The 81245-nt window shown below is 56.3% G+C and carries 72 protein-coding genes and 1 tRNA gene; 34 read left to right on the top strand and 39 right to left on the bottom strand.

The genetic code is table 11. The features are described 5' to 3' along the window. Positions 1-147 precede the first annotated feature (147 nt). From ccoP to ccoN, 4 genes are read right to left on the bottom strand one after another with little or no spacing between them, the layout of a single operon-like run. A complete protein-coding gene (ccoP, locus tag AC14IB_RS02370) occupies positions 148-1032 on the bottom strand; it encodes a cytochrome-c oxidase, cbb3-type subunit III (RefSeq protein WP_484230389.1) in 885 nt (294 codons plus the stop codon). Next, entirely contained in the window at positions 1029-1214 is a 186-nt protein-coding gene (locus tag AC14IB_RS02365) for a CcoQ/FixQ family Cbb3-type cytochrome c oxidase assembly chaperone (RefSeq protein WP_068858394.1), read from the bottom strand. Before AC14IB_RS02365 ends, ccoP begins: the two co-directional genes overlap by 4 nt. A gap of 2 nt (positions 1215-1216) precedes the next feature. Next, a complete protein-coding gene (gene ccoO, locus AC14IB_RS02360; protein WP_484230388.1) occupies positions 1217-1837 on the bottom strand; it encodes a cytochrome-c oxidase, cbb3-type subunit II in 621 nt (206 codons plus the stop codon). Between the two features lie 12 nt (positions 1838-1849). Continuing rightward, positions 1850-3271: a cytochrome-c oxidase, cbb3-type subunit I gene (gene ccoN, locus AC14IB_RS02355; RefSeq protein ID WP_484230387.1), complete on the bottom strand. Its 1422-nt coding sequence runs from the start codon at positions 3269-3271 to the stop codon at positions 1850-1852. Between the two features lie 448 nt (positions 3272-3719). On the opposite strand from ccoN, the gene glnK reads away from it, so the two are divergent. From glnK to AC14IB_RS02340, 3 genes are all read left to right on the top strand, one after another. Then, entirely contained in the window at positions 3720-4058 is a 339-nt protein-coding gene (glnK, locus tag AC14IB_RS02350) for a P-II family nitrogen regulator (RefSeq protein WP_484230386.1), read from the top strand. A gap of 30 nt (positions 4059-4088) precedes the next feature. After that, positions 4089-5402, top strand: coding sequence for an ammonium transporter (locus tag AC14IB_RS02345; RefSeq protein ID WP_484230385.1), 1314 nt, complete (start codon positions 4089-4091; stop codon positions 5400-5402). Positions 5403-5593: 191 nt separating this feature from the next. Beyond that, a complete protein-coding gene (locus tag AC14IB_RS02340) occupies positions 5594-5980 on the top strand; it encodes an SCP2 sterol-binding domain-containing protein (RefSeq protein ID WP_068858398.1) in 387 nt (128 codons plus the stop codon). 84 nt (positions 5981-6064) lie between these two features. Here the strand turns inward: AC14IB_RS02340 and AC14IB_RS02335 are convergent, their stop codons facing one another. From AC14IB_RS02335 to msrB, 6 genes are all read right to left on the bottom strand, one after another. Next, positions 6065-6487, bottom strand: coding sequence for an MAPEG family protein (locus AC14IB_RS02335; RefSeq protein ID WP_484230384.1), 423 nt, complete (start codon positions 6485-6487; stop codon positions 6065-6067). A gap of 108 nt (positions 6488-6595) precedes the next feature. After that, a complete protein-coding gene (locus AC14IB_RS02330) occupies positions 6596-7375 on the bottom strand; it encodes a PaaX family transcriptional regulator C-terminal domain-containing protein (RefSeq protein WP_484230383.1) in 780 nt (259 codons plus the stop codon). Next, on the bottom strand, positions 7372-8466 hold the full coding sequence (locus tag AC14IB_RS02325) for a fatty acid desaturase (RefSeq protein ID WP_484230382.1): 1095 nt from the start codon (positions 8464-8466) through the stop codon (positions 7372-7374). The genes AC14IB_RS02330 and AC14IB_RS02325 overlap by 4 nt, the downstream gene beginning before the upstream one ends. Before the next feature lie 124 nt (positions 8467-8590). Beyond that, positions 8591-9619, bottom strand: a complete 1029-nt coding sequence (locus AC14IB_RS02320; protein ID WP_484230381.1) for an AraC family transcriptional regulator — start codon at positions 9617-9619, stop codon at positions 8591-8593. Positions 9620-9632: 13 nt separating this feature from the next. Next, positions 9633-10232 carry a peptide-methionine (S)-S-oxide reductase MsrA gene (gene msrA / locus AC14IB_RS02315; protein ID WP_484230380.1) on the bottom strand — a complete coding sequence of 200 codons (600 nt, stop codon included), beginning with the start codon at positions 10230-10232 and terminating at the stop codon, positions 9633-9635. 2 nt (positions 10233-10234) lie between these two features. Continuing rightward, positions 10235-10738, bottom strand: a complete 504-nt coding sequence (gene msrB / locus AC14IB_RS02310) for a peptide-methionine (R)-S-oxide reductase MsrB (protein ID WP_484230379.1) — start codon at positions 10736-10738, stop codon at positions 10235-10237. Between the two features lie 139 nt (positions 10739-10877). Between msrB and AC14IB_RS02305 the strand changes: the two genes are divergently transcribed. Both AC14IB_RS02305 and AC14IB_RS02300 read left to right on the top strand, forming a co-directional pair. Further along, the gene (locus tag AC14IB_RS02305; RefSeq protein ID WP_484230378.1) at positions 10878-11777 is read left to right on the top strand and encodes an AEC family transporter; all 900 of its coding nucleotides are present in this window, start codon (positions 10878-10880) and stop codon (positions 11775-11777) included. Positions 11778-11895: 118 nt separating this feature from the next. After that, positions 11896-11971, top strand: a tRNA-Asn gene (locus tag AC14IB_RS02300). A gap of 72 nt (positions 11972-12043) precedes the next feature. Here AC14IB_RS02300 and AC14IB_RS02295 read toward each other — a convergent pair. Next, complete coding sequence (locus AC14IB_RS02295; RefSeq protein ID WP_484230377.1) at positions 12044-13315, bottom strand: hypothetical protein; 1272 nt, start codon at positions 13313-13315, stop codon at positions 12044-12046. 136 nt (positions 13316-13451) lie between these two features. Next, complete coding sequence (locus tag AC14IB_RS02290) at positions 13452-14276, bottom strand: SDR family NAD(P)-dependent oxidoreductase (RefSeq protein ID WP_484230376.1); 825 nt, start codon at positions 14274-14276, stop codon at positions 13452-13454. 71 nt (positions 14277-14347) lie between these two features. On the opposite strand from AC14IB_RS02290, the gene AC14IB_RS02285 reads away from it, so the two are divergent. Beyond that, the gene (locus AC14IB_RS02285) at positions 14348-15529 is read left to right on the top strand and encodes a glutathione S-transferase N-terminal domain-containing protein (RefSeq protein ID WP_484230375.1); all 1182 of its coding nucleotides are present in this window, start codon (positions 14348-14350) and stop codon (positions 15527-15529) included. Here the strand turns inward: AC14IB_RS02285 and AC14IB_RS02280 are convergent. From AC14IB_RS02280 to AC14IB_RS02270, 3 genes are read right to left on the bottom strand one after another with little or no spacing between them, the layout of a single operon-like run. After that, the gene (locus AC14IB_RS02280; RefSeq protein WP_484230374.1) at positions 15503-16681 is read right to left on the bottom strand and encodes a MalY/PatB family protein; all 1179 of its coding nucleotides are present in this window, start codon (positions 16679-16681) and stop codon (positions 15503-15505) included. The genes AC14IB_RS02285 and AC14IB_RS02280 overlap by 27 nt on opposite strands. Then, positions 16681-18825: a 5-histidylcysteine sulfoxide synthase gene (gene ovoA, locus AC14IB_RS02275; protein ID WP_484230373.1), complete on the bottom strand. Its 2145-nt coding sequence runs from the start codon at positions 18823-18825 to the stop codon at positions 16681-16683. Before ovoA ends, AC14IB_RS02280 begins: the two co-directional genes overlap by 1 nt. Before the next feature lie 42 nt (positions 18826-18867). After that, positions 18868-19083, bottom strand: coding sequence for a DUF2970 domain-containing protein (locus AC14IB_RS02270; protein WP_484230372.1), 216 nt, complete (start codon positions 19081-19083; stop codon positions 18868-18870). A 122-nt stretch (positions 19084-19205) separates the two neighbouring features. Here AC14IB_RS02270 and recC point away from each other — a divergent pair, with 122 nt between their 5' ends. The 4 genes from recC to AC14IB_RS02250 all read left to right on the top strand — a co-directional run bounded on the left by recC (position 19206) and on the right by AC14IB_RS02250 (position 29789). Then, positions 19206-22802: an exodeoxyribonuclease V subunit gamma gene (gene recC / locus AC14IB_RS02265; protein ID WP_484230371.1), complete on the top strand. Its 3597-nt coding sequence runs from the start codon at positions 19206-19208 to the stop codon at positions 22800-22802. Beyond that, the gene (gene recB, locus AC14IB_RS02260) at positions 22799-26548 is read left to right on the top strand and encodes an exodeoxyribonuclease V subunit beta (protein WP_484230370.1); all 3750 of its coding nucleotides are present in this window, start codon (positions 22799-22801) and stop codon (positions 26546-26548) included. The genes recC and recB overlap by 4 nt, the downstream gene beginning before the upstream one ends. Then, positions 26545-28653 (top strand): exodeoxyribonuclease V subunit alpha, encoded by a 2109-nt coding sequence (gene recD, locus AC14IB_RS02255; RefSeq protein WP_484230369.1) that lies wholly within the window; start codon positions 26545-26547, stop codon positions 28651-28653. Before recB ends, recD begins: the two co-directional genes overlap by 4 nt. Before the next feature lie 128 nt (positions 28654-28781). Beyond that, positions 28782-29789 carry a 3-oxoacyl-ACP synthase III family protein gene (locus AC14IB_RS02250; RefSeq protein WP_484230368.1) on the top strand — a complete coding sequence of 336 codons (1008 nt, stop codon included), beginning with the start codon at positions 28782-28784 and terminating at the stop codon, positions 29787-29789. On the opposite strand, the gene AC14IB_RS02245 is transcribed toward AC14IB_RS02250, so the two are convergent. Genes AC14IB_RS02245 through AC14IB_RS02230 form a run of 4 tightly spaced genes read right to left on the bottom strand, consistent with a single transcriptional unit; the run spans position 29758 to position 33590 of the window. Then, complete coding sequence (locus AC14IB_RS02245; RefSeq protein WP_484230367.1) at positions 29758-30951, bottom strand: NAD(P)/FAD-dependent oxidoreductase; 1194 nt, start codon at positions 30949-30951, stop codon at positions 29758-29760. The genes AC14IB_RS02250 and AC14IB_RS02245 overlap by 32 nt on opposite strands. Then, positions 30948-31853: a fatty acid desaturase family protein gene (locus AC14IB_RS02240; RefSeq protein WP_484230366.1), complete on the bottom strand. Its 906-nt coding sequence runs from the start codon at positions 31851-31853 to the stop codon at positions 30948-30950. The genes AC14IB_RS02245 and AC14IB_RS02240 overlap by 4 nt, the downstream gene beginning before the upstream one ends. Further along, the gene (locus tag AC14IB_RS02235; RefSeq protein ID WP_484230365.1) at positions 31850-33238 is read right to left on the bottom strand and encodes a cytochrome P450; all 1389 of its coding nucleotides are present in this window, start codon (positions 33236-33238) and stop codon (positions 31850-31852) included. The genes AC14IB_RS02240 and AC14IB_RS02235 overlap by 4 nt, the downstream gene beginning before the upstream one ends. Before the next feature lie 31 nt (positions 33239-33269). Continuing rightward, positions 33270-33590, bottom strand: a complete 321-nt coding sequence (locus AC14IB_RS02230; protein ID WP_484230364.1) for a 2Fe-2S iron-sulfur cluster-binding protein — start codon at positions 33588-33590, stop codon at positions 33270-33272. Positions 33591-33694: 104 nt separating this feature from the next. On the opposite strand from AC14IB_RS02230, the gene AC14IB_RS02225 reads away from it, so the two are divergent. Continuing rightward, positions 33695-34711, top strand: a complete 1017-nt coding sequence (locus AC14IB_RS02225) for a helix-turn-helix domain-containing protein (RefSeq protein ID WP_484230363.1) — start codon at positions 33695-33697, stop codon at positions 34709-34711. 68 nt (positions 34712-34779) lie between these two features. Here the strand turns inward: AC14IB_RS02225 and AC14IB_RS02220 are convergent, their stop codons facing one another. Further along, complete coding sequence (locus tag AC14IB_RS02220) at positions 34780-35964, bottom strand: pyridoxal phosphate-dependent aminotransferase (protein WP_484230362.1); 1185 nt, start codon at positions 35962-35964, stop codon at positions 34780-34782. Between the two features lie 89 nt (positions 35965-36053). Then, positions 36054-36929 (bottom strand): MBL fold metallo-hydrolase, encoded by an 876-nt coding sequence (locus AC14IB_RS02215; RefSeq protein WP_484230361.1) that lies wholly within the window; start codon positions 36927-36929, stop codon positions 36054-36056. Between the two features lie 99 nt (positions 36930-37028). Between AC14IB_RS02215 and uvrB the strand changes: the two genes are divergently transcribed. Beyond that, positions 37029-39059 carry an excinuclease ABC subunit UvrB gene (gene uvrB / locus AC14IB_RS02210; protein ID WP_484230360.1) on the top strand — a complete coding sequence of 677 codons (2031 nt, stop codon included), beginning with the start codon at positions 37029-37031 and terminating at the stop codon, positions 39057-39059. A gap of 332 nt (positions 39060-39391) precedes the next feature. Here uvrB and AC14IB_RS02205 read toward each other — a convergent pair whose 3' ends face one another. The 6 genes from AC14IB_RS02205 to AC14IB_RS02180 are packed head-to-tail and all read right to left on the bottom strand — an operon-like array spanning position 39392 to position 45127. Beyond that, entirely contained in the window at positions 39392-40468 is a 1077-nt protein-coding gene (locus AC14IB_RS02205) for an SMP-30/gluconolactonase/LRE family protein (protein ID WP_484230359.1), read from the bottom strand. Position 40469: 1 nt separating this feature from the next. Next, positions 40470-41219, bottom strand: coding sequence for an SDR family oxidoreductase (locus tag AC14IB_RS02200; RefSeq protein WP_484230358.1), 750 nt, complete (start codon positions 41217-41219; stop codon positions 40470-40472). 25 nt (positions 41220-41244) lie between these two features. Next, complete coding sequence (locus tag AC14IB_RS02195) at positions 41245-41937, bottom strand: histidine phosphatase family protein (protein ID WP_484230357.1); 693 nt, start codon at positions 41935-41937, stop codon at positions 41245-41247. 2 nt (positions 41938-41939) lie between these two features. Further along, entirely contained in the window at positions 41940-43028 is a 1089-nt protein-coding gene (locus AC14IB_RS02190; protein WP_484230356.1) for a phosphotransferase family protein, read from the bottom strand. A gap of 6 nt (positions 43029-43034) precedes the next feature. Continuing rightward, positions 43035-43856, bottom strand: coding sequence for an SDR family oxidoreductase (locus AC14IB_RS02185; RefSeq protein ID WP_484230355.1), 822 nt, complete (start codon positions 43854-43856; stop codon positions 43035-43037). A 38-nt stretch (positions 43857-43894) separates the two neighbouring features. Next, the gene (locus tag AC14IB_RS02180; protein ID WP_484230354.1) at positions 43895-45127 is read right to left on the bottom strand and encodes an acyl-CoA dehydrogenase family protein; all 1233 of its coding nucleotides are present in this window, start codon (positions 45125-45127) and stop codon (positions 43895-43897) included. 89 nt (positions 45128-45216) lie between these two features. On the opposite strand from AC14IB_RS02180, the gene AC14IB_RS02175 reads away from it, so the two are divergent. Then, positions 45217-46179: a LysR family transcriptional regulator gene (locus tag AC14IB_RS02175; protein ID WP_484230353.1), complete on the top strand. Its 963-nt coding sequence runs from the start codon at positions 45217-45219 to the stop codon at positions 46177-46179. Between the two features lie 17 nt (positions 46180-46196). Here AC14IB_RS02175 and AC14IB_RS02170 read toward each other — a convergent pair whose 3' ends face one another. The 4 genes from AC14IB_RS02170 to fabA form a co-directional block, all read right to left on the bottom strand. After that, the gene (locus AC14IB_RS02170; protein WP_484230352.1) at positions 46197-47171 is read right to left on the bottom strand and encodes a sulfite exporter TauE/SafE family protein; all 975 of its coding nucleotides are present in this window, start codon (positions 47169-47171) and stop codon (positions 46197-46199) included. A 186-nt stretch (positions 47172-47357) separates the two neighbouring features. Further along, positions 47358-48878 carry a flavin-containing monooxygenase gene (locus AC14IB_RS02165; protein ID WP_484230351.1) on the bottom strand — a complete coding sequence of 507 codons (1521 nt, stop codon included), beginning with the start codon at positions 48876-48878 and terminating at the stop codon, positions 47358-47360. Positions 48879-49014: 136 nt separating this feature from the next. Further along, positions 49015-50229 (bottom strand): beta-ketoacyl-ACP synthase I, encoded by a 1215-nt coding sequence (gene fabB, locus AC14IB_RS02160; RefSeq protein ID WP_484230350.1) that lies wholly within the window; start codon positions 50227-50229, stop codon positions 49015-49017. Between the two features lie 12 nt (positions 50230-50241). Next, a complete protein-coding gene (gene fabA / locus AC14IB_RS02155) occupies positions 50242-50766 on the bottom strand; it encodes a bifunctional 3-hydroxydecanoyl-ACP dehydratase/trans-2-decenoyl-ACP isomerase (RefSeq protein WP_484230349.1) in 525 nt (174 codons plus the stop codon). A 211-nt stretch (positions 50767-50977) separates the two neighbouring features. Here fabA and AC14IB_RS02150 point away from each other — a divergent pair, with 211 nt between their 5' ends. From AC14IB_RS02150 to hemH, 6 genes are all read left to right on the top strand, one after another. Beyond that, positions 50978-52921: a heme lyase CcmF/NrfE family subunit gene (locus AC14IB_RS02150; protein ID WP_484230348.1), complete on the top strand. Its 1944-nt coding sequence runs from the start codon at positions 50978-50980 to the stop codon at positions 52919-52921. A 1-nt stretch (position 52922) separates the two neighbouring features. Next, positions 52923-53483: a DsbE family thiol:disulfide interchange protein gene (locus tag AC14IB_RS02145; protein WP_484230347.1), complete on the top strand. Its 561-nt coding sequence runs from the start codon at positions 52923-52925 to the stop codon at positions 53481-53483. After that, positions 53480-53962 carry a cytochrome c-type biogenesis protein gene (locus AC14IB_RS02140; RefSeq protein ID WP_484230346.1) on the top strand — a complete coding sequence of 161 codons (483 nt, stop codon included), beginning with the start codon at positions 53480-53482 and terminating at the stop codon, positions 53960-53962. The genes AC14IB_RS02145 and AC14IB_RS02140 overlap by 4 nt, the downstream gene beginning before the upstream one ends. Next, positions 53959-55236, top strand: coding sequence for a c-type cytochrome biogenesis protein CcmI (gene ccmI, locus AC14IB_RS02135; RefSeq protein WP_484230345.1), 1278 nt, complete (start codon positions 53959-53961; stop codon positions 55234-55236). Before AC14IB_RS02140 ends, ccmI begins: the two co-directional genes overlap by 4 nt. Before the next feature lie 105 nt (positions 55237-55341). Further along, positions 55342-55989, top strand: a complete 648-nt coding sequence (adk, locus tag AC14IB_RS02130) for an adenylate kinase (RefSeq protein ID WP_484230344.1) — start codon at positions 55342-55344, stop codon at positions 55987-55989. 105 nt (positions 55990-56094) lie between these two features. Beyond that, a complete protein-coding gene (gene hemH, locus AC14IB_RS02125) occupies positions 56095-57153 on the top strand; it encodes a ferrochelatase (RefSeq protein WP_484230343.1) in 1059 nt (352 codons plus the stop codon). Here the strand turns inward: hemH and mobA are convergent. Next, a complete protein-coding gene (gene mobA, locus AC14IB_RS02120; RefSeq protein ID WP_484230342.1) occupies positions 57119-57760 on the bottom strand; it encodes a molybdenum cofactor guanylyltransferase MobA in 642 nt (213 codons plus the stop codon). The two genes, hemH and mobA, sit on opposite strands and share 35 nt — an antisense overlap. A 114-nt stretch (positions 57761-57874) precedes the next feature. On the opposite strand from mobA, the gene yoaA reads away from it, so the two are divergent. The 5 genes from yoaA to AC14IB_RS02095 are packed head-to-tail and all read left to right on the top strand — an operon-like array spanning position 57875 to position 62679. After that, the gene (yoaA, locus tag AC14IB_RS02115) at positions 57875-59836 is read left to right on the top strand and encodes a DNA repair helicase YoaA (RefSeq protein ID WP_484230341.1); all 1962 of its coding nucleotides are present in this window, start codon (positions 57875-57877) and stop codon (positions 59834-59836) included. Next, positions 59833-60573, top strand: coding sequence for a tRNA (adenosine(37)-N6)-threonylcarbamoyltransferase complex dimerization subunit type 1 TsaB (gene tsaB, locus AC14IB_RS02110; RefSeq protein WP_484230340.1), 741 nt, complete (start codon positions 59833-59835; stop codon positions 60571-60573). The genes yoaA and tsaB overlap by 4 nt, the downstream gene beginning before the upstream one ends. 2 nt (positions 60574-60575) lie before the next feature. After that, positions 60576-61043: an acyl-CoA thioesterase gene (locus AC14IB_RS02105; RefSeq protein WP_484230339.1), complete on the top strand. Its 468-nt coding sequence runs from the start codon at positions 60576-60578 to the stop codon at positions 61041-61043. Further along, positions 61043-61855, top strand: coding sequence for an undecaprenyl-diphosphate phosphatase (locus AC14IB_RS02100; protein ID WP_484230338.1), 813 nt, complete (start codon positions 61043-61045; stop codon positions 61853-61855). Before AC14IB_RS02105 ends, AC14IB_RS02100 begins: the two co-directional genes overlap by 1 nt. Beyond that, a complete protein-coding gene (locus tag AC14IB_RS02095) occupies positions 61846-62679 on the top strand; it encodes a class I SAM-dependent methyltransferase (protein WP_484230337.1) in 834 nt (277 codons plus the stop codon). The genes AC14IB_RS02100 and AC14IB_RS02095 overlap by 10 nt, the downstream gene beginning before the upstream one ends. On the opposite strand, the gene plsB is transcribed toward AC14IB_RS02095, so the two are convergent. Beyond that, a complete protein-coding gene (gene plsB / locus AC14IB_RS02090; RefSeq protein ID WP_484230336.1) occupies positions 62676-65204 on the bottom strand; it encodes a glycerol-3-phosphate 1-O-acyltransferase PlsB in 2529 nt (842 codons plus the stop codon). The two genes, AC14IB_RS02095 and plsB, sit on opposite strands and share 4 nt — an antisense overlap. A gap of 135 nt (positions 65205-65339) precedes the next feature. Between plsB and tesB the strand changes: the two genes are divergently transcribed. Further along, the gene (gene tesB, locus AC14IB_RS02085) at positions 65340-66209 is read left to right on the top strand and encodes an acyl-CoA thioesterase II (protein WP_484230335.1); all 870 of its coding nucleotides are present in this window, start codon (positions 65340-65342) and stop codon (positions 66207-66209) included. A gap of 2 nt (positions 66210-66211) precedes the next feature. Here tesB and AC14IB_RS02080 read toward each other — a convergent pair whose 3' ends face one another. Beyond that, positions 66212-67456: a patatin-like phospholipase family protein gene (locus AC14IB_RS02080; protein WP_484230334.1), complete on the bottom strand. Its 1245-nt coding sequence runs from the start codon at positions 67454-67456 to the stop codon at positions 66212-66214. A gap of 204 nt (positions 67457-67660) precedes the next feature. Between AC14IB_RS02080 and AC14IB_RS02075 the strand changes: the two genes are divergently transcribed. Both AC14IB_RS02075 and AC14IB_RS02070 read left to right on the top strand, forming a co-directional pair. Next, positions 67661-68557, top strand: coding sequence for a FecCD family ABC transporter permease (locus AC14IB_RS02075; RefSeq protein ID WP_484230333.1), 897 nt, complete (start codon positions 67661-67663; stop codon positions 68555-68557). After that, complete coding sequence (locus tag AC14IB_RS02070) at positions 68554-69351, top strand: ABC transporter ATP-binding protein (RefSeq protein ID WP_484230332.1); 798 nt, start codon at positions 68554-68556, stop codon at positions 69349-69351. Before AC14IB_RS02075 ends, AC14IB_RS02070 begins: the two co-directional genes overlap by 4 nt. A gap of 12 nt (positions 69352-69363) precedes the next feature. Here the strand turns inward: AC14IB_RS02070 and AC14IB_RS02065 are convergent, their stop codons facing one another. Both AC14IB_RS02065 and AC14IB_RS02060 read right to left on the bottom strand, forming a co-directional pair. Further along, complete coding sequence (locus AC14IB_RS02065; RefSeq protein ID WP_484230331.1) at positions 69364-70239, bottom strand: MaoC family dehydratase; 876 nt, start codon at positions 70237-70239, stop codon at positions 69364-69366. 16 nt (positions 70240-70255) lie between these two features. After that, positions 70256-71662, bottom strand: a complete 1407-nt coding sequence (locus tag AC14IB_RS02060; RefSeq protein WP_484230330.1) for a 3-oxoacyl-ACP reductase — start codon at positions 71660-71662, stop codon at positions 70256-70258. A gap of 286 nt (positions 71663-71948) precedes the next feature. Here AC14IB_RS02060 and AC14IB_RS02055 point away from each other — a divergent pair, with 286 nt between their 5' ends. Beyond that, complete coding sequence (locus AC14IB_RS02055; protein WP_068858506.1) at positions 71949-73226, top strand: acetyl-CoA C-acetyltransferase; 1278 nt, start codon at positions 71949-71951, stop codon at positions 73224-73226. A 116-nt stretch (positions 73227-73342) separates the two neighbouring features. Here AC14IB_RS02055 and bamJ read toward each other — a convergent pair whose 3' ends face one another. Beyond that, entirely contained in the window at positions 73343-74047 is a 705-nt protein-coding gene (gene bamJ / locus AC14IB_RS02050) for a BamJ family beta-barrel-assembly machinery protein (protein WP_484230329.1), read from the bottom strand. A gap of 56 nt (positions 74048-74103) precedes the next feature. Further along, on the bottom strand, positions 74104-74997 hold the full coding sequence (locus AC14IB_RS02045) for an NAD(P)-dependent oxidoreductase (protein WP_484230328.1): 894 nt from the start codon (positions 74995-74997) through the stop codon (positions 74104-74106). 133 nt (positions 74998-75130) lie between these two features. On the opposite strand from AC14IB_RS02045, the gene AC14IB_RS02040 reads away from it, so the two are divergent. Together AC14IB_RS02040 and bfr are read left to right on the top strand one after the other, a co-directional pair. Beyond that, positions 75131-75349, top strand: a complete 219-nt coding sequence (locus AC14IB_RS02040) for a (2Fe-2S)-binding protein (RefSeq protein WP_068858512.1) — start codon at positions 75131-75133, stop codon at positions 75347-75349. 33 nt (positions 75350-75382) lie between these two features. Next, on the top strand, positions 75383-75859 hold the full coding sequence (gene bfr, locus AC14IB_RS02035; protein ID WP_484230327.1) for a bacterioferritin: 477 nt from the start codon (positions 75383-75385) through the stop codon (positions 75857-75859). Positions 75860-75944: 85 nt separating this feature from the next. Here bfr and gltA read toward each other — a convergent pair whose 3' ends face one another. Next, positions 75945-77222: a citrate synthase gene (gene gltA, locus AC14IB_RS02030; protein ID WP_484230326.1), complete on the bottom strand. Its 1278-nt coding sequence runs from the start codon at positions 77220-77222 to the stop codon at positions 75945-75947. Between the two features lie 326 nt (positions 77223-77548). Here gltA and sdhC point away from each other — a divergent pair, with 326 nt between their 5' ends. The 4 genes from sdhC to AC14IB_RS02010 are packed head-to-tail and all read left to right on the top strand — an operon-like array spanning position 77549 to position 80801. Then, entirely contained in the window at positions 77549-77938 is a 390-nt protein-coding gene (gene sdhC / locus AC14IB_RS02025) for a succinate dehydrogenase, cytochrome b556 subunit (protein ID WP_484230325.1), read from the top strand. Continuing rightward, a complete protein-coding gene (gene sdhD / locus AC14IB_RS02020) occupies positions 77938-78303 on the top strand; it encodes a succinate dehydrogenase, hydrophobic membrane anchor protein (protein ID WP_068858520.1) in 366 nt (121 codons plus the stop codon). The genes sdhC and sdhD overlap by 1 nt, the downstream gene beginning before the upstream one ends. Before the next feature lie 3 nt (positions 78304-78306). Beyond that, the gene (gene sdhA / locus AC14IB_RS02015) at positions 78307-80079 is read left to right on the top strand and encodes a succinate dehydrogenase flavoprotein subunit (protein ID WP_484230324.1); all 1773 of its coding nucleotides are present in this window, start codon (positions 78307-78309) and stop codon (positions 80077-80079) included. A gap of 14 nt (positions 80080-80093) precedes the next feature. Beyond that, entirely contained in the window at positions 80094-80801 is a 708-nt protein-coding gene (locus tag AC14IB_RS02010) for a succinate dehydrogenase iron-sulfur subunit (protein WP_484230323.1), read from the top strand. The last annotated feature ends 444 nt before the right edge of the window (positions 80802-81245 follow it).

Here is an 81245-nt window from a genome sequence, read left to right as displayed (position 1 = left end):
GTCACGGGTTGGAATCTGCTGGCTCATGGTTATTTCCGACGATTCGACAATGTCCGTTATTTTACGACCTTTTGAAACAAAACAGCCCGCGACAAATGGTCGCAGGCTGTGTTTGTTAACGCATTTTAATGATTGCTCGTATCAGATTTACTTGTTCGACAACGAGTAAACATAAGCAGCCATCAAATGAACACGTTCTGGACCTAAGGTCTTGGCAAAGCTTGGCATGTGGTTCTGGCGACCGTAGAAGACAGTTTCCAATACTTTCTTCTGTGTACCACCATAGAGCCACGTGGTATCGGTCAGGTTAGGTGCGCCCAGTGCTTGGTTGCCCTTACCGTTAGCGCCATGACAGCCAGCGCAAACGCCAAAGCGCGCTTGACCTGCTTCAGCGAGGTCGGCATTGACCTTACGGCCTGAGAGCGAAAGAGCATAAGCCACCACTTCACGAACGCCTTGTTCACCCATAGTGTCTAGCCACGCCGGCATAACACCGTTACGACCCAGTGTTAGTGTTTCCACCAGTTTTTCAGGTTCGCCACCGTAGAGCCAGTCGTGGTCGGTCAAGTTCGGGAAGCCATTGCCGCCGCGAGCGTTAGATCCGTGGCAAACTGCGCAGTTGTTAGCAAAAATACGACCTGCCACTTTCATGGCGCGCTCGTTTTTCGCCAGTTCCGGAATCGGAATGGCGGCGAAGGAGGCGTACAGCGGACCAAACTGCTTGTCATACGCGGCTTCATCCGCCTTCAACTCGCCGTGTGAGGTCCAGCCCAGCAGTCCTTGGAACTTACCTAGGCCTGGGTACAGGGCCAGATAACCCAACGCAAAGGCGATGGAGCCCCAGAAGCAAATCAACCACCAGCGCGGCAGGGGGTTGTTGTACTCCTTGATGCCATCGTATTCATGGCCTGTGGTGCCGTCTTCGGCCATTTCCGACAGGTCCATCTTGCGAGTCCACATCAACAGCCAAGACACGACCACGATATTGGCCAGTGCCAGAACGATGATGTAACCGCTCCAGAAATCAGTCATTTCGTTTCTCCACTCTTCGTCTTTTCAGCGCGTGCTTGATAGATCGGGTCAGAGTCCAGCGCGAGTTGTCCGTCTTCTTCAAAGCGCTTGCGATTGGAAGGCTTGTAGGCCCACCAGCAAATCCCTAAGAAAGCCACCATAGCGAAGAGGGTGGCGATGCCGTGCAAAGTCCCGCTGTCCATGATTACCGTACCCCTCTGTCTTTAAAGGCATGACCGAGTTGCTGCAGGTAGACCACGAGCGCGTCCAGTTCGGACTTACCCTTGACCGCTTCTGCTGCGCCGGCAATGTCCGCGTCTGTGTAAGGCACGCCGAAATTACGGAAAGTTTCCAACTTTTTGGCGGTCAAACGACCATCCAACGCGGTAGTTTCCAGCCAAGGGTACGCTGGCATGATGGACTCAGGCACCACATCACGCGGATTGATCAAGTGGGCACGATGCCATTGATCGGAGTAACGACCTCCCACGCGAGCCAAGTCTGGACCGGTACGCTTGGAGCCCCACAGGAAGGGGTGATCCCAAACCGACTCACCGCCCACGGAGTAGTGGCCATAGCGAGCTGTTTCAGCACGCAGCGGACGCACCATCTGGGTGTGGCAGACGTGACAGCCTTCACGGATGTAGACATCTCGGCCTTCCATGGCCAGCGGGCTGAGCTTGACCAAGGTTTTGACCGGCTCAGTGGTTTCTTTCTGGAAGAATTGCGGGACAATTTCGACCAGCGTTGCAAAGCTGATGGCAATGACCGTAAAGAATGCCAGCAGGCCAACATTCTTTTCGACTAATTCATGCTTAGAAGCCATAGTGCAATCTCCTTAGGCGGCCGGCAGGTCTTTTGGCGTATCGCCACGGACCGTTCTGAACACGTTGTAGGCCATGATGAACATGCCGGTGAGGAAGAGCGCGCCGCCAATCATACGGCCCACATACATCGGATGGCTGGCTACAACGCTTTCAATGAAGCTGTAGGTCAGCGTGCCGTCGGCGTTAATAGCGCGCCACATCAGACCTTGGGTGATCCCCGAGATCCACATGGAGACGATGTAGAACACAGTACCAATCGTCGCCAGCCAGAAGTGCAGGTTGATCAGCGAGGTGGAGTACATGGCCTGACGATCCCAGAGACGCGGAATCAGCACATACAAGGAACCAATCGAGATCATGGCAACCCAGCCGAGAGCGCCAGAATGCACGTGGCCAATGGTCCAGTCGGTGTTGTGTGACAGCGAGTTAACAGTCTTGATCGACATCATCGGGCCTTCAAACGTGGCCATGGCGTAGAACGACAAGGCAACGATGAGGAAGCGGATGATCGGATCCGAACGCAGTTTGTCCCAAGCGCCTGATAGTGTCAGAACGCCGTTGAGCATGCCGCCCCAGCTCGGTGCAATCAGAATCAGCGAGAACGCCATACCCAAGGACTGTGTCCAGTCTGGCAGTGCCGAGTAGTGCAGATGATGCGCACCGGCCCACATGTAGACCGAGATCAGCGCCCAGAAGTGCACGATCGAGAGACGATACGAGTAAACCGGACGGCCCGCTTGGATGGGCACGAAGTAGTACATCATGCCGAGGAAGCCGGCAGTGAGCAGGAAGCCCACGGCGTTGTGTCCGTACCACCACTGAATCATCGCGTCCGTTGCACCCGAGTACATGGAGTAGGACTTGAAGGTGTCAATGGGCATCGCCATCGAGTTCACGATGTGCAAGAGCGCAATGGTGATGATGAAGCCACCATAGAACCAGTTCGCCACATAGATGTGAGAGGTCTGACGCTTAACCAAGGTGCCAAAAAACACCACTGCATAAGCGACCCAGACCACGGCAATGAGTAGGTCGATGGGCCATTCCAGCTCGGCATATTCCTTAGCGGAAGTCAGTCCCATGGGCAGGGTGATGATCGCGGCAACAATGACCGCTTGCCAGCCCCAGAATACAAATGAAGCCAGCTTGGGCATGAACAGCGGCGTTAATGTGGTGCGTTGCACGACATAAAACGAAGTTGTCATCAGCGCAGAGCCACCAAAGGCGAAGATCACCAAGTTGGTGTGCAGAGGGCGCAAGCGGCCAAAGGAAAACCAGGCGGTGTCAAAATTGAGAGCGGGCCAGGCAAGCTGAGAGGCGATTAATACGCCAACAGCCATACCCAGAATTCCCCAAATGACGGTCATGATGGCAAATTGCCTGACCACCTGCATGTGATACGCCGGCGAGGCGCCTGACGGAGCATGGGACATGATTGCTTCCTGTATAAGTAGCAGATTTAAGCGTTGGCAACCTGCATTTCGCAGTTTCTTGCGAGTTACAGAGGCTTGCCATAAGGCAGAGGGTGAACACGCTCTGGCCGCCTGACTCAACACCGAATCGTGGTGCTGGGCGGGCGCATTTTAGTCGCTGGCGCAAGAATTCGCACTGAAAATGTAAGGCTATTAAGGCAGTTTTTTCATAATTTGATCCAAGTACAGTTCATATTCCTTTTTTAGCCGGATTTTCGGCTTCAGGGAAAAATTGGCTTAGTTTGTGCATGCTCTAAAACAGGGCGGCACGAGTCGTCTGCCCAAATACAGTTCGTCATTTCTTGTCGATTTGGAGCGGATACCTTTAAGCCAGTAAGATGCCGGCTCAAGGTGCCGCTTAAATCACACGTACTGAATTTCGATCTGTTTAATAATCAAGGGGTTAGTTATGAAGATGATCACTGCAGTCATTAAGCCATTCAAGCTCGATGATGTTCGCGAAGCACTCTCCGATATCGGTGTAACCGGTTTGACCGTGACCGAGGTGAAGGGATTTGGTCGCCAGAAGGGTCATACAGAGCTCTATCGTGGTGCAGAGTATGTGGTCGATTTTGTGCCAAAAGTGCGTTTGGACCTCGCCGTTAGTGATGACCAATTGGACTCCGTCATTGAGGTGATTAGCAAGGCCGCAGCCACCGGCAAGATCGGCGATGGCAAAATTTTTGTGACTGATCTGCTGCAAGTCGTTCGTATTCGCACCGGCGAAACCAACGACGACGCGCTCTAACGTTAAATCTATACTTTTTAGGAGAGCACCATGCTTCCTCGCGTGGCGGGTTTTATTAGCCTTTTATTACTACTACCAAACCTGGCGTTTGCATCCGACGTAGTCGCATTGAATTCCGGCAACACTGCGTGGATTCTTTCAGCGACTGCGTTGGTGTTGTTTATGACCTTGCCAGGTCTAGCGTTGTTTTACGGCGGCTTAGTCCGCAGTAAAAACGTCCTGTCCATTCTGATGGCGTGCTTTGCCATTGCCGGTGGCGTTAGTGTGCTGTGGCTCTTAGGCCTGTATTCGCTGACCTTTAGCGACGGCGGCGTTGCTCAAGACTGGATAGGTGGTATCAGCAAGGCTGCCTTTGCTGGAATAAATCGCGACTCGATGCAGGGTGATATCCCGGAAGTACTGTTTGCGGCTTTCCAAATGACATTCGCCATCATCACTCCAGCGCTCATTATTGGTGCGTTCGCCGAGCGTGTTAAGTTCTCCGCCACGCTGATCTTCTCCTTGCTGTGGACGGCTGCTGTCTACGTGCCAGTAGCGCATTGGGTTTGGGGTGGTGGTTTCTTGGCTCAGCGCGGCGTCATCGATTTTGCTGGTGGGATCACCGTGCATATCACGGCAGGTATCGCTGCATTGGTTGCTGCTATTGTGATTGGTCCGCGTCGTGGCTTCCCCAAAACGCCGATGCCTCCGCACAACCTCACAATGACAGTCATCGGTGCGGGCATGCTCTGGGTCGGTTGGTTTGGCTTTAATGCCGGTTCGGCACTGGCTGCAAATGGCAGTGCCGGTATGGCGCTGCTGGTCACACACATTTCGGCGTCCGCCGGCGCTTTGGTCTGGATGCTGTGTGAGTGGAAGCGTTTCGGTAAGCCCTCTGTGCTCGGTATTGTCACTGGCATGGTGGCGGGTTTAGGCACGATTACCCCAGCCGCTGGCAGCGTAGGCCCCATGGGTGCGTTGATCATTGGTGTGCTCGCGGGCTTGGTCTGCTTCAATATGACGCAAATCGTTAAGCGCAAATGGGAAATTGATGATTCGCTGGATGTTTTCCCGGTGCACGGCGTGGGCGGCATTTTGGGTAGCTTGATTGTGGCGGTTCTGGCCAGCCCGGATCTGGGTATCTTCTCGGGCTTTGGCTTCGGTGGCAGTAACGCCAGCATTGCCGATCAGTTCTCAGCTCAAGCCTTGGGCGTTGGCGTTGCGGTTGTGTATACCGCGGCCGTGACTTGGGTATTGTTGAAGGTCACGGGTGTGCTGACTGGCGGCCTGCGTGTTTCGGCTGAACAAGAAACGGAAGGTCTGGATCTCGTCTTACATGATGAGAAGGGCTACGACATTCGCTAATGTGCTTAGTTGTGCCGCGATCACCAAACTGGTGCGCGGCGCGACTTTGTTGCACCATTTTGTTGCAGCGTTTGGGCGCCAACAAAGTTCGTGACTGACTGGTTGCCAGTGTCACGGTCATCGTGTAGGTTCAACCTCCGGCGATTCACTAGACCGGTGTTTACACAATTACTTTTTTGGAGAAGAACAAGATGGCAGCTTTCCTGTCGCAACAATGGTTTGCAAAAGTCGCTGAACTGACCGCCGCTGCGGGCGACCTCAATGTACCTGCTGGCCTCGCTAATCTGCTGCTGAACGTCACCGTCAACGATGCTCCGGAAGGCAAAGTCGATCTCGCCCTGAATGGCGGTAAGTTTGAGCTGGGTCACAACGCCGCAGCGGGCACTAAGCTGATTTTGTCGGCTGAGCTGCTGCGTCGCATCTTCCTCGAAGGCGATGCCAGCGCGGGTATGCAAGGCTTCATGACCGGTCAACTGAAAGTTGAAGGCGACATGAGCAAGATCATGGCTATGCAGTCCGCTCGTCCAAGCGAGCCAATGAAGGCTCTGTTTAAGCAGATTTTGGAAATGACTGCTTAATTTAGTGCTGGATTAAAAAACCCACCAACAGTGCGCTGTTGGTGGGTTTTTTTTGCGCATCGATTTAGCCGAAGCTGCAGGTCATTACAGGCCCGAGCAGAGCTTTACGATCCAATAAGCCACGATAAGCATTTGCGCGATCCACAAGTTGGCGCGAATGAAAACCATAGTGGGGCTGATGCTGATGGCGTGGACCAAGACCTGACCAATGCGAAGGCCTAGAAATACCATGGCTAAGCCATCCACAATCGCGAGCTGATTGGTGGCATAGGCGGCCAGCACAATGGCAGCGAATACGGGCAGATTTTCAACACAGTTCAGGTGCGCGTGTTGAAGACGAACAAAGAAGGCTGGATCGCTCCAGGTTTGCGCGCCGCGTGTCCACGCATTGGCAGACGCTTTGCCGGTTAATACCAAGCCGACGCGATAACTCGCATAGCTCAGGGCTAAGAGAGCGGTAAGAGCAGCAAAGCACAAGAGAGCACAAATGGCGGGGGATAGGGTCATGATTTTTCTCGTTAAGTAAGTGACAGGAGAAAAGTACACGACTTGCGACTTAAGTCACAGCCCTACAAGGTGATTGCTAGTACATCCAGACGCGAAGAAGCACGCGGATTACCGTATTGAGGCGTAGAGCGTCTGCCAGATTTGATGCCCGACCTTATCAAACCTGCGTACGCTGGCAACAAATGCCAGTCGGGCTTGGCTATCAATAAAGCTATCGGGAAGTAAGGGGTCGAAAACAACATGTCGAATGGCTTGGCCACCGAGCAAGAAGGATTCACGTGCCGCTGTTTCGGCATCGAGCTCCTGTGCGTTTTGCATCCAGGTTTCTAGCGATTGCTGCCAATACCGGTAGTCTGCATTGAGGCGAGTGGTATCCCAAAGGCTTGTGAGCGCGGCTTCGTCGCTCCATTGCTGACTCAAACATAAGCGTGCTTCCGGCTCCAGGCCGAGCGTGTGCAGGCGCTTTAAGACCGCTTCTGGGTTGCTTTCTAAGTTATTTGGCCGAACATGCAGGCCTTGCTCGAGCTCGCGAAAACCCAACATGGTTAACGCACGTTCACGACGCTTTAGTGCAGTGCGATTGGTGCGTCCCAGATTAGCGGTGAACACCGTCATCCAGTCGCCATGCCAAGGTCTGAGGCGTTGCTCGGCGCTACGCCAAGTCGCAACATCGCCAGCTAAATCCAAGGCTTGCGGGCCGAGTCGATAATGCCCACGGCCCGCAGCTTGTACCAAACCATCCGCAGATAAACGCACCAGTGCAACGCGAACCGAGTTCTCGCTGATCGCGAAAATGCCGCAGGCGGTAATAGCTTCACGCACGGACACCTGATGATGGTCACTGGCAAGTAGCAGATCGAGTATCAGGTGTCGTGCATTGAGTTTCATGTTGAGCGGGCAGTCTCTGGCGTGGTGAAAAAGCGATTAGCGCGCTTCAGGGCGGCGTAATCGTTAAATCGCACACCCATCTCGCGCATCACATTATGCGCGATCTTGGCATTCCACTGGCGAATGTAGAACGGCTCTTTCACCGCAAAATGGTGAATAGCGTGCGTGCTGCCGAAATTGAAGCAGAACAGGTGCATCGGGAGCAACCACCAAGGATTCAGCACTTGGCACTGCTGCATGACGTTTTTTGCCTCGACATCACCGTAATAGTGCATGTTGGAGCTAATGAAGTGCAGGCAAAAGGTGCGCAGAAAAGACGGCAGCATGTAAACCACGGCGAAAATATTCAGCCCCGCCACGCCCGCTTCGGCCCAGGACGGCAGCGTAATGGCATAGCCCGTGAGGTCAGCACCGAAGCTCACCAGATGCCAGATCACCCACGTGTGAAACAGCGCATAGTAAATATTGCCGAGCGGGAAGTAGGCACCGACTTGTTCTTTGATCATGGCGCGCACTTCGGCCTTGCTCTTCGGCTTCTGCGACTGGATATAGGCGCGTGTGGCGTTACGCATGGTCATGGGGCGCAGGTAAACGGCGAGCATGTTGTCGCCGGTCATGAGTAGACGTCGCAGGCCCCAGCGCTCACCGTTGGTGATGCCACGTTCTTCGAGATCGGACTCGGTGCCGGAGAACTTGTGGTGATGCAGATGCAGCTTGCGACGCACAAACGGGCTGACCGTACTGGCACGGGCAATCCAGCCCATGAGTAACATGAAGTTGATGACTTTGGGCTGCTTACGGAAATACATGATGTGGATCAGGTCGTGTTCCAGCTCATGAATAAACGACGCAAAAATGGCGGTGATAGGCACACAGAGCCACCACGGAATAACGCCCTGAACATAGAGCGTGCCACTGGCGATCATGCCGAGCAGGGAAACAATCATGATGCAGGCGCCGATAGCATCCTGATGCCGCAACCAGCGATGGCGTTCGCGAAGGGCGACACCCGCGGCCAGCACGGTATTTTTTATGTGTTCTGATTTTTGCGCATCGGTCATGGCCGATGCGTTGGAATGAGATGACGTCATGAAGCGATGCCTCGTTGAAAACGACGGACAGGAGAGTCCGACCGCATCAGATTAGGGCTTCGGGTTAGCCGAGTGTCAGGGGTAGTTGTGCCTAATATCTGTCAAATTAGGCCAATCTCGGGGGTCAGTTATAGCGTGTATCAAAAGGTTGACGCCGAAACGCCGAGGGCGAGTACCCCGTCCATTGTCGAAACGCTCGCGTGAAGTTGGCCGGATCTTGATAGCCCAAGGCCTCGGCTACCTGAGCAATGGTTGTATCGGGACGGGCCAGCAAGGTTTTGGCCTGTTGCTCGCGGGCTTCGTCGAGTAGGCGCTGATAGGACGTGCCGGCTTCCTGTAACCGGCGCTTGAGTGTGCGCTCGGATAAATGAAGTTTATCTGCGAGCTCATGCAGGCGGTCGTAGCGACCGTTGCTGACGCTGAGCAGTGAACGAATCTGTGCAACCCAAGGGTCTCTGGCTTCTGCGGCGGCGAGCTCAGCGAGCTCTTGTTCGCACTGGGCGATGGCCAGCTGTGCCGTCGCCGGGTTAGCTGTGGCAATGCGCTGGCTGAGCAATTGCCGTGGAAAGCGGATTTGCATACTGGGTTGGGCGAAGTGGAACAGGGGCAGACGATCACGCCAGGCGGCATAATGCGGCGGCTCGGGGTAGGGTACGGCAATCTCGCTGCGCCAATGGGACGGTGTAGGTTGTCCACTCAGCAAGCGGTTGAACAAGCAGCAGAGTTCGACGAGCACGATGTCGCAAGTGAAGCTTTTCAAGACCCCGAGCGGAATGGTTTCAGCCAACTCCACAATGACCCAATCATCCTCATACTGGATGCAGCTGCGAAATAAGGGTGCGCGTGCCTCAAGATAGCGTTGACTGAGGGCAATGGCTTCCTCCAGTGTGCTGCTACTCATTAGGCTGAAGCCAACAAAGCCATGCTGAGTCAGTTGGCTACGTAGGCCCAGCTCATAGGCCAAGGCGGGATCACCACTGACGCGCAGTGAGTTTGCCAGCATGCGACCATACTGAAAGCCTTCGATACGACGATTCTGCTGGCCAAGCTCGGCTTCCGTCAGGTCGGTACCTGCCAGTACATCATTCGCCGCATGCCCACGTTCGAGCATGAGGGATAACAAGTAGATGGCGTAGCTGGCAGGCAATTGCATAAGTTAAAAAGCATCAATGAGGCCAAAGCACCTTCATACGGGCATCGCGGCCACAAGACAAGCGGTAGTACTGATATCGGAAGCTGTTTTTCTTGTAGTAATCCTGGTGATAGTCCTCCGCCACAAAGAATGTGCTCGCGGGCACGATGCGCGTGGCGATTTGTTTCAGTCCGCGTGCTTTCAGCAGCGCCGATTTACTCTGCTCGGCAATACGCATCTGCTCGGCATTGGCCGTGAAAATGGCTGGGCCGTAATGCTCACCGCGATCACAGAACTGCCCTCCGCCATCGAGAAAGTCGTGATGGCGCCAGAAGTAGCTGACCAGTTGTCCATAGCTGATCACGCTGGGGTCATATTGCACTTCCACGGCCTCAAGATGCCCAGTGGCACCGCTGGACACCTGGGCATAACTGGGTTGATCCACATGTCCGCCGGTATAGCCGGAGATGACAGCCTTCACGCCCTTCAGTTTTTCGAAGTCGGATTCGCTGCACCAAAAGCAGCCACCGGCGAAAATGGCCGTCTCTGTCTTGGCTGCCGGGGCTGCTGCCGAAGCGGTGCTCACAGCAAAGGGGAGGGTGCAGAGCAGCAATGCCTTCCTGAGTAAATCCATGATTAACCTCTCAGTGTTGGCAAGGGCTTGCCTTGCTCAATGAATCGCAGAGCGAGCCCGTTATTGCAATAACGCAACCCGGTTGGCTTAGGGCCATCCTCGAAAACATGGCCTTGATGGCCGCCACAGCGCGAGCAGTGATACTCGATCCTCACCATGAAAAGGCTGCGATCTTCGCGTCGCCCGAGGGCTTTCGGCAGTGCTTGAAAAAAGCTGGGCCAACCCGTGCCACTGTCGTACTTGGCCTTACTGGTGAACAACGGTTGATAGCAAGCGGCACAGAGGTAAGTGCCCACCGCTTTCTCGTCATTGAGGGGGCTGGAAAAAGGCGGTTCGGTGTTTTCCTGGAAAAGCACATCCCACGCGTCGTCGCTAACTTTCTTGCGCCAAAATACAGGCTCTTGAATAAAGCGTTTGGTTTTTTCGGCGGCGACCGTGGCGGCATGGCCGAAACGCGTAGCCAATAGGGCAACCAATCCGCCAAGCAGTAAATGTCTTCGATTCATGATGGTTTATGCTCGTCATAGCAGGGTTACAAGCTTTAGACGCCCTGGCAGCTGAAACGCTACAACACATAAGGGATATTTTCCTTTGCCCCGAATCGGCTACCCTATCGCCCTTTGAGGGATCTGTCCCGGAGCCGTGATGAGTGCGTTGTTATTACTGTCGGTCTGTTTGCTCCTGGGCGTGTTGATGCGCCGCTATGGCAATCCTCCTGCCGCCTTGGCGCCCAGCCTAAACTGGTGGGTCGTTCAAATTGCCCTACCAGCGATGGTACTGGAGCTAATTCCTCGTCTGCATCTCGATCCTAACCTGTGGTATCTGGTGATTTCGCAGTGGCTGGTATTTCTCGGCGCGTTTCTACTTTGCCGCTTTTTGGGCAGACGCCTAGGCTGGTCGAATGCCCGGATCGGCGCATTGACGTTGGTGTGTGGCTTGGGCAATACCTCTTTTATGGGCTACCCCTTGCTAGAGGCTTTGCGCGGTCCCGAGCAATTGGCTCTGGGTGTCGTGGCGGATCAGTTGGGTTGCTTTGTCATGCTTAGCTTGGGCGGTGTTATGGTCGGCGTGATCTATGCCGGACAAGCCGCTACCCCCGCCGCTGTGGCTAGGCGAGTGCTGCTGTTTCCCGCGTTTGTCTGTCTCATCATCGGATTGTTGGTCGGGCAATTGGGCGGGTGGCCATCGCAAGTGGAAAGCGTCTTACATCGGATAGCACAATCGCTGGCGCCCTTAGCATTGTTTTCGGTGGGCCTACGCCTGAAGTTGCAACTGGCCCGTCATCAGTGGTTACCCGTGGGCGTGGCACTGAGCTGGAAAATGGCATTGGCACCGGTGGTGATGTGGAGTCTGGGTAGTGTCTTAGGTGTTTCCGGTGCCATCTTGAGTGTTGCGGTATTGCAGGCCGCCATGGCACCCATGATCTCTGCTGCCATTTTGGCGGAACAGTTTCAATTGGAGCCTGACTTAGCGAATGCCGTGTTAGGTATTGGCATTTTATTGTCGCTGGTGACGGTGCCTTTGTGGAGCATGGTACTGCCCTGAGGCCGCCTGCTCAGTACGATACAGGCTGTTTTCCCGTGAGCGGCTTTTTTATGAGCAAACAGTCGCGCAGAGGCTTGACCCGTAACGGGCGCATCACTATGATTCGCGTCCTCACCGATCCTCGATAGCTCAGTCGGTAGAGCAACGGACTGTTAATCCGTGGGTCACTGGTTCGAGTCCAGTTCGAGGAGCCATATTGTGGTAACAAAAAGCCCGCCTAGTGCGGGTTTTTTGCTGTCTGAGGTTCAGCGTGGCTTACTGCCGCGTCAGGCAAAGCCGAGCAGTAGCTGCGCCGTGCCGGCGAGCAGGCCGGTGACGGCGCCGAGTACGAGCAGAATCCATTCATCCTGCTGAAAGGCCGGTCGCAGCAGGTCCTGAAACTCGGCGGGCGACATCTCTTTCATTTTCCCGGCCAGCAGCTCTGCCAGTGCGGCCGAGCGTTCGCGATTGAAGTCTTTGTCGGCCAGCGGCAGCAGGGCAAAGGCAGCGCCCTGATCTGCAATGCGGGTCTTGAACTCGGAATAGCCGGCCGCGCCCATCATGACCTGAGCGCCGGTACGCGCGATCGGCGAGTCGTCCACCAGCGTGCTGATGTGGCGCTTGATCAGGCGGCGCGCCCGGTCGGACTTCTCGCCGATGAGCATCTCGCTCATGAAACGATGGATGGTGAGAATTTCCTGCGAGCATAGCTCAGCGAACTTGTCGGAGACAGCAGCCTGGCGGCGCAGAAACAGGCCCTGAAAGCTGAACGGGCCTAGGCGCACGGGATTAAGCGGACGAAAGACCATCGCCAGCGCCAGCCAGTTGGTGAGCAGGCCGAGCACGGCGGCATAGAGCGGCAGCATGCCGTGCCAGGGAAGGAAGTAGAACAGCAGCATCTGCAGCAGGCCGAAACCGAGGCCTATCCAGAAGCTGACATTGACGATGAAACGGAACTCGGCGTCGCCGACTTCGCTGAACAGGCGCACCACCAGAGCACGATCGGCTTCCAGCTGGCGGCCGCACATCTCCTTTACATCCACCAGATTGTCGATATCGTCGATGACGGCGTGAATCAGGCGCTGCATGACTTTCGGCAGATTGTTACGAACATGGCGGTAGACGCCTTTACGCACCAGCGGCGGCAGGTTTTCCCAGAACACCGCGTTGCGCTCGGTCATGGCCTCGTCGGTGTATTCCTCGATGCGCGAGCTGACATGCTGAGCCACATAGTTACCGATTTTTTCCGGCTCCATCTGGCGCACGAAGTCGCTGACCGAGCCCATCTTGCTGATGGCGTTATCGACCACGATGTCCGACATCCGGCGTGCCCCGCGCGGGATGATGCCCTGCCAGCCGAGCAGGTCGATGTTGATACCGAGCAGCTTGCGCAGGCGCGGTGTGCGGATGCCGATATAGTCGATCGGATACAGCATCATCTTCACCGCCCACCAGACATGCGCCCAGGTTACGATGGCAGCCACGATGGGAATGCTGATGAAGCCCCAGAAGTCGGGACGCGCGGAAAGTTCCTGCCAGAAAGCAGCTAAGTCGATCATATGGGCTCTGTGACTGATTGGTCATGGCGAGACTAACACTGCAGGAAGCGGTGTGATTGGCTGAAAGCGCGGGAATGGCGGTCACTCAGGCCACCTACTAGCAACTCGGCATGAAAGCGTTGAATTCCGGTTCGGTTCAAGACGGCTTCAGCTTGCGGAACCACGCTGTGCGCTGCATGGCATCCATGACGCCGGGCAGCAAACGCTTGCCGGCATAGAGTGCCCAGGCCTCGGGGCTGACCGGCACCACCGCGCGATTGCCGGTGATGGCGCTGACCACAGCTTCGGCGACATGCTCCGGGCCGTAATTGCGTTTCTGGTAAATCGCCACCAGTTTGTCCTGCGATTTTGCAGTGCTGCCGTGCATGCGCGTGGCGGCGACGATGTTGGTGTTGATCACGCCGGGGCAGATGGCGCTGACGCCAACGCCGTGTACGGCCATCTCCAGGCGCAGCGATTCGGTCAGGCCCATGACCGCATGCTTGCTGGCGGAATAAGCCGACATGTCTGATGCCGCGTAGTAGCCCGCTGCCGACGCGATGTTGACGATATGGCCGCGCTTGTCCGCCGCCATGCGTGCGCCGAAGGCCTTACAGCCATGCACCACGCCCATCAGATTGATGCCCATGACCCATTGCCAGTCTTCGATAGGGGTATCGAGAAACGGTCCGGCTGTGCCCACGCCAGCGTTGTTGATCAGCACATCGAGCGTACCGTGACGAGCGTGGACGCGCTCGGCCAGTGCCTGCATGGCAGCCCAATCGGAGACATCAACGATTTCCTGATCAACGCGCGTGCCTTTGATTGTCAGCATGTCCGTGGTTTCCTGCAGCGCGACGGGATTGCGGTCGCACAGGGTCAGGCTGGCACCGAGCTGGCCGAGCAGCAGGGCGGTGGCGCGACCAATGCCGGAGCCGGCTCCGGTGATGAGGGCGTGTTGATTGGCGAAGGCGTTGGGCATGGCGGATCTCTTTAGATGGTCTGAGTCATGTGTTAAACAAGCACATTAGCATTTTGTTCAAGGCTGTTTGCATGCCCCGCGTCGCGAAAGTCAAAACTCCCTGGATCGTCTGGACCTCCGAGCTCTCGCCCTTCGGCCTCAAAGTCATCCTGCTCTGCCGCTATCATGGCCTGAATTTTCGCGTGTTGCCGGAGCAGGGCACCACAGCCGAGCGCATCAAGTACTCCCTGCGCCGCGAGCTGCTCACACGCGGCGTGTTACCGCTGACCTGGCCGCGCATGACGGCCGAAGATGAGTTCCCGCTGGTGCCCTTCCTGTTCGGGCCTGATGGAGAAAATTTGTATGACTCCACCGCCATCGCTGAATGGTTCGACCAGCGCACCGAGTCAGCGCGCCGATTGCTTCCCGATGACCCGGTGGCGCACTTCGTTGCCGCGCTCATCGACGATTATGCCGATGAGTTCGGCTTGTACATGGTCCATCACAATCGCTGGAAAGTGTCGGCGCTGGATAACGATGCCAGTGAGCGGCTGGTGCGCGAGCTGGGCATTCCGGGGCTGCTGAAGCGACCAGTGATGGCGCACTGGCAGCGGCGCCAGACCGAGCGTCTGCCGTATCTGTTCAGCGTGGCACCGCCCGGCTTTCGTTTACCGGGTATGCCTGACTGCGTTCAGCCGCCATCACGGTCAGGCTTTCCGCCAACGCATAACTTGCTCGAAGATGCTTTCGAGCGGCTTATCGGCATCCTCGACGTGCTGCTGTGCCAGCGATCCTTCATCCTTGGGGAGCGCATGACGCTTGCCGATGCTGCTCTTTACGGTCAGCTCGGCATGAACCTGAGTGACCCGTCGGCCTCTCGCTGGATGCAGTCGCGCGCACCGGCACTGCATGCGTGGTTGCTGAGGCTGCATCGCGGCGATGTGGCGCTGCTGCAGGCGGGGGGTGAGCTACGCATTGATGATGCCTTGGCGCCGCTGCTGGTGGAGCTCGGCCGCGTGTTTGTGCCATTGATGCAGCAGAATCTTGCGGCTTGCGAGCGCTGGCAAACGCAGGGTGAGACCTTGTTCAACGAACCCGCCTTTGATGCCGGACGATCACTTTACGACGGCGAAATTGATGGTCATCCCTTCCGTCATGTGGCTAAGACTTTTCAGGCGAAAGTCTGGCGGCAGCGGCTGAGTGAGTGGCTGGCGCTACCGGAAGTGGCTCGTAACAGCTTGGGGCTGCTAGCGCATATGCCAGGCGGTCACTAGCTGCCGCATCGCCGCCAGAATCTCCGCTCTCGGCGCACCAATATTCAGCCGCATGAAACCGCTGCCCGCCTGGCCGAATACCGTACCGGCGCTGAGGCCCAGCCTGGCGTTATCGACAAAAAATCGTTGCAGATCCACATCGTTCAAACCCAGACCACGGCAGTCCAGCCACAACAGATAAGTCCCTTCGGCCTTGGCCACTTTGATCGCTGGCAGCTTGGCTATCAGCAGTTCGGTGACGGCGGTTTGCGTATCGCGCAGATAGACCATGAGCTGATCCAACCAGTCGCCACCGTGGCGATAGGCTGCTTCGGCCGCGACCAGACTGAACGGGTTGCTGTTGCCGACATGCAGGACGGCGAGCACACGGCGCAGCTCATCGCGCAGGTCGGGGTCGTTGCTGATCAGGTAGGACAAGCCGAGGCCGGGCAGGTTGAAGGTCTTGCTCGGGGCCATGGCGGTGACGATGCGGTCGCCGGGTCGGGCCAGCGTGGCCAGCGGGATGTGCTGTTCGCCGGGATAGATCAGGTCGGCATGAATCTCATCGCTGAAAATCACCAACTCGTACCGGCGTGCAATGGCCAATATTTGCTCCAGCTCGTCGCGCCGCCAGACGCGTCCGACGGGGTTGTGCGGCGAGCACAGCAACAGCACTTTGGCGCCATCGGCGGCGCAGCTTTCGAGATGCTCGACGTCGATTTGCCACTGGCCATTCTGTTCTAGCAGGGAGTTGAGTAGGAGGCGTCGATCGCTGCGTGTCACGGCCGAGAAGAAGGGGAAGTAAACCGGCGGCTGCACGATAACGCCGTCGCCGGGGCCAGCAAAGGCCAGTGCGGCGGCATGCAGCGAACCGACCACGCCAGCAGTCAGCAGGATATCTTCGCGCGCTACACACCACTGGTGGCGCTGTTGCATCCACTGCTGAATCGCCTCATAGAGGCTGTGGGGCGCATCGGTGTAACCGTAAATCGGGTGCTGCGCACGCGCAATCAGTGCGGCGGTCACGGCGGGCGGCGCGGCAAAGTCCATGTCGGCTACCCACAGAGGTTGCACCGCATCGGTACCAAAGATGCGCGCACGGCCTTCGTATTTTTCGCTGTGCGTGCCTGCGCGCGAAATCGGTGTATCGAAGTCGACGCGCTGGCCGGTCATTAAGCAATGCGCTCCCAGAGTGTTACTTCGGCCAACGTGTGCTGATGCTTTCGGCGTGTTTCACGAATTACAAAAGGCACGTCCTGAGCGGGTTGCATCAAACGGAAGTGCTTTCCAAGCAACGCGTGCAGGCCATCCAGTGTGGTGAAACTTTCACCATCCTTTTTGAAGCCGCCAACCCAGGCTTCACGGGGCGTGTGATCGGCCAGCCAAGTGTAGGGCGAAGTTAGCATGAGCACGCCACCGAGTTGCAGGCGCTCGTGCACATGGCTCAAGAACAGCTCGGGGTCGTAGAGGCGGTCAATGAGGTTGGCGGCCAAAATCAGGTCATAACCGCTGAACTGTGGCTTCAGGTTACAGGCATCGCCTTGGCTGAAGCTGACCTTGTTCCGGGTAGCCTCCAAGCCGAGGTCGCTGAGCTGGCGTGTTTTATAACTAACCAGTTCGCCTTCATCGGGCAGGGTATAGCGGGTAACGCCTTGTTCAGCGAGCTGAACCCCGAGGCCAATGAACCGCGCTGAGAAATCAATGCCGGTCACTTGGTCGAATTCGCGAGCCAGCTCAAAGGTGGCGCGTCCGGTCGCGCAGCCGAGATCTAGGGCGCTGCGGCGTGGCTTTCCTTGAGTGGCCGCGAGTGCGATTTGGGCTAGGGCTTTGGGGAAGTTCGGCACGCCAAAGTATTCGTCGCCGTAGTGAAATTCAGCGTATTCCGAGAGTTGTTTGTCAGTTTCGTAGTAAGCAGTGGTTTGAGTCATGGGGGTCTCGGATACAACATAACGGAAGCCGGCATGTTGAAAGAAATGTCGGCGGAAAGCATAGCGGGCGCTGCGGCGGGTTTCGTTGCCGCAGGATATCCACGAGCCACCCATTAAGAGATTGTGGCGCTCATCAAAGGTGGGCGTGGTGAAGTCATCATAAATGGGGTGTACATCAAACCCATCAAAGGGATAGGTTGGCGTTTCTGTCCATTGCCAGACATTGCCCGTGACATCATAAAAATCGCCGTGACGGAACTGCGTCACGGGGCAAGACGAGGCGTAGTGATCGAGATGGCGATTGCTGTCTGCGGCTCCGTTGCGGCAGACCTCTGTTGCTCCCGATACCGAATAGAGTCGCTGCCATTCATCTTCGGTGGGCAAGCGCACGGAACGACCGAGCTGCTCGCTTTGCCATTGGCAGAATGCTTTCGCTTCCAGATAGTTCACTTCAACAGGCCAGTCCCAAGGCATATCAACCACTTCGGCCATTAACCTGAGTTGCCATTTCATGCCGGTAGCGGTGGGGTGACGTAGCCAGAACGTGGGGTGTTCAGCGCGGGAATAGCGGCGCCAATTCAAGCCTTCCTCGCTCCAAAAACGATCCTCTTGGTAGCCACCGGCTTCTACAAAGGCCAGGAATTCGTGATTGCTGACCAGATACTGCGCGGCCTCAAACGAGGCGACGCTTGCACGATGCTGGCCGTACTCGTTATCCCAACCGTAGATTGGGTCGTTGAAAGCTTTGCCCAATACAACGTCGCCAGCTGCCACCGGAATCAGTTGGTTTAACGGCGCCAGACCCGATTCGCGACAGGGTTGCCAAGCGGCGTGCGGTTTTACAAACGCTAAGGCATGCTGGCGCATGAGTACGGACGAGGTTTCCAAATGAATGCGCTCGTGCTCGATGCCCATGATGACCGCCCACCACGGATTTTGCCAATCAATCGGCAGACTCAATGGGGCGGTATCAATAACCTCCAGAACAGTTTTGCGTACCGCATCGCGATAGGCTTTTACTTCCGCCACGCTCGGCCAGTCGTAGTGGGCATCGTTCAGATCGTCCCAGCTCATTTCATCCACGCCGACAGCAAAAATGGATTCGAAGCGGGCGTTAATGCGCTGGCTCACTAGGTGAGCTAGCAGGAGCTTATTAATGAAAAAGGTCGCGGTGTGGCCAAAGTAAAAAATGAGCGGATGACGCAACGAAATGGGCTTTTTGTAGTATGCCTCGTCGCAGGACAGCACTTCGAACAGTTGTTCGTAGCGGTCAAAGGTGTCGATAAAGTATTGACGAATTTCCGCACGCACGGCATCCGGTGAAGCGCCTTGAAGTGCAGGTGTGCGCGTGAAGAAAGTCGCGGTGTGCGGGAAGCGTTCGGCCAACATGGCGGTCATCCAAGAATAAACTGATGACATCGTATACAGAACTTAACTGGGATTTGTAGCGGACAAAACTATGTTAACGACCACAATTACCGCGATGACCATGGCGATAGCAAAAATAATGCCCGCTGCGATGAACGGTTTGGCATCTGTGCTGGCAAAGTCACGCTGGCGATTGGCTTCGCTTTGCACGCCAAACCAAGCCCGAAAAACGCTGGCAAAAGCATTCAATGGGGTGGTTTTTGGCGCTTCATTACTCATGTGACGACTCCGCGTTAATCCGGATGATAAAAAGACTGCCGTTGAAACGCTGTGACTTTTATACGCTATCTTTCGGGTTAGTGGTGACTTTCGAAGAATAAGGGATGCTTATGAGGCAGGCAGTGGACATTGCCCCGGGATTATTGGTGCTGCATGGCAATCAGCTGGAGCACTTACGTCAGTTGGTGACGTCGTGGGTCGCCAGTCATCCGCTGCGACCGCTGGAGTCGGATGTGATGGTGGTGCAGAGCAACGGCATCGCCCAATGGCTGCGCATGGCGCTGGCCGCTGACCCCGAGTTTGCTGCTGATGGCACTCAGATTGGGGGCGGCTGCGGTATCGCAGCGGCGGTGGATGTGCAGTTGCCGGCGCGCTTTCTCTGGCAGGTCTACCGTGCGGTGCTCGGTGCCGACGCTATTCCAACCGAGTCGCCGCTAGACAAGCAACCTCTGACCTGGCGATTGCTGCGCCTGCTGCCGCAGGTATTAACACAGCCCGATTTTGCTCCGTTGGCGCGCTACCTAAGCGATGACGCCTTGGGCCGCCGACGCTATCAGCTTGCGGAACGATTGGCCGATTTGTACGACCAGTATCAGGTCTATCGTGCCGATTGGCTCAACGATTGGGCGCAAGGCGAAGACCAAGTCCGGCTCAGTCGGGGCGGAACGCAAGCCTTGCCTGCGCATCAGCGCTGGCAAGCGGCGTTGTGGCGAGCCTTGTTGAATGACTTGCGCGCTGACGGCTTGGCCACTGCCGGTAGCCGCGCACTGGTGCATCCGCAGTTTTTGCAGGCCGTGAGTCAGCGGAGTGAACGACCGGCAGCTTTGCCGCGCCGAGTGGTGATTTTTGGGCTGTCGGCATTGCCCGCTCAGGCCTTGGAAGTACTCGCCGCGATTGCGCCTTGGTGCCAAGTGATTCTCGCCGTACTAAATCCTTGCCAGTATTACTGGGGCGATATCGTTGAGGATCGCGACCTGCTGCGCCACGCTTACCGACGCCAAGTACAAAAGCCGGGCATGCCCGCAACGGGGTTAAGTGCGGAGGATTGGCATCAGCATGCGCATCCATTGCTGGCGGCCTGGGGACGCCAAGGTCGCGATTTTCTGAGCCTGCTCGATAACACCGAGGCGAATAAATTTATCTCGCCGTTGTTGGCTGCTTTTCAAGAGAGTCGTCACGACTTTTTTACCGAGCCGGTCACGCAGACGCTGCTCGGACAGCTTCAAGATGATGTGCTGAATTTAAGGCCGCTAGCCGAAACGCGGGATCTCTGGCCGGCGGTAAAGGCCACACAAGATGTCTCGCTGCGCTGTCATATCGCCCATAGCGCCCGCCGCGAGGTGGAAATTCTGCACGACCAGCTACTGGCCCGTTTTGCCGCTGACCCCACGCTGCGTCCGCGCGATGTCATCGTCATGGTGCCTGATGTGAACACCTATGCCGCGTTGGTGCAGGCGGTGTTTGGGCAGTTCGAGCGTGGTCATCCGCGCCATCTTCCGTTTGCGCTTGCCGATCAGCGGCAACGTGGCGTGCAACCCCTGCTCATTGCGCTGGAGTATTTGTTGGCGTTGCCTGAGCAACGCATTACTGCCACTGAAATCATGGATTTGCTCGATGTGCCAGCGCTGCGCCTGCGTTTTGGCTTAGCGCTGAGCGACTTGCCCTTGTTACGACGCTGGATCAGCCAAGCGGGCATTCGCTGGGGTATTGATGGCGCGCAGCGCGCTACGCAGGGTATGTCGGCGCAATCGGATGCGAATACGTGGCAGTTTGGTCTAGACCGATTGCTCTTGGGCTATGCCGTTGGCGATAGGCCATTGACCACATCAGACGGCGCAACGCTAATCCCCTGCGATGAAGCAGCGGGCTTGTCCGCCGCTTTGTTGGGCCCGTTGAGCGACCTCTTAGCGGCGTTATCAATCACCCTAAATGAGCTACAGCAGCCAGCGACGCCAGCGCAGTGGCAGGCCCGACTGCAGCAGCTGATGGCGCGTTTTTTCAGTACCGAAGCGCGCTCCGGCAATGCGGATCAAATCGCGGCCGATACCGCCTTGCTGGGGCAGCTACAAACGGCCTTGGCGTCTTGGCAGGGGCATTGCCAACAGGCCGGGGTGGTCGAGGCATTGCCCTTAGTGCTGGTGCGCGAAGCCTGGTTAGCGGGTCTCGATGCCGGTGGTTTGCAACAGCGCTTTCTCGCCGGTTCCATCAACTTTTGCACGCTCATGCCCATGCGCGCCATCCCATTCCGTGTGGTCTGTTTGCTCGGCATGAACGAAGCCGATTACCCCCGCCGGCAACCGCCTTTGGATTTTGATTTGATGGCCAGCGACTACCGCCCCGGTGATCGCTCGCGTCGCGAGGATGATCGCTATCTCATGCTGGAAGCGTTGTTGTCGGCGCGTGAGCAGCTTTACATCAGCTGGATCGGTCGCCATGTACGCGACAACAGCGAACGCGCCCCGTCGGTTTTGGTTGGCCAGTTGCGTGAGCATATTGCTCAAGGCTGGACGCTAGCAGGGGGCGGTGATCTGCTAGCGGCGCTAACCACGGTGCATCCGCTGCAGCCGTTTAGCCCTCGCTATTTCACCCTGGGCAGCGGCGTTTTCAGCTATGCCGGCGAATGGCTGGCGCAGCATCGGCAGAAGCTAGATGACCCATCGATTGAGTTGTTACCGACCATGGAACCTGCGCTGCCGATCACCGTCGAGGGCTTGCAGCGTTTGCTCAATGACCCCGTCGGGCAGTTTTTTAAGACGCGCCTCAAGGTTCAGCTCGATCGTGAAGAGCAGACACTGGAAGACCATGAACCTTTCGATCTGCGGGGGCTCAATCACTATGCCGCCTTGCAGCAGGTGCTTGATGGTGCGCGCTTGAGCGTTGAGCATCAGCCCTTAACGGATGCGTTGGCCGCTTTGCCGGCAGCACTGACGGAGACCACGCAGCGCCTGCAGGGTGAGGGCCGCTTGCCGTTGGGAGGGTTCGGAACGCGTTGGCAAACCGCTTTGCAAGCGGATGCCCTGAATCAGTTGCAACGCTGGTTGCACGTGCAGGCGCAGTGGCCGCAGGCCGTGGCGGGGGGCTTGAGCGTGAGCTTGGCTGAGTGGGCCTCTGCCAGTGAGCCCTTACGCTTGCCGTCGCTCTATCGAGGTGATGCCGGGCTGGCACTGATCAGCCTCAATGCCAGCCGTTGCTGCAACAAGGGCACAGCGAAACTGAATGGCAAGGATGGGCTGAATCTGAGCAGGCTCAGATTCGACAAGCTGCTCAACAGCTGGGTGCTGGCTTCGCTCGCGGCCCTGCAGCCAGAGCCGGTGCAGGTGGTCGTGGTGGCCCGCGATGTCACACTGACCTGGCAGCCGCGTGCTTGCGACGAAGCCATTAGCACACTGACTGCCTGGTTGCAGGCCTGGGCCTTGCACACCCAGCGACCGCTGCCGATTGCCGTCAAGACCGCCCTGACGTTCTTGGCTTTGCGGGATGAAAAAGGTGAAGCGCTGGCCTACACCAAGGCCGCTGAAACCTACCACGGCGTCTTCAAAATGGATGGCGAAAAAGACCAGCAGCCCAGCCTGTCACGGCAGTTTCCCGATTTCGACACGCTTTGGCAGAGCAGTGATTTCGCACACTGGGCCAGCGTGCTTTATCAGCCGATGCTAACGGCGTTGCAGTCCGGTGCACTCACCGCTATTTCGGCCGAAGTCCAAGGGGATGACGCATGACCCGCGCCCTAGAGACGCAACCGCTGGCACTACGCTTTCCCTTGCATGGCTCGCGCCTGATCGAAGCCAGCGCGGGCACCGGCAAGACCTACACCATCGCGGCGCTGTATGTGCGCCTCGTGCTCGGCCACGGCCCTGACAACACCGCCTTCAGTCGCGCCTTGCTGCCCTCCGAGATTCTCGTGGTGACCTTTACCGAGGCTGCTACGCAGGAACTGCGCGATCGTATCCGCCGACGGCTGGTTGAGAGCGCCCGCGCGTTTCGCGACGAGCTGCTGGGCAAGCCAGATGACTTCCTGCAAGGCCTGCTGGATGACTATCCTGCCGAGCACCATGCCGCACTGGCACGTCAGCTCGACCTCGCTGCGCAGAGCATGGACGATGCCGCCATCGCCACCATCCACGGCTGGTGCCAGCGCATGCTGCGCGAGCATGCCTTCGACAGTGGCAGCCTGTTCACCGAGGTGCTGGAGCCCGACCTCAGCGAATTGCAGACCGAAGCGGTGCGCGACTATTGGCGCGCCGAGGCTTATCCCTTGTCGCAGGATGCGCTGGCGCTGATCGAATCGGCCTGGCAATCGCCGGATGCCATGCTGCCAACCTTGCGCCAGCTTTTTGCCAGCAGCGATGCTGTGCCAACGGGCAGCTTGCAGGAGGCACTGCAGAAGGCGCTGGCGCAGTGGCAGGCGTTGAAAGCGCCGTGGCTGGAGAGGGCAGATCATATCGAGGCGGTATTGTCGGCCGCGATTGATGCCGGTCAGTTCCTCGGCAACAAGCTCAGTCAGAAGTATCTGACTTCGCGTCTGAAAACCTTGCGCGACTGGGCTGCATCACCGACTGCAACCACTTTCGACAAGCCGGAAAATTTAGCCAAGCTGTCGCTGCCCTACTTGCACGAGGCACTAAAAGCTAAGACCCCCATGCCCGACAGCCTCAGCCAGGACCCGGTCTTGCAGGCTCTGGCCGATCTGCCCGAGCAAGTCGCGGCCTTACCCAAACCCATCGATGCCGCCTGGCATCACGCCGCGCAATCCGTCAGCCAGCGCTTCACCGCCGCCAAGCAAGCACGCGCCTTACTGGGCTTCGATGACCTGCTCACACGCCTCGATGCGGCCCTGCAAGGTGAACGCGGCGATACCCTACGTGCGTTGATTCGTCAGCAGTTTCCGGTCGCGCTCATTGATGAGTTCCAGGACACCGACCCGCTGCAATACCGTCTGTTCGATGCCCTCTACGAGCTGGCCGCCAACCATTGCGAGCGTGGCATTTTCCTGATCGGCGACCCTAAGCAGGCCATCTACAGTTTTCGTGGTGCGGACATTAATGCCTATTTGAAGGCGCGTCAGGACACCGCCGGACGCTTATCGGCACTGGACACGAATTTCCGCTCCAGCGGCGCGCTGGTTGCATCGGTCAACGCGCTGTTTGAGCAGGCCGAGGCGCGTGAAGGAGAGCCAACTTTTGCCGGCGCCTTTGGCTATAAGCAGGCGTCTGAAAATCCCATGCCCTTTGTGCCGGTGCAAGCCAACCGCTTGTCACGGCAATGGACAGTGCTCGATTCCCCCGCTCCTGCGCTGACGCTATGGACTTTGTCTGGCGAAAGCATGTCCAACGAAAGTATGTTGAGCAAAACCGCCTACATTCAGGAAATGGCCACTCGCTGTGCCAGCGAGATGGTGCGCCTGCTCAACCTCGGTCAGCAGGGCCGTGCCGGCTTTCGGGCAACAGATGACACGTTAGTCTCGGTAACTGCCGCCGACATGGCGGTGCTGGTGCGCGACTTCACCGAAGCTTCAGCGATTCGCACGGCACTGGCTGCACGCGGTGTGCGCAGTGTCTATTTGTCGGATCGCGACTCGCTGTTTGACAGCGCAGAAGCACCGGATGTGCTGCGTCTGCTCATGGCCTGTGCAGCTCCAGAAAACGAGACGCTGATTCGCACGGCATTGGCCAGTGCCAGCTTGGCACAGCCGCTGACCACACTCGATGCCTTGCAGCGCGATGACCGCTTGCGCGAAGCCGCCTGCCTGCGTTTTGCCGATTACCAGCGCTGCTGGCGCGAGCGCGGCGTTCTGCCGCTGCTGCGTCGCGTGCTCTTTGACTACGATTTGCCGGCGCGCTGGCAGGCGTCGGTGGATGGCGAACGCCGACTGACCAACTGGCTGCATCTGGCCGACTTGCTGCAGCAGGCCAGCCGCGAACTGGATGGCGAGCAGGCATTGATCCGCTGGCTGCGCGAACACATCGCCAGCGAAAACCGCTCTGAAGGCGAAGACACGCTGCGCTTAGAAAGTGATGAAGGGCTGGTCAAGGTCATCACCATCCACAAGTCCAAGGGCCTAGAATATCCGCTGGTGTTCTTGCCGTTTATTTGTGGTTTTAAGGATGCAGCCAGCACGAGAAAAGCGGTGATGTTCTGGCATGACGGTGAACGCCGGCGCGCCGAGCTTAATCCCGATGCCCGCATGAGGGAGGAGGCTGAGGCCCAACGTCTGCGTGAGGATATGCGTCTGCTTTATGTCGCCCTAACGCGCGCGCAGCATGCCTGTTGGCTGGGGCTGGCACATCTGGCGGCGGGCAAAGCGTCGGCACTGCAGGAGTCGGCTATTGGTGTGCTGCTTTGGGGAAAGACACCGCTGGTGGATCCGGCGAGCTGGGCCGATCAGCTGGCGGAGAACTTGGCCGCGTCTGCAAGCCTGGCACCTGCCACGGGCATGCAAATATTGCCGGCGCCAGACGCGGTAGACACCCTTTTCAGCGCTCCTGTGCCCGACACACAAACGCTGGCCGTGCGGCCGCTCGCGCGTCGGCAAGAACAGCCGTGGTGGATCGCGTCCTACAGTGCTATTCGCTATCAGCCGCAGGCAGCTACCTCTCTCGTTGCAGCGCAGACGCGACACGATGATGCCGCGCCGCAATCCGCGCGCGAGCAGCAGCAACTCGATGATGAACCGCTGAGCCCAGCGTGGGTGATGTCCGGGCTCACTGCTCTGGCAGAAATAGCGGAAGGCGACCAAGCCATTCAGCAGTTCCCGCGTGGAGCTCGCTGGGGCGACTTCCTCCACGGCCTATTTGAGGTTGCGGCCGAACAGGGTTTTGCCTCGGTTGTACGCGATCCGTCCGCACTGAGTGGTGTGATTGAGCAACGTTGCGCCAGTGCCGGCATCAGCGAGCAAACCCGCGTGGTTCAGCGCTGGATTTTGCGTTGCCTGACGCATCCGTTGCCACTGCCGGACGGTACTCAGGTGGTATTGGCCGATGCGGAAGACTGGAAGGCCGAGCTGGAGTTTCTGCTGCCGGCACATGGCGTTGAAATCACCGATCTCGATGCGCTCGCGCAGGCTGAGACCTTGCCTGGCTATGCAAAAGCCGCCGCACAGCCGGGCTTGCTGAATGGCTTGTTCAAGGGCTTTATCGACCTCGTGTTCGTGCACGCGGGTCGCTATTACGTACTCGATTACAAATCCAACGCGCTGGGTGGCACGGCTGGCGACTACCACCCAGAGGCGATCGCCAAAGCCATGGCCGAGCATCGCTATGACCTGCAATATCTGTGCTATGTGCTCGCGCTGCATCGACAGTTACGCGTGCGACTACCCGACTATGACTATGATCGTGATATCGGCGGCGTGGTGTACTTTTTCCTGCGCGGAATTGACGGCCCGGCCAGCGGCGTCTTTAGTCATAAGCCTTCACGCGCGGTGATTGAGGCCATGGATACTTTATTTCAAGGAGGCCAGGCATGAGCTTATTCAACGCCGCTAGCCTCTCTGTGGATGCCTTGCTGACCACGTTAGATCAGTGGGTCAGTTGGGGCTGGTTGCGCAGCGTGGATCGCGCCTTAGTGCACTGGCAGATGCGACTGCAACCGAACTCGCCAGCATCGGTATTGGTACTAACGGCGCTGGCCAGTCACCAAGTCGGTCGAGGCCATGTCTGTCTCGACCTGACGGCTTTACTGCGCGATGTCTCCGCGACGTTGGCTATACCCCCCGAGCGCACGCGTCTGACGGCAGACCATCAAGCGCATTTGCCGCAGCAGTTGCTCGCCCAAAGCTTAGGCACACACGATCTACAGCAATACGTATTGGCCTCATTGCCGAGTCTGTCTGAGCTGCTGGCGCGACATTCCAGTATTTTGCTCATGGATGAGACAAGACTCTATTTGCGTCGTTATTTCGACAGCGAGCAGCGTGTTGCTGCAGCGATTTATGCGCGTTTGCAGTCTCAGGATCAGGCGACGGATGCAGCTCTGCTAAACGCCTCCGATGCAGACTTGCGCCAAGGTCTGCAAACGCTTTTTACGGTGAGCGAAGCCGCAGCGACCTCGGCTCTACCTGATTGGCAACGTGCCGCCTGCGCGATTGCGGCTCGCCATCGATTCAGCATCATTACCGGTGGGCCCGGCACGGGCAAAACCACCACGGTGGTGCGTTTGCTGGCCCTCTTGCAAACACAGGCGTTGCAGCTCGGTGCGCCCCTGCGCATTAAGCTTGCCGCTCCCACCGGTAAGGCGGCGGCACGACTGACCGAATCCATCGGGCGTCAGCGTGCTGCTTTAACGGTGTCTTCAGCCGTTCGTGAGGCTATCCCTAGCCAAGTCAGTACGCTGCATCGCTTACTCGGAAGCTTGCCGGATACACGTCATTTTCGGCATCACGCGGGCAATCGATTGGCTTTGGATGTCTTGGTCATTGACGAGGCCTCGATGATTGATCTCGACCTCATGGACAGCGTTCTCGCCGCCCTGCCGTCTTCGGCACGACTCATTTTGCTCGGTGACAAGGATCAGCTCGCGTCGGTGGAGGCGGGGGCCGTGCTTGGTGAGCTTTGCTTGCACGCGGAAGAGGGCTATTACGATCCCGCGACGTTAAGCTGGCTCAGTGCGGTCACCGGTCAGGCATTTAATCAGGAGGCCAGTCACGCGGGTTTAACGCTTGGCTCAGTCCTCACGCAGCCGTTGGCTCAGCACACGGTGATGTTGCGACAGTCTCGGCGATTCGGACCCGACAGCGGTATTGGTCGCCTCGCGCAAGCAGTGAATCGGGGGGATGTGGTCGCCGCGAAAGCCGTGTTAGCGAGCCAGCAGCCCGACGCTCAAGCCTCAGCACGGTCAGATGCAGCGCTCACGCAGTGGTTGATCGAGGGCGATGCGACGCGGTCTGCTGTGGGCTATCGCGCCTATCTGCATGTCTTGCAGACGCAACGTCCTGCACTGCACGAGCTATCCGCTCAAGCGGCGGAGCAGGCCCTGAATCTGTGGGCGCAGGCGGTACTCCTAGCCTTTGATCGATTCCGATTACTGTGCGCGGTGCATGATGGACCAGCGGGCGTTGACATGCTCAATCTGCGCATCGCACAGGCATTACAGCGAGAAGGATGGTTAACGGCAGCCACGGGTTGGTATGAGGGCCGCCCGGTGATGATGACGCGCAATGATTACGCGCTGGGCTTGATGAATGGTGACATTGGCATTGCCCTGCGCGTGCCCTCGGATGCGCCCGATCAGCCGGACCCATTACGCGTGGTATTTCCACGTCATGGGGCGGGTGAGGGAGAGTCTGCCTCGTTGCACTGGGTGTTACCCAGCCGTCTCGACGAAGCGGTTACGGTTTTCGCCATGACCGTCCACAAAGCGCAGGGCTCGGAGTTCGAGCACACCGCGCTGTTGCTGCCGCCTCAGCGCAGTCCGGTGTTGACCCGAGAATTGATTTACACCGGCATTACCCGTGCTCAGAAGGTGTTTACCTTACTGACCAGCAGCGACGGGATATGGGAAATGGCGATGACACAGCGGGTGCAACGTGCGAGTGGGTTACGTCAGGCACTAGACCGATTAGTGGGTGCTTGAATCCGCTGGGGGGGGGGGGGTGTGTCTCGATTTTCCGATCTGTGTCAGACGAGAATTCCTTTTGACGCGTTACAATAGTTGAACAAGCAGCTATGTCATGCTGATGAGTTAGCGTTAAGGGAATTTTCATGAGTACACCACGCGCACGTATTTTAGGCTTGGGCACGTTTGTGCCGGCTCGCACCGTCACCAATCACGACCTGTCTGGAGTGATGGAAACCAGTCACGAATGGATTGTGGAGCGCTCGGGTATTGAAGAGCGTCATTGGGTTGAGCCCGAAGACGGCAACTACACCATGGGCGTGAAAGCGGCGCGGGCGGCGTTGGCCGATGCCCAGATGGACGCGAGTGAGATTGATTGCATCATTTACGCCACGTTATCGCCGGATTATTTCTTCCCGGGCTGCGGCGTACTGGTTCAACGCGAATTGGGCATTGGTCATGTGCCAGCGTTTGATATTCGTCAGCAATGCTCAGGGTTTATCTACGGTTTGCAGATGGCCGATGTGTTTATTCGCGCCGGCCAGTATAAAAATGTGTTGGTGATTGGGGGTGAGGTGCATTCTCGTGGCCTCGATAAGACGACACGCGGCCGCACGGTCAGTGTGCTCTTTGGCGATGCGGCCGGTGCCGCCATTGTCGGAATCAGTGATGATCCCGATAGCGGTATTTTGATTAGCCGTGTGCACTCCGATGGCAGCGATGCCGAGTGCCTCGCCATGCAGTACCCGGGTATGGCGGCAGGTCGTGAGCAATACGTCACGCACGACGATATTGATGAAGGTCGCATCTTCCCCAACATGGAAGGCCAAAAGGTCTTTAAAAATGCGGTTAAGCGTATGCCTGAAGTGATTCAGGAAGTGCTAGAATCGCAAGGCATGACCGTTGCCGACATCGACATGCTGATTCCGCATCAAGCCAATTTGCGCATCAATGAGATGGTCGCCAAGCAACTGGGTATTGATGCCACCCGCGTTCACAATAATATTCAGAAGTATGGCAACACCACGGCAGCGACCATCCCATTGTGTCTGTCGGAAGCTCGTGATTTGGGCAAGGTCAAAAAAGGCGACTTGGTGTGCCTCGTGGCCTTCGGTTCCGGCTTTACCTGGGGTTCGGTGCTGATGCGCTGGTAAGTAGGCTCTCAGTAAGCGCCATTTTACGGCGCATAAACTCGTGTGGGCTGTTGATGCAATCCGCGGCAATTAAGCGACCTTCGCGGAAATACAGGCAGGCGAAGCTCCGTCCGGTGGTCGGATCGCCGATGACTTCGACGGCATCGTATCCCGTGTTTAAGCCAGCAATTTGAAGCTTCAGATCGTATTGATCTGACCAGAACCATGGCAACGCGCTAATGTGCTTGGTTTTGCCGCAGAGGGTGGCCGCGGCCACCTTGGCGTGTTCGGCGGCATTGGGCACGGACTCTAGCCGCAGCTGCCGGCCATACCTAGGGCAGGTGAAGCTGGCGCAGTCGCCTGCGGCAACAATGTCAGGATCGCTGCTGACCGCATGCGCATTGATCACAATGCCGTTGTCCACGGTCAATCCAGCGTCAGCGGCGAGCTCTGTATTGGGAACAACACCAATACCCACGATCACCAGGTCAGCCGCAATGATTTCGCCAGAGGTTAAGGCAACCCCCTCGACTCGCTGCTCGCCCAGAATTGCCGAAACATGGTATTGGGTTCGTAGCGTCACGCCCTCTTCGCGATGCACACGGGCGTAAAACTCGGACACAACAGGCGCAGTCACACGCTCTAGGACACGCTCAGCAGCCTCCAGTACGGTCACCGCAATGCCGAGCTTACGAAGCGACGCCGCTGTTTCTAAACCGATGTAACCGGCTCCTAAGATGACCGCGTGGCGTGTCACGCTCAGGTCGGCACGAATCGCGTTGATGTCGGTCAGGGTGCGCAGTAAGTGAACGCCAGGCAGGTCAATCCCCGGTAGGGTTAAGCGGCGAGGGCGAGCGCCTAAGCAGAGTGCCAATTTGCTGTAGGCCAGCGTGCTACCGTCCGCCATCGTGATGCTGTGGGCTTCACGGTTAATGGCGGTGACGCGGCCAGTCTGCAAGGTGATGCCTTGTTTGACGTAAAACTCAGGAGCGCGAATGAGCAGGTCATCTAAGCTGGCATGGCCGGTCAGAAAAGTCTTGGACAGGGGTGGTCGGTGGTAGGGCGGCTCAGGCTCATCGCCAATCAGCACGATGTCTTCGCTCCAGCCCTCTTGACGCAGGCTGGCGCAAAGTTGAGCGCCTGCATGACTGGCCCCCACCACAATGATTCGGCCCTGGCTCACGATTGAACCTCCCGATTCGTTACGACCGGTTGGCGGCTAAATACACCAATCACCGGGCCGCCGTGGGCGCGAAGCACCGGCTCCACTTCGCGGAACAACGCGTGATAGCGGTAAAACGGGACACGCGGAAAGGCATGGTGAATCGAGTGTAGATTTTGGCCTAACCAGAACCACTCCAATGGACGCATCCACGTGGGCATGATCAGGCTGCTCGTATTTCGGTAGCGTGCCGTTTCGGTGTAGGGATGATGCGGACGGTAGGCAAACCAATAGGCCGTGAACAAGCCGCCAGTGAACCAAGCGGCGACGATGAGTATCAGTCCGGTTTGCAGGGGCAGCCAAGCCAGGAGCGCAAAGCGCCAGCCCAGTGCTGCGGAGAACTCCAGAATAAACGTGAGCTTTTCTCGGCGTGGGGCGCTGGCCCAATAGTCGCGGAACAGATAGGTCCACTGTGACCAAATGAATGCCAAGGCCGATTTAATAAAGCCCCATAAGCCTGCAGACATGCCGCTAATAACGTGATCAGGATCCCGATCCGGTTGATTAGTGTAGCGATGGTGCGCGAAGTGTTCCACTCGGTGCGTAACGTAGGGCAAAAGCATCATTTGCGCCGAGACATACCCACACAGGTCGTTAAGCCATACCAACGATGTGCGCTCGCCATGGATGTTGCCATGCGCGGCCTCGTGCAGTGGGGTGTAAGAGAAATAGGTGAGCGCAGCCAGCAACAGGTAGGCTGGGAGCAGGGGCAACTCTCCGAGCACGCCCAGCGTGAGTGTCACCGTGTAAGCAATGGCTACCGCGCCAATGAAAAACACCGTTCCCCAGGCAGGCTGGCCCATGTAATGTTTTGCCGCTTGGATGGCCTGCCGATTCAGCAGCGTTAAGTCTTGGTTGCTCATGTAGCCTGCTTCCGAGTTAGCTGTACCATCATCTTTGTGTAACCACGGACAAAATTAGACTGCACAATTTCTGGCTCCGACAGCACACGAATGTCGTCGAAGCGAGTCAGCAGCTCTTCCCACAGAATACGCAGCTGAAGCTCAGCGAGGCGGTTGCCCATACAACGGTGCACGCCAAAACCAAAGGACATGTGGTTACGGGCATTCTCACGGTCAATGATGAAATCGTTGGCGTGTTCGAATTGACGCTCATCGCGGTTGCCGGAGACATACCACATCACGACTTTATCGCCCTTGCGAATGAACTGGCCGTTGAGCATGGTGTCCTTTTTGGCCACCCGGCGCATGTAAGCCAGCGGTGTTTGCCAGCGAATGATTTCAGACACCATGTTGGGGATAAGCTTGGGGTCTGCCTTGAGCTTGGCGAATTGGTCTGGGTAACGGTTCAGCGCCAATACGCCGCCTGTCATGGAATTACGCGTTGTGTCGTTGCCACCCACGATCAGCAAGGCGAGGTTGCCAAGAAACTCCATCGGGCGAGAGACCAAATCCTTGGTGCTATCGTGCATTTGCAGGAGACTAATAAGGTCATAGCCGGGGGCTTCACCTGCTGCTGTTCGAGCAGCCTTGTCATGCCAAAGTGCAGTGAAATGGCGAGCCATGTCTGCCACGCCGAGGAAGGTCTCGTCCATTTTGGCCGAACCGCCCGTGGTTTCGGGGCTAGCCGCCGCTAAGTCTGACCAATACACCAGCTTATGGCGCTGCTCGTAGGGGAAGTCGAGCAAGGTGGCCAACATGCGCGCAGTCAACTCCACTGAGACGCGCTCAACCCAATCGAAGGGTTGGTCTACCGGCAGGTGATCCAGCACATCTTGTACGCGCTGACGAATCAGGCCTTCCATTTCCTTGAGGTTCTTAGGCGCAACAACCCCTTGCACGGCCTGACGCTGAATGTCGTGTTTGGGCGGGTCCATGGCGATGAACATTTCAACGCTCAAACCTTCGGGCGCATCACCCAGCACAATAAAAGGCTCAGCGGAAAAGCGCTCATGGTCCTTGTCGACGGCCAAGATGTCTTCGTAGCGTGTCACCGACCAGAATGGCCCAAATACACTGTGCGGTTGATAGTGCACGGGGGCTTCATCCCGCAGGCGTTGGAAATACGACTGCCACTGACCTTGGCGGAACAGAAAGGGATTGCTGACGTCGATATCGGCCAAAGCGACATCGGCAACATCGGGAATTTTACGTTCGATAAACACCGGTGATCGTGCACTTGGCAGCGCCGCGCGCTTAACCTTTTGGTACAGGTGCGCTCCCCGAATCTGCAAGTCAATCGGAATAGTGGCTTGTGCTTTTTGGATGATCTGATCGATGGCTTTCATGTGTTTACCTGAGTGAGAACGGTGATAAGGGTCACATTTGGAATTCGGGCAGATGGACCGTGAAACCATCCATGGCCGAGCTGACTTTGATTTGACAGGCCAGCCGAGAATTCGCTTGGCGCTCGGGAGTCATGCTCAGCATCTGAGCTTCTTCACTATTGATGGCTTGGACCGCATGCGTCCACGCGCTATCGACGATGACATGGCAGGTACCGCAAGCGCAGACGCCGCCACAGTCGCCATCGATGCCGGGCACGCCATTGCGCGTGGCAATGTGCATCAACGATTGGCCATCGGCGAGTGCGGCTTCGTGTGATTCGCCGTCATGCGTGATAAAAAAAATGCGACCCATACGTGACTCCCTAAATACCTAACTAATTTGTGGGATAGATCTTGCGCCTGGGTTTCGGCATGCACTATGTTCGCTCAGCTCGATTTTTTGTGAGATTAGCTCAAATGCGTTTTCCGGTTTTAGACCAAGAGCCCGGCATGCCGGCGCATGTGTTTGCCCAAATCTTGGAGTCTCGTACCTTAGATGCTGACGCCGTGGCGAAGTTTCGCGCCATCATTGAGCGGGAAGGCATCATTCTCGAGAACATGCTGAGTCCGGGCGCGCAATTGCCCATGCGTTGGTTTCGCGAGGTCTATCCCACGCTGGATGCGGAGCAAGCGGCATGCATGGGTTACTTTGCCGGTGAACAAGCCCGGTTAACCTCGTATAGCGTGTTGAGCCTGCCCTTGGTGAGTGCCGGCTCGGTGAGTGAAGTTATGCGCTTGCTGACTTTTTTGCCGTTAATTTCCAATGTGGTGCAGGCGCACTTTTTGGAGCGTGAAGAAGCGGTGTTTGTGATGTTATTGGCAAGCTCCGGCGACCCTGTGTTGGATCAAATCCCCCTATTTTATTGTGCGTCGGCGCTCACGCACTTGCTCAGTTTGCTGTCGAGTGAAACGCTGGATCTCACCATTAACATTCCGGGTCCCGCACCTTCGCTGCTGATCAATCATGCTGAATGCCAGTCGGGGCGACTGCGATTTAATGCCCCGGTGTTTTATTTCCGCCTACCGCGCGCCAGCCTCGATGCTGTTTGCCGGTTTTCTGACCCTATGGTGTATGACAATGCAGTGGCGCAGCTGCAGACACTTTTAGATGCGCGCAGTCAGCCTGATGATTTAATCAGTCGTGTCAGGCGTATGTTGGAAGCAGGTTCAGCGCAGTTACGGATGGAGCCCGTGGCGGCAGCGTTAAATGTCTCGGTGAGCACGTTTAAGCGACGGTTAGCCGAGTTGAATACCAGCTTCAGTAGCTTGCAAGAAGAAATCCTGAGCCAGCGCGCCCGACTCATGCTCATGGACGCGACGCTGTCGTTAGAAGCGATCGCCTCCCTCTTGGGCTATAGCGATCTATCTAACTTTTCTCATGCGTTTAAGCGCTGGACCGGACACTCACCGGGGGCATTCCGGCGTCAACAATAGTCCTAAAACCATAGACATAAAAAAGGCCGCTTCTGTAGCGGCCTTTTCGTCGACAGTTGCGAGTCTGATTACCCTTCAATGGCCTTCTTGATGCGGCCCAGCGCGTCTTCCAGCACTTTCGGCGAGGTCGCGTAGGAGATGCGCATATGACCATCGAGACCAAAGGCCGAGCCCGGCACCACAGCAACCCCCACGGTGTTGAGCAGGTATTCGGAGAACTCGAGGTCGTTCTTCAGGCCGAGCTTGGCAATGGCACCTTCAACATTGGCGAAGGCGTAAAACGCGCCATCAGCAGGCGAGCAAGACACGCCCTGAATGGTGTTCAGTGTGCTCACCACGTAGTCGTGACGCTCTTTGAACGCCTTGACCATCGGCACCAGCACATCCTGCGGGCCATTCAGCGCGGCTTCGGCGGCCACCTGCGAGATCGAGGTCGGGTTCGAGGTCGACTGCGACTGCACATTGGTCATGGCCGCGATGAGCTTCTGCGGGCCGGCACAGTAGCCGATGCGCCAGCCGGTCATGGCATAGGCCTTGGACACGCCGTTGAGCACGATGGTGCGGTCGTACAGATCCGGCGCCACGGTGACGATGTTCTCGTACTTCTCGGCGGTCCAGATGATGTGCTCGTACATATCGTCGGTGGCGACCATCACGTGCGGGTGCTTGCGCAGCACCTCGGCCAGCGCCAGCAGCTCGGCCTTGCTGTAGACCATGCCGGTCGGGTTCGACGGCGAGTTCAGCACCAGCAGGCGCGTCTTCGGCGTGATCGCGGCGTCGAGCTGGGCGGCGGTGATCTTGTAACCCTGCGACTGCGGGCACTCGACGATGACCGGGGTGCCGTCGGCGATGATCACCATGTCCGGGTAGGACACCCAGAAAGGCGCCGGGATGATGACCTCGTCGCCCGCGTTGAGCAGGGCCAGCGACAGGTTGAAGAAGCTCTGCTTGCCACCGCAGGACACGAGGATCTGGTTGGCCGCGTAGTCCAGGCCCTGGTCGCGCTTGAACTTGGCGATGATGGCTTGCTTCAGGCCGGGGGTGCCGTCGACGGCGGTGTACTTGGTGAAACCCTTGGCGATGGCGGCGGTGGCAGCGGCTTTAACGTGCTCTGGGGTATCAAAGTCAGGTTCACCGGCGCCAAGACCAATAATATCTTTACCGGCGGCTTTCAGTTCCGCGGCCTTTTTGGTCACGGCCAAGGTTGGCGAAGGCTTGATGCTGAGAACGCGTTGCGAGAGCTGAATATCCACGGAAGACTCCTCGTGCGCCGGGCACGGTCTGGCTGAGGGCAAAAACCGGCGAATCATACCGGAACGCTGCCCTCACGAAAACACGCCGCTTAGGAAAAGCGTTGATGCCCCAGTATCGGTGTGAGCAATGGCGTGGCCCCGGCTGCCTTAATTTCTTCGATGAATCCTGGCAGGTCTACACCGGGTAAGAGATCCGGCACACTCTCGATGGGTGTAATCATGGTGTCCCAGTGGCAAGGAATAACCCAGCGAGGCTTCAGGTAGCGCACCACATCGCGGACATAGTTTGGTCGCGACTGCCGGCCGATGGCGCACAGGCAGACGATGTCGCAGGCATGGCCCTGCAGTTCTTCGTCGATGAAATCGGCAGAGTCAATGTGCATGACCTTGAGCTTTCCGGTATCGACTAGCCAGTTCAGCACCAGACCGTGACGGAGCTGGTGCATACGCGGCGGCCATGGCGGCGGTGCGGTGAGATCACCGGGGAAGGGGATACGACCGAAAATTTTGCCGTGCCGGGACGGAAAGCCGCGTACGGTCCAGCTCCCCGAGGCGATATCTTCTCGGCCTTCGGTACTCACGAGCTGCTCCGCCGGCAGGCCAGCAGCAATGCCGACTTGTACGGTCGAGGACGAACCGATTAAGCGTGCACCGGTCTGTTTGCAGAGATCAGGTCCATCAAGAATATGGTCGTGATGAGCATGCCCAATGAGTACGTCATTGGCCCGAGGAATGAGGCGTTGGATGAGTGCGGCATTCGGCACTAGCGGTTGCGTCAGAGAGGTGGTCAGGTCGGGGCGAGTGACATAGGGGTCGAGTACCACATGGTGGCCATCCTGACTGATCACGAAACCCGCTGTGCCGAGGTATTGAATGCTTAGATCGCCCGTATGGGCGGGGGCGCTGGGGACATAGTCGGCAGCATGAGGGCTTTTAACACCTAGCCAGTGTGTCCAACGTTTCATCACTGTCTCCCAGAAAGGTCTAACAGACCGACGTGTGTAGTCGCTTAAGGTTACACTTGATGGTTACTGTTTGATGGCTTTTTAACCCGGGCATAGGCAATGAGTGAAGGTCAGTTTCAGGTCGTATCGAAATATCAGCCAGCTGGCGATCAGCCGACGGCTATTGAGGGCTTGGTGCAAGGCGTGGAAGACGGCCTTAGCCATCAAACGCTGCTGGGTGTGACGGGCTCGGGCAAGACCTTCACCATGGCCAATGTCATTGCGCGCTTGGGGCGGCCAGCCATCATCATGGCGCCGAACAAAACGCTGGCGGCGCAACTTTATGGTGAGTTCAAAGAGTTTTTCCCGAACAACGCCGTCGAATACTTTGTCAGTTACTACGATTACTACCAGCCAGAAGCCTATGTGCCGTCATCGGACACCTTTATTGAAAAGGATGCCGCGATCAACGAGCACATCGAGCAGATGCGTCTATCGGCGACACGGGCGCTGCTAGAACGCCGCGATGCCATTATTGTGGCAACGGTGTCGGCGATTTATGGTCTGGGCGACCCCGAAGCCTATATGAAGATGCTGCTGCACGTGGCGCGCGGCGACCGCATTGATCAGCGCGGTTTGCTGCGCCGTCTCGCCGAGTTGCAGTACACGCGCAATGACATTGAGTTTTATCGCGGCCATTACCGTGTACGCGGCGATGTCATTGATGTCTATCCGGCCGAGTCGGAAATGGATGCGGTGCGTATCGAGCTGTTCGATGAGGAAGTCGAATCGATTTATTGGTTTGACCCACTCACCGGCGAGGTCCGTAAACGCGTGGCGCGCGTCACCATCTACCCGAAAACGCACTATGTGACACCGCAGGATCGCATTCACGGCGCCATCGAACAGATTCAGGTGGATCTGAAAGAGCGCCTGGAGTGGTTCCGCGCCAACGATAAGCTCCTGGAAGCTCAGCGCCTCGATCAGCGCACCAAGTTCGATCTGGAGATGCTGCAGCAGCTCGGCTATTGCCAGGGTATTGAAAACTATTCGCGCTATTTGTCCGGTCGTCCGCCGGGCTCGCCGCCCCCGACCTTGTTCGATTACGTACCACCCGATGCGCTGCTGCTGGTTGACGAGTCGCATGTGACTATCCCGCAGATTGGCGGCATGTACAACGGCGACCGCTCGCGTAAAGAAAACCTAGTGAATTATGGTTTCCGACTGCCGTCCGCCATGGACAACCGGCCGATGAAATTCGAGGAGTTCGAGCGCATTTCGCCGCAGACCATCTTTGTCTCGGCCACGCCTGGCAATTACGAGGCTGAAAAAGCCCAAGCGGTCGTCGAGCAGCTGGTGCGTCCCACCGGTTTGGTCGACCCTGAGCTGGAAGTTCGGCCAGCAGCCACGCAGGTGGATGATCTCTTATCGCAAATCAAAGCGCGTGTGGCGGTCGAGGAGCGCGTGCTGGTGACGACACTGACCAAGCGCATGGCTGAGGACCTCAGCGAGTACCTGAGCGAGCATGGCGTGAAGGTGCGCTATCTGCACTCGGACATCGACACCGTGGAGCGCGTGGAGATCATCCGCGACCTGCGTCTGGGCGTGTTCGATGTGCTGGTCGGCATCAACCTGCTGCGCGAGGGTCTGGACATGCCCGAGGTGTCGCTGGTGGCCATCCTCGATGCCGACAAGGAGGGCTTCCTGCGCTCCGAGCGTTCGCTGATCCAGACCATCGGCCGCGCCGCGCGCCACCTCAACGGCAAGGCCATTCTCTATGCCGACCGCATGACCGGATCTATGCAGCGTGCTATCGGTGAGACCGAACGTCGTCGAGCCAAGCAAATTGCCTTTAATTTGGAGCAGGGCATCACCCCGATGGGCGTGGCGCGTTCGGTCAGCGATATTTTGGAAACCTATGCCGGCGCGTCGGCAGCTAACGGGGGCGGAAGCCCAAGTCGCGGCAATAAACGCAGCAGTGTGCGGCCCGGTAGCAAGCCGGTGGCGATGGATCCGAAGGCGATGGCTCAAGAAATTGTCTTGTTAGAGAAGTCCATGATGGAGAAGGCGCGAAACTTGGAGTTTGAGGAAGCCAGCCGTTTGCGTGATCAGATGCTGGAGCTGCGCAAAATGCTGATCAAGCTCGAATAAGCCCGATTTTTCGGGTGAGCGTGGCCTGTCAACCCTTGCTCGCCCGATTTTTGTGCACATGAAGAAATCAATCGTGTGCATTTTGAACGAATGGGTGCGAGCGACGCCCAAAAACCGAGCAAATTATATAAGTTGTTGTTTTTAAATGTAAAAATTAATTGGATAAAAAAGCAGCGAACGATCGAAAGCCGCTTGTCTGGCGGAATTAGCCGCTTATCCAATTACTTGTCCACGAAGTTATCCACAGGAATTGGGGATAACTTTTCGAACCCATTCGTCGGCATAAAAAAGGCCTCTAACGAGGCCTTTTTCAGGGTTTGTACTCGCGAACATCAAGGGTTTAGTTTGATTTTCCCGATACTCCGTTCATTCAATGAGCCAAAGTAAAGCGTATCGCCCACTTGTCGGACGCTAGTGATGGGGGAGTAGTTGCCTTTCCCCGTGTCTTGCAGATTGGCCACAATGCCGCCATCCGTATTTAAACCCAACGCCATGGCACGGTGCTCAACGAGCTTAGGGATGACGCGTAGCGCCCGCGCAAAGACCTTACGCATAAACGGATTGTCGGCAAATGCGTCCAAGAAGTAGTTCCTTGGGGTGAAAATGGCGAGCCAGAAACGATCTTGGCCATTAAAGGTGATGTTGTCGGGTAGGCCGGGCAGATTGTCACGGAAAACATCTTGGCGACCCGCCTTGGGACCTTTGAGCCACAGTCGGGTGATGCGATAGGCACCTGTTTCGGTGACCAGTACGTAGTCTTCGTTGGGTCCGAGGGCGACACCGTTAGCAAACTCTAAACCAGCGACTAAGGTTTTCGTTTCACCGCTGTGAAAATCGTAGACCATTAAGCGACCATCACCCCGATGCTCCATGACGGCTTCGCCATCTTGGCCGTAATGCCAACGAATGGAGGCATCGCTGAAATAGGCGTACTGGCCATCGGCTGAAATATCGACATCATCAGCGAAACCAAAGGGTATGCCATCCGACTCGGTTGTGAGTAACTCCAACTCACTTTTCGCCATATTCAGCGCCATAAGGCCCTTAATACCGTCAGCAATAATGAGTCGGCCATCCGGATGCCAAGCTAGACCCAAAGGCCTGCCGCCGGTATTCACCAGCGTTTGTAGCGACTTGCCGTCGGGGCTGACGCGCACAATCCGGCCGTCTTGCAGACCCGTGAGAATATGTTCTTCTTCGTCGGCCAGAATCGCTTCGGGTCCGTAGAGCTCGAGGTTGCTGCCTATGCGTTCAATGCCTGCCAGACGCGTGTTTTCTTTGAACTCGCCTTCGCTCAATGAAGGCGCAGGGGGAGGCGTCCAGCTCACAGGCTCGATAGGAGTAGGCGCAAACAGCAGATAACCGGCGACTACGGCTAGGGTGAGTCCAGCCCAGTAACGCTTTTTCAAATTAGCCCCCTAGTTTAGCTACCCAAGGTAGCGGTAAATGTTGCATAAAAAAGCCAATCAATGTCCAAGGGTGCTTAGGCACACAGGCGCAGGCGGGTTCACGATTAATGGCTTTCACCAGCGCGCGAGCGCCCACTGCAGCACTGACCTCGAACGGCAGCTTACCAGCACCTTCATTTAATTCCGTTCGAATATAACCGGGAAATAAGGTGGTGACTTTTATCGGAGTGTTAAGCAACTCGGCTCGGATACCTTCACTGAGTAACGCTAGGCCGGCTTTTGACGCGGCATACGTGGTGAGGTGCTTAGGTAATCCGCGTTTCGCGCTCATGGAAGAAACGGTGACCAAATGCCCCGAATTTTGCCGGCGGAAGATGCCGACGGCGGCCTCACATTGAGCGAGCGCGGCCACAAAGTTGGTTTCAGCGGTTTGCCGGTTAATCTCAAAGTGCCCTTTGCCAATTCGTCTTCCGTTGCCGATGCCGGCATTCACGATCACGCGGTCGAGAGTTCCGAATTCTGCTGCAAAAGCTTCGAAGACGTCGAAGACTTGCGCGTAGTCGGTGACATCCAACGCACGGACGGAGACGCGAACGCCATGTGCGCTTTGCAGTTCTTCGCGCAGCGCCTCAAGGCGTTCAGTGCGGCGTGCGCACAATGCCAAGTCGTGGCCTTGGGCGGCAAATTCGCGAGCCATGCCGGCGCCAATGCCGGAGCTCGCACCGGTGATTAAAATGGTTTTACGTTTCATGGCTGCAGCATCCGTAAGCGGAAAATTAGCGATAAGTCAGTAGGTCGCGATGGCGACCACTGAAATGACTGTGTTCATTGAGGCTGATCAGGTTGCGATGCGTGCTGCCCTGGCTGATACGACTAAGGCCGGCATTCGCGAGTGTCAGATTGACGCGAAACGTGGCGTCATCATTGAGGCCAAGCAGGCCTTGGCTGATCACCGAGATGCAGCCGCCAGAAGTAAATACGAGCGCGCGACCACGCTTAGGCAGGGCGTTCAGCGCTTCGTCGAGAGCTCCACGGGAGCGCAGTTGGAAGTGTTGCCAAGATTCGTCGTAATCAGTGTCGTGAGTTCCGCCGACCCAACGCGCAATGGCTTGCCGGAACATCTGGCCGAACAGCTCGCCGGGGTTAGCGTGTTTCGCCATCTCGGCTACCAGCCAGTCGCGGTCACGGTAGCGTGGTTCGTAGCGCTCGATGACTTGTTCGTGATTAAACTCATTGAAGCCTGGCAGTACCTGCAAAGGCAGGTTTACGCCCGCCGCATCCAAGCAAGCCTCCGCCGTTTGCCGATGGCGCTTCATGGCACCAATAAAGACGGTATCCACGGGTTCTTCACGTTCACGCAGCACCGTGCCAAGGTGGCGTGCCTGTTCGTAACCTAGCTCCGACAGCTGGTCATAATCTGCTTTGCCAAAAGAAGCTTGGCCGTGACGAATCAGGGTAATGGCGGCCATGATCAGCGGCCTCCCTGTTTGGCAGCACGTTGGTCTGCGGCAATGACTTGCCGGCAACGACGCCAGATGGCCCAGTTGATGATCCAGAAGTTCTTAAAGGCGGGATTGTCGGTCTGCTTGTGGTGATAGCGGTAGTAAATTTGTTGCAAAATGGCCGCCACGCGGAACAGACCGAAGACCTCGTAAAACGCCCAGTGATGAATCGTCACGCCGGTTTTCTCTTGGTAATAAGCCACCACTTCCTTGCGCGTCAGCATGCCGTTCAGGTGAGTTGGCTGGCGACGTGTTTGACGCAGAATGCGGTTGTCGTCAGCTTGAATCCAGTAGGCCAGGACATTGCCTAACTCCATCAGCGGATCACCGAGCGTCGCCATTTCCCAATCCAGCACACCAATCACGCGTGAGGGCTCGCTGGCGTCCAGCACCACATTGTCGAAGCGCCAGTCGTTGTGCACCACGCAGGTCGCTGAGTCTTCCGGCGTGTGCTGTTTGAGCCAAGCGCGGATGTCGGTGTAGCGTGGCACATTCCAGGTCTGCGCCTTCTCGTAGCGATCGCTCCAGCCATCCACCTGACGCTTGCAGAAACCGCTGCCCTTACCCAGCCGCTCTAAACCTGCCGCGCGCACATCGACCTGATGCAGAGCAATCAGCTGGTCCAGCGTGTTGGTGCAGAGTTGACGTACCTCTGCCTCGCTTAAAGTCAGTTCTTTCGGCAGATTGGCGCGCGGAATAATGCCTTCGATGCGGCGCATGACATAGAAGTCGCAGCCGATCACCGACGGGTCCGTGCACAAGCCAATCATGTCAGCCACCACTGGGTACACCGGCTTTAATGCATCTTGCACGGTGTATTCGCGCACCATGTCGTGCGCTGATTTGGCTTTTGTTCCCGCGGGCGGACGCCGCAAAATGAGGTCATGGCTGGCGTATTTGAGGCGGTAGGTCCAGTTCGAAGCACCGCCGCTGTATTGCGTCACTTCGGGTAATCCCGGTGATAGCTGCGGTAGTAAGGCACGTAGCCAGGTATCGACTTTTTCTACGTCCAGTTCTTCCCCGTGGCGGACAGTGCCGCCCACATCAATCAAGGCCATCTCGGGTTACCTCTCGCTACGCGGTTTCATGCCCTTCATGCTCTTTTGGAACATGCGGCTGTAGAGAGCGTGAGGCAGATAGCGCTTAGCCAGCCACAGGCGTTCACCCGCGACGTGAGGCAGGATATGCACCTGCTTTTTTGCGACCCCAGCTACGATGGCATCAGCCACCTGTTCGGCACTGAGTTTGCCGCTGGCGAGGAGCTTGCTCATCATCTTGATCAAGCCAGGATCATTGGCGCGCATGGTCTCGCCGAGATTGGTTTGAAAGAACGAGGGGCAGACCACACTGACATGAATGCCGTCGGCCATGAGTTCTTGTTCGAGGGTGGTGGTGAGCGCCACCACGGCGGCTTTCGACACGTTGTATGAGGCCATACGCGGCACATCGAGTAAGCCGGCCATGGAAGCAATATTGACGATATGGCCGCTGCCTTGCAGCTTAAAAATCGGGGTGAATACTTTGCAGCCGCGTACCACGCCCAGCAGGTTAATGTTCAGAATCCATTCCCAATCACTCAGGGAAACGGTGTCGATAGCGCCAGCCTGCGCGACGCCCGCGTTATTGATCAGTACGTCCAGCCCACCCCAAGCCTGCACCAGCTCATCGGCAATCGCCTGTAAATCCGCCTCGCAAGTGACATCGGCATGGCGATAAAACGCCTCAGCTGCGCCTGCGGCGGCGAGCTCCGTGAGCGTGTTGTTGCCGCGCTCGTCATTGAGGTCGGCGATACACACGCGCCAGCCATCACGGGCATAGCGCAAGGCGAGAGCTCGGCCAAGGCCACTGGCCCCGCCGGTAATAAAAACGCGATTTTGCTGAGTCATGTTGTCTCTGCTTCTTGTATTTATGGTTGCGGCCGAGCTTATTTGCTGAAGCCGCGCTTGGCCAGCTCAATCTTGGCAATCACGCCCTTATGCACCTCATCCGGGCCATCCGCCAAGCGCAGGCTGCGCGCCTGAGCAAAGAAAGCCGTTAGCGGAGTATCCCGAGAGACGCCGGCGCCGCCATGAATTTGTATCGCCATATCGACGACCTGCTGCAGCACATTCGGTGCTACCACCTTGATCGCAGAAATTTCGGTCATGGCGGCAAACGTCCCCACGGCATCCATTTTCCAGGCCGCATAGAGCGTGAGCAGACGCGCTTGATCGATGGCGATGCGCGCCTCGGCAATGCGCTCGCGATTGCCGCCGAGATTGACCAGCGGTTTGCCAAAGGCGGTACGCGAGATGCCGCGATCGATCATCAGCTCCAGCGCCTTTTCGGCGGCACCGATGCAGCGCATGCAGTGATGAATACGGCCTGGGCCTAGGCGGCCCTGCGCAATCGAGAAGCCCTGACCCGGCCCGCCGATGAAGTTGCTCACGGGTACGCGCACATTGGTGAACAGCACTTCGCCGTGGCCGTGCGGCGCATCGTAATCGCCGAACACCGGCAGCATGCGCTGGATCTCCACGCCCGGCGTGTCCAGCGGCACCAGCACCATGGAGTGCTGGCTGTGACGACCCTTCTCGGCATCCGGCGTATGCGCCATGAAAATGGCGATCTTGCAGTCCGGGTCGCCGATGCCGCTGGACCACCACTTGCGGCCGTTGAGCACGATCTCATCACCGTCGATGATGGCGGTGGCCTGCATATTGGTGGCATCCGATGAGGCGACTTCGGGTTCAGTCATGCAGAAGACGGAGCGGATTTCGCCGTTTAAAAGCGGTATCAGCCATTGGGCTTTCTGTGCGTCGCTGCCATAGCGCCAGAGCACTTCCATGTTGCCGGTGTCGGGGGCGTTGCAGTTGAACACCGTCGGTGCAAGCAGGCTGCGCCCGGTCTGCTCCGCGATGTGCGCGTACTCGGCGATGGTCAGGCCGGCGCCCAGCTCCTCGCTCGGCATCCACAGATTCCACAGGCCTTGTGCCTTGGCTTTGCGCTTGAGCTCCTCCAGCATCGCTGGGTGCTTCCACTGGCGCCAGTCGCCATCGGGGTTGCTGGCATGCACCTCGGCCCAAAATGCGGGTTCGACGGGCTCGATGTGCTCGCGCATAAATGCTTTCACACGGGAAACATAGTCTTGGCCGCGCTCGCTGAGTTCGAAGTGCATAACGAAAGTCCTGAATTGAGGAAATAACCAGTGACCGATCCTATAGCCTGGCATACGATGCAGGAAATGATGATTTCTCATGGCGGGTCATGAATCAAATTAATAATATGGACTGGCCAGAACGCGCAGACATGGGTCGACCCGATATCGGTCGACTCGATCTCAATCTGTTCCGTGTCTTCGACACCATTTATCGTGAACGCAACCTCACGAGAGCGGCCGCGATTCTGTGCCTGAGTCAATCTGCGGTCAGTCATGCCATTGGGCGTTTGCGTACGCAGCTGGGGGATCCCTTGTTTGTGCGCGAAGGGCAGGGCGTGTTGCCAACCCCGCTGGCCGATCGGCTCTGGCCAGATATCCAAGGGGCGCTGGCACTGTTACGTCAAGCGGTGCATCGCAGCCAAGTCTTCGAGCCGGCTCGAGATATTAGTCAGATCACCTTGGCGATGAACGATGAGTTGGAGCCGAGCATCCTGCCATTGTTGGTACGAAAGTTACGCGAGCTAGTACCGACGCTACGCATCGCCAGCGTGCGACTGGATCGCGCCAGCCTGCGTGCCGACCTTGCCGCGGGTCGTCTCGATTGCGCTATTGATATTGCCCAACCGGTATCCGCCGACCTCTGTCATACCTTGTTATTGCAGGATGAATTTGTGGTGGTGAGTAGCGGCTCAGCCAACACGGCACGCCCGCTGGATATCCAATCCTATTTGGCGGCACAGCATGTGACGGTGTCTTCGCGGCGAACAGGGCGAGCGGTTGAAGATCTGGGGCTGGCGAAATTAGGCCTAGAGCGGCAGGTGGTCATGCGTTGTCAGCACTACGAGGCGGCCTGCCGGGTTGTCGCTGCCTCGGACTTATTGTTGACTCTGCCTAGGCGGCAAGCAGAGGCTATTCATGCCTCGGTGAAGAATGCCATTCTGACCTTGCCGGTTGAGCTGCCCAAAATGGAGCTGCACCTGTATTGGCATCGTCAGCGGGAGACAGATCCTGCAAATCACTGGCTGCGCAAGCAGGTTCTTGCGGTCATGACACCGCCAAGGGTGTTATGACCGCGCGATGGGACGGCTTAGAACAGTTTGCTCAAATTCACCACGCTGACCACGCTGATTAACGTGCCCACCAGCATGAGCAGGGTACGTGTTTGCAAATGGCGGGTAATAAAGGCGGCAAACGGCGCCGCAAATAAGCCCCCCACGGTCAACCCCGCCACGAAAATCCATACGCTGTTGTCTAGGATGGTAAAAAACGTCGCGGCAACGGTTACGGTCAGGAAAAACTCCGCAAAATTAACCGAACCAATGGTGGTGCGCGGATCATGCCCTGCACCAACGAGGGACGTAGTGACAATAGGGCCCCAGCCGCCACCGCCGGTGGTGTCCATAAAGCCGCCAAATAAGGCAAGGGGAGCGACTTTTTTAGCGTCGATATCACGCTTTAATTTAATAACCTTGAAGGCTTTGCTAAACACGTAAAGGCCCATCAGCAGGAGGTAGGCACTGATAAACGGCTTTAGCACCTGGCCATCCACATTCGTGAGGACATAAGCACCTAGCAAGGCGCCGATAATGCCCGGCAAAAGCAGGCTCAACACCAGCCGTTTGTTCACATTGCCAAGCTTGAGGTGGGAAATGCCAGACACTCCAGTAGTGAACACTTCGGCGAGATGGGTCGCGCCACTGGCCATGGCCGGAGGTGCGCCGGCGGCTAGCAGAAAAGTGGTCGCTGTGATGCCGTAAGCCATGCCCAACGCGCCATCAATAATTTGCGCCAGCAGGCCAACGCCTACTGCAGTCCAAAATAAGGGGTTATTTAGTGCACCCTCAATGAGCTCCGTGCCAGACGCGGGGCCGCCGCCCCAAAAAAGGCGATAGATGAAGCAGCCCACTAAACTGACCAGGGTCGCGACGATCAAATAGCTGGCGATACGCAGTACCGGATGTTCTTGCGCGTGGGTGACAGCGTATTCCACGGGTGGTAGCCCCAGTGCTTGATGCTCTGGGTTAATGGTTTGATCGCTTAGGTCGGGATGGCGGATTTTCATGATTCAACTAATCGCAGAGGGAGCAGAAGCGCATTGTAGGTAAGTCATTTGCGATCTAATAAGAATATTATTTTATAACAAAAGATCATTTGGTTATTACGACTGAGCTGCGCCGCATCGCCCATAAAAATGCCCCGGCACTTGCGTTACCGGGGCATTTTTAGATCGGCCTTACCGCAGAATAACTCAGCGACCCAAAGCGGCTCGCAAGGGGGCAGTAAAGCGTTCTACCGAGCTTTTGCCTCTGACTTTGCCGTCAAATGCCAGCACATCATCCTCAATGGCGCTAAAGCGTAATTGCGGAATATCGCGCAGGTAGTTTTGATCAACCAGCCAAGGTGCAGCACTGCCTTGGCGCGGGAGTTGATCGGCAGCGCGGCGAATGTAGCCCGACGACAAGCCGCCCAGCACGGTGTCTTCACTGAGCGGGTGATTATTGGCGCGCGGCTCAACCGTGCTGTAGCCGTTACGATCCATGTGCTTCAGCAAGCGGCAGATGTACTCGGCAGCGAGATCGGCCTTCAAGGTCCAAGAGGCGTTGGTGTAGCCAAAAACAATCGCCGCATTCGGCACGCCATCAATCATTAAGCCTTTATAGGTCAGCTTTTCCTTCACCACGATGGGAGCGTTGTCTACAGTCGTTTTCACGCCGCCCAGTAGCTGCACGTTCAAGCCCGTTGCCGTCACGATGATATCGGCTTCCAGCGTTTCACCCGATGTCAGCAAAATGCCGTTAGCGGTAAAGCGCTCGATATGGTCGGTATGGATAGAGGCTTTGCCGTTGCGCAGCACTTTAAACAGATCGCCATTGGGCACGACGCACAGGCGCTGATCCCACGGGGCATAGTCTGGTGTGAAGTGACGCATTTCAATATTAGTGCCCACCAGTTGGCGCTTAACCATGCTCAGAATGAAGCGGCGCACAGAGTCTGGGCGTGAACGAGAGGCCTTATACAGGGTGCGTTGAATGGCAATGTTGCGACCACGATTGAGCTGATACGCCAGTTTGGCTGGCAAAGTTTTCTGCAGCAGCTTGCTGACGGGATCGACGGCCGGTACAGACAAAATATAGGTCGGCGAGCGTTGCAGCATGGACACATGAGCAGCCTTATCCGTCATGTTAGGGACCAGCGTGATTGCCGTGGCACCAGAGCCAATAATCACGACTTTCTTGCCCGCGTAGTCCAAATTCTCTGGCCAGAATTGTGGGTGCACGATCTGACCTTGGAAGTCAGCTTCGCCCGGGAATTCGGGGCGGAAGCCTTCGTCGTAGTTGTAATAACCGGAGCAGCCGAGCAAGAAATTAGCGGTGTACTCTTCGGTTTCGCCAGTTTCATCATTCACGGCGGCCACATGCCAGCGCTTATCGCTGGATGACCAATTCGCTGTGACGACTTTACGGCCAAAACGAATTTTCTGGTCTACGCCATACTCTTCAGCGGTTTTACGAACATAGCCACGGATAGATTCGCCATCAGCGAGCACACGGGCTTCGGTCCACGGCTTGAAGTTGAAGCCGAAGGTATACATGTCGGAGTCGGAGCGGATGCCGGGGTAGCGGAACAAGTCCCAGGTGCCACCAATGGCATGACGACGCTCGAGGATGGCAATCGACTTATTGGGGCATTCACGCTTGAGATGGCAGGCGGCACCAATACCAGAAATGCCAGCGCCGATAATCAAAACATCTTGGTGTTGAACAGACATAAAACAACCTCGGTTAATTAAGCCGAGGTAAAGCTAAGACGAAAAAAGCGACGCGTCAACTAATTTGACAATGCGCGTTGTATCAATTGTCATTTCAGGTCGAATCTGTGGGGCAGTCGACCTGAAATGACAAGCTTTAGAGCTTACGCAGTACCAGTGAGGCGTTCGTTCCGCCAAAACCAAAGCTATTCGACATCACGGTTTTCAAGCCCGCGTTATCGATGCGCTGGAGGGCGATAGGCAGGCCAATGGCCTCGGGGTCTAGGGTTTCGATGTTTGCGGAGGCCGTCACAAAGTCATGTTGCAGCATGAGCAAGCAATAAATCGCTTCCTGTACGCCCGCCGCACCCAAGGAGTGTCCAGATAAGGATTTGGTGGAGCTGATGTGAGGCGCGTTCTCACCAAAAACAGCACGAATGGCGCGCAATTCAGCCAAATCGCCTACAGGCGTGGAGGTGCCATGGGTATTAAGGTAGTCCACCTGCGTATCAACTGTTGCCAGGGCCATGCGCATGCAACGCTCAGCGCCTTCGCCGCTGGGGGCCACCATGTCGTAGCCATCGGAGGTCGCGCCGTAACCAACGATTTCTGCCAAAATTGTGGCTCCACGAGCCATGGCATGGTCATAGGACTCCACCACGACCATGCCGCCGCCGCCGGCAATGACAAAGCCATCGCGGTTAGCATCATAGGCGCGTGAGGCCTTCGCAGGCGTGTCGTTATATTTGCTCGACATGGCGCCCATGGCGTCAAACATACATGACTCTTCCCAGCTTTCTTCCTCGCCACCACCGGCAAACACAATGTCCTGCTTGCCGAGTTGGATGAGTTCAGCGGCATGGCCGATGCAATGAGCACTGGTGGCACAGGCAGAGGCGATGGAGTAGTTCACTCCCTTAATTTGGTAAGCAGTGGCCAAGCAAGCTGAAATGGTCGAGGCCATGGTGCGAGGCACCATATACGGGCCAACGCGCTTCACGCCTTTTTCCCGTGCGATATCGGCCGCAAGTACTTGATTGGTGCTGGACGCACCGCCGGAGCCAGCCACTAAGCCAGTCCGTGGGTTGATGACCTGGTCTGGCGTCAGACCGGCCATCGCAATGGCTTTGCCCATCGCGATATAGGCATAGGCAGCAGCCTCGCCCATGAAGCGAAGCAACTTGCGGTCAATCAAGGCTTCCAAATCGAGGTCACGGATACTGCCGCTGATCTGGCTGCGGAAACCCATCTCCGCGTATTTGGCATTTGCCGAAATGCCCGAACGACCATGATAGAGGCTGTCTTTAACGGTTTCCGGCTCCAAGCCGAGGCAGGAGGTAATACCAAAACCGGTGATGACGACGCGACGCATTGCGTTCTCCGTTTAGAAGTGATCGGTGCTGGTAAAGAGGCCAACTTTCAGGTCGGTGGCCGTATAAATTTCACGGCCATCAACGAGTACACGACCATCGGCAATACCCATGACCAATTTGCGCTCGATTAGCCGTTTAATTTGAATTTCGTAGGTAATTTTCTGGTGATGGGGCAGCACTTGACCAAAGAACTTAACTTCGCCTGCACCTAGGGCACGGCCTCGGCCCGGGTTGCCGCGCCAGCCCAAAAAGAAACCCAGCAGTTGCCAAAGTGCATCCACACCCAAACAGCCAGGCATGACAGGGTCGGTTTCAAAGTGACACTGGAAAAACCAGAGTGACGGGTTGATGTCGAGCTCAGCAATAATCGACCCTTTTCCGTGCTCGCCGCCTTCACCGCTGATGTGGGTGATGCGATCCATCATGAGCATATTGGGCTGGGGTAGGCGCGCGTTGTTTTCGCCAAAGAGTTCGCCACGGCCGCAGGCGAGGAGGTCTTCACGGCTAAAACTCGTGCGTTGGGTCGGTTTGCTCATAACATCCTTTATCCAAGTCATTGATTGCGCTGCATCATAGCAAGTGGCTTTTGACAGAACGCTTACACAGTTGGCACAGAGTTGTTTCCAAGTGTTTCGAACGTATGTCAGCAAGATGACTGTTTTGTCGGTGTTCTGACGCTGGACAGTACTTAATGGGTGCGTATGATGCCCACTGCCTAAACCGGGTCTTTTGTTGCGAGGAATCATCATGTGGGTTGAGCTGGGTCAGTATGCACTGGTGCTCGCGTTTGTTGTGGCCATTGTCCAGGGTACGTTGCCTTGGTGGGGTGTGGTGCGTGGGGATGCGCGCGTACAAGCCATGTCGCGAACCGCAGCTTTTACTCAGTTAGGCCTGTTAGTGCTGTCGTTTGTCTTGCTCACGCTGGCCTTCCTGCAAAATGACTTCAGCGTAGATTACATTGCCCGTCAGTCCAATACCTTATTGCCTTGGTGGTACAAGATTTCCGCCGTTTGGGGTGGCCATGAAGGTTCCCTGCTGCTATGGGCGCTAGTGCTGGCACTATGGACGGCCGCGGTGGCGCGTTTTTCGCAAGCCTTACCCTTAGACATGACGGCTCGGGTTTTGGCGATCTTGGGGCTGGTCAGCACGGCCATCATTAGCTTTATTCTGTTTACGTCGAATCCATTCAATCGCTTATTCCCCGACTTTCCGATTGAGGGCAATGACCTCAATCCGTTGCTGCAAGACCCGGGCCTCATCTTTCACCCCCCCATGCTGTACATGGGCTATGTCGGCTTTGCTGTGCCTTTTGCCTTTGCCATGGCGGGGCTAATGACCGGTCGCCTGGATAGCGCTTGGGCGCGTTGGTCGCGCCCGTGGGCATTGGCCGCCTGGAGCTTCCTCACCGTTGGCATTGCGCTGGGATCGTGGTGGGCTTATTACGAACTGGGTTGGGGCGGTTGGTGGTTCTGGGACCCGGTAGAGAATGCGTCCTTTATGCCGTGGCTGGCGGGCACGGCACTTTTGCACTCTCTCGCGGTCAGTGAAAAGCGTGGTGTCTTTAAGGCCTGGACGGTGTTGCTAGCCATTATTGCCTTCTCGTTAAGTTTGCTCGGTACCTTCTTGGTGCGCTCCGGTGTGCTCACGTCTGTACATGCGTTCGCCGCAGACCCCACACGCGGATTGTATATTTTGGGCATCCTGGTAGTGGTTGTGGGCGGCTCGTTAAGCCTATTTGCCTGGCGTGGAGCGGCTTTGCAACGCGAAAGCAATCATGGCCCGTTTTCGCGGGAGATGTTCCTGCTGCTGAATAATTTGTTCTTGCTAACGGCCACTGTCATTGTTTTGTTAGGCACTTTATTCCCCCTGATCGCGGATGCACTCGAACTTGGTAAGTTCTCGGTGGGTCCACCCTATTTCAATCTGCTGTTCGTGCCGCTCACCCTGCTATTGCTGGTGTTTTTGGGCGTGGGGCCATCCACTAACTGGAAGAAGCAATCGGCTGATGTGATCTTACTGCCGCTGCGTAAGGTGCTATTGGCGGCGATTGTGATTGCGATCGGCTTGCCATTGATTTTCTTTGGTGATTGGCCGTGGCATGTTGGTATCACCGTTGGCCTTTGCGCTTGGGTATTGGGCAGCCAGTTGGTGGATATTGCGCGCAAGACGCAGCACGCCAGCACGCGTCGACAGGGCTTAAAGAAGCTAACCCGTAGCTACTGGGGCATGCAGCTGGCGCATTTAGGGCTGTTAGTCATGGTGCTGGGCATTGCTTTCACCACAACTTATAGCGTCGAAAAGGATGTACGTTTGACACCAGGCGAAAGCATCACGGTGAACGATTACACGTTCCGTTTTGAAGGTGTTGCAGATCACCAAGGTCCCAATTATGTGGCTCAGCGCGGTACGTTAATTGTCAGCCATAATGGGTTTGTGGAAACGCTGCACCCGGAAAAGCGCATTTATCGCGTGCAGCAAAATCCAATGACCGAAGCGGCGATTTCAGGCAATGCCTTCCGAGACTTGTATGTGGCCTTAGGTGAGCCTTTAGATGCTGGTGCCTGGGCCGTGCGTATTTACCACAAGCCTATGATTCGCTGGATCTGGTTCGGCGCTTTGATGATGGCGTTGGGCGCACTGTTGTCCATGCTGGATAAGCGTTATCGCTTGAAAGCGGCGGGAGGGCGTTGAGATGAAGCCCTCTTTACGCAAAAGCTTTATCTTCGGCTTGCCCTTGGTGCTGTTTCTGGCTTTGGCCGTGTTACTGGCGAGCAGAAATGGGGAAGACCCGTCTTATCTGCCGTCTGCCCGTTTACAGCAACCTGTACCGGCCTTTAGTTTGTCTAGCCTGGAAGATCCCGAACGCATGCTGGACCCTTCGATTTTTCAGGGTCAGGTTTCCTTGTTAAATGTGTGGGCCACCTGGTGTGTGTCCTGTCTGGTTGAGCATCCGGTCCTGCTCAATATGGCGGCTGACGGCGTTCGCATCATCGGCGTGAATTACAAAGATGACCGCCAAGCCGCTCAGGCCTATTTACGTGAGCGCGGTAACCCGTTTGCCGAAACGGTATTTGATGAGCGGGGTGACCTAGGTCTGGACCTCGGCGTTTATGGTGCACCAGAAACCTATTTGATCGATGCGCAAGGCCGTATTCGATATCGCGCTGTGGGAGTTCTCGATGCTAAGGCCTGGTTGCAGGAATTGAAGCCACGCTATGACGCCGTGCGAGCGGAATCCGCAGGAGCGAAATGATGAAGTATTTAGGGATTGTTCTAGGGTTTTTCCTGTCCTTCACTGCACAGGCGGCGATTGATGTGCGTGAGTTCCGTAGCCCTGTCGATGAAGCCCGCTATCGAGCGCTGATCGATGAATTGCGCTGCCCAAAATGTCAAAACACCAACTTGGCCGGATCGGATGCCGGCTTGGCGGATGATTTAAAAGACAGGGTGTATGAGCAAATTCAAGCAGGCAGAAGCGACGGTGAAATTCGAGATTATCTGGTAGTGCGCTATGGCGACTTCATCAGCTACAAACCTCCGATGAAAGCCAGCACCTTACTGTTGTGGTGGGGCCCCGCTTTATTGCTGGTGAGTGTGGGCTTTCTCCTCTGGCGTCGTAGCTTGCGTAAGCCGGTTCGCGTTAATCCGTTAAATGCCGATGAGCAGGCGCATTTACAGCGCCTGTTAACTGGTAGTGCTCAGCCTCCGATTGATAGCGAGCCCCGCGCATGATGAATTCTGTTTTAGTGCTTTCGCCCATGCTGCTCGTGGCGCTTTTACTGACCTTACTGGTGGTATTTGCCCTGCTGTGGCCATTACGTGGCCGCAACGTGAATGCCGGTCACTCCGTGCGTCAACTGAGTGCGCAGGTCTATCGCGATCGTCTCGATGAGCTCAATGCCGATTTGTCCACGGGGCGACTCGAGGCCGAAACCTATGCTCAGTTAAAGCTAGAGCTGGATCGCGGTGTCTTGGCTGACACCACGGCGGATGCTCGGATTCCGGTGGCGCACCATGCGTCGGTGAAGCCGTTAGCATTCGTTTTGTTAGTGTCGGTGCCGGTGCTAACCCTGGCGCTGTACTTGGGTTATTTCTTGAATTCGCAGGTCGCGCCCGATTTGAAGAATCAAGCGTTATTGGCCCCCAGCATTGATGCCATTCTGGCCGGCAAAGAGCCAGAGGCTGCGGCTAAAGATGCCAGTCTGCAGGACTTCATGCGCGCATTGCAGCGTCGTGTGCAGGCCGAACCAAACAATGCTGATGCCTGGATGACGCTGGGTTTAGGCTTCCTGCAAGCCAAAGATTATGAGCCGGCAAAAGTCGCGCTAGCGCGTGCTGCGGAGTTACGTCCGGAAGATATTCAAGTCGTGATGACCTATGTGCAGGCCACCATCATGACGCAAAACGGCGCCATGGATCCGGTTGCGCGGGGAATGTTGGGGCGCATCCTGCGCGAACAGCCCGATCATCAAGGCGCGCTGCTTATGTTGGGCATGGGCACTCTGCGCGCTGGTGAGCGTGAACAAGCTTTGGCTGTCTTGACGCAATTGCAGATGCTTCGGGCAGCAGAAGTGGCTACTAATAACGGTCAGCGCGACAGTGAAGCCGATCAGCGCATAGAGCGATTAATCCTTGAGGCGCAGCAGGGACCACAGGTCGCCGCTGCCGGCATTCAGGTTGAAGTAGCCCTGGACCCTGAGCTGGCCCGTCAGCTGCCTGCTGAAGCTGCGCTGTTTATTTTTGCGCGTACGCCTTCGGGTCCGCCCATGCCAGTCGCGGTGTTGAAGCGTCCGATTGCGCAGTTCCCGCTGCGGGTGACATTGACCAATGCCGACAGCCTGCAACCCACACGCTTACTGTCGGATCAGAAAGAGTTAGTGCTTCAGGCCAAGATATCCATGACCGGCAATGCCACGCCAGCAGCGGACGATTGGCAAGCTGTGCCAGTACCTGTGACAGAGGCTAATACCGGTATGGTTCGCTTGCGTATTACGAAGACCCGCTAGTCACCGGGCTTTCGTCGCATTTTGACAGTGTCATAAGACGTCAAGTCTTGTGAAAACAGGGTGTTGGCGAGTATTCTTGCCACCTTGTTTTTGGGAGTGTGTTGGATGCGTATTATTCTTCTCGGCGCGCCGGGTGCAGGTAAAGGCACTCAGGCTCAGCTCATCATGAACCGTTATGGCATCCCGCAGATCTCCACGGGCGATATGTTGCGTGCAGCCGTTAAGGCTGGCACTCCGTTAGGTGTTGCCGCTAAGCAAGTCATGGATGCCGGTGGTTTGGTGTCTGACGACATTATTATTGGCTTGGTTAAAGAGCGCATCGCGCAAGCTGACTGTGCCCAAGGTTTCCTCTTTGATGGCTTCCCGCGCACGATTCCACAGGCTCAGGCCATGATTGATGCCGGCGTGAAGATTGATCATGTGGTGGAAATTCGCGTTGAAGATAGCGAAATCATTTCTCGCTTGTCGGGTCGCCGCGTTCACCCTGGCTCGGGGCGTGTCTATCACCTGCAATACAACCCGCCCAAAGTGGCTGGCAAAGATGATGTGAGCGGTGAAGACTTAGTTCAGCGCCCAGACGACAGTGAAGAGACTGTGCGTAAGCGTCTCGACATTTACCACAGCCAGACACAGCCCTTGGTTGGTTTTTACCAGTCCTTGGCTCATCAATCCGGTGCAGCTAAGTACAGCTTAGTTCCGGGTGTGGGCTCGGTAGAGGAAATTACTGAGCGCATGTTTGCTGCACTTGCCTAAGGCAGAGTGCGCTAGAAGCAACCTACGTTGCAGTCTTGTCAGCTTTCGCCGCGCTAGTCGCGGCGTTATGCTTTTTGGTCTTTCATAAATGGATTGGGGTCACTCATGTCTTTGTGTTCTGCGAGCGCACCACGTCAACGCATCGGCATTATTCTGGCCAATTTAGGCACACCCGATGAGCCTACCGCAGCGGCGGTGAGACGTTATTTGCGTGAGTTTCTGAGTGATACCCGCGTTATTGAAGTGCCTCGGATTATTTGGTTTTTTATTCTGCGCATGTTTATTTTGCCCTTGCGCCCCCGTCGAGTCGCTGAGGCCTATGCCAGTATTTGGGCAAACGAGTCGCCCATGCGGACGACGTTGTTGGCGCAAGTTGCGGCGGTGCAGGCGCGCTTGCAGGAGAATTACCCCGACCTCGATATCACCGTGCTGCCGGGCATGAGCTACGGCAAGCCGAGTTTTAAAGCTGCCTTGGACCAATTCAGTGCGGCTGGCATTGAGCGATTTATTGTCTTGCCGTTGTTTCCTCAGTATTCCGCAACATCAACAGGGCCGCTCTACGACCAGCTCGGCACGTGGGTTAAACAGCAGCGCAATTTGCCCAGCTTGCATGTGGTGCGGGATTACCACACGCATCCCGCCTATGTGACGGCGTTGGCAAACAGCATTCGAGCCCATTGGCAGGTCAATGGCCGAGCCGACAAATTACTGTTTTCGTTTCATGGCATTCCACAGCCCTACGCCGACAAAGGCGATCCCTATCCGGCGCAATGCCGAGCGACAGCCAGCGCCGTGGCCGCAGAATTAGCACTAAAAGAGGGCGAGTGGGCGCAGAGTTTTCAGTCTCGCTTTGGCCTGCAGGAGTGGGTAAAGCCTTACACCGATAAATTGCTGGAAAGTTGGGGCCATGAGGGTGTGGGGTCCGTGCAAGTGCTGTGTCCGGCATTCTCGGCGGATTGCTTGGAAACTCTGGAAGAGATTGCCGTGGAAAATCACGATGAGTTCATCAAGGCCGGTGGCAAGCGCTATGAATACATTCCGGCCTTGAACGCGAGTGACGCGCACATCGATTTGTTTGTGTCTTTATTGCAAGGGCCGATACAGGCGGTGAGTTGTAGCGGCTGCCGCGTTAGTGCGGTGCCGTGTAGTCGCTGTCAGTGTTGAGGTTGGCAAAGCTGCTGGCCTCGGCATCGAGGATGACCTGCACCGCGTGTTCGGCCTGACACCAATCGCGCACCCGACGCTGTCCTGCATGTAAGCGTTCGCTAAGCCCTGTCGCTAAGTCGGTATGCACGAGCATGTGCAGCCAGTGCGTATCGATTGTCCCGTCAGCTGTTCGCACAGAAGCAACCGCCATTTTCGCGACAGGCTGATCCCTTATTGTGTGTGCTTGCTGCAGGCCTTGCCAAAGCTGCAGGCCCAAATCGCTGGGTAGCTGAGGCGTATCGACCGGGGTGATCAGTACCCAGCTCTCAGGCATCTGAGCTAGACAGCTGGCAATGCCGGCTAATGGTCCGGGATAGTCTGGCCACGTATCGCTGACCACCTGTGTGAGTGAGCATCCTGGAAGATCCGCATAACGCGCCTTGTTGCGATTAGCACTAATCCACAGCTGCCCTACCTGAGGTAACAATCTGTCGGCGACATGCGCGATTAAGGGCTGGCCCTGCCACGGCAGCCAGGCTTTATCGGCACCCTGCACGCGACGACCCGCACCGCCGGCGAGAATGAGGCCAGTCAATGGTGGGCAGGCGAGGCTGGGTGTCTTCATGTCGGCACAGTGGGGAGAAAGAGGCGCTATGCTAACGCGGATTTACATGGTCGTCGTCAGCGAAACCAGCAAGGCTTTGCTACACTCCTAGCCCTATCCGTGTGAGTCGCTGTTATGCCTATCGTTGTGCCTATTGCAACCTCCGCTGTGCGCACAGCACTCGGCCCTGACGGCGCATTTGCTCAGCAGATTCCTGGCTATCAACCCCGTGAACCACAAATCGCCATGGCCGAGGCCGTGGAGCATGCGCTGAGCGCGCGCAGCTTGTTATTGGTCGAGGCCGGAACCGGCACGGGCAAGACCTATGCGTATCTCGTGCCAGCGATTTTGTCTGGTAAAAAGGCCATTGTGTCTACGGGCACGCGTAACTTGCAGGATCAGCTCTTTCATCGCGATCTGCCCATGGTGCGGAAGCTGCTCGGGCGGCCTGTGCGTACCGCATTGCTCAAGGGGCGCAGCAATTACCTGTGCCCGTATCGATTGCAACAACACCTCGATGAAGGGGAGTTTGAGTCCAAGCAAATTGTCCATGATTTGCATCGCGTAGCCGCATGGGCGGGTAAAACCGTACAGGGCGACATCGCTGAGCTGCTAGATATTGCCGAAGACTCTATGGTATGGCCATTGGTGACCAGTACGGCAGATAACTGCCTCGGTCAGGAATGCCCTAAGGTCGACGATTGCCCCTTAATGAAAGCGCGGGCTAAAGCCACTGAGGCCGACCTGATCGTGGTCAACCATCATCTCTTCTTTGCCGACAAAGCCTTGAAAGATCGCGGCTTTGGCGAGCTGCTGCCGGAAGTGGATGCGGTCATATTTGATGAAGCGCATCAGCTACCGGAAACGGCAGCTATGTTTTTTGGCCGTAGCCTGTCATCGCGCCAGATTCACGATCTGCTCGCCGACTCCCTGCGTGAAGTATTAGCCGCGGGCGGCGATCTCCGGGGCATGAATGACTTGGTGTCGAATTTGGAAGTGCGTCTCGCGCACTTCCGCCTGCTGATGGGTGAGGAGTCGCGAAAAGGCGTGTGGGCAGAGATTTCTGAGCATCCAGAATTGCCGGCGGCCATCACGGCGGTGGAAATGGCCATGGCCTGCATCACTGAAGCGCTATCGCCACTCAAAGACAAGAGCAAGGGACTGGAGAGCTGCCATCGCCGGGCAGAGGAGCTGGCCGAAGCATTCAGTGAGTTGACCGGCGAGACGCCGGAGAACCAAGTGCATTGGTTCGAGACGTTCCGCAAAGGCTTTATTTTGCAATGGACGCCGTTGGAAGTGTCGCAGCCCTTTCGTGAACTGCTCGATCGCGAGCCGATGGCGTGGATTTTGACCTCGGCGACGTTGGCCGTGCGTGAGGATTTTCGCCACATCAGCGCGCAATTGGGGCTGCCAGCGGATGTGGCCACGTTGCAATTGCCCAGTCCCTTTGCCTATGAGCAGCAAGCCTTATTTTATGTGCCGCGCGGGCTACCAGACCCGGGGGCTATGGATTACACCCGTGCCTCCTTAGAGGCTGCTCTGCCGATATTGCGCGCTAGTCAAGGCCGTGCCTTCTTCCTTTTCACTTCGCATCGCGCCCTAAAAGAAGCCGCCGAGTGGTTGCCGCGCCAGTTGGACTACACGTTTTTGGTGCAGGGCACTCAGCCTAAAGCCGAGTTATTGCGCCGTTTTGCCAACACGCCCGACTGCGTCTTGCTCGCCACCGGCGCGTTCTGGGAAGGGGTGGATGTGCGCGGTCAGGCATTGTCGCTGGTGATCATCGATAAACTTCCGTTTGCGTCGCCGGGTGAGCCAGTTGTGGCTGCGCGTTTAGATGCGTATAAAGCGCGAGGTCGCAACCCGTTCACGGCCTATCAGCTCCCGTCGGCTATCATTGCGATGAAGCAAGGTGCCGGGCGCTTGATTCGTGATGTGCTGGATACCGGTGTGCTCATGGTTTGCGATCCGCGGTTAGTGGGGCGGCCCTATGGTCAGCTCTTCGTGCAAAGCCTGCCGCCCATGAGGCGCACACGAAGTCAGCAGGAAGTAGAGGCTTTTTTTAAATTTATTAATAGCTTGGAGCCTGCGTCAGCATGATGACTGGCATCACCCTATTGGCGCTAGAAACGGCCACTGAACATTGCTCTGTGGCCATTTGGCAGCGCGACGCTAACGGTCAGGTCAGCGTTTTAGCGCGTCGTCAGCATGCGCCGCGTCAGCAAACGGAACTCATTCTGCCTATGGTTGATGAACTGCTGGCTGGGTCTGGCCTCGCTTTGGGGCAGCTCACCGCAATTGCTTACTCCTGCGGTCCGGGCGCATTTACTGGCGTTCGCATTGCGGCGGCAGTGGCGCAGGGATTGGCCTTTGGTGCGGATTTGCCGGTGGTGCCGGTGGGCAGCCTACAAACTCTCGCACAGGCTACCCATCGACAGTTTGGTGCTCGCTTGGCGTTGGCAGCCTTTGATGCGCGTATGCAAGAAGTCTATGCCGGCGCTTATGCGGCGGATGCCTCTGGCTTAATGCAACCACTGACTGGCGATGTGGCCGGTGCGGCCGCGCAGCTGCCAGAAGTCTTCCTGCACGCTTGGCGGGATGCGGTGAGCACGAGTGATGGTTTGGCTGTTGCTGTCGGTTCGGGATGGGAAAGTTACCGTGAGTCGCTAGAGCAGGCCTTGCCGGTACAGCACGTCTATGCTGAGCTCGCGCCAGATGCAGAAGATGTAGCCTTGCTCGCCAGTGTCTCGGTAGATGCCGGTTTGGCGGTCGCGCCTGAGTTAGCGTTACCGGTGTACCTTCGCAACGATGTCTGGAAAAAACTACCAGGGCGCTAAGTATGAGCAGGGCATTGGCGTGGGACTATCCTCAACCGCATACCGTGGCGTTAACGGTATTGCCTGAGCACATCGATGTGATGCGCCACACCAATAACGTGGTCTACCAACAGTGGATGGAGGCCGCAGCATGGTCCCACTCACAGGCCCACGGTCTTGGCCCTGAAGAGTATGAGGCGTGTGGACACGGCATGGTGGTGCGCCGTCATGAACTGGACTACTTAGCCGCGAGCCATCTCCATGAAGAGCTGGTGATGGCTACCTGGCTGTTAAAGGTCGATAAGCTGTCCACCCATCGTGTGTATCAAATCATTCGCCTGAGTGATGGCCTGACGATTTTTCGCGGCTCCACTCATTTGGTGTGTATTGAAATTGCCAGCGGGCGACTCAAGCGCATGCCAGCTCATTTTTATGAAACCTACTCTCGCCTGGTGATATCGCCAGCGAGTCAACCTGAAGAGATTGCGTGATGGATTGGACGTTAGCGTGGCAAGCCGTGGTCATGGGCGTGGTGGAAGGGATCACCGAATTCTTGCCGATTTCCAGTACAGGTCATTTGATTTTAACGGCCGCTTGGCTGGACTTTTGGACAGAGGAGAAGCGCGGGGTTTTTGAGGTCGCCATTCAGCTCGGTGCTATTTTGTCCGTCTGCTACCAATACCGTGAGCGTTTGTGGGGCGTGGTGACGCAGCTCGGTCAGGCCGGACCTCAGCGCTTTGTATTGAATGTGTTGGTGGCCTTTATGCCTGCCGCGCTGTTGGGATTTTTCTTCTTATCCACACTCAAGTTGTATTTCTTTAACCCAACCTCAGTGGCAATCGCACTGGTAGTGGGTGGCGTGGTCATTCTCTGGGCAGAGCGTCGTCAAACTCCGATTCGCGTACATACCGTGGATGATATGCGTTTGCAGGACGCATTTAAGATTGGTCTTGCGCAGTGTTTGGCCTTGATTCCAGGCACCTCCCGCAGTGGCGCGACGATTATTGGCGGCTTGCTCTTTGGCCTCTCGCGTACCGCAGCGGCGGAGTTTTCCTTTTTCCTGGCCATCCCCACCATGTTTGCAGCCACGCTTTACGACAGCTACAAGCACCGTGAGCTGTTTGCCTTGGCGGATCTCCCGATTTTTGCCATCGGCTTTGTGGTGTCTTTTCTGGTGGCTTTGCTGGTGATTCGGGCCTTGATGCGATTTATTTCACAGCATGACTTCACCGTTTTTGCGTGGTATCGCATTGCCTTTGGTCTAGCCATTTTGCTGGGCGTTGGCGGCAGCGCGTGGGCCTAACACGGCTTTGCGTTGATGCTGCGCTGACGCTGGAGCGTCAGCAACTGGCGCAGGCCTTGGCTGTTCAGCTCGGTTTATCGCTAGCGCTACTCACGGATCGTCGTGAGCTGCTGCCCTCGCGCCATGAGCGTCAAGACACAGAGGCATTGGTGTTGTGGCTAGATGCGCAGGGCTTAGGCTTGCAAGCCATTGAGAAGCCACTGCCAGCTCCGGTGAGAGTCGATTTTGCTTCAGATGCCTTGCGCTGGCGGACGGCGCAAGGCGGTGGTGGTGGCGAGGCGGTGGTTAAGGCCTGTGGCGTTAAACCACATATGACGGGCTCGGCACGATTACGGGTGCTGGATGCTACGGCGGGCTGGGGGCGTGATAGCTGGCTCTTGGCTCATGTAGGTGCCGACGTGCAGAGCTGTGAACGCTCACCCATTGTGCAAGCCTTGCTCAGCGATGGTTTGTCACGCGCATTAGCCAACCCTGAAACCTGCGCAACCGCGTCACGATTGCAGCTTCATGCGGGCAGTGCGCAAGCCGTATTAATGCAGTTACGCGAGTTGCCCAGCCTGGATCGTCCAGAGACGGTTTACCTAGATCCGATGTTCCCACACCGCGACAAATCTGCGCTGGTTAAGTTGGATATGCGTTTGTTTCGGCAGGTGGTGGGGAGTGATGATGATGCCGATGAGTTGTTGTTGCTGGCTCGGCAGGTCGCGACTCGGCGCATCGTCGTAAAACGACCACGCCACGCCCCTGACTTAGCGGGTGTGGCTCCACATCAGCGCATGGAAGGTCAGAGCAATCGCTTTGACCTGTATGCGCCCTTACTTTAAGCCGCTTTAGCCTTTTTGCGTTCTTTGCTTTGTTCCAGCGCGAGCAACGCGCTCGCCACTTCCTCATCAGTAATGAGGGTGACCTGCAATACCGCCTGACGGATACCGCTGGGTAGCATTTGCAGGGCATCGTTAGCCAGCGAACTCAAGCGTTCGTCAAAGACTAGGCGCTTGTCATCGCTAACGCAGAGATAGCCTAAGCCTTTCAGCGTATCGAGGAAGTTTTTGAACAAGGCCTTGTCGAAAAACTCAGGCGCACTGAACTCACGAACGAAGGACAGGCGCTGCGCCAGCAGATGGCAAAGCTCTTCGAGTTGTTGCTGCGTGAGCTTGTCGGAGCCACGCTGATTCAGCACGGTGACGGTCATGTGGTAACGCACCAAGGTCTGTCGCAGCGCTCGGCTGAGGATGTGCAAACGGGCGTAATCGGCGGTATTCGAACCAGGCACGACCCAGGTGTCGTCCTGAGTGCGCTGCACGAGATTTTGTGCTGACATGGCCGACAAGGTTTTAGCGACGACAGCGGGCAATTCATCGTCTTGCCAAATCAGGAACAGCTCAGAGCGCAGGAAAGGATAAATCGAGCGCACCATTTTAAGCAGTTGATCCATGCTGGCGTGATTATTTTGCAGTAACAAAATCGCCAGCAGCGAGGGCAATGCAAACAGGTGCAGCGTGTTATTTCGGAAGTAGGTCATCAACACCGCTTCTTCTTCTTGCAGGTAGAGCAAGTCACCCAGCGGATGCTTACGGCGCTGAAGAATTTTCAGCTCTTCGCCATAAGCGACCATTTCGCTTCCCGTCATTTCCGTAATCACAATTTTGTCGTGATAGGGCACGGCTTGAAGCAGTGCTTTATTGAGTTCGAGTTGCTCAGCGAGTTGCTCTTCGTCGATGGCGTGCTTGGGCGTGGATAGCAGCACCAAGCTAAGCAAATTCACCGGATTGACCACCGCACTCGCGTTGATTTGTGTGGTGATGGCATCGCCGATGGCTTTCGAGGTAGTCACAAACTCAGGGCTTTCAGCTGCATTAGGGTTGTCACGCCAGCCCGGCATGTTGGCATCCAGTACATCATTGAGATAAATCGGGGTGCCGAAGCTCAAGTGCACGCGACCAAAGACTTTTTGTAGCTTACGAACCGACATGGCTAAGGCAAACAGGTTTTCTTTCTGCTTGGGCTTACCTTGTAGCTCGCCAATATAGGTGCCGCCTTCCATGAGTTTTTCGTAGCCAATATAGGCGGGCAGAAAAACCAAGGGGCGCTTGTGATCACGCAAGTAGCTGCGCAACGTCATGTTCACCATGCCCAGCTTGGCATTCAGCAAACGCCCTGTGCGACTGCGCCCGCCCTCAACAAAGTACTTGATGGGGAAGCCGCGACTCATAATCTGGTGTAGGTACTCATGAAATACCGTGCCGTAGAGGAAGTTGTCGCGGAAAGTGCGGCGCAGGAAGAACGCTCCCGAGCGACGTAGTATGCCGCCGACAATGGGCATGTTTAAGTTGGCGCCAGCAGCAATGTGTGGCGTAGTGTAACCGCGTGTGAAAATGACATAAGCCAGCAGCAGGTAATCGATGTGGCTGCGATGGCAGGGCACATAAATCACCTCGTGGTCAGCGGTATGCTGCTCCACGGTGTCGAAATGATGCACCTCAACGCCGTTGTATAAGCGCGTCCACATCCACGTCAAAAAGGATTTCAGGGCGTTAACGACGGGGAAAGAGTAATCGGCGGCAATTTCGTTGCAGTAAATACGCGCCCGTGATTCAGCGACTTCACGGGTGACGCCGCGCTCACTCACTTCACGATCAATGCTGGCCTGAACCGGTGTGGAATTGATGATTTCATTAAACAGCGTGCGACGGTGCGATAAGTCTGGCCCAATCACCGCGGTGCGCTGGCGACGGAAATGCACGCGCAACACGCGGGAAACTTTGCGCAGGGTGAGCTCACTATTCTGGCCTTCATCGCAGAGTTGGCGCAGTGAAATTGGCGCATTGACTCGCAACATGGTAGTGCGACCTTGCACCAGCACCGTAATGAATTGTTTTAGGGCTGAAGGGGTCGCCCAGGAGTCAGCAAACAAAACTTTTAACAGCGAGCTTTCTTTGTCTGGCGAGCGGCCCCACAAAATGGTGACTGGAACCAACTGCACGTCCAGCGTGCTATCTGCTTTAACCGCTTCGATGAGTGACTGAAGTCGGGGGGAATGCTGATGACGCGGTTTGATCAGTGGGTTCGGTTGCTCACCACGGGTTAAGCACAGAATCGAGTGCTTTTCGCGCAGACCATGCTGGCGCATGGACGCCAAGGGGCGGGGCATGCCCAGGTTCATTGCTTCGCTTTCCAGCACCAGCACGTTCGAGAGCAACCGGCTTTGCAGGACGTAACAAATCGGCTTACTCGGGTCTATGCCTAAACTGCGCCAATCATGCGGCATGACTTGAGTGCGCACCCAAAGCATCATGGTTTTACGAATAACGAGACGAATGAGACGATCCAGACCAAACAAACGAAACATAGTGCAACCTCAGGGCAACGACGCAGAAAATTGAAATAGCGCCAAACAGTTTCGCGAGTGTAACAAAAGCCTGACAATAAACGCCTAAGCAGTCAGCCTATCTGTCTGGAAATTGCCACAACCTGAGGTGTGCCCATGTCCGCTGTTATGCAAGAGTTGTTGCAGTTACTTGATTTGGAACCCATTGAGATCAATCTTTTTCGCGGCCAAAGCATTAATTTATTTGGAAAAAATGTATTTGGTGGGCAGGTATTGGGGCAGGCGTTGATGGCTGCCGGACGCACAGTGGACGATCGCTTAGCGCATTCGCTGCATGCGTATTTTTTGCGGCCCGGTGACGCCACAACACCAATTGTGTATTCCGTAGAGCGCGTAAGAGATGGCAAGAGCTTCACCACTCGCACGGTCAAAGCGATTCAGCATGGCGAGATCATTTTTACCATGATGGCATCTTTTTCCATTGCGGAAGATGGCCTAGATCACCAAATGCCTATGCCCACCGTGCCTGCACCCGAAGAATTGAAGAGCGAATTGGAGCTGCGCCGAATGGTGGCGCCATTCGTGCCGGAGAAAATGCGCGCCATGATGGAGCGAGACCGTCCCATCGAGTTGCGTCCAATTGATCCGATCAATCCGTTCGCACTCACGCCTCAGCCGCCGCATCGGGCACATTGGATGCGCTCCCAAATGGCGCTGCCCGATGATCCCTTCTTGCATCAGTGCTTATTGGCCTTTGCGTCCGACTTTGCCCTGATGGGAACAGCCATGCTGCCCCATGCGGTGCACTTTATGCAGCCGTCCATGCAGTGCGCCAGCATTGACCATGCCATGTGGTTCCATCGCCCAGTGCGCATGGATGAATGGCTGCTCTACAGCATGGATGCACCCTCGGCATCGTCTGCAAAGGGGATTAATCGCGGCCTGATTTATGACCGTAATGGCGTGCTTATCGCCTCAACGGCTCAGGAGGGTCTGATGCGTCAGCATGAGTTGCTGGAGCGGTAATATCAGGCGCCGGTCTCTTGCTGGGGAGACCGGCGAAAGTTGAGAATCGTACTCGTCGCGCTATCTTCGCTCGCCAGGGTGGGCGGGCATAAAAAGGCTTTCAACTCTACTTCCCGTTCTTTCGCTTCGCTATAGCCCAACTCGATTAATGCTTTCGTGAAGGGGGCTTCAAAAATTAGGTAGCTTAGTAAGTTAGAGCCTGATTTTTTGAACATGCCGGAGCCGCGCACAAAGAGCTGAATGGAGGCGGGGAGGGTGTGGGCGTATTGCGCCGCGAGCACCTCAAGCTTGTCGAGCTGAGGGGAGATCACCATATAGTTCACGGGCTTGAGTGAAGTCGTGGCGAGCCGCTCGGGCGGTAGAATGCTGACCGTATGGTTAATACGGTACATGCGCTCTAAGTCCATTTCCAAACTGTCCACAAAAGAACTGCTCATGATGTGGCCAATGATTTGAGCCAAGCTGGGGTAGCTCATGACCGGCGATTTAGCGGCACTGCCTGCACCCGTTCCAGCACCGATGACCAAGATGCGGCTTGCACCCAAATGCAGTGCTGGGCTGATTGGTGCAAGCTGACGCAAAGCGCCATCACCGTAGTATTCACCGGCAACATCCACCGCGGGAAAAATCAATGGGATAGCGCTTGAGGCCATCAAATGCTCATGGCTGAGGAGGGTGCGACGACCGCGACGCCGTGCGCGATGCCAATCGGTTAAGTGCGGAGCGCCTTGGTAAAAATTCACCGAATCGCCACGGCTATAGCTACAGGCGGTGATGCACAAGGCATGAAGATGACCTGCATCAATCATGCGTGGCAGTTGTTTGAGGTCAATGATTTCGCGCAACAGTTCAGCCAGTGGCGAATTGTTCAGCAGGGACACGGGCACGGTTTTGTTGAACATGCCTAAAGCCAAATTGCTAATCCAGCGGAAAGCGCCGCCCAGAACGCCTTGCCAGTCTGTGCGATACACCTGCGAGCTTGAAAAATTCGCCCAGACCTCATGTAATTTATCGACGCCGGTGCCAAACGAGTCGGCGCAGGTGGCTAGCGCTGCTGCATTGAGTGCACCTGCAGAGGTGCCACAAATAATCGGAAATGGTGTGCTGTGACGGTTCGGCAGCATTTCGGAAATCGCACGCAGTACGCCAATTTGATAGGCCGCGCGAGCGCCACCACCAGACAAAACCAGTGCAGCGGGGCCACTGGAAGCATCGATTTGCAGATGGCTTTGATCGGGTCCGTTCATGACTACAATTCCTATACCGAGTTTGATTTCATCGTCTGCTTGCTTTTTAAGCGATGCAAGATCGATTCGTCTGTGTTTTGCAGGCTTTTTGCTGTCCGCCTGTAGTCGGCCCCAGCCATGAGTTAAGCTGTCAACGGTTCGATAAGGGGGGATGGCATGGCGGATGGCAGGCTTCAATGGCGCTGGCGACTGGGGTTCGTTGTCGTGGCGATAGTCCTTTTTGCGCTGCAATTTCGTGACCTGCCTGACGGTGTATTAGGCCAAGAAATTTTCTGGCAGCTGCGCCTGCCAAGGCTGTTGTTGGCAGCATTTGCGGGTGCAGCATTGGCATTAGCTGGGCTTTGGCTGCAAACACTGTTCCGAACGGCATTGGTCGAGCCGGGGTTGCTCGGTGTGTCTTCTGGCTCCGCCTTGACCGCAATTATTTTTCTCGTGCTATGGCCGGCTGCCTGGGTGTGGATGCCCTTAGCGGCCATGTTGGGTGGAAGTCTGGCGCTTTTTATGGTGCTCGCGCTGGCCAAGCGTTTTCAGCTCCAAGGGGAGGCCTTGCTGTTGCTCGGTATCGCGCTCAATGCCCTATTAGCGGCGGCGATGCAAATGCTGCTGCTGATCAGCCCAGATCAAGCCTTGCGCGCCAGCAGCTTCTGGCTAATGGGCAGTTTTGCCTATGGCGAAGCGCGATTATTGTTACCGGCGATAGTCTTGCTGCTGGTGTTTACGGTGTGGGGTATGCGCCGTGCCAGTGCCTTCGATCTCTGGTTGCTGGGTGAGCGCGAAGCGGGCCACTTAGGTCTGCCCGTTGCCCGGTTTCGACGTCAAATTATGTGGGCCAGTGCCGCCCTGGTCGCGCTGGTCGTCGTGCAGTCAGGGAGTATTGCGTTTATTGGCCTGATGGCGCCGCACATGGCCAGTCGCTGGGTGGGTTGTAGTCATCGTGAACTGACCCCCGCCGTACTGCTTATTGGCGCAATGTTGGCGGTGTTTGCCGATACCTTGGCGCAAACCTTACTGAGCCCGCTGGAAATCCCGGTCGGTATTCTGACTGCGCTGCTAGGTGCTCCCTTCTTTCTTGCGCTGCTGCGCTTGCGGTGGCAGCGATGATGCAAATTTCAGCTCAGTCCTTGCGCAGTCCCGATGGCCGCGTCGTACTGGAGCTACCAGACCTCCACTTGCAGGCAGGTGAATGTTGGCTGGTGTTAGGGCCCAATGGCGCGGGCAAAAGTACGTTCTTACGACATGCCGCAGGCCAATCCGCAGCGAATTCGCTTGTGCTGACTCAGCATTGGCGCTGGCAGGGCAGGCCTTTGCCTAAGTGGCACGATAATGTCTGGGCGCAACAACGCGCGTATTTGCCTCAGCAGCACCACTTGCGCTCTGCTTTGAGCGTTGAAGCGATCGTGCGCATGGGGGCTTTCCCGTGGCAGGGTGTACATGCGCAGCTGACCCATGCCTTGGTCGGCATTATCGAGGAATGGGATTTACAGCATCTACGTCATCGGTCATGGACCACGCTGTCGGGTGGTGAACAGCAGCGTGTTCAGCTCGCGCGAACCGCTTTGCAATTGGCGTTAGCCGAAACCGATAAGCCACGGCTCTGGCTGTTGGACGAACCTTTGGCTGCACTCGATTTGCGTCATCAAGCGGTGGCGTTGTCCGCTATGCAACAAGCCGCAATGGAGGGGGCTTTGGTAGTGGCTAGCGTGCACGACATGAATGCCGCTCTAGCGATTGCTAGCCATGTCTTGGTGTTAGGAAACGGGGCTGTGCTGTGGCAGGGCGCCGTACAGGCAGAGCCTGTTCGTGAGGCACTTGCCGAGGCATTTTCGTTGCCCTTGGTGTGGGCGACTTGGCGGGACGGAGAAACCTCAGGGCAATGGCTGGTGCCAAGACCCTGAGGTGATTTCAGCTTAAAGCGCGGTGACTGTACCCGCGAGATGCGGCTTTCCTTTGCGCGCATCGTTGACGGTAAATTGATAGCCCGTGCTCGTGGCTTCCGAACTGAAAGCGACTTTGGCGGGCAACAATACTGGCAACTTAAATTGCACGTCTACGCGATAGGCATTAGGCAGGCGACCATCAAGCGCAGCTAAGCAAGCCGCTTTGCTCCACATGCCATGGGCAATGGCTTGTGGAAAGCCCAGTAGTTTGGCGGTGGCGGCATAGAGATGGATCGGGTTGCGATCGCCAGAAACTGCGCCGTAACGACGACCAATATCCCCTGGCACCGTCCAAATCGAGGAGGGCGTGGAGGGTGCAATGCGCGCAGGCTTGTCTGTCTTCGCGGATTTCTCTGCGGGTTTGGCCTCTGCTTTTGGCGTGGCTTGGCGACGCAGATAAGTGCTGATATCCACCCACACTTTCTCTTCACCCACAAACGCTTCGCTGATCAGGTCAAACGTCACGCCCTTATCGTGCGGCTGTAAATTGCCCACACGGGTACGGAAGGTGACTTGCTCGCGCACATTCACTGGGCGGAGCTGATCAATGGTGTTGCGGACATGGACGAGGCCGAGCAGCGCATAAGGGAACGCAGCGTCGGTCATCACCACTAACTGCAGGGGCGTGCTCAGCACATGCAGATAGGTCGAAGGCACGGTATCGCGCAGGGTAAAACCGCAGGTGCGGTTGTACTCGGCGAGATGAGCGAGGTCGATGCTTTGATCACGCAGCACCACCTCTAAGTCGGGCAGCGTATGGCTGCCCTTTTTATTGAAGCCACCCAGTACCGCCTTGGCATAAAGGCTCAAGGCACCTGGGGCTTTTGCGATTTCACGAACTGTCATGGTCAAACTCCAGCGCTTAGGCGCCGATCAGGCTCTGTCCGCAGACGCGAACAATGTTGCCGTTGACGGCATGCGAAGCCGGGTTGGCGTACCAAGCAATGGTTTCTGCGACATCAACGGGCAGGCCACCTTGCGACATCGAGTTCATACGACGACCGGCTTCGCGGATAGCGAACGGAATCGCGGCTGTCATTTGCGTTTCAATGAAACCCGGAGCCACGGCATTGATGGTGATGCCCTTGGCCTGCAGGCTTGGCATCATGCTGTTAACCATGCCAATGACGCCGGCCTTGGACACGGCATAGTTGGTTTGACCCATGTTGCCGGCGATGCCCGAGATCGACGACACGCAGATCACGCGGCCATTGGCACGAATTGCATCCTGAGCGATCAGCTCATCGTTAATGCGCTCTTCCGAAGACAAGTTGATGTTAATCACCATGTTCCAGAGCTGCTCTTTCATGTTGGCCAGCGTCTTGTCGCGAGTCACACCTGCGTTATGCACGATGATGTCGAGACCGCCATGAGCGCTCTTAACATGGGCCGCAATGCTGGCTGGCGCTTCGGCCGACGTGATGTCCAAGGCTAGAACTGAACCACCAATTTCACCGGCAACCTTGTTCAGGTCGGCTTCTTGCTGGGGTACGTCAAGGCAGATTACGTGAGCGCCATCACGCGCCAAGGTTTGTGCAATGGCCTCGCCAATACCGCGCGAGGCGCCGGTAACGAGGGCAACTTTGCCAGCCAGTGGCTTGTTCCAATCCGGAGTTTCGCCAGCGATGCCAGTGGCAGTAATACGCACGACTTGGCCAGACACGTAGGCCGACTTTGGCGAGATGTAGAAACGCAGGGTCGATTCCAAGCCGGCTTCTGCACCCGGAGCGACATAAACAACCTGAGCGGTAGCACCCTTTTTAGCTTCTTTACCGATGGCACGGGTAAAGCCTTCGAGGGCGCGCTGGGCAGTGGCGTGCTTGGGGTTATCGCAGAGTTCTGGTGTGCGACCAATGACAATGATGCGCGCCGAGTTGGCGAGCTTACGAATCACGGGGCTGAAGAAACTGTGCAGGGCAATGAGGTCATCGGAGCGAGTGATGCCGGACGCATCAAAGACCAAGGCTTTAAATTTCTGACCATCTTCCGCGCTCGGCGCATAGGACACGGTGGCCAGACCGGCGCTGGAGGCGAGACCATGAACGGCGCTATCAGCCGCTGCAAATACCTCTGCCTTGATGTTCGCCAGCACTTGCGTGATGGCGGCAGTGAGTTCGCTGCCCGCGGCCGCGCCCACCAGAACGGCACCTTTAACAACGGGCGCTTCTGGCTTGAAGCGATCCAAAGCCAGTGGCGCAGGAAGGCCGAGATTCTTGGCCAGCAATTGGCCCAGCGGGGAGTTCACAAAATCAATATAACGATCGCTCATGACGAGGTCCTCTCACAGGTAAAACAGCCATGACTCTGTCGCAAAAAACGACACAAGTCGGAAGATTTTGACGGCATTGGGCCGCAGAAGTGCGGAGACTAGACAATTCAAAGGAAATTGGCGAGTACTGACGCGCGCGCAACAAATCGTTAACATGCCGCCGACGCAGACTAACAAAGGCAATGGCAACAGAGTTTGCCGGTTGCCATCGCATTTGCTGCATTTCGGCCAATGACCTGTAGCACGCTTGTGCTAGCGTGGCAGGGGTAATCAACAGGAGTTTCACATGACCACCATTCGTCGCGTCGCCATTGTCGGCGCCAACCGTATTCCTTTCGCACGCTCCAACAGCGTGTACGCCACTGCTTCAAACCAAGACATGTTGACTGCCGCACTAGACGGTCTGGTCGATCGCTGTAACCTGGGTGGCAAGCGCATTGGTGAAGTGGTTGCCGGTGCCGTGCTCAAGCACAGCCGTGACTTCAACCTGACGCGTGAATGTGTTCTGAGCACCAAGCTCGATCCTCAGACCACTGCGTATGACATTCAACAAGCCTGCGGTACCGGCTTGGAAGCTGCTATTCTGGTGGCCAACAAGATCGCCCTCGGCCAAATCGATTCTGGCATCGCCGGTGGCGTTGACACCACATCCGATGCGCCTATGGCACTGAGCGATGGCCTGCGTGGTGTATTGCTTGAAATCAACCGCTCCAAGACGCCAGCTGATCGTCTGAAGGCCGCCAGCAAGCTGCGCCCTAAGCATTTCATTCCTTCTTTCCCACGTAACGGTGAGCCGCGCACAGGTCTGGCCATGGGTGACCATGCGGCCATTACTGCTGCCGAATGGCAGATCCCACGTGAAGAGCAAGATAAGCTGGCTATTGCTAGCCATCAGAAGCTGGCAGCTGCTTACGAGCGTGGCTTCTTCAATGACCTTATCACGCCGTACCTCGGCCTCAAGCGCGACCAGAATCTGCGTCCCGAAGCGAGCTTGGAAAAGCTGGCCACGCTCAAGCCCTGTTTCGGTGATCGTGAAACCGGCACCATGACGGCCGCTAACTCCACCCCGTTAACAGACGGCGCATCGGTAGTGCTGTTGGCATCGGAAGAGTGGGCTAACGCCAACAACCTGCCAATCCTTGCTTACTTTATTGATGGCGAAGTAGCTTCCATCGATTTCGTTCATGCGAAAGAAGGCCTGCTGATGGCGCCAGCTTATGCCGTGCCCCGCATGTTGGCTCGTCGTGGTCTGACCCTGCAGGATTTCGACTACTACGAAATCCACGAAGCCTTTGCTTCGCAGGTCCTGTCGACACTGAAGGCTTGGGAAGATCCCACGTTCTGCAAAGAGCGTCTGGGTCTGGATGCGCCTCTGGGTTCGATTGATCGCAGCAAGCTCAATGTTAACGGCTCATCGCTGGCCGCAGGTCACCCCTTCGCGGCAACCGGTGGTCGTATTGTGGCCACGCTGGCCAAGATTCTCAGCGAGAAGGGTTCGGGCCGTGGCCTGATCTCTGTCTGTGCCGCTGGTGGTCAGGGTGTGGTTGCTATCATCGAACGTTGATGTGTTTGCCGCGCCGTCTAACGGTGGCGCTGCATAACGACTATAAAAAAACCGGCACATGTGCCGGTTTTTTTATGCCCCCGTTTTAGCAACGATAGCGCTGAATTAACGAAGGATTAGCCTTCGATTTTCAGCAGCTCGATTTCGAATACCAGGGTTTCGTTAGGACCAATCTTCTCGCCCGAACCTTGTGGGCCATAAGCTAGGTTACCCGGGATGTAGAGCTTGTACTTGCCACCAATCTGCATGAGCTGAACACCCTCAGTCCAACCAGGAATGACTTGGTTGAGCGGGAAAGTAGCCGGCTGGCCGCGATCATAGGAGCTATCGAAAACCGTACCGTTGGTTAGTGTGCCCTTGTAATGCACGGTGACAACGCTGGTTGCAGCGGGCTTAGCACCGGAACCGGCTTTCAGGGTTTCAATCTGCAAACCGCTGGCGGTAGTTGTAACACCCGCACGCTTGCCGTTGTCGGCTAGGAATTTAGCACCGGCATCAATAGCCGTTTTACCTTTGGTTTCCATTTCTTTCATTTTCTTCTCACGCAGCTGTTGCGCCATCGTGGTCAGAATTTGTTTGCGTTCTTCATCGTTCAGCGCCAGTTCGGCTTTGTCCTGAACGTCTTGCAGGCCTTGCTTCAATGCATCGAGATCGATGTCATCACGGATAGGGTCCATGGAGCGACCGATATCGACACCAATGGCGTAGCTGAATTTTTGTGTGTCGGACTCCAGGTTGGCTTTGCCGCTGAAGGGATTGTTGCAGGCAGCCAATGTCAGCGAGGCAATCGCCAGCGAAAGAACACGAATTTGAAGCTTCATTTTTTATCCTTGTAGTGAGGGTTAGCGAATTTTCAGGTGATCGATTGAAGCCTAATTCAGTCGGGCTTTCCAGTGTTTGTCGCAAAATCTTGCAGCCGTTTAAGCAAGCTGGAGGTATCCCAGCGACCGCCGCCCATGCGCTGTACATCCCGATAAAAATCATTGATGACCGGGGTGAGAGGGAGTTGCACGCCTAAGCGACGCGCCTCCGCTTCCACGATATCTAAGTCTTTACGCATCCAGTCCACGGCAAATCCATGATGGTATTCACTGCGAATCATGGATTGATGGCGGTTGATTAGCTGCCAGGAAGCCCCTGCACCTTGTCCTACCAGTGACATGACCTGTGCGACATCCAAGCCGGCGGCTTCGGCAAAGTGCATGCCTTCGGCGACGCCTTGAATAACTCCTGCCACACAGATTTGGTTGACCATTTTGGCGAGTTGACCTGCGCCAACGGGGCCTACATGGGCTTGTGCTTTTGCGTAGGCAGCCAAAATGGGTTGTGCGCGAGCCACTGCTTCAGGACTGCCGCCGCAGAAAATACTGAGCTGGCCATTCATCGCGCCTTGTTGCCCGCCCGACACCGGCGCATCTATGAATTGCTGTTGGGGTGACAATAAATGCTGGGCAATCTGGCGCGATACCTCGGCCGACACGGTGGAGTGATCAATGAGCAGGGCTTGAGGCTTGAGCCCTTGTAAAATGCCATTTTCACCGTGAAGGACTTGCAGCAAGTCTTCGTCCCGACCCACGCAGGTGAGCACAATATCAGCGCTTTTGGCCGCTAGGGCAGGAGAGTCGGCTAATTGCCCGCCGTATTGGGCTTGCCATTGTTCCGCTTTTTGGCGGGTGCGATTCCACACCACGACATCGTGACCCGCTGCTAAGAGGTGACCTGCCATGGGGAAGCCCATGTTGCCCAAGCCGATAAATGCCAGCGCTGCCATTGCATGCTCCTGTTCGTGATGTGCCCGTGGGATTTTACGCACCTAAGTCAGTGAAGGCGTAAAATTTACTTGTAAATGCGAATCCATCTCATTTACTATTTGCAGGTCGATCTCATTTGATGGGTAACAACCTATGTATGTCTGCTTATGTCATGGCATTACCGACCGCGCCATTCGTCAGGCGGCCCAACGTGGTGAGCAAACATTTGAGCAGTTGCAAGTCAGCACAGGGCTGGCCACTTGCTGTGGTGCCTGTCGTGACTTCGCAGAAAATATTTGGCAGGAGGCGCTGAGTGCCGAGGCGGTTGTACGCTTGAGTCAAAGCTCACACACGTGGCAGCCCGTGGTATAACGGTCGCAATTATTCAAAAGAGGCGGCTGCCCCATGAAAGGCGACAAATCGGTTGTATCGCTGCTTAACCAGCAGTTGAAAAACGAACTCACAGCCATCAATCAATATTTTCTTCATGCCCGCATGTATCGTCATTGGGGCTTGGAGCGTTTAGCCAAAAAAGAGTATGACGAGTCCATTGGCGAAATGAAGCATGCGGATAAGTTGATCGACCGTATCTTAATGCTAGATGGTCTGCCGAATGTGCAGGACATGCACAAAATTATGATTGGCGAAGATGTGCCGGAAATGCTGGGCGCCGATTTAACGCTGGAAAAGACCGCACAGTTAACTGTAAAAGAGGGTATTGCGGCCGCCGAGTTAGCACGTGACTACGTCAGCCGGGACCTCTTGTTAATGATTCTTGAAGATACCGAAGAGCACATTGACTGGCTGGAAACTCAGCAGGACTTAATTGCTAAGATGGGTCTGGCGAACTATCTGCAAAGTCAGGCCTTTCAAGTCTCTTAAGAAAGTAATCTACACATAGTTAGCAATAAAAAGCCGCTTGCAGGCGAACCTGACAAGCGGCTTTTTTATTGCCTAAAAGAAGCGATTAGCGCTTCTCTACTGGTGGCAAGTCACGTTGCACATAGCCTGTGTAGAGCTGACGCGGGCGACCGATTTTATAAGGGCCGCTGTGCATTTCTAACCAATGCGAGATCCAGCCGACGGTGCGGGCGAGGGCAAAGATCACGGTGAACATGGAGGTCGGAATGCCGATGGCCTTCAGGATGATGCCCGAGTAGAAGTCGACGTTCGGGTACAGCTTGCGCTCGATGAAGTACGGGTCGCTCAGGGCGATCTTTTCCAGCTCCATGGCCAGGGCCAGCTGCGGGTCGTTGATACCGAGTGCGGCGAGCACTTCGTCGCAGGTCTGCTTCATGACCTTGGCGCGCGGGTCGAAGTTCTTGTAGACGCGGTGACCGAAGCCCATGAGCTTTACTTCTTTGGTCTTCACCTTTTCCATGAACGGCTTCACGTTTTCGATGGTGCCAATTTCGTCAAGCATGTTCAGCACCGCTTCATTGGCACCGCCGTGAGCTGGGCCCCAAAGTGCGGCAATGCCAGCTGCGATACAAGCGTAGGGGTTAGCACCGGTTGAGCCGGCTAAACGTACGGTTGATGTCGACGCATTCTGTTCGTGATCTGCATGCAAGGTGAAAATGCGGTCCATAGCTTTAGCCAGTACCGGGTTTACCTTGTAATTCACGTCGGCTGGAACGGAGAACATCATGTGCAGGAAGTTCTCTGCATAGTTCAGATCGTTGCGAGGGTAAGTGAAGGGCTGACCTACGGTGTACTTGTAGCTCATAGCCGCAATCGTCGGGATTTTGGCGATCAGACGAATAGCGGTAATTTCACGGTGCTTCGGATCATTGACGTCGAGACCATCGTGATAGAAGGCGGACAGAGCGCCAACAACGCCGCACATCACCGCCATCGGGTGAGCGTCACGACGGAAGCCTTCAAAGAACTTACGGAGCTGGTCGTTAACCATGGTGTGGTCGGTGACGAGCTTGGTGAATTCAGCCTTCTGTTGGGCATTCGGCAGTTCGCCATTAAGCAATAGGTAGCAGACTTCGAGGTATTCGGCTTTTTCAGCGAGTTGGTCGATGGGGTAGCCGCGGTGTAGCAAGATGCCCTTGTCACCGTCAATAAAGGTGATCTTGGATTCACAGGCGGACGTCGCCATGAAGCCTGGATCGTAAGTGAAATAGCCTTTCGCGAGCACGTCTTTGACATCAATGACATCAGGGCCAAGGGTGCCAGAAGTAATCGGCAGGGTCAGGGTTTCGTCGCCGATAGTCAGCGTTGCAGTCTTGGCCGTCATCACGGTCTCCTTAGAAAGGTCTTACGCTCGCAGCGGGTAGCCGGTGCTGGAAGCGGGGTAGCTTAAATCACAAGGTAAAATTGTCAATGAAGAGCAGCGCTCAGGACGCAAGAACTTCGACTTAAGTACTAGCAATTCCTATGCCCTTGTTGAGCTTTTGTGTGGCAAACCTATTTGTATTACGGAATGTGCGGGATTATACTCTCGCGGCAATCTCGTAATGCCCTTTAAATTATACCAAAATGCGTTTAATTTCAATGGCTTATGAGAGTTTCCGAGCCATTTATAATGGTTGCCAGACCCACTAGACCAACAGGATGCCCTCTGTGAAAAGTAACAGACCGGTCAATCTCTCGCTCGCGACTGTCATCGAATTGAATTTGAAGTCGCCAGTAGCCATTGCCTCCATTTTGCACCGCCTCTCCGGCGTATTGTTGTTCTTTGTCATTCCCGGCTTGCTTTGGCTGCTGGATTGCTCCTTGTCTTCTGCAGAAGGTTTCGCCTGCGTGCAAGCCATGCTGACGGGCATTGTGGGTAAGCTGGTGCTGTTTGTGGCATTGGCAGGCTTGGCGTACCACTTTATTGCGGGCGTTAAGCATTTGGTCATGGACTGGGGCGTTGGTGAGTCGCTGGAAGGCGGTCGTACTTTTGCCAAGATCAGCCTTGTGGTGTCGGCACTCGTCATTGCCGCGCTCTTTGTAGGAGTGGTTCTCTAATGAAAAGCGCAACAAGTTTTTCGCGTTCTGGTTTGTCCGATTGGCTGCTGCAACGCGTTAGCGCCATTGTTCTTGCTGCCTACACTGTCTGGCTCGGCGGCTGGTTTCTGATCACCCCGGTGGTTGATTTCCAGACCTGGCACGATTTTATGAGCCAAACCTGCATGCGTATTTTTACGCTGCTGGCTCTGTTGGCCTTTGTGGCCCATGCCTGGATTGGTATGTGGACCGTTTTCACGGATTACTTAACGGTTCGACAGATGGGGCCTAAAGCCAACGTCGTGCGTTTGGTAGTGCAGGTTGCGATGGCGTTGGCGCTGTTTGTGGTCATCGTCTGGGGCATTCAGATTATTTGGGGCAACTAAGTCATGTCTAAAATGCGTACTGTAAATTTTGATGCCGTGATTGTGGGCGGCGGCGGCGCAGGCATGCGCGCTTCGCTGCAGTTGGCACAGTCGGGCTTCAAAACAGCTCTGATTTCCAAGGTATTCCCGACTCGCTCGCACACCGTGTCGGCGCAAGGCGGCATTACTTGTGCCATCGCTTCAGCTGACCCGAATGACGATTGGCGCTGGCACATGTATGACACCGTAAAAGGTGCCGACTTTATTGGTGACCAAGACTCCATCGAATACATGTGTTCGGTCGGCCCGCAAGCCGTTTTCGAATTGGAACACATGGGGCTTCCATTCTCCCGTACTGAAGAAGGCCGTATTTATCAGCGTCCTTTCGGCGGTCAGTCCAAGGGTCCAGATAACCCCACGCAGGCTGCACGTACTTGCGCAGCTGCTGACCGTACCGGTCACGCGCTGTTGCACACGCTCTATCAGCAAAACCTGAAGTTCAACACCAAGTTCTACATCGAGTGGCTGGCGCTGGATCTGGTGCGTAATCAGGACGGTGCAGTCTGCGGCGTCATCGCCATGGATATCGCCAGCGGCGAAGTCGTGTTCTTCAAGTCGAAAGCCACCGTGTTCGCCACCGGCGGTGCCGGTCGCATTTACTCATCCACGACCAACGCGCACATCAACACAGGTGACGGCGTGGGTATGGCGGCTCGTGCCGGCATTCCGCTGCAAGACATGGAAATGTGGCAGTTCCACCCCACCGGTATTGCTGGTGCCGGTACGCTCGTGACCGAAGGTTGCCGTGGTGAAGGTGGCTACTTGCTGAACAAAGATGGCGAGCGCTTCATGGAGCGTTATGCTCCGAATGCGAAGGACTTGGCGTCTCGTGACGTGGTTGCGCGTTCTATGGCCACCGAAATTCGTGAAGGCCGTGGTGCTGGTCCAGATGGCGAGTATGTCTATTTGAAGCTCGATCACCTCGGCAAAGATGTGCTGCACAGCCGTCTGCCGGGCATTTGCGAACTGGCAATGACCTTCGCGCACGTCGATCCTGTGAAGGAGCCGATTCCCGTTATCCCAACCTGCCACTACATGATGGGCGGCATCCCGACCAATGTTCACGGTCAGGCGATCAGCACCGATGCCAATGGCAAAGACAGCATCATTCAGGGCCTGTACGCCGTGGGTGAAATTGCCTGCGTATCCGTACATGGCGCCAACCGTCTCGGTGGCAACTCGCTGCTCGATCTCGTGGTATTCGGTCGTGCTGCTGGTCTGCACATCGAAGACGCACTGCGTCAAGGTATGGAACAGCGCGAGCCATCAGAGTCTGACGTAGCCAAGGCACAAGCCCGTATGGCGCGTTGGAATGGTTCGGTCAGCGGCGAATCAGTGCCTGCCCTGCGTAAAGAGTTACAGAAGTCCATGCAGAGCGCGTTCGGTATTTTCCGCCGTGGTGAAGATATGGATGCGGGTGTTGCGAAGGTTGCTGAGCTGCGTGAACGTATTGCCAATGCGCACTTGGGCGACAAAACCAACTCCTTTAACACCGCTCGCGTCGAGGCGTTGGAGCTGGATAACCTGCTCGAGACAGCCGAAGCCACTGCGTTGTCTGCTCAGACCCGTACCGAGTCCCGTGGTGCGCACAGTCGTGAAGACTACCCAGATCGTGATGACGAAAACTGGTTGGCTCACTCGCTGTTCAACACGGAAACCAAGACCGTTGGCAAGCGTGCGGTTAACTTCGCGCCGAAGCAGGTCAAGGCCTTCCAGCCCAAGGCTCGTACTTACTAATTTAGGGGTGCAACATGCTTAAAGTCAGCATCTATCGCTACAACCCGGATACGGATAGCGAACCGTACATGAAGGATTATCAGATCGATACTCAAGGTCGCGATCTGATGGTGTTGGACATCTTGAATTTGGTCAAAGAGCAAGATGATTCTTTAGTCTATCGTCGTTCGTGCCGTGAAGGAGTTTGTGGTTCCGACGGTCTGAACATGAATGGAAAGAACGGTCTTGCCTGCATCACGCCGGTGTCGATTGCCACCAAAGGCGGCAGTCATCTGGTGGTGAAGCCATTACCTGGCCTGCCTGTGTTGCGTGACTTGGTTGTGGACATGACCATGTTCTTCAATCAGTACGAGAAGGTTCAGCCGTACGTGATCAATGACACGCCAGCCCCGGCCATTGAGCGCCTGCAAACGCCAGAAGACCGCGCCATGCTCGATGGTCTTTATGAGTGCATCTTGTGTGCTTGCTGCACCACATCATGCCCATCGTTTTGGTGGAACCCAGAAAAGTTCCTGGGTCCATCGGCGCTGTTGCAGTCTTGGCGTTTTATTGCCGACACGCGTGACACGGCCACAATGGAGCGTTTAGCCAAGCTCGACGACCCGTTCTCGCTGTTCCGCTGCCGCGGCATCATGAACTGCGTTAGTGCTTGTCCGAAGGGGCTTAACCCGACCAAAGCCATTGGTCACATTCGTAATATGTTGTTGACGCAGGGCTCCTAACTCTCAGCTCAACAAATAGTGCGAAATCAAAAGCCCAAGTGATGTTTCATCGTCACTTGGGCTTTTTTATTTCCGTTGGTCAATAAAAGCATTTTCACACTTTAGTAGTGGTTCCTCACGCCCTGCAATCGCGCTAGTATCAAGCGGTTTTACCGCCATGCCCGCGCCGAAATGGGGCGAAAATCCAGAATATGTCGTTGATGCTGGTTTTCTGAACAAGTTCACGTGGGGCATGTGAAGTTGGTGCGTATATTGCTAACTGGCATCGCGCGCTGAAGGGTGCAAAGGTTTTGCACGGTTTTGGTGAGCACGCATCAGCAAGAGAAAGGGATGGGGGTCACGCTGCCTCAAAAAGGCTCGTGAGAATCTGATTCAATAGTGGACGCGTGTGTTGAGGCCGATCGCCCAAACATGTTTGCTCGGGAATAAAAGACTATGCAAGAT

This window comes from Perlucidibaca sp. (genome assembly GCF_057084925.1).
The sequence above is the reverse complement of the archived record's forward strand: the minus strand, read 5'-3'. Positions and strand labels throughout refer to the sequence as shown.

Bases quoted from the DNA above. Each gene is read 5' to 3' on its own strand.
- AC14IB_RS02215 (WP_484230361.1), bottom strand. From the start codon at position 36,929: ATGAAACGTTGGACACACTGGCTAGGTGTTAAAAGCCCTCATGCTGCC.
- recD (WP_484230369.1), top strand. From the start codon at position 26,545: ATGAGCTTATTCAACGCCGCTAGCCTCTCTGTGGATGCCTTGCTGACC.
- AC14IB_RS02105 (WP_484230339.1), top strand. From the start codon at position 60,576: ATGAGCAGGGCATTGGCGTGGGACTATCCTCAACCGCATACCGTGGCG.
- AC14IB_RS02320 (WP_484230381.1), bottom strand. From the start codon at position 9,619: ATGCAATTGCCTGCCAGCTACGCCATCTACTTGTTATCCCTCATGCTC.
- uvrB (WP_484230360.1), top strand. From the start codon at position 37,029: ATGAGTGAAGGTCAGTTTCAGGTCGTATCGAAATATCAGCCAGCTGGC.
- AC14IB_RS02180 (WP_484230354.1), bottom strand. From the start codon at position 45,127: ATGCACTTCGAACTCAGCGAGCGCGGCCAAGACTATGTTTCCCGTGTG.
- ccoP (WP_484230389.1), bottom strand. From the start codon at position 1,032: ATGACTGATTTCTGGAGCGGTTACATCATCGTTCTGGCACTGGCCAAT.
- AC14IB_RS02070 (WP_484230332.1), top strand. From the start codon at position 68,554: ATGATGCAAATTTCAGCTCAGTCCTTGCGCAGTCCCGATGGCCGCGTC.
- AC14IB_RS02150 (WP_484230348.1), top strand. From the start codon at position 50,978: ATGTGGGTTGAGCTGGGTCAGTATGCACTGGTGCTCGCGTTTGTTGTG.
- AC14IB_RS02270 (WP_484230372.1), bottom strand. From the start codon at position 19,083: ATGAGTAATGAAGCGCCAAAAACCACCCCATTGAATGCTTTTGCCAGC.
- bamJ (WP_484230329.1), bottom strand. From the start codon at position 74,047: ATGAAGCTTCAAATTCGTGTTCTTTCGCTGGCGATTGCCTCGCTGACA.
- ccoN (WP_484230387.1), bottom strand. From the start codon at position 3,271: ATGTCCCATGCTCCGTCAGGCGCCTCGCCGGCGTATCACATGCAGGTG.
- AC14IB_RS02060 (WP_484230330.1), bottom strand. From the start codon at position 71,662: ATGAGCGATCGTTATATTGATTTTGTGAACTCCCCGCTGGGCCAATTG.
- AC14IB_RS02175 (WP_484230353.1), top strand. From the start codon at position 45,217: ATGAATCAAATTAATAATATGGACTGGCCAGAACGCGCAGACATGGGT.
- AC14IB_RS02280 (WP_484230374.1), bottom strand. From the start codon at position 16,681: ATGACCGGCCAGCGCGTCGACTTCGATACACCGATTTCGCGCGCAGGC.
- fabB (WP_484230350.1), bottom strand. From the start codon at position 50,229: ATGCGTCGCGTCGTCATCACCGGTTTTGGTATTACCTCCTGCCTCGGC.
- tsaB (WP_484230340.1), top strand. From the start codon at position 59,833: ATGATGACTGGCATCACCCTATTGGCGCTAGAAACGGCCACTGAACAT.
- AC14IB_RS02045 (WP_484230328.1), bottom strand. From the start codon at position 74,997: ATGGCAGCGCTGGCATTTATCGGCTTGGGCAACATGGGCTTCCCCATG.
- AC14IB_RS02185 (WP_484230355.1), bottom strand. From the start codon at position 43,856: ATGACTCAGCAAAATCGCGTTTTTATTACCGGCGGGGCCAGTGGCCTT.
- mobA (WP_484230342.1), bottom strand. From the start codon at position 57,760: ATGAAGACACCCAGCCTCGCCTGCCCACCATTGACTGGCCTCATTCTC.
- tesB (WP_484230335.1), top strand. From the start codon at position 65,340: ATGTCCGCTGTTATGCAAGAGTTGTTGCAGTTACTTGATTTGGAACCC.
- plsB (WP_484230336.1), bottom strand. From the start codon at position 65,204: ATGTTTCGTTTGTTTGGTCTGGATCGTCTCATTCGTCTCGTTATTCGT.
- yoaA (WP_484230341.1), top strand. From the start codon at position 57,875: ATGCCTATCGTTGTGCCTATTGCAACCTCCGCTGTGCGCACAGCACTC.
- AC14IB_RS02195 (WP_484230357.1), bottom strand. From the start codon at position 41,937: ATGGCCGCCATTACCCTGATTCGTCACGGCCAAGCTTCTTTTGGCAAA.
- AC14IB_RS02200 (WP_484230358.1), bottom strand. From the start codon at position 41,219: ATGAAACGTAAAACCATTTTAATCACCGGTGCGAGCTCCGGCATTGGC.
- msrA (WP_484230380.1), bottom strand. From the start codon at position 10,232: ATGGATTTACTCAGGAAGGCATTGCTGCTCTGCACCCTCCCCTTTGCT.
- AC14IB_RS02345 (WP_484230385.1), top strand. From the start codon at position 4,089: ATGCTTCCTCGCGTGGCGGGTTTTATTAGCCTTTTATTACTACTACCA.
- AC14IB_RS02285 (WP_484230375.1), top strand. From the start codon at position 14,348: ATGCCCCGCGTCGCGAAAGTCAAAACTCCCTGGATCGTCTGGACCTCC.
- ovoA (WP_484230373.1), bottom strand. From the start codon at position 18,825: ATGTTGGCCGAACGCTTCCCGCACACCGCGACTTTCTTCACGCGCACA.
- AC14IB_RS02230 (WP_484230364.1), bottom strand. From the start codon at position 33,590: ATGGGTCGCATTTTTTTTATCACGCATGACGGCGAATCACACGAAGCC.
- fabA (WP_484230349.1), bottom strand. From the start codon at position 50,766: ATGAGCAAACCGACCCAACGCACGAGTTTTAGCCGTGAAGACCTCCTC.
- AC14IB_RS02100 (WP_484230338.1), top strand. From the start codon at position 61,043: ATGGATTGGACGTTAGCGTGGCAAGCCGTGGTCATGGGCGTGGTGGAA.
- AC14IB_RS02365 (WP_068858394.1), bottom strand. From the start codon at position 1,214: ATGGACAGCGGGACTTTGCACGGCATCGCCACCCTCTTCGCTATGGTG.
- AC14IB_RS02225 (WP_484230363.1), top strand. From the start codon at position 33,695: ATGCGTTTTCCGGTTTTAGACCAAGAGCCCGGCATGCCGGCGCATGTG.
- AC14IB_RS02065 (WP_484230331.1), bottom strand. From the start codon at position 70,239: ATGACAGTTCGTGAAATCGCAAAAGCCCCAGGTGCCTTGAGCCTTTAT.
- AC14IB_RS02240 (WP_484230366.1), bottom strand. From the start codon at position 31,853: ATGAGCAACCAAGACTTAACGCTGCTGAATCGGCAGGCCATCCAAGCG.
- gltA (WP_484230326.1), bottom strand. From the start codon at position 77,222: ATGACGGCCAAGACTGCAACGCTGACTATCGGCGACGAAACCCTGACC.
- AC14IB_RS02080 (WP_484230334.1), bottom strand. From the start codon at position 67,456: ATGAACGGACCCGATCAAAGCCATCTGCAAATCGATGCTTCCAGTGGC.
- AC14IB_RS02305 (WP_484230378.1), top strand. From the start codon at position 10,878: ATGAGTGCGTTGTTATTACTGTCGGTCTGTTTGCTCCTGGGCGTGTTG.
- sdhA (WP_484230324.1), top strand. From the start codon at position 78,307: ATGTCTAAAATGCGTACTGTAAATTTTGATGCCGTGATTGTGGGCGGC.
- bfr (WP_484230327.1), top strand. From the start codon at position 75,383: ATGAAAGGCGACAAATCGGTTGTATCGCTGCTTAACCAGCAGTTGAAA.
- AC14IB_RS02325 (WP_484230382.1), bottom strand. From the start codon at position 8,466: ATGACGTCATCTCATTCCAACGCATCGGCCATGACCGATGCGCAAAAA.
- AC14IB_RS02010 (WP_484230323.1), top strand. From the start codon at position 80,094: ATGCTTAAAGTCAGCATCTATCGCTACAACCCGGATACGGATAGCGAA.
- AC14IB_RS02055 (WP_068858506.1), top strand. From the start codon at position 71,949: ATGACCACCATTCGTCGCGTCGCCATTGTCGGCGCCAACCGTATTCCT.
- AC14IB_RS02165 (WP_484230351.1), bottom strand. From the start codon at position 48,878: ATGTCTGTTCAACACCAAGATGTTTTGATTATCGGCGCTGGCATTTCT.
- AC14IB_RS02040 (WP_068858512.1), top strand. From the start codon at position 75,131: ATGTATGTCTGCTTATGTCATGGCATTACCGACCGCGCCATTCGTCAG.
- adk (WP_484230344.1), top strand. From the start codon at position 55,342: ATGCGTATTATTCTTCTCGGCGCGCCGGGTGCAGGTAAAGGCACTCAG.
- AC14IB_RS02250 (WP_484230368.1), top strand. From the start codon at position 28,782: ATGAGTACACCACGCGCACGTATTTTAGGCTTGGGCACGTTTGTGCCG.
- AC14IB_RS02190 (WP_484230356.1), bottom strand. From the start codon at position 43,028: ATGGCCTTGATTGATGTGGGCGGCACTGTCCGCCACGGGGAAGAACTG.
- sdhD (WP_068858520.1), top strand. From the start codon at position 77,938: ATGAAAAGCGCAACAAGTTTTTCGCGTTCTGGTTTGTCCGATTGGCTG.
- AC14IB_RS02330 (WP_484230383.1), bottom strand. From the start codon at position 7,375: ATGAAACTCAATGCACGACACCTGATACTCGATCTGCTACTTGCCAGT.
- AC14IB_RS02140 (WP_484230346.1), top strand. From the start codon at position 53,480: ATGATGAAGTATTTAGGGATTGTTCTAGGGTTTTTCCTGTCCTTCACT.
- AC14IB_RS02170 (WP_484230352.1), bottom strand. From the start codon at position 47,171: ATGAAAATCCGCCATCCCGACCTAAGCGATCAAACCATTAACCCAGAG.
- ccoO (WP_484230388.1), bottom strand. From the start codon at position 1,837: ATGGCTTCTAAGCATGAATTAGTCGAAAAGAATGTTGGCCTGCTGGCA.
- AC14IB_RS02295 (WP_484230377.1), bottom strand. From the start codon at position 13,315: ATGATCGACTTAGCTGCTTTCTGGCAGGAACTTTCCGCGCGTCCCGAC.
- AC14IB_RS02340 (WP_068858398.1), top strand. From the start codon at position 5,594: ATGGCAGCTTTCCTGTCGCAACAATGGTTTGCAAAAGTCGCTGAACTG.
- glnK (WP_484230386.1), top strand. From the start codon at position 3,720: ATGAAGATGATCACTGCAGTCATTAAGCCATTCAAGCTCGATGATGTT.
- AC14IB_RS02145 (WP_484230347.1), top strand. From the start codon at position 52,923: ATGAAGCCCTCTTTACGCAAAAGCTTTATCTTCGGCTTGCCCTTGGTG.
- recB (WP_484230370.1), top strand. From the start codon at position 22,799: ATGACCCGCGCCCTAGAGACGCAACCGCTGGCACTACGCTTTCCCTTG.
- msrB (WP_484230379.1), bottom strand. From the start codon at position 10,738: ATGAATCGAAGACATTTACTGCTTGGCGGATTGGTTGCCCTATTGGCT.
- AC14IB_RS02335 (WP_484230384.1), bottom strand. From the start codon at position 6,487: ATGACCCTATCCCCCGCCATTTGTGCTCTCTTGTGCTTTGCTGCTCTT.
- hemH (WP_484230343.1), top strand. From the start codon at position 56,095: ATGTCTTTGTGTTCTGCGAGCGCACCACGTCAACGCATCGGCATTATT.
- AC14IB_RS02290 (WP_484230376.1), bottom strand. From the start codon at position 14,276: ATGCCCAACGCCTTCGCCAATCAACACGCCCTCATCACCGGAGCCGGC.
- AC14IB_RS02235 (WP_484230365.1), bottom strand. From the start codon at position 33,238: ATGAAAGCCATCGATCAGATCATCCAAAAAGCACAAGCCACTATTCCG.
- ccmI (WP_484230345.1), top strand. From the start codon at position 53,959: ATGATGAATTCTGTTTTAGTGCTTTCGCCCATGCTGCTCGTGGCGCTT.